The 81,059-nt window shown below is 46.1% G+C and carries 42 protein-coding genes, 1 tRNA gene and 1 pseudogene (1 of these 44 running past the window's edge); 29 read left to right on the forward strand and 15 right to left on the reverse strand.

Going from position 1 to position 81,059, the window contains the following annotated elements; genetic code table 11:
- The 3 genes from A3EU_RS0122340 to A3EU_RS0122355 all read right to left on the reverse strand — a co-directional run.
- A protein-coding gene (locus tag A3EU_RS0122340; protein ID WP_026211535.1) for a T9SS type A sorting domain-containing protein crosses the window boundary here: on the reverse strand, positions 1 to 5,149 show its 5' portion. The gene continues 353 nt to the left of window position 1, outside the view; 5,149 of the gene's 5,502 nt are visible here — the first part of the coding sequence; the start codon lies at positions 5,147 to 5,149; the stop codon falls past the left edge of the window.
- A 682-nt stretch (positions 5,150 to 5,831) separates the two neighbouring features.
- Positions 5,832 to 11,246 (reverse strand): T9SS type A sorting domain-containing protein, encoded by a 5,415-nt coding sequence (locus A3EU_RS0122350; RefSeq protein ID WP_020538437.1) that lies wholly within the window; start codon positions 11,244 to 11,246, stop codon positions 5,832 to 5,834.
- A gap of 640 nt (positions 11,247 to 11,886) precedes the next feature.
- On the reverse strand, positions 11,887 to 18,426 hold the full coding sequence (locus A3EU_RS0122355) for a T9SS type A sorting domain-containing protein (RefSeq protein WP_020538438.1): 6,540 nt from the start codon (positions 18,424 to 18,426) through the stop codon (positions 11,887 to 11,889).
- A gap of 594 nt (positions 18,427 to 19,020) precedes the next feature.
- Here A3EU_RS0122355 and atpB point away from each other — a divergent pair.
- The 12 genes from atpB to argB all read left to right on the forward strand — a co-directional run bounded on the left by atpB (position 19,021) and on the right by argB (position 30,470).
- Entirely contained in the window at positions 19,021 to 20,334 is a 1,314-nt protein-coding gene (gene atpB / locus A3EU_RS0122360) for a F0F1 ATP synthase subunit A (protein ID WP_020538439.1), read from the forward strand.
- Positions 20,335 to 20,414: 80 nt separating this feature from the next.
- Positions 20,415 to 20,609 carry an ATP synthase F0 subunit C gene (gene atpE / locus A3EU_RS0122365; RefSeq protein ID WP_020538440.1) on the forward strand — a complete coding sequence of 65 codons (195 nt, stop codon included), beginning with the start codon at positions 20,415 to 20,417 and terminating at the stop codon, positions 20,607 to 20,609.
- Between the two features lie 240 nt (positions 20,610 to 20,849).
- Positions 20,850 to 21,368: a F0F1 ATP synthase subunit B gene (atpF, locus tag A3EU_RS0122375; protein ID WP_020538442.1), complete on the forward strand. Its 519-nt coding sequence runs from the start codon at positions 20,850 to 20,852 to the stop codon at positions 21,366 to 21,368.
- A 99-nt stretch (positions 21,369 to 21,467) separates the two neighbouring features.
- Entirely contained in the window at positions 21,468 to 22,007 is a 540-nt protein-coding gene (gene atpH, locus A3EU_RS0122380; protein WP_020538443.1) for an ATP synthase F1 subunit delta, read from the forward strand.
- 161 nt (positions 22,008 to 22,168) lie between these two features.
- On the forward strand, positions 22,169 to 23,755 hold the full coding sequence (gene atpA, locus A3EU_RS0122385; protein WP_020538444.1) for a F0F1 ATP synthase subunit alpha: 1,587 nt from the start codon (positions 22,169 to 22,171) through the stop codon (positions 23,753 to 23,755).
- Between the two features lie 59 nt (positions 23,756 to 23,814).
- Entirely contained in the window at positions 23,815 to 24,714 is a 900-nt protein-coding gene (gene atpG / locus A3EU_RS0122390; protein WP_020538445.1) for an ATP synthase F1 subunit gamma, read from the forward strand.
- A 670-nt stretch (positions 24,715 to 25,384) separates the two neighbouring features.
- Complete coding sequence (locus tag A3EU_RS0122400; protein WP_020538447.1) at positions 25,385 to 26,332, forward strand: N-acetylornithine carbamoyltransferase; 948 nt, start codon at positions 25,385 to 25,387, stop codon at positions 26,330 to 26,332.
- A gap of 41 nt (positions 26,333 to 26,373) precedes the next feature.
- Complete coding sequence (locus A3EU_RS31440; protein WP_020538448.1) at positions 26,374 to 27,012, forward strand: DUF1801 domain-containing protein; 639 nt, start codon at positions 26,374 to 26,376, stop codon at positions 27,010 to 27,012.
- Between the two features lie 27 nt (positions 27,013 to 27,039).
- The gene (locus tag A3EU_RS0122410; protein WP_026211537.1) at positions 27,040 to 27,417 is read left to right on the forward strand and encodes a ribosomal maturation YjgA family protein; all 378 of its coding nucleotides are present in this window, start codon (positions 27,040 to 27,042) and stop codon (positions 27,415 to 27,417) included.
- 87 nt (positions 27,418 to 27,504) lie between these two features.
- Positions 27,505 to 28,332: a hypothetical protein gene (locus A3EU_RS0122415; RefSeq protein ID WP_020538450.1), complete on the forward strand. Its 828-nt coding sequence runs from the start codon at positions 27,505 to 27,507 to the stop codon at positions 28,330 to 28,332.
- An 88-nt stretch (positions 28,333 to 28,420) separates the two neighbouring features.
- On the forward strand, positions 28,421 to 29,683 hold the full coding sequence (locus tag A3EU_RS0122420) for an NfeD family protein (RefSeq protein WP_020538451.1): 1,263 nt from the start codon (positions 28,421 to 28,423) through the stop codon (positions 29,681 to 29,683).
- 22 nt (positions 29,684 to 29,705) lie between these two features.
- Entirely contained in the window at positions 29,706 to 30,470 is a 765-nt protein-coding gene (argB, locus tag A3EU_RS0122425; RefSeq protein ID WP_020538452.1) for an acetylglutamate kinase, read from the forward strand.
- A 66-nt stretch (positions 30,471 to 30,536) separates the two neighbouring features.
- On the opposite strand, the gene A3EU_RS0122430 is transcribed toward argB, so the two are convergent.
- Entirely contained in the window at positions 30,537 to 31,343 is an 807-nt protein-coding gene (locus A3EU_RS0122430) for a hypothetical protein (protein WP_020538453.1), read from the reverse strand.
- A gap of 3 nt (positions 31,344 to 31,346) precedes the next feature.
- On the reverse strand, positions 31,347 to 33,158 hold the full coding sequence (locus tag A3EU_RS0122435) for a T9SS type A sorting domain-containing protein (protein WP_020538454.1): 1,812 nt from the start codon (positions 33,156 to 33,158) through the stop codon (positions 31,347 to 31,349).
- A 680-nt stretch (positions 33,159 to 33,838) separates the two neighbouring features.
- Between A3EU_RS0122435 and A3EU_RS0122445 the strand changes: the two genes are divergently transcribed.
- From A3EU_RS0122445 to A3EU_RS0122485, 9 genes are all read left to right on the forward strand, one after another.
- Positions 33,839 to 33,920, forward strand: a tRNA-Leu gene (locus tag A3EU_RS0122445).
- Between the two features lie 214 nt (positions 33,921 to 34,134).
- Entirely contained in the window at positions 34,135 to 35,553 is a 1,419-nt protein-coding gene (locus tag A3EU_RS0122450; protein WP_020538456.1) for a trigger factor, read from the forward strand.
- A gap of 58 nt (positions 35,554 to 35,611) precedes the next feature.
- A complete protein-coding gene (locus A3EU_RS0122455) occupies positions 35,612 to 36,331 on the forward strand; it encodes a ClpP family protease (protein ID WP_020538457.1) in 720 nt (239 codons plus the stop codon).
- A gap of 98 nt (positions 36,332 to 36,429) precedes the next feature.
- Positions 36,430 to 37,698: an ATP-dependent Clp protease ATP-binding subunit ClpX gene (gene clpX, locus A3EU_RS0122460; RefSeq protein WP_020538458.1), complete on the forward strand. Its 1,269-nt coding sequence runs from the start codon at positions 36,430 to 36,432 to the stop codon at positions 37,696 to 37,698.
- Between the two features lie 672 nt (positions 37,699 to 38,370).
- Complete coding sequence (locus tag A3EU_RS0122465) at positions 38,371 to 39,540, forward strand: TlpA family protein disulfide reductase (protein WP_020538459.1); 1,170 nt, start codon at positions 38,371 to 38,373, stop codon at positions 39,538 to 39,540.
- 154 nt (positions 39,541 to 39,694) lie between these two features.
- The gene (locus tag A3EU_RS0122470) at positions 39,695 to 44,539 is read left to right on the forward strand and encodes a proprotein convertase P-domain-containing protein (RefSeq protein ID WP_020538460.1); all 4,845 of its coding nucleotides are present in this window, start codon (positions 39,695 to 39,697) and stop codon (positions 44,537 to 44,539) included.
- A gap of 203 nt (positions 44,540 to 44,742) precedes the next feature.
- A complete protein-coding gene (gene dacB, locus A3EU_RS0122475; RefSeq protein WP_020538461.1) occupies positions 44,743 to 46,224 on the forward strand; it encodes a D-alanyl-D-alanine carboxypeptidase/D-alanyl-D-alanine endopeptidase in 1,482 nt (493 codons plus the stop codon).
- Positions 46,225 to 46,352: 128 nt separating this feature from the next.
- On the forward strand, positions 46,353 to 47,204 hold the full coding sequence (locus A3EU_RS0122480; protein ID WP_020538462.1) for a DMT family transporter: 852 nt from the start codon (positions 46,353 to 46,355) through the stop codon (positions 47,202 to 47,204).
- Between the two features lie 58 nt (positions 47,205 to 47,262).
- Positions 47,263 to 47,862, forward strand: coding sequence for a YdeI/OmpD-associated family protein (locus tag A3EU_RS0122485; RefSeq protein ID WP_020538463.1), 600 nt, complete (start codon positions 47,263 to 47,265; stop codon positions 47,860 to 47,862).
- A gap of 95 nt (positions 47,863 to 47,957) precedes the next feature.
- Here A3EU_RS0122485 and A3EU_RS35595 read toward each other — a convergent pair.
- The 4 genes and pseudogenes from A3EU_RS35595 to A3EU_RS0122500 form a co-directional block, all read right to left on the reverse strand.
- A pseudogene (locus tag A3EU_RS35595) lies at positions 47,958 to 48,050 on the reverse strand (hypothetical protein); the annotation flags it as partial.
- 10 nt (positions 48,051 to 48,060) lie between these two features.
- Positions 48,061 to 49,035, reverse strand: coding sequence for a tryptophan--tRNA ligase (trpS, locus tag A3EU_RS0122490; RefSeq protein ID WP_020538464.1), 975 nt, complete (start codon positions 49,033 to 49,035; stop codon positions 48,061 to 48,063).
- A 186-nt stretch (positions 49,036 to 49,221) separates the two neighbouring features.
- Positions 49,222 to 50,187: a threonine/serine dehydratase family protein gene (locus A3EU_RS0122495; RefSeq protein ID WP_020538465.1), complete on the reverse strand. Its 966-nt coding sequence runs from the start codon at positions 50,185 to 50,187 to the stop codon at positions 49,222 to 49,224.
- Between the two features lie 365 nt (positions 50,188 to 50,552).
- Positions 50,553 to 52,217 (reverse strand): T9SS type A sorting domain-containing protein, encoded by a 1,665-nt coding sequence (locus A3EU_RS0122500; protein WP_020538466.1) that lies wholly within the window; start codon positions 52,215 to 52,217, stop codon positions 50,553 to 50,555.
- Positions 52,218 to 52,340: 123 nt separating this feature from the next.
- Between A3EU_RS0122500 and A3EU_RS0122505 the strand changes: the two genes are divergently transcribed.
- Complete coding sequence (locus A3EU_RS0122505; protein WP_020538467.1) at positions 52,341 to 52,883, forward strand: hypothetical protein; 543 nt, start codon at positions 52,341 to 52,343, stop codon at positions 52,881 to 52,883.
- A 246-nt stretch (positions 52,884 to 53,129) separates the two neighbouring features.
- On the opposite strand, the gene A3EU_RS31445 is transcribed toward A3EU_RS0122505, so the two are convergent.
- Positions 53,130 to 56,633 carry a reprolysin-like metallopeptidase gene (locus A3EU_RS31445; protein ID WP_020538469.1) on the reverse strand — a complete coding sequence of 1,168 codons (3,504 nt, stop codon included), beginning with the start codon at positions 56,631 to 56,633 and terminating at the stop codon, positions 53,130 to 53,132.
- A gap of 511 nt (positions 56,634 to 57,144) precedes the next feature.
- Between A3EU_RS31445 and A3EU_RS0122525 the strand changes: the two genes are divergently transcribed.
- The gene (locus tag A3EU_RS0122525) at positions 57,145 to 59,574 is read left to right on the forward strand and encodes an outer membrane beta-barrel family protein (RefSeq protein ID WP_020538471.1); all 2,430 of its coding nucleotides are present in this window, start codon (positions 57,145 to 57,147) and stop codon (positions 59,572 to 59,574) included.
- A gap of 414 nt (positions 59,575 to 59,988) precedes the next feature.
- On the opposite strand, the gene A3EU_RS0122530 is transcribed toward A3EU_RS0122525, so the two are convergent.
- Both A3EU_RS0122530 and A3EU_RS0122535 read right to left on the reverse strand, forming a co-directional pair.
- Positions 59,989 to 62,034 carry a peptide MFS transporter gene (locus tag A3EU_RS0122530; protein ID WP_020538472.1) on the reverse strand — a complete coding sequence of 682 codons (2,046 nt, stop codon included), beginning with the start codon at positions 62,032 to 62,034 and terminating at the stop codon, positions 59,989 to 59,991.
- Positions 62,035 to 62,147: 113 nt separating this feature from the next.
- Entirely contained in the window at positions 62,148 to 63,545 is a 1,398-nt protein-coding gene (locus A3EU_RS0122535) for a peptide MFS transporter (protein WP_020538473.1), read from the reverse strand.
- A 320-nt stretch (positions 63,546 to 63,865) separates the two neighbouring features.
- On the opposite strand from A3EU_RS0122535, the gene A3EU_RS0122540 reads away from it, so the two are divergent.
- A complete protein-coding gene (locus tag A3EU_RS0122540) occupies positions 63,866 to 65,377 on the forward strand; it encodes a T9SS type A sorting domain-containing protein (protein WP_083937533.1) in 1,512 nt (503 codons plus the stop codon).
- A gap of 59 nt (positions 65,378 to 65,436) precedes the next feature.
- On the opposite strand, the gene A3EU_RS0122545 is transcribed toward A3EU_RS0122540, so the two are convergent.
- The gene (locus tag A3EU_RS0122545) at positions 65,437 to 66,873 is read right to left on the reverse strand and encodes a tetratricopeptide repeat protein (protein ID WP_020538475.1); all 1,437 of its coding nucleotides are present in this window, start codon (positions 66,871 to 66,873) and stop codon (positions 65,437 to 65,439) included.
- Positions 66,874 to 67,150: 277 nt separating this feature from the next.
- Here A3EU_RS0122545 and serC point away from each other — a divergent pair, with 277 nt between their 5' ends.
- Together serC and A3EU_RS0122555 are read left to right on the forward strand one after the other, a co-directional pair.
- The gene (serC, locus tag A3EU_RS0122550) at positions 67,151 to 68,230 is read left to right on the forward strand and encodes a 3-phosphoserine/phosphohydroxythreonine transaminase (RefSeq protein WP_026211539.1); all 1,080 of its coding nucleotides are present in this window, start codon (positions 67,151 to 67,153) and stop codon (positions 68,228 to 68,230) included.
- 74 nt (positions 68,231 to 68,304) lie between these two features.
- The gene (locus tag A3EU_RS0122555; protein ID WP_169433389.1) at positions 68,305 to 69,039 is read left to right on the forward strand and encodes a M48 family metallopeptidase; all 735 of its coding nucleotides are present in this window, start codon (positions 68,305 to 68,307) and stop codon (positions 69,037 to 69,039) included.
- 72 nt (positions 69,040 to 69,111) lie between these two features.
- On the opposite strand, the gene A3EU_RS0122560 is transcribed toward A3EU_RS0122555, so the two are convergent.
- The gene (locus A3EU_RS0122560) at positions 69,112 to 70,077 is read right to left on the reverse strand and encodes a hypothetical protein (RefSeq protein ID WP_020538478.1); all 966 of its coding nucleotides are present in this window, start codon (positions 70,075 to 70,077) and stop codon (positions 69,112 to 69,114) included.
- Between the two features lie 527 nt (positions 70,078 to 70,604).
- Between A3EU_RS0122560 and A3EU_RS0122575 the strand changes: the two genes are divergently transcribed.
- Both A3EU_RS0122575 and A3EU_RS0122580 read left to right on the forward strand, forming a co-directional pair.
- On the forward strand, positions 70,605 to 70,994 hold the full coding sequence (locus tag A3EU_RS0122575; protein WP_044086383.1) for a BlaI/MecI/CopY family transcriptional regulator: 390 nt from the start codon (positions 70,605 to 70,607) through the stop codon (positions 70,992 to 70,994).
- Positions 70,995 to 70,996: 2 nt separating this feature from the next.
- Positions 70,997 to 73,120 (forward strand): M56 family metallopeptidase, encoded by a 2,124-nt coding sequence (locus A3EU_RS0122580; RefSeq protein WP_425412734.1) that lies wholly within the window; start codon positions 70,997 to 70,999, stop codon positions 73,118 to 73,120.
- A gap of 115 nt (positions 73,121 to 73,235) precedes the next feature.
- Here A3EU_RS0122580 and A3EU_RS0122585 read toward each other — a convergent pair whose 3' ends face one another.
- Positions 73,236 to 73,994 (reverse strand): LytR/AlgR family response regulator transcription factor, encoded by a 759-nt coding sequence (locus A3EU_RS0122585; protein WP_020538483.1) that lies wholly within the window; start codon positions 73,992 to 73,994, stop codon positions 73,236 to 73,238.
- 646 nt (positions 73,995 to 74,640) lie between these two features.
- Here A3EU_RS0122585 and A3EU_RS0122590 point away from each other — a divergent pair.
- Positions 74,641 to 81,059, forward strand: a 6,419-nt coding sequence (locus tag A3EU_RS0122590) for an Ig-like domain-containing protein (RefSeq protein ID WP_156825864.1), incomplete at its 3' end; no start/stop codon positions are given.

Genomic DNA, 81,059 nt, shown 5'->3' on the forward strand with positions numbered 1-81,059 from the left:
TCGTGACAGAGAAGTTCTGTGTGGTATAACCCACTGTGTAAGTGATGGTGCTATTCGTCGGGTCAGAAGTAATGAATCCATCACAGTCTGTCATTTCCCAACTGTAGGTATATGGTGCAGTGCCGCCGGTGGCAATAACACCAATCTCGTTGCCACTAGAATTACAGAAAATCTCTTCCGGAATATCAAATTCACATTCCAGTGTATTTCCATAGATATCAATGTATTGTTCTGCAACAGTCGTGTTACCACAATCATCAATCGCTGTCCAGCGACGGATAATGCGTAGTCCAAAGTCTGTGGTCAACTCTTCTTCTTCAAAGATCAAAGTGATATCTTGATCATAGTTGTCTTTGAGGAATACTTCTGCTGGTGCAGGAACCGGATCGTCACAATACAATACCAAGTTAGCTGGAACATGGAAGATTTCGGGCCCGTAAGTGTCCACATAAATGAGGAGGATACTTATTTCGGCACTATTTCCACAAGGATCAGTCACAGTCCAAGTCAGATTGATTTCGGCGAGGTAACCAGTTTCGGCACAATCTCCTTCGTTGTCGAGGAAAGCCATACCTAACACTGCTTCCAGGTTGCTGGCACAGTTGTCATCAATAGCTATAGCGCTGTCTCCAAAATCGTAAATATCCTGTGGATTTCCGAAGTCAAAATCAACGGGTAAGATCAACTCGTCACCATCTTCGAGGCCCACTAGTAGCGGATGGTCAAAGCTCAATACAGGTGCTGTATCGTCGTTGAAGAATACTTGCTGAGTGGCGGTAGATGTGTTCCCACAAGCATCGGTAGCTGTCCAGGTGCGGGTAAGCACTTGGCCACAGTCAGGTTCGTTAGTTGTTGTTTCATTAAACACAACATCTACTTCCAATCCGCTACATTCATCGAAAGCGGTAACTGGAAGTGGAATACTTTCATCGTTACAAGTATCTTCGGGAACATTCCGGAGCAATGGTCCTTCATCATCGATGATCGTGATGCTTTGCGCAAAAATGCTACTATTGTCACAAACATCCGTAATAGTCCAGATACGTTCGAAGTTTTGCGGATTACCCGCACAACTTACTTCGATAGGCTGTGAGTCTACGAAGGTGATACTGGCGACCTGACCACAGCCATCGGTTGCTGATATCTCAGGAATAGCCTCTCCGCAAGAGAGTACCAATTCTGCTGGGCCTATTGCTGTGGGTGGGGTGCTGTCAATAAATTCAATAAATAACTCGTATTCCGACACATTATCACAGAGATCCAACGCAGTTACGATCAATTGATAACGCGCCAGGTAGCCAGTGCTAAGGCAGTCCCCGGTGCTTAAAAGTTGTAAGTCGGCACGTACATCGGTGTTCCCACAACCATCTCCCACATTGACAACCGCGACAAAGTCAGGTACTTGTAAGTCGCCTTCTTCAGTACATTCGGCTGGAAGCTGCACGGTACTGCCGCTTGGTAAACCTGTTAAGCCGGGATAATCAATATTGATGGTAGGTCCATCGCCATTGCTGAGGGTTAGTCGCTGGGTAGCGCTGGTGGTGTTTCCACAAACATCCGTTGCTGTCCAGGTACGCTCGACGTACTGGCCACCTGCACAATCGATAGGATCAGACTGGCTGAACTCCAAGACGGCAAACTCACAATCGTCAACCGCTTGTACATTCGGTACAGGAGGGAGGCTGTTTACACAAGCGTCTTCCGGAATACCTTGCAGGGCTGGTGGTGTGGTATCTGTAAGGAACCAATAAAGGGTCACCGAACTAGTATTACCACAGTCGTCAGTGGCTGTCCAACGTGTCACAAGATGACCGATGTAGCCATACTCAGCACAGCTAAATAGCCCGAAATCTTCGTATTCGAAATCAACCTCGCGTTCACCGCTACAGTTGTCAAAAGCAGATACTGCGTAGCGTAGTTTCGTGATTTTACTATAATCGCCACAATCGACGTACACTTCCTGACCATCCGTATAGCCATTAACATATTCGTCTGTGAAGGCAAGTACTGGCGGAGTGGTATCTGAAACAGTGATAAACTGATCCTGAACGGTAGGGTTTCCACAACCGTCTACTGCCGTCCAGCGGCGGCGGATAGTATAGTTGTTTGCACAATCGCCATTGATGCGGCTGTCAATAAAAGAGATTTCTACTTCTGAACAGGCGTCTTCGGCAGTAGCTTGTTGGAAGGGCACCTCTTCATCACATTCAATCCCCGTATTAGCAGGGAAGAAAGTAAATACAGGTCCTTGTGTATCCACAATACGTAGGAAAAGGGTATAAGTTGTAGTGTTGCCACATTCATCGGTAGCTGTCCATACACAGCGCCAGAGACTGAGGAAGTCAGAAACGCCACATTCGCCTTCTTCTTCGAGGATATCTTCGTAAGTAACGGTAATGTCCGGTCGTGCCGAACAGTTATCTGTGATGGTTAAGTCATCGGTAGTTACCATGAATGGTGTCCAGTTAGGATCACGTAGATTACATTCTACGTTCATGGTGGCACCATCGGCCAAAGGCCCAGTTATGACAGGGGGCGTCGTGTCTACGATAGTAATAGTCTGTGTACAAGTGCTTGGGTTGCCACAGTCATCAGTAGCTGTCCAGGTGCGAGTGATTGTGCCAGTATTGCCACAAGCTGCTGCGAAACTGTCGTTGAAGGTGATTGCTACGCCTCCACAGATATCCGTACCGGTCGCCGTGCCCGTTGCATTAGGGGCTGTTGGCATGCCGCATTCTATTGTTACGTTGGGTGAGCATACAACCGTTGGTGGCGTAGTATCCACAACAGTGATAGTCTGCGTACAGCTGCTTGGGTTACCACAAGCGTCGGTAGCTGTCCAGGTGCGAGTTATGGTTTCTGTACCTCCACAACCAGGCGTAGAACTATCACTAAAGGTAACAGTCGCCGGTCCACAAGCATCCATGGCCGTACCGCTACCAGTGGCAGCAGGGTCTGTTGGCATACCGCATTCTACTGTTACGTTGGGTGGGCATACAATCGTTGGTGGCGTGGTATCCACAACAGTGATAGTCTGTGTACAAGTACTTGAGGTGCCACAATCATCTGTCGCTGTCCAAGTGCGCGTAATCGTTTCGGTGTTACCACAGCCGGGAGCCGAGAAGTCAGCAAAGGTGATTGCTACTCCGCCACAAGCATCAGAACCAGTCGCTACGCCGGTAGCGTTAGGATCTGTCGGCATGCCACATTCTACCGTTGCGTTAGGCGGGCATACGATGGTTGGTGGTGTAGTATCTACTACATTGATAGTTTGCGTACAGCTGCTTGAGTTACCACAGTTGTCTGTCGCTGTCCATGTGCGAATGATGGTTTCGGTGCCTCCACAACCAGGCGTAGAACTATCACTAAAGGTAACTGTCGCCGGCCCACAAGCATCCATGGCCGTACCGCTACCAGTGGCAGCAGGATCTATTGGCATGCCACATTCTACCGTTGCGTTGGGCGGGCATACGATGGTTGGTGGTGTGGTGTCTACAATGGTTATGATCTGGGTGCAAGTGGCGGGACTGCCACAGTCAGCGTTGGCCGTCCAAGTACGGGTAATCGTACCAGTATTGCCACAACCAGGTGTGAATTGGTCGTTGAAAACAGTAGTAACTGCTCCACAAGCATCAGAAGCGGTTGCCATTCCCGTATCGGCAGGATCGGTAGAGTCACCGCATTCTACAGTAACGTTTGCGGGGCAGACAATTGACGCTTGTGAGGTATTCTGAATCGTGAAACGGGTAGTTATTGGGTCATCAGCAATGTTTCCACATTCATCTCTTACCGAGAACTCGTTGATTAGGGTTACCGAACAACTGGTACGGTTTTCTTCGTAAGAATCAAGTAGCGTATATTCCAGATTAGCCAGGTCGCTGCATTCGTCACTTACGCAATTGCTCAGGTCTATAAACTGGGTAAAGGAACCACCGGAAGCAGCGGTAAATCCACCATCTATGCCTATAGGGAACCACTCGCCAGTAGGCGTATTGGCGCCTAAAGAACCTGGACAACCTTCGAAAGTAGCTGTGAAATCCGCGCAGGTAACGTCAGGTGGTGTAGTATCTACTACATTGATAGTTTGCGTACAGCTGCTAGCATTACCACAGTTGTCTGTCGCTGTCCATGTGCGAATGATGGTTTCGGTGCCTCCACAACCAGGCGTAGAACTATCACTAAAGGTAACTGTCGCCGGTCCACAAGCATCCATGGCCGTGCCGCTACCAGTGGCAGCAGGATCTATTGGCATGCCACATTCTACCATTGCATTGGGCGGGCAGGTAATGGTCGGTGGTGTAACGTCTTCAATGATGATGTTCTGTGGGCAAGTAGCAAAAGGAACACCATCAAAATAGAGGGTGTAAGTGCGAACAAAATCAGCACCATCATTATCAAATGGACCAGTAGGGCCACCATTTCCGAAACCTCCACAAACTTCGGCATCTCCATTGTCGACAAAATCCATGGTGATGGTAGCACCACATGATTCTACGTTAGAGAATACATCGTTATAGTCCGTAAAGCCAGTGGGGATATCACAACCTTCTTCATCAATATCAGGTAAATTTTGACAAGTAGCTGCTGGGGTACAGCAACTCAGTAGGATATTAAGGTCACGCCGGCCTGAACCGCCGGTTTTACAGACAATTAATTCTACCATGCCAGCAGTGACCACGCCAATAGGAATCATTGCTCCATCGCCTATCTGGAAATCAGGGGTTCCACAGTTGATGGAACCATCTTGGATGTAAAAGTCGAAATTACCGTTTTCCTGGGTTTCTAATTCCAACTCACAACCCGCAAGGGTAGGGTCGGCGGCATATTCTGGTGTGCCGGTAAGGTCTAGTTCTACGATAGCACAAGCATAGCGGTCACTAGGAGGAGCAGCTACTCCACATGGCATACAGGAGGTACATGTAGAAACACCATCTGCAGGGACCAAGTCATCACAGTTGCTGCCATCGCAATACATGATGTTACAACTCGTGACAGGGTCTGTAGGAGTGTTGCAATTTTGTTGTGCGAATAAAGCATTGCTGGCTAGTAGTAAAAGTATTGCTGGCAAGTAAAGGATAGAGAGTAATTGTTTAATAGCAATACCGCATAGAGGCATCAGCTGTAGCCGAGCTAGTCTTTGTGTGTTCATAATATTTTAATTGTGTGCGTTTGTGTTAATAGTAAAAAAGTGTTTTTATTTCAAGATTTAGGGTCCGCTTTATTTAGTTATTAGGCAATACTCACCTAGGTCATTGTGGGAACAATAACTGCGTAATTTTTTTTAGTGATTTTTTAATGCAAAAAAGCTAAGCTGTTACGAACTTTAGCTCGTACACGATATAGTGTCAGCAAAAGTCTTGCTTGACGAAATGATCATTAATTTTCACTCGGGAGTAATATTCGTTCAAACTACTTAAACTAAGGGTAAGTGATTGAAAGACAGCTCTTAAGTGAGTTGGCTAATGTGTAAGACAGCAATGTTTAAAATACAAGGGGAGGAAGATGAAAGCACAGTTTTAAACTCATCAAAGCTGCTTGTGGGGGACAAGCCGCTTATTGAAAGGGGGTACGATAATATTTATCGTCAGACTACTTGGCGTCAATTTACAATTAAAATTCGATAATATGTAAATTGTAAAAGGATATGTACATATTTTAATTTTGATAAATTGATTTGCGTCAAGTAAATTGTTGTTGTTTGAAAGATCGCAAGCTTCTGGATGCTAAAAATATTGTTCGCAAAAATGGAAGAGGAATGCCTCTAAAAAAGACGCCCCGGAACATCACTGTTCCGAGGCGTCTTTCAATCTAATTCAAGCACCCCGCACTGTCTAGTGCAGTACTACCACTTGCTGAATCATAGTGTCAAGGCCCTCTGTTTCCAGCTTAATGAGGTAAGTGCCACTTGGCAACCTTTGAGTATCAATCTCGTAGCCTTCTTGTGGCCAGTAGTTCAGTTCTTTCTGGAACATCACTTGGCCGAAGAGGCTGTAGATGCCTACTGTAACAGGTTGCTCACCGAATCCGCCAGCCTTTACACGCAAGCGTTCACTCACAGGGTTCGGGTAAACATTCATTACTGTTGGGCTATCGCCGCCGCTCGTTAATTGCTCTTCTCCAGAGTAGTCACAAACGATAGTAACCGACTGGGTAAGTTGGCAACCATTGGCATCCTTTACGACCACCGTAAATGTTTGGGTGATGAAGCCCATAGTATAAAGAATCTGCGAGTGGCTGGGGTCAGAAGTAATATAACCATCTTCCAGTGGGAAGGTCAGCTGCCATTCGTAACTGTAAGGAGGTGTGCCTCCGCTGATAACCACTCCTAGCAAGTTGTCATCAGAATTACAGATGACAGGGTCGCCATCAATGACAAACTCAGCGCTGAGGGTATTGTCAACCACTAGTATCTCCTGCTGAGCTTGGCTGGTATTGCCACAATCGTCGGTGGCGGTCCAGGTACGGGTAATGAGCACACCCTCCGGTGTTGCTGTCATGGTTTCGCTGAAGACAACTTCTACATCCTCATCATAGTCATCGCTAACGATAATTTCCGCTACAGGCGGTACCGCATCACAGAAGACTTCCACGTCGTCAGGTACATTGAAGAAGTCAGGGCTACCTTTGTCGATGTAGTACACCGTAAGGCTGGCCTTGGCTGTGTTACCACAAGGGTCGGTAGCAATAAACTCATATTGGTATTCCGTAAGGAAACCATCTGCTGCACAGTCGTCCGAAGCCGTACTTGTTACAGAAACCGCAGCGGTGAGGCTACTGGCACAGTTGTCGCTTACCTCCACATCCGCTGAAGTGAAGATCAATGGATTTTCAGGGTCACCGAAGCCACCACCTACGGAGATAAATAGTTCATCACCACTTTCCAACCCAAAGAGCAATGGATGGGTGAAGATAATGGTCGGATCATTCTCGTCATCAAAGAAGACCTGCTGGGTAGCTGTACTCATGTTGCCACAGGCATCAGTGGCCGTCCAGGTACGGGTGAGCACCTGTCCACAGCCAGGTTCATTACTCATGTCCTCCATCATGGAAACTTGTACATCAGCACCGCTACACTCGTCAAAGGCGGTCACTTGGCCGTCCAGGGTGGTGTCGTTACAGGCATCAGCAGGTACGTCACTGAAGACAGGGCCTTCATTGTCGATGATGGTGATGCTTTGTGCAAATGTAGTCGCATTACCACAAGCATCGGTCACGGTCCAGATTCTCTCAAAAGCTTGAGGGGCATTGGCGCAGCTTGCGATGATAGATTGGCTATCCTCAAAGGTCGTGCTAGCGATGGTGCCACAAGCATCGGTTGCCATCAACATCGGGATGTCCTCCCCACAATTGAGAACGATTTCAGTGGGGCTGGTCACTACTGGTGGTGTTTCATCAGTCAGGTCGATCAACAACCCAAAAGAGGAACTGTTGCCACAGGCATCGGTCGCACTCACACTGAGGCTATAACGCCGGACATAGCCTTCGCCGAGGCAGTCGCCTTCGCTTAATAGCTCTAAACCAATGGAAGACTCTCCTGCATTGCAGCCGTCTTCGATACTTACGGCAGCTTCTAAGGCTGCAAGTAAAAGAACATCGTCCGGTTGATCACAATCAACGGGGAACCGTACGGTGTCTCCATCAGCTACAGGGCCAGTTTCAGGATGGTCAAAGGAAATAGCAGGGCCATTGTCATCACTAAGGGTAATACGCTGGGTAGAGATGGTGGTGTTACCACAAAGATCAGAAGCGGTCCAGGTGCGCTCTACGTATTGTCCGCCTTCACAGTCTAGAGGCTCCGATTGGTTGAAGCTTAGTACTGCAAATTCACAATCATCTACAGCTTGTACGTTGGGCACAGGCGGCAGCGTGCTGGCACAAATATCGTCGGGTACTCCTTGCAATACAGGTGCCGTTTCGTCAACCAGGTACCAGTTGATAGTAGCGATGGTTCCATTGCCACATTCGTCAAAGGCTTTCCAGGTGCTTATCAAGTGGCCAGAGTAGCCATATTCGCTACAGTCGAAGCCACCTAAGTCTTCTAAGTCATAAGACGTTGCTACAGCACCGCTACAATTATCAAAAGCTGCTGCTGCACTAGCTATGATCAAGGAAATATTCCCGTATTCAGAACACTCAATGAAGACATCCTGTCCTGGCGTGTAGTCGCTGACGAATTCGTCAACAAATTCAATGACAGGTGGGGTGGTGTCCTCTACGGTAACCACCTGTACCACATCATCACTATTACCACAACCATCGGTGGCCGTCCAGGTACGTGTGAGGGTGTAGTTGTAAGGGCAATCGCCGTCGGTACGAACCTCGGTAAAGCCATAAACCACTTCAGAGCAGGAGTCAAAAGCTTCGAGCTCGGGGACTGGCGCCGTCTCATCACACTCGATGGTGATGTCATTAGGTTCAGAGAGGAAAACGGGGGGCGTGGTGTCTATAATTTCGGTAAAGAGGGTATAAACAGTAGTGTTGCCACACACATCTTGTACCGTAAACACCTGCTGCCAACGTGTAAGCATATTGCCTAGACAAGGGCCGTCATAAAGCTGAGTGAGTTCTACGGTAATCCCCGCAAAGTCAATAGCTGAGCAATTGTCGGTGATGGTCAAATCAGCGATTTCGATCAGCGGGTCCCAGGTAGAAGAGGGCAGGTCACACTCTACGACGGAGGTGCCCATGTCGGGTATGCCATTAAAGCTTACTTCCGGCCCGGTATCGTCGATGAAAGTGTAGTTGCACACAAACGGATCAGAGAAATTACCACAGCCATCATCGGCAATAAAGGTGACAGTGATGACACGGCTACAGGTGCCGTCGTCAACTACGGTGATGTCATCAACTGTGATGGTCAAATCGCCTTCATCAATACAGTTGTCGTCGACACAACCCTGTAGGGGAAGAATAGGAATACCGCCTACCGTCCAGCCAGTAAAGACGTCGATCTCATCGCCTTCATTGAGTGAAATGGTAGCATCTGCGGGGCAAACGTTACCATCTTCGGTCGTGAAAATAGCGTCGATCTGGCAGCTCAAGTCAAAAACAGGAGCGACCTTGTCCAGTAGCGTGAAGGATTGTATGAATGGATCGGAGAAGTTGGTTCCACAATCGTCTTGTGCCGTCCAAATTACATCAAATGTAGTGATGCAGTCGTCCTGGATAAAGTTGGCAAAACCGCAGCTTACCAAGCCCAGCCCACAGACATCAGAAATATCGGCAGGGTCAGGCCCTGAGAAGTTACCCAGAAAAACACCGTCGATACGCAAATCCACACTGATTGGGAAGTCAGGATCGTTGGAGAAATAGCAGGTAGATGAAACAAAGCCAGTTGGGCACAAGGCTGGGTCAGTCAGCTCAATGGTCACATCCAGTGATCCGGGTGTAGTACTGATGACTGGAGGAGTCGTATCTTCAATAGTAAAGGTAGCCATAGTGGTTGCGGTATTCCCACAAGCATCAGTAGCAGTGAAAGTAACGGTGGCTGATCCTGTGGCTCCACAATCATCAGAAAGTGTCGTGAAGTTGTTAGACCAAGAGATAGCAGTGCAATCATCAGCCATTGCTCCACCCCGACTGTTAAGCCAAGCGTTGAGTTGGGCGGTATTGCCGTTGCCATCGCATTCTACGGTCATGTTCATCGCCGGTGTGGTGATGTCAGGGTCGTCGTCTTCCGAGAAAATATGTTCCGTAACGATACGGTCGGTGCTCACATTACCACATTCATCGCGCAGTACAAATTCGTTGAAGATCGATTTCGGGCAGATGCCAGTTTGGTAAGAATTCACCAGCATATAGTCGATATTGGCAAAACCAGAGGTCATATCGCTGACGCAGCCAGTAAGGTCAACCGTCATTATCGAACTTCCTCCGGCTGCTACGTCGAACATACCATCAGCACCTACATTTACCCAGCTACCATTCGGTGTGTTGGGCCCCAATGGGGTGGGGCAACGGTCAAACATCATAGAGAAAGTGCCACAAGTAATAGCTGGCGCATCATCGTCCAGGTCACAAGGGTCACACTCCGCCAGACAATCACGCGAGTCGATATGATTCTGAATACGTGTGATGTTGTTTGCTGTCCAGGTGGTAGCACCACAAACAATGTTTCCCCACATGATGGTGGTGTTATTCGCTTGACTGTGGACACCATCAAATACGTGGCCAATCTCGTGAGCACTCAAGGCCCGTAAACAGTTGGAGGAGTTCGAAAAGTCTTCACATACATTATAACGGTTACTGCCACAAATATCTCCGATTGCATCGGCACAGCCAACCAGGCCAAAATTGTCAGAGTCATCGTCGTCGTCATCATCGTTACAACCCCGGATATCCTTGGCCGTCCAAAGTTGGCCAAGATCATGGTTGACGAAGTTCACTCCCGCCCACGGCCGGAAAGCATCGAGAATATCAAAGGCTTCATCTCCCGCAGCATCGAAAGGGTCGGAAGCCAAAGTCGTCGCCACAAATTGATCGACGATCACAAAACTCAGGCTAAAATCGTCATACAGCGGTTCCATCAGGTTGGTGACGTTGATGATGAAATCGTTAACGTCCATCACTGAACCGTATCTGGTAAACATCGTAAAATCCCCAGCGGTGGCCATTTCCACTTCCACACATTCCGCCATCATTCTCAGTGGATCGGTAGTGCCTTTCGGATCATCGGGGTGAGGTACCGCATAACGCTTACCAGCATTGTGTACACATTCTACCGCAGGGTCAGTCAAGATGTCATTTATTTCATAAAAAACGTACTGATTCTTGGGCAGTCCGTCAATTAACCGACTTAGTGGTTCCAGGTAATAAACGTTATCCCCGCGTACCAAGCGGGCAATCAGGTAATCTTCAGTGATAGTGAAACGAGTATCGGCGGTTCCTGTACGCCCCTTAAAGGTGATATTAGGGCGGGGAGGCATTAGCACATGGCCTTCATCAGTGATGGCTATTTCCCGGTAGTTTGGCCCGCGGAGGTCGTTGTGTTCCAGGTACACCTCCCAGTCTTGCTGGTCAAGTTGTAAGGAGAAATCAAACGCATTACCACTTTGTGTAAGCGATTGTACTTTCGTAATGTCCAGCTCAAATACTTCGTAGACGGCAAAGCTTTCGTTGAGCTCAGCATGACGGGTATTGAGCTTTTTGCCAGAGAGTGTGGTGGTTTGTGCTTCGGCGAAGCCTGAAATCAGGAGCATCAAAACTAAGCACCAAGCAGCACGGCTTAATACATACAAGTTTTTCATAATAAAGTTTTAGATTAAGAAAAGTGTGTTTAAGTAGAAATGTGGTGTCTATACGTTTGGAATACAAAAACGTAGTAAGGTGTGTAATCGTAATGATTACCACTTTACAGGTTGAACAGTTATAGTGTTTAGTTACTTTTTATACCTGTTTCTAGAGAAACGTTACAAGCAAATGCTAGCTGGGGAGGAAAACGTTATATAAATACGCATTCTTTTGAGAGGAGGGGGCTAATAGAAAGGCCCTAAATAGCAGAAAGGGTGTATGGGCTGGTGTCATGGTTAGTGTTTTTGGGGATAAGCTAAATTACAGATTAGTGAATATAATTCATTTTGTTATATGTAAGTGACTGTAGTCAAGATTTTAACATAAATAACTTTGTTTATGGGCCATGCCATCTCCCGTCCCGACTTTTCTAGTCAGGACGGGATCGGCACCGCGCTGTTCACTCTTATGTGCTCATGGCCGAGCCATTGCGCGCATACCGTTACCATCGCTTGTCCTTGCGCCGTCCCGGCCCCGGGCTTCGGCCTCACGGCCTACGCACTAAACAAAAAACGCCCCGGAACATCACTGCTCCGGGGCGCTTCTAAAGCAAATTCATGAATTTGCCTAGGTTTGCCATAAGGTTTACCCTAAAGGTTAATGCAAAATCACCACTTCTCGTGTCTGCACTTCGTGCCCATCGGCCGTGAGGCGTAGCAGGTAAGTTCCGTTAGGGAAACGGCGTGTATCAATGGTTAGTCCTTCCTGTGTCCATGTATCTACCTCCGTGCGAGACAACTCCTGACCAAAGAGGTTGTATAGCGCTACCGTTACGGGTGTGTCTTCCAGGCCATCCGCCTTCACTTGTAGTAGATCATTGACGGGGTTAGGGTAAACATTGAGCTTTATAGCGCCATTGTTACCGTTGCCGGTAAAGTCGCCTTCTTCGCCAGAGTAGTCACATACTACGGTTACGGATGCTGCGTACTCACAGCCATTGGCGTCAGTGATCAGCACAGTAAATGTCTGGGTAATGTAGCCCATCGTGAACAGGATACCCGGCAGAGTCGGATCAGTAGTAATGTAGCCATCTTCCAGCGGGAAGGTCAGCTGCCATTCGTAGCTATACGGTGGCGTGCCGCCAGTAGGTGTTACACCTAGGCGGTTGTTGTCGCTGTTACACTCAATGACAGAACTACCAAAGCTGAAGGTCGCGTCAATGTCGTTGTTCACCACTAGTATTTCCTGACTTACGGCGTTGGTGTTACCACATTTGTCCGTTGCTGTCCAGGTGCGAGTGATCAGTACACCGTCAGGCGTAGCGGTCTGTGTTTCGGAGAAGATCACCTCTACTGCTTCGTCGTAATCATCGCTGGCGGTTACGTCTGCTACTGGAGGGATAGCCGTACAGAAGACTTCTATATCCGCAGGGATATTGAAGAAGTCTGGAGCGTTGCCATCCACGTAGAAGACGGTAATTGCAGCCGAGCTGGTGTTTCCACAAGGATCGGTGGCAATGAACTTGTAGTCATACTGCGCAATGTAGCCATCAGCAGCACAATCACCTGAGGTCGTGCTTTCCACAAGCACTGCCGCAGTGATGGTGGCACAATTATCAGTCACCGTCACATCGTCGGCAGTCAATAATAGCGGATCACTTGGATCACCAAAACCATCGCCAACGGTGAGGAACAGTTCGTCGCCACTTTCCAAACCAAAGAGCAGGTCGCTAGTGAATTCAATTTCCGGCGCTTCATTGTCATCAAAGAAGACTTGCTGGGTAGCTGTACTCGTGTTGCCACAAGCATCGGTTGCCGTCCAGGTACGGGTGAGTACCTCACCACAACCACTTTCGCTACTCATCACTTCTTCGAGGAAGACCTGAGCTTGGTTGCCAGTACAGTCATCAACTGCGGTTACCACTACATCAATGCCTGTATTGTTACACATGTCTGCAGGTACACCACTGAATACAGGTCCATCATTGTCCAGTACGATGATGCTCTGAGTAAAGGTCATTGCGTTGCCGCAAGCATCGGTCACCGTCCAGGTGCGATCATAAGCTACTGGGTTAGCCGAGCAGCTCACTTCGATCGGCGCACTGTCCACAAAGGTCATGCTGGCGATTTCGCCGCAGGCATCGGTCGCTTCGATCATCGGGATGTCGTCGCCACAGTTTAGGGTCAGCTCGTTCGGGCTGCTCACCACGGGTGGCGTCATATCCACAAAGTCAATCATGATGCCCAAGCTAGTGGTGTTCCCACAAGCATCGGTCGCAGTTACGCTTAAGCGGTAACGCGCGAAGTAGCCATCCTCCAGGCAATCCCCCTCGTCCATGAGGTTGAGTTCGATGCTAGATTCTCCACTTCCACAACCACTGCCTACGCTAATCGCATCTTCCAACGCTGCTGCGGAGAAAGCAATGTCCTGGTCACAATCAATAGGCAGTTGTATCAAATCACCGTCCATCACGTCCCCAATTTCTGGATAGTCGATGGTGATGGTCGGGCCGCTGGTGCCGTTCAGACTGATACGCTGGGTATAGCTGTTCGTGTTACCACAAGCATCTTCAGCACTCCAGGTACGTTCGATGTACTGTCCACCATCACAGTCAATCGGGTCAGACTGACTGAAGGTAAGAGTCGCCAGTTCACAGTCATCCACCGCTTGTACATCCGCCACAGGAGGCAAGTTGTCAAGAGGGGCACAAGCATCTGCGGGCAAGCCCTGGAATACCGGTGCCGTTTCGTCTACGAGGAACCAGTTGATGGTTGCAACGCTTTCGTTACCACATTCATCGGCTGCTTTCCAGGTGCTGATCAGATGACCAGAGTAACCGTATTCGGCACAGTCAAAACCACCCAGGTCCTGCAGATCATAGGAGGTAGGAACACCACCGCTGCAGTTGTCAAATGCCGCTGCCGCACTGGCAATGATCAAGGAGATGTTACCGTATTCGGAACACTCGATGAACACATCTTGTCCTGGTGTGTAGGCACTGACGTATTCGTCCACAAACTCAATTACTGGTGGCGTGGTATCTTCCACGGTCACGATCTGTGTTTCTACACTGGTGTTGCCACAACCATCCGAAGCCAGCCAAGTGCGGGTGAGGGTGTAGTTGTTGGGGCAATCGCCATCGGTACGTACTTCGTTGAAGTTGTAGATCACCTCGGAGCAGGAATCAAACGCTTCCATTTCCGGCATTGCAGCGGTTTGATCACACTCAATGGTCACATCAGCAGGGGAATCTTCAAATACTGGCGGCGTGGTGTCGATGATTTCGGTGAAGAGCGTGTATACGGTCGTGTTACCACATACATCCTGCACCGTGAATACCTGCTGCCAACGGGTAAGCAAGTTGCCTGTACAAGGCCCGTCATACAATTGCGTAAGTACTTCTGTAATTCCAGCAAAGTCGATAGCCGAGCAGTTGTCCGTAATGGTCAGTTCTCCGATGTCAATCAGCGGGTCCCAGGTAGTAGAAGGTAGGTCGCATTCTACGACGTAGGTGCCACCGTCTGGAATACCATTGAAGCTCACTTCCGGTCCGGTATCGTCGATGAAAGTGTAGTTGCATACAAACGGATCAGAGAGATTACCACAGCCATCATCGGCAATAAAGGTGACAGTGATGACACGGCTACAGGTGCCGTCGTCAACTACGGTGATATCATCAACCGTGATAATGAGGTCTGCTTCATCAGCACAGTTGTCGTCTACGCAGCCTTGTAGGGGCAGAATAGCAACGCCACCTACTGTCCATCCGGTAAATACGTCGATTTCGTCGCCTTCGTTGAGCGAGATGGTCGCGTCGGCGGGGCAGACGTTACCGTCTTCCGTAAAGTAGGTCTGGTCGATCTGGCAAGCCAGGTCAAATACAGGTTCCGTATCGTCAAGGAAGGTGTAGTTGAGGGTGAATGGCTCAGAATCGTTACCACAACCATCATCCGCGATGAAGGTCACGGCGATGGTACGCATACAGGTGCCGCTACCGCTAACGGTAATATCATCTACGGTAATGATAATTTCCTCATCAAGTGCACAGTTGTCACTCACACAGCCTGCTAAAGAAGGAACGGCATTTCCGCCAACAGTCCAGCTGTCGCTTGTCGTAAGTTCGTCGCCTTCGGTGAGGGAAATAGTTGCATCTGCAGGGCAGAGATCACCATCTTCAGTCGTAAAGGTTTGATCTACCTGACAGGCTAAATCGAACATAGGAGCTTCCTCATCACTGAGGACAATCAGCTGCTGACAAGAGGTAGGCTCGCCACAACCCTCCGCCGTCCAGGTACGGATGATCGCGTACGCACCGTTGTTACAGCGCATGGTGATCTCATCACTGAAGGTTACGTCTACGTCACCGCACTGGTCTGTAGCAGTCGCCATACCGGTATCCATCGGGTCGGTAGAGTCGCCACAGGTGAGATCGGCATTAGCGGGACAAACGATCACCGCATTCGAAGTATTTTCGATCGTAATGCGAACGAAGAGGTTCGTTTCGGCTACGTTTCCGCATTCGTCGGTCAACGAGTATTCGTTGATAATGGTGGTTGAACAAGCCGTTGTATTTTCCTCGTAAGAGGCCACCACGGTTAATAACAGGTTGGCTAAATCACCACAGGCTTCCGTTACACAATTGTTCAGATCTACCTCGGTGATAAAGGAGCCACCGGCAGCAGAAAGAAACGTTCCGTTTGAACTGAGGGTGAACGAAGCTCCTGGTACATTGGGGCCTATAAATCTAGGGCAACCTTCGAAGGTCTCTGCGAAGGTGGTACAATTCAGCGCCAGTACGGGTGGCGTATTATCTACTATGGTGATAGTTTGAAGTTGGCTAGTGGAGTTTCCACAACCATCTGTTGCTGCCCAGGTACGGTTGATCGTACCCGTATTGCCACAAGAATCGTCAAAGGAGTCGCTGAATGTTATGGCAGCCGTTCCACAAAAATCCGAAGCAGATGGCGTTCCGGTATCCGCCGGATCGGTAGAGTCACCACATTCCACGTTCGTGTCTGATGGGAAGCTCACAAAGCTAGGAGGAAGATTATCTACAATAGTAATAGACTGAACACACGTACTGGTGATTCCACAGGGACTGGTTGCCGTCCAGGTACGAGCGATTACGCCAGTGCCTGAACCACAGCCACCAGGATCGAAATTGTCACTAAAAGTGATCGTTGCCATGCCGCAGTCTGTAGTAGCAGTAGCCGTTCCTGTATCGGCCGGATCCGTCGAATTACCACATTCAACCGTGGTATTGCCAGGACAGACAATGTTTGGAGGCGTAGTGCTGTTTTCATTAGTAATGGTGATTTTGGTAGTAATGATATCATCAGATACATTGCCACAAGCATCGCGGATCGCGATTTCATTCACCAAAGTGATGGAACATCCGGCCACGAAATCTTCAGAGTAGGAATCGACGAGGGTCCATTCCAGGTCCGTCAGGTCGCTACAGTTATCTGTGACACAACCGTTGAGATCAACTTCTACACTAAAGATGCCACCGGAAGCGGCTAGAAAAGTACCATCGTCAGGCACATCCTGCCATTCGCCGTTGGGTGTGTTTGGGCCAAAACCATCAGGACAATTGTCGAAGGTGGCGGTAAAATCAGCACAAGTCACTTCGGGACCATCCGTATCTCCGAAAGTAGCCACGATAGTCACCAAATCTGTAGAAATATTGCCGCAAGCATCTTGAATATCATAGGTGTTGGTCAGCGTTTGGCCACATGCAGCGTTGCCTATGGTGGAACTGACGAGGCGAATTCCTAAGCCATTGAAACCATCGGTACAGTCGTCGCTTACGCAGCCGTTAAGGTCCAGTTCAAAGCTAGCTCCGGTACCAATTCCGATACCAACGTTAATCATACCGTCTGCGGGAATAGGACCGAATCCACCACTGGGTACGTTAGGTGACAAAGTGGCGGAACATCCACCATCAAAGAAAGTCGTGAACTCCGCACAGCTTACATTAGGGGGAGTCGTATCGACGATATTTATAAATTGTACACAACTTGCAGTGCCGCCACACTCGTCAGTGGCTGTCCAGGTACGAGTAATGAGTCCCGTTCCAGAGCCACAAGAAGGGTCGAAAGAATCGGAGAAACCAACAATAGGAGCAGCCGGACAATCGTCGTCGGCGGTAGCTGTTCCTGTAGCGGAAGGATCAGTGGGCATGCCGCACTCGACGATAAGATCCGCAGGGCAGGTTGTTATGGTGGGATCTACGCCAGGGTCTTCAAAAAGGAATTTCACCAACACGGTTTCGTCCGCCACGTTGCCACAGGCATCGCGGAAGGCATATTCGTTGACGATGGTAAGCGAGCAATCAGTACGGTCTTCCTCGTAGGAGGCGATCGTGCTGTATTCAATGTCTGCTAAGTCGGTGTCGTTATCGCTTATGCAAGCGGATACATCGGCCGTTTGACTGAATATGCCACCCGCTGTAGAGCCGATTTCACCATCAGCGCCAACCAGAATCCAAGTAGGAGTAGTAATTGTGTTAGGGCCAAGGAAACCAGCACAGTAAGAGAAAGTTTCAGTGAAATCTGCACAGGTCACCTCTGGAGCCTCTGTATTTTCAATCACGGTGCCCTGAATTTCGATATTATCAAAACGCCAGGTGCCGGTGCTTCCCTCTGCATTGTAGCCAAATATTCTAAAAATTATTTTAGAATTGCTTAAGGGCTGCATAAAGGTCTGCGTACGCCAGCTTGTATTGTCGGGGATTGGTGTATCAACACTGCCTCCATACCCCGAATTAGGGACGAAAGCGTCTACCGTTGACCAAATGACAAAAAGGGTAGCAGGCCCAGTTCCCGAACGCCGCTCATCGAAGCTGATGCCGGTGACGTTTAGCGTAAAGCACGGATCTGCTTCCACAATAACTTCGAGATACCGGTCGGCAGCGATACCACCCGTGGGCCAGTTATTTCCTGAGTAGGAGTCTGTGCTGCCATTTCCCGAAGGAAAAGAAACGTTTCCGACATTTGGGCCGAATACAGCAGCAGTAGCGGTTACGTTAGTAGCCATGCTAGTGGCAGCAGTTGTCTCTCCTTCAAAATCCCAGGTGGCCAGTTGGGCACTGAGCTGGAGCGTTGCAGCTAAGAAGAATAAGACTAAAAAAGATCGTTGAAATGGAATGCATGATTGGGAGCAATATCGTCCGAATCTGTTGATGTTTTTTTTCATCAAATAGGGTTTGAAAAAAATGATAAAAATGTTGTAGTTGGTGTTTAATGTTGGGTGTTGCGAAAAGATAAGTTGGGCTGTCTCTCCGTTTATTGAAGACGACAGGTCAACTTATCCCATAGAGGTACTATGGCGTTTTTTTGGACAAAAAAAGATAGATAGGCTATAGAGAAAAAGCTCTTGATAGATGGCAAAAATATTTATTCTGTTTAGGTTGTCTATACCTAGTTTCTGTAAAGTATGGCCTCTATGAATTCCAGTAGTTTAGTGAATTATTAAAGTAAGGTGAAATAAAAGTAGGCTTGGCACAACTTCGTAACTAGAATTAAATGAGGGAAGACAGGGGGCGAGCAAAAAAGAAATGAGCCAATAAATATTTTGCGTGTAAGTTTTTTCGACAAACAAATGATGGCTCGGTGCTTCATCTGGCTAACGTACCAGAAGTAAAAACGCCATATTACTTGCTAACTTACTGTTTATCAGTATTTCCTCTGTGTTACTTTGTGTTAAAAAAAGATAAAGGGAGTTTTTTTAAACGGGTTAAAGTATCTACTTTTGCGCAGGTTTTAACAAACGACCAAAAAGCGACGTAGCGTGAAAGTATCTTCCCGTTTCTCATCTTATCTTTTCGTAGTGGTTCTGGCACTGTTGTCTGGACCCGTTTTTGCTCAGCACGATGATCATGGTCATGGCCACGATCACGACCACGATAGCCACGAGCAATCCCATGCCACCGAGGCCGGTGAGCACGGCGGTTGTGGTGATCATACCGAGGATGGCGAGTACGATCCGGTATCTACTGTAATGAATCACATTGCTGATGCCAATGAGTTCCATATCTGGAAAGGTGTTCACATTCCACTTCCTGTATTCCTGTATGCGCCTGAGCATGGCTGGACAACGGGTACGAGTAGCATGTTCCATCATGGAGAATCAGCTGTTGATCGCTATGTTTTGAACCATGGTCGTGCAAACCGTATTGCTGATGATAACTTCCCTATGGGCGAAGTTCACCTCGATGGTATTCTACACCAAGTAGAAACCACTACCGACGCAAAGGGAAAAACCAAAGAAACAGACGTTTACTACGCATGTGCCAAAGGTGAGCTTTGGAAATTGGATAAGCCATCTACTCTAGATGGTGGCATCTTGGGCGGAGGTATTACTTCTTTCTACGATTTTTCAATCACCAAGAACGTGTTCACCATGATCTTGGCTTCTTTGTTGCTGATCTTTATCTGGGGAGCAGTTGCCAAAGGTTACAAGAAAAATGAAGGTAAGGCACCTTCGGGTATTCAGTCATTCTTCGAGCCCTTCTTCACGTTTATTCGTGACGAGGTAACGAAGCCAATGATCGGACCTCGGTACGAGCGCTTTCAGCCATTCATCATGACCTTGTTTTTCTTTATCCTGTTTTGTAACCTTCTAGGGCTAGTTCCTTTCTTCCCTGGTGGTGCCAACGTAACAGGTAACTTGGCCGTGACACTGGTATTGGCTGTATTGGCCTTCATTATTACCAATATTCATGGTAATGGACATTACTGGGAGCACGTGGTATGGATGCCGGGTGTACCGACATTCGTAAAGCCAATTTTGACCATCGTAGAGGTTTTAGGACTTTTCATCAAGCCGTTTTCGTTGATGATTCGTTTGTTTGCCAACATCTCAGCAGGTCACATTATCATCCTGAGTTTGATCGGATTGATCTTCTTGTTTGGTGAGAATGGAAACAGTGTTGGTGGTGCAGCAACAGGCGCATTCATCGGTGGCTTGTTTACTGCTTTTATGAACTTGATCGAGTTGTTGGTAGCGTTTTTGCAGGCGTTTATTTTCGCTATACTGACAGCCTCCTACATTGGAGCTGCCGTAGAAGAGCACGAACACAACGACCACGAACACGCGCATTAATTAGATTTTAGTTTGTGAAGTCGCAATCTTGAATTGTGGCTTTACTTCAACATATTTTTAATCATAAAATTCACTTTATCATGGGTGCAATTGGAGCAGGTATTGCCGCATTAGGAGCCGGAATCGGCGTAGGTTTGATTGGTAGCCACGCAATGGACGCTATCGCACGTCAGCCAGAAGCTGTTGGTGATATTCGTAACAACATGATCGTTACTGCTGCCCTTGTAGAGGGTGCAGCACTGTTTGCTATCGTAGTTGGCCTTTTGGCTGGCTAATTTTAGCGAACGATCAAAAGAACCAACCAGTGGCCGTAGCGGTTGGCTACGGCCACGGTTGAATCTTTAAAGAATTGCCATTTTCTTTTTGCGTAAAGCAAGAGCAAAATATAGGAACAGCACGAAAATAAAAAGCGATTTGTTTTTCATAATAGTTAAATAAGCACTTCATTTAAAGCGTTTTAACTATTTGGAAAACTTAGAAAAATCGCAGTTTGTTTTCTGCGCAATATATAGACAATGAATATTTTTCTGTTAGCTGATTTTTCTGTTATCAAGCCGGATCCAGGTTTGATCTTCTGGACGTCTATCATCTTTATTGTATTATGGACGGTACTAGGACGGATGGCATTCAAGCCTATCCAGAACGCTTTGAAAAAGCGTGATAACGACATTCAGGAAGCGCTGGACGAAGCCAAGAATGCTCGTGAAGAAATGTCTAACGTTCAGGCCGAAAACCAAAAGCTACTGGCTGAAGCTCGTGAAGAGCGTGCCCGGATGCTGAAGGAAGCCAAGGAAACGAAAGATCAGATCGTAAAGGAGGCAAAGGATCAGGCGCGCGAAGAAGCGAAGAAGATCGTTACCAACGCCCAGCAGGAAATCGAAAGCCAGCGTAAGGTTGCTATGACCGAACTTAAGAAAGAAGTAGGTGCTATGGCGATTGATATCGCAGAGAAAGTATTGCGCAAGCAACTGGCCGGCGATAAAGAGCAGGAGCAGTTCGTCAATACTTTGGTAGACGATATCAAGCTGAATTAAAGACGTAAATACGCCATGCGTGGCGTATCAAAATCTAGACGCCTTAACGGCGTATCAGATTTAGACGCCACACGGCGTGTAATATAATAACACAGGCGCATGTCAGTACAAAGAATCGCAGGACGCTATGCTAAATCCTTGTTGGACTTGGCTCGGGAGCAAAACAAGCTCGACCGGGTACTGGAGGACGTGAAGTCTTTTCAGGCCGCCAGCAAGAACCGGGACTTTTACCTGCTGTTGAAGAGCCCTATCGTCAATTCTCGCAAGAAGCTTTCGATCCTCGATGCCTTGTTTCTCGATAAGTACGATGAGATGACCATGGCTTTTCTGCGCATTTTGGTAAATAAAGGTCGCGAACCTTACTTACCAGAAGTTGCCGAAGAGTTTATCGCTCAGTACAAGAAGATTAAGCATATTTCTACCATAAAAGTGACCACTGCTCAGCCAATGAGTGCTGCCGCTTTGGACGCACTGAAAGCTAAGCTTACTGCAAGTGATGCAACTGCCAAGTCGGTAGAAATTGAAACGGCTGTAAATCCTGAATTGATTGGTGGACTTGTCCTCGAATTAGATGACAAAATCTACGATGCCAGTGTCGCGCAGAAGCTGGAAGAAGTGAAGCGCAGCTTGCTTGCTTAATTAGGAACAGCACGAAAATAAAAAGCGATTTTGTTTTTCATAATAGTTAAATAAGTGCCTCATTTAAAGCGTTTTAACTATTTGGAAAACTTGAAAAAAAATCGCAGTTTATTTTCTGCGCAATAAACGTAAGTACATTATTCTTAAAATAATTATAAATCATGGTTGACGTAAAACCTGATGAAATCTCCGCAATCCTTAAGCAGCAACTGTCAGGTTTTGACAGTGCTACTCAGCTAGAGGAATACGGCACCGTATTAGAGGTGGGTGACGGTATCGCTCGCGTTTACGGTTTGTTGAATGCCCGTGCGGGTGAACTCGTTGAATTTGAAACTGGCGTTCAGGCTATCGTACTGAACCTGGAAGAAGACAATGTTGGTGTAGTATTGATGGGATCTAGTGATGGCCTTCGTGAAGGCTCACGTGTTCATCGTACTGGCCGTATTGCATCTATTAACGTAGGAGAAGGATACCTTGGCCGCGTAGTGAACCCATTGGGTGAGCCTATCGACGGTAAAGGAGAAATCACTGGCACTACTTATGAGATGCCTTTGGAGCGTAAAGCTCCTGGTGTTATTTACCGCCAGCCGGTAAACGAACCACTACAGACAGGTATCAAAGCCATCGATGCGATGATTCCTATCGGTCGTGGCCAGCGGGAATTGATCATTGGTGACCGCCAGACTGGTAAGACGGCGATTGCTATCGACACCATCCTGAACCAGAAGGAATTCTACGACCGTGGTGAGCCTGTTTACTGTATCTACGTAGCTTGTGGACAGAAGTCTTCAACGGTAGCACAGGTAGCTCGCGTATTGGAAGAGAATGGTGCAATGCCTTACTCTGTAATCGTATCTTCTTCTGCTGCTGATCCTGCTCCATTGCAGTTCTACGCACCATTTGCGGGTGCATCTATCGGTGAGTTCTTCCGGGATACCGGTCGTCCTGCATTGATCATTTATGATGATTTGTCTAAGCAGGCTGTAGCTTACCGTGAGGTATCGCTGCTACTTCGTCGTCCTCCGGGTCGCGAGGCATACCCTGGTGATGTATTCTACCTGCACAGTCGTCTGTTGGAGCGTGCCGCTAAGGTAATCGCTGATGATGGCTTGGCACAGAATATGAATGACCTTCCTGCTAGCTTGAAAGACGCAGGTATCGTTAAAGGTGGTGGTTCTTTGACGGCATTGCCGATCATTGAAACGCAGGCCGGTGACGTTTCTGCTTATATTCCTACCAACGTAATTTCGATTACCGACGGTCAGATCTTCCTCGAATCTAACCTGTTCAACGCAGGTATTCGTCCGGCGATCAACGTAGGTATTTCCGTAAGCCGGGTAGGTGGTTCTGCACAGGTGAAGTCAATGAAAAAAGTATCTGGTACCTTGAAACTGGATCAGGCACAGTACCGTGAATTGGAAGCATTTGCCAAGTTCGGTTCTGACCTCGATGCGGCTACCCTTTCTGTAATCGAAAAAGGTAAGCGTAACGTGGAAATCCTGAAGCAGCCTCAATATTCTCCGGAAACGGTAGAAAAGCAGGTAGCTATCATTTACCTGGGTACCAAAGGCTTGTTGCGTGATGTTCCTGTTGAGAAAGTGAAAGAGTTCGAAGAATTCTTCCTTGCTGAGATGGAGCGCCGTGAGCAAGGTGTACTGGACAACTTCCGTGCTGGTAAGTACGAGAAGGACGATCTTGCTAAAGTAGAAGCTTTGGCAAAGGAGTTGACCGCTCAGTACAAGAAGTAAACAGCGCGGTAAAAGCCCTGTTTCAAATTGTGAATACTTTATAATAAAGTTTGCCCCCGATGGCTAATTTAAAAGAAGTCCGTGACCGGATTGTTTCGGTCAAAAATACTCAGCAGATCACCAAAGCCATGAAGATGGTTTCGGCAGCCAAGCTGCGGCGTGCACAGGATGCGATCACTCAGATGCGCCCTTACGCCAACAAGCTGGACAGTATGCTGCGCAATATCCTTTCTAACTTGGAAGGAGATGCCGGTACTGTTTTTGGCCAGGAGCGTCCAGTCGAACGTGCCTGTATTGTCGTGGTTACTTCTAACCGTGGTCTTTGTGGAGCGTTTAACACAAACGTGATCAAAGCAGCACTCGCCGCTATGGAGGGTAAGTTTGCTGAGGTTCACGCACGTGGCAACCTCACGATGCTGTTTGTTGGTAAGAAAGGCAATGAGTATTTCAAGAAGCGTTACGCTGACTCAGTCAACATCATTTCCGATTACGTCAACCTGTTTGATGATCTGAGTTTTGAAAATACCAGAAAGGTCGCTACTTACCTGATGGACAATTTTAAAAATGGTCGCTTTGACGCGGTGGAAGTTGCTTACGGTGAATTCCGTAATGCAGCGGTTCAAAATACCGTTCATGTTCCTTTTCTACCAGTACCGAAGGTAGAAGCAGAGGAAGGTGCTACTAATAACCACCGCGCTGATTACATCTTCGAGCCTAGTAAAGAAGGCTTGTTGAGCCATTTGGTGCCAAGTATTCTACAAACGCAGTTCCATAAGTTTAACCTGGATACCCAAGCTTCTGAGCATGGTGCCCGGATGACGGCCATGGATGCTGCTACAGAAAACGCAAATGACTTACTGCGTGATCTGAAAATATCTTACAATAAAGCACGTCAAGAGTCGATCACCAACGAAATCCTCGAGATTGTTGGTGGTGCTGCGGCCCTGGAAAGTGCTTAGTGTTATATGTTTAAAGAAAGGGAAAAGGTCATTCTACTTCGGTGGGATGGCCTTTTTTAGTGCTCGCTGCGTTCGTGGTGCGATTGTTCCGAAAACACGGAATCCATTTTTTTCTAATGCTTTAAAAATGAGTAAATAGCCTTTAGAGGTGGTTTCAAATGCGGCTCTTCGAGCCACGGCTCGCCCATATCCTTCGCTCGGGCGGAGGTGGGCTTTCCCTTTCCCTCAAAGATGCCCCACCCCGGCAAAGCCGATTTCCTCAAGTTTCCAAAAAGCAGAAGCCCCTCGCGAGCGAAGCGAGCACCTCCTTTTAGCCGGAAGAGCACCCTGCGAGCCTTAGGGTTCGGCGAAGAACAACTTTCTCATTTGATACTGCCCTGCATGAAAGGTACAGCGTACCGCTTATCTTTATAGCAGTCTTTTAGGTTTTTATGGCGAGGTGCAGCGCACCGTACTATATTCAGCAGGATTGTCTACCTTCAATGGTTTTATTAAAGGTTGGGAAATATAGCACGGTGCGCTGCACCAAAAATCGCTAGCCTGGAATAGGGAACTTATTATTCGCCGACCCCTTAGCGAGTGGAACTCCCTCAAAAAACCTCTCTCTTCTATTCATGCTTTTTCGCGTAAAAATTGCATTTTTGAAACTCACCCCGAAAAGTAATTGGCGATGAAAAAATTTACCTCTGTTTACGATGTCGATGATCCTGCTAGTCTGGTAGCTGAAGCGTTAGCCTTAAAAAAGACGCCCTTTGCAAATCAGGCGCTGGGCAGGAATAAGACCGTCATCTTGGTGTTTTTCAACCCTAGTCTGCGTACTCGCCTGAGTACTGAATTGGCGGCCAAAAACCTGGGCTGTAACGTAATGACCCTCAATGTAGCAGACGGTTGGAAGCTGGAATTTGCCGACGGAACGGTGATGAATGGCGGTACAGCCGAACACATTCGTGAAGCTGCTGGTGTGATGAGCCAGTATGCTGATATCCTGGCAGTCCGGTCTTTCCCTGGCCTGGAGGACAAAGACAAAGATTATGCAGACGAAGTGATGAATGCTTTTGTCAAGTATGCTTCGGTTCCTGTTGTGAGCCTTGAGTCTGCTATCCGGCACCCACTGCAAAGTTTGGCCGACTGGGTGACTATCGAAGAATACAAAAAGCAGATTCGCCCGAAGGTAGTGCTGACTTGGGCGCCTCACCCGCGCGCTTTGCCCCAGGCGGTGAGTAACTCGTTCTTAGAGTGGATGCAAGCTGCCCCTGTAGACTTGGTCCTTACACATCCCGAAGGCTACGAACTCGATCCGGCATTTGTTAAGAATACGCCAGTAGCTTACAGTCAAAAAGAAGCATTTGCCGGCGCCGATTTTGTTTACGCCAAAAACTGGTCACCATTAACACCCTACGGAAAGCCACAGCCTGTAGCAGAAAATTGGCAGGTTACGAAGGAGAAAATGGATATGACGGATAATGGCTATTTTATGCACTGCCTACCAGTAAGGAGAAATGTCGTGGTGAGTGATGCTGTATTGGATAGTTCACAATCATTGGTATTGCCGCAGGCAGGCAATCGACTTTATGCAGCGCAGGCGGTGTTGCAGCGATTGTTGGGAGGAGTGGATTGAGGTTGGACTTCTTATATCTTGTATTACTAAACGAATAAAAGATGAATTCAAAGGTTGATGATTTCTTGGGTAAAGCCAAAAAATGGCGGCCAGAGATGGAGGAGCTAAGAAGAATCATCCTCGACTGCCAACTGAGTGAAGAATGGAAGTGGCGTGCCCCTTGCTACACGTTTCAGGAAAGTAATATTGTTATTTTAGGGGCTTTAAAAGACTGCTGTACCCTTGGCTTTTTTAAAGGGGCGTTGTTAAAAGATCCAAATAACATTCTAGCCAAGCCAGGAGAAAATACCCAATCGGCACGTGTTGTGAGATTTACGAGTGTTCGTGAAATACTAGAGCTGGAGCCAGTCCTGAAAGCCTATATCTATGAAGCCGCTGAGGTAGAAGAAGCTGGTTTGAAAGTGGAGTACAAGTCTGTTGATGCCTTTGCTGTTCCGGAAGAATTACAAAGTAGTTTTGATGAAAATCCAGCCTTGAAAACTGCTTTTGAGGCATTGACACCTGGCCGGCAAAAAGGATACTTGCTCTATTTTTCTGCACCCAAGCAGTCCAAAACCAAGAAAGCAAGAATTGAAAAGTATACCCAAAGAATTCTCGACGGCAAGGGGTTTCATGATTGTGTCTGTGGATTGTCGAAGAAAATGCCAAACTGTGATGGTTCGCATAAGCATATCGTATAAGATACGTAGTGAAACCTTTAAAAGTCAATGAAAAGAAATAGAAAACTATACTTAGTGTTGATCTTGACGACTGTTGCGCTGGGTTTGTTGTCTCGAACGAGCCTGGTTCCTAAATTGATCTATCCTTATCTCGGTGATTATCTGTACGCTTTGATGGTTTTCTTTTGGGTAGGGTTCTGTTTGCCCCGAACGGAGACCTTAAAAGTAGCGATGATTAGTATCATTATTTGCTATCTCATTGAATTTTTTCAGTTGTATCAGGCAGATTGGATTAATAATATTAGAAACTATAGGCTAGGCGGATTGATTTTGGGGCATGGCTTTTTATGGAGTGATATCGTAAGTTATACGCTTGGAGGTTGGACAGGCTATGGATTAGAATGGTATGCTTATCGAAGGAAATGAGGTGTAGTTTGCCAGAGATGCCTTGGTATTGCGTTTCTTGACCAGAAGGTTTAACTTGAAAGCATTCTCTGAACTAAACACACCGTCATGAAAAAGGTAATTACCGCGCTCGTATTCCTTATTTGCAATAATCCACTCTGGTGTTCACAAGTAGCTATCGGTGTGGACAGTGATAAAATTATCATATGGGAGTATTGGAAATTTGATGAGGGAGTGGAAAATCACGAGATGATGATTTTCAATCCTTCAGGAGAAAAAGTGGATGTTGTTTTAAGAAAGTGGTACCCAAAGGCGGAAAATATGCCTGTCAGAGAATATTTAGCAAGTGATGTATTCCTGAGTATTGATCAACTCAAGCCCAATGATTACAGGTTGTTTGATGATCCTACTTCGAAGATGCGGAAATATTACAGCGGCTTAATTGAAGTGTTGGTTAACGGTGAATTTGCGGGTTTATATGCTCTAATGAGGACGGCCAAACCACCTGTTAACAAAATAGAGGATGGTATAGTCATTAACCAGAGCACAAATATTGGAGAATATTATCCTTATGAAATCATCTACGAGTCACTGCAATTTAAAAGAAATAGGAACCCTGGGGTAAAAGTTCTTTTTCCTCAAGAGCAATTTTTTGGAGCAGGCTTTATGAAAGGTGAAAAGTTTAATCCTGATGAAATTGAGCTAGAAGATATTGCTACCTCCAATGTAGAGATTGTTGCGAAGGAGGAGTTTGATGTTTATTGTGTATCCACTAATCAGGGGGGCTTTTTAGCACTTAGTTTTGTAATTCCAGGAAAAGCATCACCTATACTACAGCGTAACTTTCGATACCAAGCCACGGAGCGAGGAGGGCAAACAATCGCTTTTATCGTTCCCCATTGCGTAAGGTTTGATCGTCGCAGAAAGTATCAATAACATATTCTACCCTGACTTCAAAAGCAGGGAGGTATTTGGTTACCTTTTTTATTCCTATACAATAGAGTCGTAATAAAAGACTTAGAATATGAGAATTGGAGTAATCAATATGCCTGGCAGAAATAGTTACGACGGGCAGAGCCTCAGAACCCGCTTTTTTATCTTGGGCTTACCTTTGTTTCCTACAGGCTGTATCTACAAGATCAGTGACAACCTGGGTATCGATATTCCGCTGCGAGGTAAAGATGTTTTACATGCTTATGCAAAAATCCACTTTGGACTGCTCGGGTTTGGAGGCCTCATGCTTTCGTCTAGTATGCGAGGGTCAAATGTTATGATGAAGTCAGTTCTAATGTTGTTATGTTTGGGGCTGGTCGGTTTTTGTATCTATTCCTGGGTGGCGCACTCCTCCGTTAATGAAGAGGAAGAAGTTCAACGTAAGATTTTCGGAAAGGCATTTTTATACAATATGTCACCAGAGTACCTACCAAACCATGTTCAGAAGTCACTTTTTAACGAGCTGTTGAAAGTTTACTTTGGTAAATTTGCCAAGCTGGATTGGGAGGCAGATGTCAGGCAAAATAATGTGAATAAAGAAAACTATCCACTCCTCTATACTTTGGCGTACTATCAGAAAACGATAGCAACCACACCTGCACACGAGGCTTTGTTTGCAGAAGTAGCAGCGTATCTGGAAAAAGGCAAACAGTTTAAGACGACGACTGCAGCAGCAGCTAATAATCAGGCTGCCACGGCTTCCGCGAGAGCTAATTTTGCTACTCCTGTTACCGAAACCCCGAGGCAAGAACCAAGGGCAGCTTATCAGTCAGCACCCCATACCGCTACAGGTAGGGAGTCAAATGCCAACACTTCTGCCAACACCAAACAGCAAAATGATTCCACTCCTGTGGAAATGAGCTCAAAGGATATTTTTACGCTTCATGATGCCCGGCAAAGTATCGTTAAGCAATTGTTTATGGTAGCTGGATTCTTCCTTTTGGGTTTCATCATTGCTGCAATATTTACGGGAGGTACGGCTGCTTTAGGTATCGTATTCTTGATTTGTTTGACGTTTTATGGCGTCATTTCTGCGGCGGTTTTTTTACCAGGGTACCTGAAGATTGGTCGAGATATTAAAAACCGTAAAAAGATAAGCATCAAGGTTAGAATCCGCGACATGGCCGAAGAATTTGGCACCGCCTACCTTATTTTACAATCCAATCGCTACGGCATCAAAAAACTAACCGCTCCGGCCAAATATTACTCTACCGGACTTTTGAATAAAGAGTTGGAAATTTACGTGGGCAAGGAATCTCACACGCTATTGGAGATTGTCGGGGCACGGTATTAACTTTGTTGCAAAAGCAACCAGCATGTTACGTATTCTCAAAATCGGGGGTAATGTTTTGGCGGACCCTGATGCGTTGGACCAAGCTCTTTCTTTTTTTGCCAGTTTCGAAAGCCCTGCCATTCTGGTGCATGGTGGCGGTCGCGAAGCCAGTGAATTGCTTAAGAAAATGGGCCACGAAGCCAAAATGATAGATGGACGTCGTATTACTGATGCCGAGACCCTGGAAGTGGTGACGATGGTATATGCTGGGTTAATTAATAAAAAACTGGTTGCTCAGCTACAAGCTAAAAACTGCAACGCCCTGGGCGTGAGTGGCGCTGACGGTAACCTCATACAGGCCCATAAGCGCATTGTCAAGGAGATTGATTACGGCTTTGCCGGAGATATTGATGCCATTAATACGGAAGGCTTTATGCGGCTTCTGGAAGGTGGTTTTAGTCCTGTTTGTTGTGCTATTACTCATGATAAGCAGGGCCAGTTATTGAATACCAACGCGGACACTATTGCCTCTAGTGTTGCCGTAGCCCTAGCGGCGGACTACGAGGTCGAATTACAGTATTGTTTTGAAAAGCTAGGCGTACTTATGGATGCGGATGACGATGAAAGTGTGATTGAGCACATTGATCCGAGTAAGTACGAGATGTTGAAAAAAGAAGGGGTTGTACATTCTGGAATGCTGCCTAAGTTAGATAATGCCTTTGCTGCAATAGGGAATGGCGTTAAGGCGGTGTACTTGGGGAATTTAAAAAGCTTGGGCAATGGCAAAGCTACCCGATTGAGTTTGTGAAATAAAAAATAGCATTGCCCAGATAGAGACAATGCTATTGTTAAGTTTGTATTTAGACGCTCTTATTTATTGGCGCTCCCCTCGAAAGGTTCGTCGTACGCGCTTTCCATCGTCATCGTTGTACCAGTAGTCGATACGGATGCGGTTGTAATTGCCGTGTTCTAATTTACAGACTACCGTTAGATTTCGACATCTTCGACTACTACTCCTGTTGACAAAATCACTGACGGCCCAGGAATAGCCCCCTCCGAGTGGTATTCCTACTTCTTCCAAATCACAATCCTCCGGCAGCTTCAATTGAAACAGACGGTTGGAGTCAAATAAATCTGTAACCCAGCCCTGGAAGTTTACCGTGTAGGTATTGTTTTGACTATCGTCATTTGCTCCTGTATATGATCCCCAAATAGGACCATTGGTAAATGTAAGATCTTTGAAATAGATTGATTTGCTTGAAATGGCGTACTCTTCGTCGGTCGTCAAGCAACTATTTTGATCATTGATTTGGGTAGTAAGAGTCGCTTCGATCTCTCCTTCAAACCCTAGAAAACCGATGTCCTGTATTGCCCCCTCAAAGGTTCTCGGATCACTTCCAATTTTCCAGCTATAGGCAGCATAGTCTGCTACATTTTTAGGGCGAAAATAAAAATGAGAATAGGTCAAAGTGGTATCCACCTCGATCGAAAATAAGGAGTCGGTCCAGGTGGTAGAGTCAATCATTACTATTTCGGCATCTGCTGGGTAGACACTCGCACAGGGATCATAATTGGGGCACCAGGGGTAAACATACTCTGTGCAATCGTCATCCTCTTTGCAAGCGGCGAAGAATAACGTAGGAAGGAGGAGGAGCCAAAATAGTTTAGTGAGATGAGGCATGGTTTATTGTTTTTGTACAGGTAAACTAGTGGAAAAAGAGGTGCCAGTGATTTCCAATAGATAGTTTCCCTGAAGTAAATTACTCAGGTTCGCAGTGAGAGGGTGAATTCCAGGAGCGGAAAATTCAAAACCTTCCTGCCAAACCTTTCGCCCTAATATATCATAAAGACTAATTACAAGTGGTTGTTGTGTCCACTCAGCGGGGATTTCAAGATTTAAGTTTTCTTGAAACGGATTAGGAAAGACGTTCCAGGAAAATTTGTCATCATTATTGTTCTGTTCTTCTTCTGTCCACCAAGCAGAGCGTCCGAGCTCTGGATTATAAGTGTTCGTACAAAATTGAATTAGCTCTTGATCTGCGACGGGCTGGTCAACAGGAGGATCGCAGAGTGCAAAAATTTGGTCAGGAGTAAGTCCACTGTATGGATTTTGAGGAAAAGTAACATTACCCAATTGATCTATTTCTCCTTTGTATCGAGCACTGAAGACAATCTCTTCCCCTGTCCCAGGTGAATTGTCCAGGACGGCAACGATCTGTAGCTCTGGTGTGTAGCATCTTTCATCCGTCTCTGTCCAAGTACTACCATTACCTAAATCAATCTCATAAACGGTTAGCTCATCAAGTTCCAAAGGGTAATTTTCCAGGCAGGTGAGATTCAAAACAGGCGTGGAGATAATATGTTGAGAATTACAGCTCGCAAGTACCAATGATCCCATCAGACGGACAGGGCTATTAGATATTCCTGCAAGCACATTGATATGATATTTGAGATCACCAGCATAACGGTAAGACGCAGTGTGAGTTGTTGTTTCTGTGCCATTTTTGACTTCTGTTACTATTTTTGTGGCTCTTTCTATAACAGGAGACTCTAGTACTGTGAATACTCCCAGCGGGTTGTCATATATCGGGCGATGCGCACTAGGGTTACGAGGGTCATAAAAGGCTCCTGGCGCATAGAAAAAATAAGGGTTGTAGTTGTCATCGTCTACAAATGTACCATTGCCCGTGAAATTAAAATTATGATTGTACCCCGTTAATTTTGGCGAACCAGCAGAAAAACCTTTACCTACAACGAAGCCTAAAAGTTTAGCGGATAAACCTGCTGATGGAAACCAGCTTGGTATCTTAGAAGCTAGAACTTCGGCTAGAGTATTGTTGTCTGTAATTGTGTCTACAATATCCATGTAGTCATTCAAGTCTTTATAGGTCTTGTAGCCAGATTGAGCAGTTCCAAATAAACCATTCGCGTATTCTAATGCTGTTCCTATATAAGATCCACTAGATGTACCAGGACTGTAAAGCGCTTTTGAGTATCCCGTTCCTTCTATTTCGAATAATAGCTCGCTAGCATCAGACAAGATTGGTCGGGTAACAAAAGCACTAGAAGCTTGACAGACACAGGGATCGTAACTGGCAATGGTCTCTAATAAATACCAGGTAGAGTTAGCCTCGCCACTATTGAGTTGAGTAACTCCATCTTGGCCTCTTGTTACATCAAAATTATCTAATGTATTTGCTGGAATATTTAAATTTTCAAAGACTGCATTTACTTGATCTAAGGCACCAGCCGCTAAACTGTGTCTAAAAGTGATGAGCACATTGTCTGCTGCATCACCATTGTTGGGCTCCAGGTAGAAGAAAATCCTGATTCTACCATCGTAGCGATTATATAATGCAAAGGAAGGTTCTTCGACTGGAAAGTTTTGCGTCCCTAGGTTATGGTATAAAAGTTCCCATCCGTCTGCGGGTTCATAGTCGTTTGCTTCACCCGGGTGGATAGCTAAATGTGCCGTATTTGTAAAAAAAAACTTCAAACGGCGACTGCACAATTCGTTCAGAAGAAGAGGAAGAATTACCTGGATAAAAATTTATGTAATAATTGGGAGTCCGCCAGTCCCAAATCCCTACAGTAGAACCTAGTTGAGTATAACCTCGACAAGGCGTTTCAATAACTCGATCATAAATTGGTATGTCTAATTCTACTTGGGCACTAAGCCAATTGTTGGAAATGAAAAAATATAAAATAAGAAACGAAGTTACCTTATAGGCAAGAGAGTATTGCTTTTGCATAATTTCAGGTTGAGCGCTAAATGAATAAATAATTCGCTTGTAATTTAAATTATTTTTTTTAGAAAACAAAATTTAAATTCAAAAAACAATACATTTGTGCTGCGTTCTTTTCGTGAAAAAGAAATTTGCTGCCATCAAATTTGGCAGTTACGGTCACAGCAGTACTGTTTGTTTTGGTATTCGGACTGATCTGGATTCCTTGCGGATAAGACATAAGACACATAAATTACTCAGAGAGACAACTTATTAAGATCCTGGGACCGAGGAACGAAGGCATGCCCCCAATAGTCGCAAATATGAGGGGAGATAATTTTGTTGTGAAAAACTTGTGTGAAAAATAGTGTATTAATAAAATAAACCTTATTTTTGCGTCGCTTTTTAACAAAGCAGTAAGCTGAAAAGATCAGTTTACTAGATATTTATTGCGGGTGTGATGAAATTGGTAGACATGCTAGATTTAGGATCTAGTGCTTAACGGCGTGTGGGTTCAAGTCCCTCCACCCGCACACATTTTTAGAAGAGCAGAATTTAGCTCTTTAATATAAGGTATATCGAGAAGGATGGAGTGAGTGTTCGCTGCCATCCTTTTTTTGTCCGGTATTTAATCAAAAGGTACGGGGCACAATGAATAACGATCGTTGACACAACTGTAGGTCTATTTAAGTTGTTGGTCAGTAACGAACGATCAAATTTTTGCAAAACATATTTGTCTAATATTCTATGGCTACTATTGCACGAGAGGATATCGATGCTTTGAACGTTGCCCTTACGGTAACTGTTGCAAAGGATGATTATTTAGCTGATTTTCAGAAAGAACTTAAACGTTACCGCAAACAGGCTTCGCTAAAGGGGTTCCGCAAAGGAAACATCCCAATGTCGGTGGTACGGAAGATGTTTGGCCGCAGCATTCTGGCAGAAGTTGTCAATAAGGAGTTGCAGGAAGAAATGTCTAAGTTTCTTTATGANGAGGAGGCTGAAATAGACTTTTTAGGACAACCAATTCCTTCTGAAGACCAGGAAGAGTTTGAATTCAGCGTATCGAACCTTGATGATTACGTTTTCAAGTTTGACCTTGGACTAGCTCCGCAATTTGAATTGCAGGGACTTGGCAACGAGGAAACGCTGGAGAAGCTTGTCGTAGAACCTGCAGCGGATAAACTAGACGAAGAGTTATTAAACCTTCGCCGTCGTTTCGGCGTGTCTGAAGAAGTAGAAGACGCAGTAGCTGAACGCGATATCATTACCCTCAAGGCAGTAGAACTAGACGGGGAGAAGCCTAAAGAAGATGGTATTGAGCACGAATTTACCCTCTTCATTGAGAATATAACCGATGATGCCAGAGAAGCTTTCCTTGGAAAGAAAATCGGCGACAGTGCGGTGCTTGATGTATTTAACCTCGAAGCTAATACTACAGTAGACCACGTACGTAAGTACCTCCTCGGTTTAGCTGAAGATGATGACCGTGAGGTTTCCGAAGCATTTTCTTTAACGATAGACAAGATCAGCCGCCATACGCTTGCTGAGTTGGATGAAGATTTCTACAAGCAAGCTTTTGGTGAAGGCGATGTGAGCAACGAAAAGGAAGCACTCGCGAAAATTCAGGAAGATTACCGCGGACATTTTGAGGGACAGACCAACGCATTGCTATTCCGTAATGTGCAGGAGCTTTTGATGGAAAAGAACCCATTGGAATTTCCAGAAACATTCCTTAAGCGTTGGTTGGTAACCTCTAACGAAAAGAATACACCAGAAAACGTTGAAGCTGGCTTAGATGGTTTCCTAAAAGGACTACAGTGGACCCTGCTTCGGGAGAAACTGATCAAACAGCTAGAGTTGGATGTAACCGCAGAGGAAGTAAAAGAAAGCTTTGCCAAGCAAGTCATGGGCTATTTTGGCGGCCAGCGCCCCGAGTGGTTGAACGAAGAGATGATTAGTGGCATGGTTGATCGGATGATGAACGAAGAGAAAAACGTTCGTGAAAAGTTCGATGAACTGATGAACGATAAACTCAGCATCCGCTTGCAAGAAGAATTCACCTTGACTGACAAGGTGATTACTCCTGAAGAGTTACAAGAAATTGTAGCAAAAATTCAGGCGGAAAACGAGGCGCAGAACCCCCTTCTTGAAGAAGAAGAATAAGCCAAGTCAACCTCCCGGGCTGCTTGTTGTTAATATGAAGTAATCAAAATTAACCTACATGTTTCATAAGAATGAATTCATGAAGTATGCTACCCAACATTTGGGTATGAGTAGCATGCATCTGGAAAAATATGCTGAGAAGTCAGGCCCGGTTATGGCTCCTAATATTCAAGGGTTTACCCCTAATGTTATTGAGGAACGCCAGATGAATATCGTAGGTCTGGACGTATTTAGCCGCCTGATGATGGACCGTATTATCTTTATGGGAGTACCTGTAAACGATTACGTAGCCAACGTTATCCAGGCACAGTTGCTTTTCCTAGAGTCTACTGACCCTAAGCGCGATGTGCAGATGTTCATCAATAGCCCTGGTGGCTCGGTGATTTCTGGTTTGGGTATTTACGATACGATGCAGTACGTAGCACCAGACGTAGGCACCATTTGTACCGGCTTGGCTGCTTCTATGGGAGCAGTATTACTTGCTGCAGGTACCAAAGGTAAGCGTACTTGTTTGGCACACAGCCGGGTGATGATTCACCAGCCACTAGGTGGCATGCAAGGCCAGGTTTCTGATATGGAAATCAGCTACAAGCTCATCAAGCAAATGCAGAAAGAGCTTTATGATATCCTTGCTCACCACACCGGACAGGATTACGATACGATCGAGAAAGATTGTGATCGTGATAACTGGATGGTTGCCGGTGAAGCCAAAGCTTATGGCTTGGTGGACGAAGTACTCGACCGCAACAGCTCACGCGAAGCCGCAGAGGAGAAATAACCCCAAAGGCTGGACAAGAACCCACATTATGAGTATCTTTATAGAACTACCTAATGTGGGTTCTTTTTTTGTAAAAAGAACAGTATCAAAATATAGTTATGCGTCGTACCAAACAAAATTACCGTTGCTCCTTCTGTGGCCGGGATAAATCGGAAGCGATGATCCTGATCGCTGGTATTGAAGGACATATTTGTGAAGTTTGTGTAGAGCAGGCTGGTGAGATTGTTCAAGAAGAACTATATGGCGGCGCGAACCCTAATGGCTCGACGGAAGGCAAACCAGGTGAAGCGCCAGCTTTTAGCAGTAAGATCAATTATAAACCACAGGAAATCAAGCAACGCCTCGATGAGTATATCATTGGCCAGGATGATGCTAAGAAAGTACTATCAGTAGCAGTATACAATCATTACAAGCGCTTGGCTCAGCCGGTAGCGGAAGATGAGGTTGAAATTGAAAAAAGCAATATTGTTTTCGTTGGTCGTACTGGTACAGGTAAGACCTTGTTAGCAAAGACAATTGCCCGTTTGCTAAATGTTCCTTTTGCTATTGTTGATGCAACGGTATTTACCGAAGCAGGCTACGTTGGCGAAGATGTAGAAAGTATTCTCAGCCGCCTGCTACAGGTGTGTGATTATGATGTTTCTGCTGCAGAGCGTGGCATTGTATATATTGATGAGATCGATAAGGTCGCTCGCAAGTCAGACAATCCTAGTATCACTCGTGATGTGTCAGGAGAAGGCGTTCAGCAGGCTTTGCTGAAGATGCTGGAAGGTACCGATGTGAATGTTCCGCCACAAGGAGGCCGTAAGCACCCTGAGCAGAAGCTGGTGAAAATCAATACCAGTAATATTCTCNTTGTATGTGGTGGAGCGTTTGATGGTATTGAAAAAGTGATCAGCCGCCGCTTAAATACCCAGGTAATTGGCTACCGAGGCGAGACCAAAGAAAAGATAGATCGGGAAAATATGTTGAGCTATGTCAACCACCAAGACTTAAAGTCTTTTGGATTGATTCCCGAATTATTAGGCCGTTTGCCAGTACTAACTTACCTCGACCCGCTGGATCAGGAGTCTTTGGTTCGAATCCTGACAGAGCCGAAAAATTCCCTGCTACGTCAGTATAAGAAATTGTTTGAATTGGAAGGTATTGAACTGTCCTTCACCGAAGATGCAATTCATCTTATTGCTGAAAAAGCACTGGAGTTTAAACTCGGTGCTCGTGGCTTGCGGTCTATTTGCGAAGCTATTATGACCGACGCCATGTTTGAACTGCCAGGGCAAAAGGAGATTACGACTTTCGAGATTACCGCAGCTTATGCAGATGAGAAGTTAGGTAGATCAAAATTGAGTAGGTTGAAAGCTGCTTAATAAAAGTTCTAAAATTGATATAACTCGCAGGTGTAGAATAACCACTTGCGATAAAAGGAAAACCTCCGTACTTAGCTAAGTGCAGAGGTTTTTTTTGAAGTTGGGGTTCTATTAGAAGGCAGAATAAAAAAACCGAACACTAAGGGGAAGTGTTCGGTTTTGGTACCCTAAAACTCAGATGCCCCGTCTTCACGGAGAATCTAAAAAACCGTGTAATTTTTCAGGATACTATGATCCTGTTTTCATGTGAATGTGATTTCCTTATCCTTAATAACAACTCAAAGATAAGGGAGTAATTAGCGAGATTCCAGATGATATTATGTATTAACGTTGTGTCTTAATTTGTAGGTAAAGGTTTGTTTTTTGTTGTAGTAAATTGATAGTTAGTGTTTTGTGGTGTTTTTGTGGTTGTGTTTTGTTATAATTTTATATATCTGATTTTGACTACGCTAGTATCACCTTGGGCATTGTTTCGCTAGAAAATCCTTCTGTTGAGCATTTACAGCCTCTTCATTACGTCTCAAGTATCTTACTCATTGGGGGGATAAGGCCAGCGGATAGCAACCCTTTTTCGCTATTGCTTTTGCGGAGGAGGTGTTACTAAAACTAAAATATGCATTATACCTGGTATAGGTAAGGCCTATTTTTTTTCTGAAACAAGTCTATAATGCTATGCTTTCTCTTCAATTAAAAGCCGGAATATGCTTTGGGGTATTCTTCTTCGTCTCTTTGGTTGCCAATAGTCAAACGACACTTTTTTTACAGGATACGCTCCTGTTCAAAGGTTCTCTAACCTACTCCGGTTCAAGGTCCAATTTGGCTATTACGGATTTTGAATTCAACCTGGATACTTTTTCTTCTGGACGTATTACGAATATTCATAGCCTGGAAATTCACAATCTTTTGCGGGGTGAAATAGCGGAAGCAATGGTTTGCCGCCCCATCTATTATGCACAATTGCGCCACCAAGGCCATGATTATCTTGTTGTGGATAATGACGGAGATGCTGTTTTTCAACAGTATGATATTTATCCTTTGCCTTTTCTTGATCCTCTTTTGCTACAATTTCATCCTTTTGGAGACGAGGATGCCGCCGCTATCATTGACCTTTCGGTAAAGATCAAGTTTGATGGAGGCAACATCTATTTTAGTCCGTATCAGCTGTATACCAGTACCATTCAGATAGAAGGTGCTAGCTATGATGTAACGGTCTGGCCTTTCTTGCCGGAGGTGAAGATCAAAGTTGGTGGCGAAGGTGATTTTAAGTTGCTCAGTGCTGAAAACAACTATTACAAAGAGCACGAAGTATTTGCTTTAGCCGGACGCAGGTTCAAGTTCTCAGCGTTTGATTACCACCAAAAAACAATTCAATTGGAAGAATTGGCTAAGGACGAACCGCTTTACGGTTACAAAACAGGCACCTTTTTTTATGAATGGGTAGAAACAGATAACACCAGCATCAATTGGGACAGCCTCGGGATAGACCGAACGATTCCTCACTTGGTTTACTTCGGTGCAAAGTGGTGTGGCGCATGCCAAGAGGAGCTTCCAAAACTTCAAAGTCTCTATCCGCTTTTACAGCGAAATGGGATGGACATGGTCAGCGTGACGGCACAACACCGAGAGTCGGACGCAGAAATTATGGCCTACACCTCCGAGCGAGAAATCCCAGGAATCTCCGTCGTTGAAAGCATGGACGGGATCAACACCCTAATTCGATATTTAGAGGTGGATAGGTACCCTACCTATGTTTTTATTGCACCTATTACGGGTGAGATTTTATACCGGTCGGATAGTTCAGAGATGGAGCTGCATGAGTTTTTGTATGAGTTTTTGAAGTGAAAAACCCCAAATTTGGAGACTTTCTCCCTGGATATTGGCCTCATTAGAAATTTTACCTACTTACTCTTGGGGGGCATCTATACAATTCCATTAATTTTGGGTGGATTTGGGACAGCACAGAAATAAATTAGCATCATCAAACAACATCAGGAAAATGCAAAAGCTTACGACTATGCTTTTGTTGCTTATGACGGTATGCCTAACGCTCAATGGCCTCACCGCACAGAATATAGCAGCAACTACAACACCACTCAGCCAGGTAGAACAGTTAAAACTACCAGCACTGGATAACGAAGAATTACTACAAGCGGAAGAGGTTCGTCGTGGTCCTGGTGTGGCGCCACGCTTTGCCGAGACCATGGAAGTGGATGTTTCGCCTACGACGCATGGTACTTGGGAAATCAATAAAGGTACTGCCGTCTGGCGGCTACGTGTACCTTCGCCAGGAGCCAAGTCAATCAATTTTGGTTTCGACCAATTTCGTATGCCTCAAGGCGGGCAACTGATGTTGTATACCCCGGATGGTGCGCTCGTACAAGGGCCTTTCACGCCAGCTGATAATGAAGAACATGAAGAATTATGGACGCCAGTTATCCCAGGTGACGAATTGGTCATCGAGGTAAGCCTGCCAGTGGCTCGCCAAAGTGAGCTACGCCTTCATTTGAAATCGGTAAATCACGACTTTTTGGGCTTTGGTGATATTGCCAGCAGCGTACTTTCCGGTTCTTGTAACCTGGATGTCGTTTGTGGTGCTGCCGATGGTTGGGGTATTGTGGATCAGTACCGTGATATTATCCAATCGGTAGCGGTGATGGGCTTCAATGGAAACACGTTTTGCACGGGTTTTCTGGTGAATAATGCCAGCCAGGATTGTACGCCCTTTTTTATGACGGCCAACCACTGTGGGGTCAATAATGGCAATGCGCCAAGTTTGGTGGTTTACTGGAATTACATCAACAGTGTTTGTCGCCAGCCGGGAACAGGAGCTAGTGGAGGAGCAGGAAACGGCTCTTTGGCAGATTTTAATTCAGGTTCTATTTTTCGCGCATCTTATGGCCCATCAGATATGACCTTGGTGGAATTGGATGACCCTGTTTCGGAAACAGCCAATGCCTGGTTTGCAGGGTGGGATGCTCGCGAAGTAATTGCAGCAGATACCATCATTGGCATTCACCACCCCAGTACCGATGAAAAGCGGATCAGTTTTGAATTTGATGGTGTTTATTCAGGCTTTTATCCAGGAGATAACCCTGATGCTGCGGGCAACCACCTGATTATCGAAGATTGGGACATCGGTACGACAGAGGGCGGTTCTTCCGGCTCGCCGATTTTTAACGCAAACAAACAAGTCATTGGCCAATTGCATGGTGGTGATGCTTCTTGTAATAATGATGCTTATGATAGCTACGGTTGGTTGTTTTTCTCCTGGGAAGGAGGGGGGACGCCCAGTACTCGCCTGCGTGATTGGCTGGATCCAGATAATACCGGTGTACTTCAAATTTCAGGACGATCACAAGTACAGTGTAGCTTTTTTGCAAGTGCAGACCCCGTTCAGCAAACTTTATGTGCGCCTTCCTTTGCGACCTATGATATCAGCGTTAATGAAGGATTTTCTGGGCCGGTGACCCTTTCTTTAGTCAATCTCCCTACAGGCTTGACCGTTGTATTTGACCAAGCTGTAGTAAACCCAGGTGAAGGCACCCAGATGACGGTTATGGGCACAGGGAACCTTGCCGAGGGAAATTACAGTTTTATGCTTAATGGCACAGATGGCACCAATGAGAGTAACCAAGAACTAAGCCTTGATATTTTGGTGGGAACACCTGATCCTGCAACTTTATTGAGTCCGGCAGACATGGCCGTTGACCAGTTCGCAGGCCTGACGCTTTCCTGGTCTGCGGAAGCAATGGTCGATAGTTACGATGTAGAAATTGCCACAGATCTGGCTTTTTCAGATGTCATTGCCACAGGGATGAACTTGGAGGAGACTACTTTTCAGACCCCAAGTCTGGATGTTCTAACGGTTTACTATTGGCGGGTACGCTCGAATAATCTTTGTGGTACAGGTGAATGGTCTGTGCCGTTTCAGTTTACCACCTTTGACCTGACTTGCACGTCTACCTCTGCTTCGACCAAAGGCGTTACGATTGGTCCTAATGCGGGGACGGTCACCACTTCTACCGTGACCATTAATCAGCCTGGTTTCATTGTCGATGTAAGCTTAATTAATCTTAGTAGCGATCATACTTGGATGGGTGACCTTGATGCCACGCTCACTTCACCGACAGGAACAGTCATTAATTTATTCAATCGTCCTGGGTGTAACCGAGGAGGGATATTTGCCAGTTTTTATGATGATGCAATGGCAACGTCGAATGATTTTGAGAATACCTGTTCCCAAGAAGTCATAGCCATTGAAGGCGATTTTCAACCCGCTCAGCCTTTCAGTACCTTTTCTGGTGAATTAGCAACAGGCGAATGGACATTGACAATTACTGATTATGCTAATGCGGACGGTGGTGCTTTGCTAGGGTGGAGCTTGGAGGTTTGTACGGAGATACCTTCTGAAGTTGTTTTGATTCCTTCTGTAAATGAATTGAGTACCTGTGATGATTCCGTGGTACTAGAACTTACCTTAGGTAACGGCTTCGCTGGCCCTGTAACACTTAGCGCTACGAACCTGCCAGGTGGAGCAACAGCTGATTTTGAAACAAACCCGGCAATGCCTGGTAGTACCATCATGGTGACCTTCAACAACCTAACTGGCGGTAATTTTAATGTCACTCTGGAGGGCACTGATGGCACGAGTGATGCTAGCGAAGGCATTATGCTTACTGTTTTTGATGGTGTGCCTGCTGGGGCAACCTTGCTTACGCCAGCAGATATGGCTATTGATGAATATCCGAATGTATTGCTTTCCTGGATGCCAGAACCACTGGCGGTGAACTATGATGTAGAAATTGCTACTGATCCTGACTTTGCCAATGTCATTGCTACAGGAACAAACCTTACAGAAGCCTCTTTTCTTACCCCTACGCTAGACGTTCTTACGAATTACTACTGGCGTGTACGTTACACCAATTTGTGTGGAGAAGGAGAGTGGTCAGAAGCTTTCCAATTCACCACAATAGCGGTCAATTGTGCGATCAGTACAGCTTCTACCAAAGGGATTACTATTGGTCCGGATAACGGTACGGTCACCACTTCTGCCTTGATGATCAATCAAACAGGAGTAATCCAGGATGTGAGCCTCACCAACCTTAGTAGTAACCATACTTGGATGGGTGACCTTAATGCGACCCTGACTTCACCTTCCGGGACGGTCATCGATTTGTTTAATCGACCTAGTTGTAACCAAGAAGGGATATTTGCCAGTTTTTCTGATGACGCAACAGTAACGGCTGCCGAATTTCAAGGAACCTGTGAAACTGAGGGTACAGCCATTGAGGGCGAGTTTCAGCCAGCAGAACCCTTCAGTATTTTTGCCGGAGAAGAAGCCAACGGCCTCTGGATACTGACTATTGTTGACAACGCTAATCAGGATGGTGGCAATTTATTGGGTTGGAACCTGGAAATTTGTACGTTGGCCCCTGCGAATGTTGTACTGACTCCTTCCGAGGATGAACTAAGTACTTGTAGTGGTAGTTTCGCAATAGTTGAGCTTACTGTAGGTTCAGGTTTCGCTGGCCCCGTAACGCTCAGCGCAAGTAACCTGCCTGGAGGTGCGACGGCTGATTTTGAAACGAATCCAGTGATGCCTGGGGCCACGGTAAATGTAACTTTCAATAACCTTACAAGCAGTGGCAATTTTAATATCGAACTGCAAGGTACTGATGGTGCAGAGACAGCAACAACGATACTGGGACTTGAAATACGGAGTACCCCAGGAGCGCCTGTATTGAATACCCCTGCTGACGGTGCCACAGATATCAATCTGGCGACACTGATGCAGTGGACACCATTGGTAGACGCAACAGACTACCTGTTGACCTTATCCACCAGCCCTGATTTAAGTGACCCGATACTGGTCTTTCCAGCCCTCAATCCAACGGTTCAACCGGGTGGGTTACTGTACAATACTACTTACTATTGGCAAGTCGTAGGTAATAACGATTGTGGTGCAGGAACTCCCAGCCCTATTTTTAGTTTCACTACCAGTCCGGACATCTCCGTTAGTGCTAGCCCATCTACTTTGAACAGTTGTTTGACGGATCAAACAACGGCGGTATTTACCCTTGGTGAAGGCCTTGGAGATGAGCATGCCGTGACTATTATTGCTATGCCTGCTACCGATTTTAACGGGTTTAGCTCCAGCTTTTCTACCGCTACTCGGGAGTTGAGCCTCGTATGGGATAACTTTCTTGGAGTAACTCCAGGGACTTACGTGCTTTCGGTAACCATTACGGGTGAAGGCTACAGTAATGTTGGTCAGGTAACCATCAATGTAGAAACGGCACCGTCGCTGTCTGTGCCACAGTTACCTGGAAATACAGCGGAACTACCAGGAGATGATCCTGTAGATTTTTCTTGGGCAGCAGTAGATGGTGCAGATAGCTATCGGCTGGAAATTGCCACGGATGATACCTTCATAGATGTAATTTTGGCAGAAACAGTTAACGGCACAAGTTATACTGCCGACTTAGCGCCAGGTCAATACTATTGGCGAGTTGCGACGATCAATGATTGTGGAGAATCCATCTCTGGGTTCTTTATCTTTACAGTTATGGAGAGCAATGCGGTCCTGGAACTGGCCGGCACACGCCTGGAGGTTTGGCCTAATCCAACAACTGGCCCTGTACAAATTTCCCTTACCGGTGAACTTGCGAATGACCTCTTTGTTGAGGTTTTCAGTGTACATGGACAACAGTTGAGGCATGAGCGCCTATCTGCTCGTACTGGTGTTCAGCAACTGGATTTAGGCAACCTGCCAGCAGGTGCTTATTTACTTCGTTTAAAAAGTGGCACTGCACAAAAAACAGTAAGAATACTGGTGCAGTAGTTTTAAATATGCATTAAAATACAAAAGAACAGTTTACTGTTTTATGCTCACTGCCTTTATGCTTGTTGTTCCTAGATAAGCAACTCCCAAGGCAGTGAGCTTTTTTTATGCGTTTTAGAGAGTCTTCCTTTTCTTCTTGCGACAAAAGTTGTTAGAGCACCTCCATTATTACGATATTGCTTATCGAAATTGCCGATTAGATAATGAATACTGAACCTATGTATCGCCGTATCCTGTTTTTCGTTTTGCTGGGTTTGTTTGTAAATACTTTCCTTACTGCGCAAACGTCGCTGCAAGCACGGATTGACGAATGGGTAGCTGATGATTATTTTACGCACACAAGTGTAGGCGTTGCGGTTGCGGATGCTGCTACGGGAGAATTGTTGGCAGGGTATGATAGTGAAAGAAGCCTCATCCCGGCCTCCAACTTGAAGTTACTAACGACAGCCTCGGCCTTGAAAATACTGGGCCCTGATTACCAATTTGAAACACAGTTGGCTTACGATGGATATGTGGATGCAGAGGGCGTGCTTAGCGGCAATCTGTACCTCATCGGTAGTGGTGATCCCAGTTTGGGGTCGCCAGATATGGAAGGAATCCCTGGCTTGGAAGCGCTGCTGGAACGTTTCAGTTTGGCGGTACAGCAAGCAGGCATTCGGCAGATTACCGGCAGAGTGATTACGGATGAACGCGCTTTTAGTTCTGCCGCAAACGGTAGTCACTGGCAATGGTTGGATATGGGGAATTATTATGGCTGTGGGGCTTTTGGCCTTAATCTACATGATAATTTATACTACCTGTGTTTTCAGCAACGTGGCCAGCTAGGTACTGTTCCTCCCGTAGCAAGTATCTCGCCGGATATTCCCGGATTACAATTTACTAGCGAGGTGAAAAGTGCAAGCCGTGGATCGGGCGACAATGCTTACATATACGGAGCTCCCTATACCTATCAGCGCCACCTGCGGGGCACTATTCCGGTAGGAAGTGGCTCGTTTACCATCAAAGGAGCTATACCTGATCCTCCTTTATTTGCGGCTCAGCAATTGCAGCGCACATTGGAGTCTGTAGGGATTTTGTGTTTGCGGCCACCAGCGACCGCTCGCAGCCTAGGGGATGCCTTGCCAGCGCTAGGGGAACCCAAGGTGTTGTACACGCATAAAAGCCCGCCCTTACAGCATATCGCGGATCGTACGAATATGGAAAGCGTCAATTTATACGCGGAAGCCTTGCTACGGGCTATTGGCAGAAAGGCGAACGGAGAAGGTAGTGCAGAGGCTGGCTTGGAGGCCATCAAAACGTATTGGGAAGGCCGTGGACTTGATCTTGGCGGAGTGTTGCTTTATGATGGCTCAGGGATGGCACCAAGGAATGTGCTGCCGCCAGCATTTTTCTGTGATCTGCTTAGTGCCATGTATCAGGATGAGGATATTCAGCAAGTTTTTTGGGAAAGCCTTCCTTTGGCGGGGCGCTCGGGTAGCCTGAAAAACAGCCTCAAAGGCACAGCAGCTGAAGGTAAATTGCGTGCCAAAAGTGGTTCGTTGGAGCGGGTAAGAGCCTATTCCGGTTATGTGACCAATCGCTCAGGTAAGGTTTTGGCATTTAGTGTTTTGTTAAATAATTACCAAGGTAGTGGTGGTGATGCTCGCCGAAAGCTACTGGCCATAATGGCTCGTTTAGCGGAATAATTACCTTCTCTGTCATTTTTTGTGTTTAGAGTCAAGCGAAAACAAAAATCACGTTCCTTACCAGTCACTTACGATTTTTGCTTTAGCTTGACCACAAAAATTGTCAGAGAATCAATAATTGTTGAAAAATGAACGAAAGAAACAAAGGCTTAATCGCGGTTCTGTTGGCGGCATTGGTATGGAGTAGTGCCGGGCTTTTTATCAAATGGCTACCCCAAGAAGCGTTTACAATCCTGTGTGTTCGGGCGCTGTATACGATGGTGGTTTTTTTCGCAATTTACCGTAAGAAGGTCTTTACTTTCAACTGGCTGACCCTATGGAATAGTCTTTTTTATGCGGCACTGCTCGTCTGTTTTGTTACGGCCACCAAACTTACAACTGCGGCAAATGCCATCTTCCTACAGTATACAGGAGTAGCCTACGTACTGCTGCTAGAACCCTTGCTGTTTAAGCAGAAATACCAGCGCATCAACATCATTACGACGATCCTCTGTTTTCTAGGAATGAGCCTCTTCTTTATGGAAGGGCTGGATGTATCGGGCGGTTTGGGCTTGCTCATTGCAGCCTTGTCGGGCGTGGCGTACGCAGGGTTCATGCTTGGGCAACGATCCAATCCTCATGAATACCATGTATCCGCCGTTTTCTGGGGGAATTTCCTGGTAGTATTGGTTGGTCTACCTAGCTTGATGGCTGCAGAAACGTTTACGGGTTCCGAGCATCTCATGCTAGCCTATCTCGGATTGATCCAAATGGGCCTGGGCTATTTATTGTTCACCTATGGCCTCAAGCGTACCACTGCCACAGAAGCGAGCCTACTCACCATGATCGAGCCGCTATTTAATCCCGTATGGGTCGCCATCGGTTTTGGCGAACGCCCAAGTGCAATGGCCATTATTGGCGGCCTCATTATCGTCGCAGCACTGATTTTTAGAATCCTGGTGCTGAAGCGCGTGAAACGGGTGAGGAGGGTAGTGAAGTGATGGGGCACAATCAAAAGACATACAATCTGAAATTCAGTAAAATTGAAGAGGCTTTCCTATGAATGAACCAATGTTCTTTCCAACACAAGCATTATTCAGAGAATGGTTAGCTAAGAACCATGACAAAGAGACAGCGCTATTTGTTGGTTTTTATAAAGTAAAAAGTGGGTATCCAAGTATGACTTGGTCGCAATCAGTTGATCAAGCGCTTTGTTTTGGTTGGATTGATGGTGTACGGAAGTCTATAGACGAACATTCTTATCAAATCCGATTTACGCCACGAAAAAAAACAAGTGTTTGGAGCCCTGTCAATTTAGAGAAAATTAAAAATTTAACGAAGGAGGGATTAATGCAACCAGCTGGAATTGAAGTTTTTAAAAACAGAGCTGAAAGTAAACCTTACGATTATGCCTTCAGGCAAAAAGAGCTAAACTTGCCAAGTGATTTTGAAGATGCGTTTAAGAAAAACGCAAAAGCTTGGGCGTATTTTGAATCCCTTGCGCCATCGTATAAGAAGCATTCGATACACTGGGTAATTTCTGCGGTACAAGAAAAGACTAAAATAAAGCGGCTTAAAGAATTAATTGCTTCGAGTGAATTAGGTACAAACAAATGGAAAGATAGTAAGTACAAGAAAAAGAATAAAAAAGCAAAGTGATAAAGCAAAGATAGAGAACAAGGAAACCTTATGGATGTATATCCGGTAAGCCTATACCATTTTTTGTGCTCTCCCCCTTTAGCCCAAAAACAACCGTGAGGATCGACTTCGACAATTGCTAAAGCTTGCGACAAATGCGGCAATTTGCCTGGGGTATCATAGTGCTGCCATTTTCTTCTTGTTCGCATACAGCATACACTAAGAAAACCCAAGCGTCTTCCTCACTCTGTCTAAAACCTTCACTGCCGTTTCGCGTGCGCGGTCCTCGCCGATACTCAATAGCCTATCTACTTCGTCCAGGTTATTCATGTAGTAATCGTATTGCTCACGCTCCTTTTCAAACTTGGTCCATAGTAGTTCAAATAGGGCTGTTTTGGCGTGACCATAACCATAGTTGCCAGCACGGTAATTCGCGGCCATTTCTTCGATCTGCTCCGGAGAGGCTACGGTTGCATACAGTTGGAAGACGTTGCAAGTGTCGGGGTCTTTAGGGTCTTCTAGTGCTTTGGTATCTGTCACAATTTTCATTACATCTTTTTTAAGCTGCTTTTTGGGCTTGAAAATATCGATGTAATTATTGTAGGATTTGCTCATCTTTTGGCCATCCGTTCCGGGGATGATCATTACCTTTTCGTCCAGTTTAATTTCTGGAATGACAAACAATTCTGTCTTGTAGTGGTGATTGATTCTTCGTGCCAATTCACGCGTGATCTCAAGGTGCTGTTTCTGATCTTTACCAACAGGAACCACCTCTGCATCGTACAGCAAAATATCTGATGACATCAATACAGGGTACAAAAACAGGCCCGCATTCACATCTTCTAACCGATCTGCCTTGTCTTTGAATGAGTGCGCTAGACTTAAGCGCGAAAAAGGCATAAAGCAGCTCGTGTACCAGGTCAATTCACAAACCTGAGGAATCCGAGATTGGCGATAGAAGAAGTTGGAATCCGTATCAAAACCAAAGGCAAGCCACGCTGCGGCTACGGAGTAGACGTTGTTTTTGCGATCTTCAGCGTCTTTTATCGTGGTAAGGGAATGCAAGTCGGCTATGAAAAAGAAACACTCATTGTCCGCCTTTTTCGATAATTCAACAGCTGGAAGAATAGCTCCTAGAACATTTCCTAAATGAGGTTTCCCTGAACTTTGAATACCTGTTAAAATCCTTTTCATTTCGTGTTTTTTACTTTACCCGTTAGGGAGCACACTTTATTTTCTGTGCAATGCTAAGGGTAAGTAGATAGATGTTTTATAGCTATATTAATACCAGTTAGCCTGAAATAATTCCCGTAATGGAGGTAAAAGCTACTGGAAAATTAAAATGGGATGCTAATGTACAGTTTTTGAGCAGCTGTTTCTTCAAAAAGGCAAATTCCCTATGTCTACATTGCCCCCTGTGAGGATAATGCCTACTGTTTTGCCCTTAAAAATCTCTGGATAAGAAAATACTGCTGCCAGAGGGACGGCACAACTGGGTTCGATGATAATCTTCATACGTTCCCATACCTGCCGCATGGCATGAACGATGGCCTCTTCTTCTACTCTCAGGATATCAGTGACATGCTCCTTGATAATGGCGAAGGTTTTTTCACTGAGGGGCGTACGTAAGCCATCGGCAACCGTATTGGTGGTCGCATTGCGTTCTATCTTGCCACTGTGGAATGACCGGTAAGCGTCGTCAACCTCAAAAGGTTCGGCGGCGATGACTTGGGTGTCGGGTGCAAAATAGTGGGCAGTGAGTGCAGTGCCACTCAGTAAGCCGCCACCACCAACAGGCGCCATGAGTATATCGAAGACTGTATTGGCGTCTTCCAGCAGTTCTTTAGCTGCAGTAGCCTGGCCAGCGACCACATTGTAATTGTCAAAAGGATGGATGAAATAAGCTCCTGTACGTTCTACCACTTCAGCCAGTTTGGCTTCGCGAGCCTCTGGGGTGCTTGCGCAAAAAACAACCTCGGCACCGTAGGCTTTGGTTCCGGCTACCTTTACAGCCGGTGCGTTTTCGGGCATTACGATAAAGGCGGGTACGCCCAATACCTGAGCAGCTCGGGCTACGGCCTGGGCGTGATTGCCAGAGGAGTGGGTAGCTAGCCCTCGTTCAAGTTGGGCAGGAGTCAGTCTACTGGCAGCATTGGCTGCACCCCGCATTTTGAAAGCGCCAATTTTCTGGAAGTTTTCACACTTGAAGTGAATATCTGCACCGGTCATTTCGTTGATTGCCTCAGAAGTCATGATAGGCGTGCGGTGGATAAGTGGCCGAATCAGGCGATGGCTTTCACGGATGTCTTCAGCAGTAGGTACATGTAGCAGCGTAGTGGCAGGCATTGGGTTTTAGTCGGAAGATAGGAAAATTAGGTTGAACGATATAAGGGATTATAAGGTCATGTAAGAATTTTAAAAAGCACTTATATGTTCTTATAATCCCTTAGGAACAGCATGAAACATAAGTCATCCTGAATTTAACTTAGAAAGAGTCCGTAAAGAGCTAAAAAGAGTGATTTATCCGACTATTTATAGAAAACCCCATGATTTCACTAATAGAAATCATGGGGCTTCGTCTTTAACGATAGTTTTTGCTGTTGGTCAGCACGGATTTTAATGACAATCAAAATTCGGGATGACTCATGTTTATTTTCTGCGCAATACGATGGTTCATTAGGCTGGTTTATCTCATTTTAGGCGAAAATAGCCTATTGTACAATCAATTTTTGGGTAGACTGAAACGTCTCACCACGTAACTGAACCAGGTAGAGCCCACTAGGAAGACCAAGGTTTTCAAGGTCGACAGTATGCTGGATTTCCTGGCCAGCAAGAAGCTGAAGGGAGCTAGGTTGTTGTAGCACCTTGCCGTAAGCATCCATGATCAAGATGCTGACCTCCTCGCTTTGTTCACTACGAAGGTAAAGCGTTGTTTGCTGCTGAGCCGGATTGGGAGCTATTTGCCATTGCAGGTGCTCCGGCAATGCAGCCAGTTCCTTGTTGGCCGAAACCATGGCATCACCGTATTGGTAATGTACGTTGAACCGGTAAGTGCCCCAGTCTTCAGATTGGCTCTCATTGGCTAATAAAAAGTGGATTTGATCAACGATAACATCCCCACTCGTGATGGTGAAATAGCTGTCGCCAGCGTTACTGCCCACTGGGTAAGCTGGAGAGCCAGCGGCAGCATAACCCGGTGAAAGGCTACCATTCGTCGCTGGGCGGAAGAAGAAACGACCGCTTTGGCTTTCGCTGTTGGTGTAGTCAAAATAGCCATTGACACGCTCGCCGTGGAGTAGGCGTGCTGGCGACGGGGGACACGTCACCAGGTTTTCGATCAACACATTGCCGAAGAACAAGTCTGTCGGTTGCAGCATCTCCAGGAGCACCTCCGTCTGGTTGGCGTTAGTGGCCTGAAAACGGATATGATCGACACGCCGATTGGCTCCGTTAATGGTAAAGTTGCAATCGGACGAACCGCTGTTGGTATAGATGCCAGAACCACAAGCAGCGTAACCAGGCGTAAGACCGTCGTTGGTAAATGGCCGAGGGAAAATACGGACTCCGGCCGCTTCAGTAGTTTCGTAATCATATTCAATGGTAACGTTGTCGCCATTGGCAAAATAGTTACCTCCTGCAGCATGGAAGTCGCTGATTTTGACTGTACTCCAGTACCAGTTTACTGGAATAAAGAAGGTATTAAGCGTTTGTGTTTGGCTTTCGTTGAGGATCGTTACCCTCAAGGCGTCTACATGGATGTTGTTACCGGAATTAATGCTAAAATTGGCTGTATGGCTTCCCGTACCTGAAAAGATAGGCGAGCCAGAAGCCCCATATCCTGGAGTGAGGTTGCCGTCTGTAAATGGACGCACAAAAATACGGGCACCACCAGGATGCGAAACATTGTAATCAAAGGAGATATTTACCTGCTCACCAAGCAGTAACGAGCCAATTTCCTGTGGCTGGGTAAAGGAGAAGTTATTGGCGCCGTTTTCTCCAAATTGATAGGTGACAGGGATGTAAAACTCCCGTAAGGTAGCGGTCTGATCAGCAGTAGTAATCAGAAAGCGAATTTCATCAACCACCACATTGCCTCCGTTGATCGTGAAGAAAGCACTACCCGTACCATCACCACTATAGATCGGTGAGCCACTGGCACCATATCCGGGCGTAAGGTTGCCATTGGTGAATGGCCGCGCAAAAATGCGTACACCACCCGGCTCGTCAATCGTGTACTCAAAGGAAAATGTTACTTGCTCGCCGTTTGCGTAGGCTGCCACTCTCGTAGAAGGTAGGTCAATCTGGCAAATGTCATTCTGTGCAGTGAGAAAGAAGAAGGAAAAGGTCGTAATTAAGAGGGTAATCAATGTTTTCATAGAAAAGGTTTTTAGAATTTAGGATTAGCTTTGGCACTCTGGTCAAAGTGCTCACATACGTTTATCCGGCGTTTTGGCGTTTCGTTACCGATGTTGGCTATTTTTTTCTAAAAACCTTACCCTATGCTTAATCAATTACTTTTTACGCTTTGCCTCTTTGGCCTTACTTTTTCTGCCACTGCCCAAGAAATTACCAAGCTGGAGCTGGTTCCCAATAAAACAGTGGCCTTCGCCGGAACACTAGAGAATGGTGCTGTTATGGAAGACCTCTCGTGGGCCTGGAACAGTTCTGTCGCTTGTTTTCCAGAGACCCAGGCGAGTAAATTCCGGGGCCGCCATGTGATGTATCTGGTAGATATTCCCCGCTATTCAGAATTGGAAATTACAGTTGTTCCAACGGATAAATCAGCCAATTATAGCCTCTATGCCTACCAAGCGGGCCAGATTACCGAAGACAACCTTGTCCCTAACCTCAGCAGCTGCATCCGCTGTGAAGCCGACCATAAATGGGATCGCAACTACGTAAATCGTACCCAGGATCACACCCGTACCGTAAAAGATATTCTGGCGATCAACAACCCTTATCAGGCTTTAATCGTGGTCGTAGGCCCCGAAGGAGCCGAAGAGGGCGAGTTTCAATTGCAAATTTCGATGAAGAGCAGATAGTTTAAAGCCGGAAAGCGGAAGTGGGAAGTCGGAAGTAATTCCGACCTCCGATTTTTGACTTTTAGTGCGAAGTGCGCAATACTTCCGAATTCCAATTTTGAGGTTGGATTTGTGAGGGAGCCCAACCTTTGGCATAGCCATGCCACATAGTGATCCCTTCGGGGCCTTCGGCATACACCCTTACACTTTTCCAACTTTTACACCTTTTTGGTGCGAGGTGTAGAATAGCTCCGACTTCCGACGTCCTTACTCTATTTTCACCACCCGCTCAACCGCTTTCCAATCTTGCGTACTGGCTTTGAGCCAATAAACGCCGGCAGGGTAGTTGGTCAGGTCCAGCGACGTAACATCTTCTGAGTCGATAGTCCATTCTTGCAAGGTTTTTCCTTGCACATCAATCAGTTTAAGCGTTACAATCTGGGAGGTATTCCAGCACCTTAGTAGAAGGTCTCCTGCCGTAGGATTGGGGAAGAAAGACCACTGCGGAGTAGAAGTAGCGATTGCTGCCGAACGAATCTCAGAATAAGATGCCTTGCCACTATAGTCTATCTGCCGTAGCCGGTAATAGTAGGTGAGGCCAGGTTGTACTTCTTTATCAAGGTGGGTGTAATGGTTGGTAATGGTTGGGTTGTCGGTTGCAGGTATCCAGCCAATCGGGCGGAAATCAGCCTCGTGTTCCGACCGTCTTTCAATGTCAAATCCGGCATTGTCTTCTTCCTGGGTAGTTGCCCATTGAAGGGCGATAGCCTTTGATTGAGCTTTAGCTGCAAAGCTTAACCAAGTGACAGGGAGCGGCGAGAAATTTTTTGTACAAACCTTTATGGTCCAACCATTCAATGTTCCTCCTTCTTGACTGATATTATCACGGATATTTAAGGCCCAGTCGCCATTCATTTCCAAGTTGTTGAACGAGGAGAAGGTCTGATTAGGTTTAACTTTGTCACCAGTGTTTAGGGGGCAGCTGATATTGTTGGCTGTTCCATCGTCGAAACTTAGGAAGACATCGTCATTGTTCCCACATATATAACTAAAGAGGTTGCGAGTCGTTCCGTTCGGTGCTTCCAGCGACACCTCCAGGTCTCCGGTACGAGAGTGGGTTATATCGAGGTTTAGGAGATCCAGGTCTTCAATCGTTGCCCCATCAGGAATATTTAGAATGGAGGAATAATCAGCGGCAGCTCCACTGCTGATAGGCAGGCTTTCATTGTTTTCATAAATATAGCAGGGCTCTGTTATGAAATGTCTGACGACAGAAGTAGAGCCGAGGCCGCATTCATTGCTGTCACTGATTACTCGCCAGTAGTAATCGATAGCCCCTTCTAGGTTTTCTGTAAGAACAAATTCGGTCTCACTTATCGTTGTTGAGAAGACAATATTGCTGAAAAACATATCCTCGGCCACTTCAAGGATATAAGAATCCGCAGAGGCTACGGTGTTCCAGTTGAAATAAGCGAATAAAGAAACGTTATCAATACCATCTGCGGGTTCAATAAGTCCAGGAGCCGCAGGTGCTGCCGTAAGCTGAAACGGAAGACTTGTAGACAGGTTGCCAGCGGTGCTACTGCTTTCGATTTCAACGGTGTAATTCCCTGTAGATAGGCTGCTGAAATCACTGACGGTTACGGTCACATTGTCTCCGGGGTTGATGGGGTTTTCAGAAAAGGATACATTAACGCCGACAGGGACACTGGTGGCGGAAAGGGTAATGGGATCATTGTAGCCACCAATACTGGTAGTGCTGACGATGAAATCCAAAGAAGCGCTGGCGCTGGCACAAGCAGAGAGCGTACCTCCCTCATAGCTGAAGGTGTAGTTGGGTGCAATGCCAGTAGTTATGGTGAAATTTGTATTCGAAATGTCGAAGAAGACATTGTCGGTACAACGTACCAAAACCCGGGCAGTGGTGGAGGTGCCAGCAGGGACGCTGACGCTATGGCTGCCATCATTAGGGGTGTTGCTCAGGAGTGTAACGGGGTAAGTTTGTCCTCCGTCATAAGAAAGAAGAATATCTACATTGCTACAGCTAATAGGGGCCGTGTTTGTACCTGCTACATCCCATTCGACGGTAGCGGTATTGTTCTCCGACCAGCTAATATTAGTGTTGGGGTTAGTGACCAAAAATGGGCCGGAATCAGCATCAACGCTCAGCCTTATTTGGTCTTCTGTTGTGCAACCGTAGTTGCCGTCAAAATCCCGCACCGTAAGGCGGAAATCCATATCGCGGTCTGTTTCCGGGAGAGTTTCCCACTCGGGGTCTATATTATTTCTTAGGTCTGACAAGCGCGGGAAATATCGCTCCGGTGCAGATGTAGGATCAAAAGAACGGAACATAGGCCCCTGGGTGTTGGTTGGTAGCGGCGGCATGTCTTCTCCTACTTCGTTGTCGTATTGTTCCCAGCAATAGGTGATGGGGTCGCCGTTGGGGTCGGTGGCACTGCCGGTAAGTACAAAAGGCGTACCACCAGGAATATCGTAATCCTGAACAGCAGTGACATTGGGCGCGGAGTTACTCATGTCAATAATGGTAGCACAGCTATTTCCTGTACCTGTTTCCATATAGTTAGCGATCTCCTGAATATTTCTTGCGTGGTAATAGGCGTCACTGTTGGACTGCACATTAGGAGAGCAAATACCGGCGTAACCCATAATAGTGCTAGCACTACCTGGCTCCATGGATGCAGAGGAGCGGTTGCAAGGGTTGTTCTGGGTGTGGTTGCCCCCAAACTGATGACCCATTTCGTGCGCGACATAATCAATATCAAAGGGATCACCTACGGGAGCGCCTCTGCCAGTTACGCCACCAGCTTTATTGCTTTGACAAGGCGAGCGTAAATAAGCAACACCACCACCACCGGTGCTGAACACGTGCCCGATATCATAATTGGCGGTACCGATGACATCGTCACAAGTGCTTTGATTTTGCCCTAGCATAGCACTTCCGTTGCCATTGGTGTAGGGGTCCGTATCGCCATCAAGATAGATGAGGTCGTTATTATTGGCTACCATCACGAGGCGTATCGCTAAGTCAGCCTCGTAAACGCCATTGACACGGTTCATGGAGGTGGCCATCGCCGAGGCTGCGCCAGCTACGGTGCCGCCATGGAAATCTGCATATTCGCCGGTGCAAGCAAGGGCCAGACGGTATTCCCGGAAATTACAATCACCGGCTCTTACTACGGCGCTTTCTTCTGTGATGGGGTCGCGGTCGCTTTCTGTGTGGCATTCGAATACCTCAGTAGGTTGCGGGTAATGTCTTTTGAAGTAAACCTGGTAATAATCCCGCTGGTTCCAATAGTAAGGATCGACAAACCAGGTGTTTCCTCGTTCGAGCACCATGGCGTGAAAGCCGCGAGCTGTCCAGTCGAGCCTGACGGTCGTCGTTGGGTTGGTGGTACTGACGCCTCGCCAGGTTCTGATATACGACCAGGTTGCTTGCAACTGCGGGGGCAGTAGGTCGTAGGCGACAAACTGGAAGGTTTTCCATTCGCCATCCGGAGTAGGTAGGGTGATCTGGTGGGTACTTTGAAGAGGGGTGACGTCTCGTTCGTGACTAGCAGATCTTAAGAGGTCTTTTAAAGCAGTGGTATCGGCCTGGTAAACGCGAAATCGATTAGGCGTAATTTTTCGTTCTTCTTGGCTGTCTAACTGATCGGGGGTAGCGGTTTGCCAGATCACTGATTGTGCGGCTGACGGAGTCAGTGAGCACAAGAAGAACAAACAAAAAATAAAGCTGTAAGTAAAGACTTTCATTATTGCTAATGTTGTGATATCTTAAAAGATAAACATACAACTATGGGGGTAATAAAACACCAGTTGCGAGTACAAAAGTTAGGTGGAAGGTGCCTGTCTTTCAGGGAGAAGAACGTGGTATAGGGTGAGGAGAACAAAGTAAAACGAGTGGCTACTTTGTCTAAAAAAACTAAGGATTTATTAGAAAAGCGTACAAAAAAACTAGAAGACACTAAGCTGTTAGTCTGAATCTCCACTAAATCAACCCGCTAGGGAAATAGCCTCACAGATAAGTCCAGGTTTGATTGATTGATTTAAGTGGTTGATTATCAGAAGGGGAGCTTATATTGCGTATCTTTGTAAGATAGGTTCAAGCTTTTTTATGCTCGTGAGCATAAGTACATGCTTTTGGAAGATACATAAAAGGCCCCCTAAAACAATGGAGGCTTTAGACTGGTAAAACTCTACAGGCACTATTTGTCCGTTGATGCCGGGATACATTATAAACTTATCATTTTTAGAATTATCAATTATGAGAGACCATCTCCATCTTCTTCTGCTCGCCACCCTGAGCCTATCGGGCTCAGGCGCCCTTTTTGCCCAAATGCAAGTGCAGGGACGAGTGGTGGATGTGCAGGGCGAGCCGCTCGCCTTCGCCAATATCCTCTTGCTGACTGTCGCCGACAGCACCTTTGTGAAAGGGGAGGTTTCAGGAGAGGACGGCACTTTCGTATTCGCCGGCATGCCCGCAAACGATTACAGATTGATGCTGTCCATGGTCGGCTATGCCGAACTGTATTCTAATGCCTTTACCTTGTCAACTAACGAGCATTTATCGCTAGCTCCCTACACACTTTTAGAAAATATAAACCAACTCGACGCGGTGACCGTCACTGCCCGTAAGCCGCTGTACGAGCAGAGAATTGATCGCTTGGTCATCAACGTAGAGAACAGTATTACCGCTGCTGGCGCCACTGCGCTGGATGTGCTGGAGCGCTCGCCGGGCGTCGTGGTGAACCGCCAAAACAACTCCATCGCTCTGGCTGGGAAGAATGGCGTGATTGTGATGATCAACGGCAGGATCAACCGCATGCCCATCGAAGCGGTGGTGCAAATGTTGGCTGGCATGCCGTCGGGTAATATCGAAAAAATAGAGCTTATCACCACGCCGCCCGCCAATTTCGATGCCGAGGGTAATGCCGGTTTTATCAACATCGTCATGAAACAGTCGAAGGATGCCGGCTTGAACGGCGGCTACACCTTTTCTGGCGGTATCGGCAGGAGCAGCACTACCTCCGCAGGCATCAATTTCAACTACCGCAAAAACAAGATCAACCTCTACGGCGATTATTCCTTCGGAAGGCAGGCACAGGAACAGCTTTTCTTGTTCGACGGTCAGATACTCCTCAACGAAAATATCCTCCGAACCTATACCCGCAGCGAGCGCGACCCCGTGCAGCGCAACCACAATGTCAGCCTCGGGTTAGATTGGACACTGAGCAAAAAAACTGTGCTGGGTATGCTCCTGTCGAGCTACGATAATCGCTGGAGTATGGACGCCGTCAATAACACGACCATCTCCATCAACGGCACGCCGGATACCCTGCTGCGCATCGTCAACGACGAGATCAACCACTGGCAACACTTCGGCGGCAACCTCAATCTGCAACACACCATCCGCCCCGACGAGCTACTGACGTTCGACCTCGATTTCCTCGCCTACGATAATGACAACCCAACCAATTATCTAACGTCTTACTCCGACACTGGCGGCAATTTCCTCTTTGAGGAGCGCACCTTCAGCGGCAAAGTTACGCCTATCAACGTGGGTGTTGGCAAATTGGACTACGCTAAACGCTTCTCCGATAAAATAAAAATGGAGCTTGGTCTGAAAGGTACCCGTTCCCGCTTCGACAATGACGTAACCGTCTTTAGGGTAGAAAACGCTATACCGGTGAACGACCCGACACTAACAGCCGAATACCGGCTCGAAGAAAGCATCATGGCAGCCTACACGGCATTCGACTTCAAGTTGGATGCAAAATCCGATGCGAAACTCGGCCTGCGCTACGAATACACCAACTCCAACCTCGGCACCACCGAACAGGCCAATATCGTGGACCGGCAGTATGGCAATTTCTTTCCCAGTGCTTTTCTTTCTAGAAGCTTCAACGACAAGCACTCCGCCAACTTCTCCTATAGCCGTCGCATTTCCCGGCCCACCTTCAACGACATGGCGCCCTTTGTCATCTTTATCGATCCCTACACCTTCTTTTCCGGCAATGCCGCCCTGCAACCCTCCATCTCCAACAACGTGAAACTCGACTACCGCTTCGGTAGCACGCTCTTTTCCGTGCAATATACCTTGGAAGACAGTGCCATCGCGCAGTTTCAGTCGCGGGTAATCGAAGGCACAAACCAACAACTCATCGCAGCGGAAAACCTGAAAAACCGCAATACGCTGGCCTTTACACTGGCTCTCCCGATTCAGATAGCGGAGTGGTGGAATATGCAAAACAATATCATCGGTACTTGGCAGGAAGTGAACGTCTATTTTGACGAGACGCTCGTCAACATCCAAAACAAAAACCTGCAAATGACGTGGATCAACAGCTTCACGCTGCCCAAGGACTTCCGGGCAGAACTGACGGGCTTTTATCAAACCAAGGCACTGTTTGGCGCCAGCATATTCCTGCCAGTGTATGGGGTCAATGTGGGGGTACAGAAAAAAATCGGTGCCAATGGCGGCACACTTCGCTTCGGCGTGGATGATGTGCTGAACTCTTTTAGATGGCGCATACAAAGCGACCTGCCGGAGTACAACCTCGTGTCCAGTAATGAAGTGGATTTCAGTCAGCGCACCTTCAAGCTGTCGTATTCTCGCAATTTTGGCAACAACTCTCTGGAAGACGCCCGGCAGCGGGCTACCGGCTCGGAGGAAGAGCGGCGCCGGGTGAACTGACTCTAGTTAACTTTGAGAGTACGACAAATCAGTGGCGGTCTGACCTATTAGGCCGCCTTTAGATGCATGATTTTTTATTACGCTGGGCGAAATCATCATTGACGTAGGCATCAAGTTGGGATCGTGTATACAAAACGGAATTTTTGTTTACAAACCGACTTAGGCAAAGCTTACGCCGAACGGAAAAACGCCCTCGGAGGAGCCTGTCCGGCCGCCAGGCGGGATCGGATAGTAGGAAATATCGATCTCCGCTTTGATTCGTTTGGCCCTTTCAGCCAATCGGCCTGTTTTCTTGAAGCTGCCCAGCACGCAAGGTGTACGTTGGGGGGTAGGAAAGGACGAAACGAGCGATGATTTATCTCATCACTCGTTTCGCCTACCCGATTGGTATCTTATCCCGCTCTAACTATTATCCTAGCGTACGCCGTGCATAAGGCGTTTAACGACAGGGTTTAGGGCGATACCCAGTAAACCAAGTGTGACTGGAACAATAGTAAATATGAGGAAGAAGGTCGACAGCGAATATTGGGCGGTAATTTCCTCAATTTTGCCACCCATTTCACCAGCCACCTTATTACCTATGGCAATGGCGATATACCATATCCCGAACATTAGTGCAATCATTCTTCCCGGCACTAGCTTACTAATATAGGATAGTGCAACTGGTGATAAGCACAATTCGCCAAGCGTGTGGAACAGGTAAGCTAAGACCAGCCAGATGATACTAACGGTAGCGACCTGTGCCCCAGGAGGTATAGCGCTAGACCCTAAAGCCAATGCACCAAAACCTATGCCTAGCAGGATCAGGCCCAATCCATATTTGGTGGCCGCGCTAGGGTTGTACTTGCTCTCCCACCAGCGGGAAAATAGAGGCGCGAAAATGATGATAAATAACGAGTTGAGAATGCCAAACCAAGTGGCACCGATTTCGACCTCGTTTTCTTTAATTTTCTTAATGTTGCCAACAATAACCGGCGAGGGACGATCTGCTTCTTGGGTTCTTTCCCTGGCCTTGACGGCTTTCTCGTCATCGAGGAATAAGTATTTGCCTCGTACTTCGATGAGTTTGATTTCGTCACCAACGGCCAACTGAGCAGGTTCTACGAGCGCTACTTCTTTGGTGCTTCTAGTGGCATTCGTGGGGACGGTAGTACTTTCCATGATAAGGTGTTCTACGTCTTCTGTTTCTCCAGCTTCCGTTGCTTCCTGTACAGTATATACGGGTACATCTACAATGAATGAATTGGAGTTTAGGTCACGATTGATCATCCAGAAAACAATGCCCCAAATGATAATAAAGCTGGAGCCAAGGAAGATATTGGACAATGGGAATCGACCAAAGGTCTGCTGGAAGAGCCGGAAGAGTACGTAAGTAATGATGCCTAATGGGATAATTGTAATCAGGATGTTGCTTACAATGAATACTGTTGCCCATTGGCCTGTCATAATCCGGCCAGTGTAGTCATTAGCAAAAATCGTCATAGATCCTCCTGCCTGTTCGAAGCAGGCCCAGAAGCAGACCGTCATGACCGCAAAGATGATAATAGCAATCATTCTATCCCGGGTTTGATCGGGATAGCGTAATATTCTGGAAATCAATAGGAAGAGAAATAAGATGACGCCGATGAGAATATATTGGCTGGAAAAATCGGTTCCACCTATCTCTAAGAAATTAGAATTGCCGATTTTTGAAAAGGGGTCATTGATAACCCAGGTGAGACCAATGAAAGCACAGATGACTGTTAAGACTTTATCCAGCGTAGTAAACGGATTAAAGCGATCACCTTCGAACTCAAGTTGTTTTTCATCGTTTTCGCTGGTTTCTGGCTTGTCACCAACGGTGCCGAAGATTTTGCTGGCAAAGTAGAATTGTAGCATGCCTAGAAACATGAATATTCCAGCCAAACCAAAACCGTAAGACCAAGCTACTTTTTCGCCAATGTACCCACAGAGCATAATGCCGAGAAAGGCTCCCGCGTTGACGCCCATGTAAAAAATAGTGTAGGCACCATCTTTTTTCTCCGGATGATCTTTGTACATCAGAGAAATGATGGAGGTCATATTGGGTTTAAAGAAACCATTGCCGACAATCAGCAGGCCAATCCCCAAAAACATGAAAATTTTGTTAAATTCCATGGCCATGGACAGGTGACCGAGGGTCATGATAAAGGCTCCAAGGATGACGGCTTTTTTGTACCCGATATATTTGTCAGCCAAGAACCCTCCCAAGATTGGCGTCAGGTAAACCAGCGAGGTATAGGTGCCGTAAAGGGACAGAGACTCTTTACTCGTCCAGTCCCATCCATTAATACCAATGGAGGACATGAGAAAAAGTACTAAGATGGCGCGCATCCCATAGTAGGAAAAACGTTCCCACATTTCGGTAAAGAAAAGTACAAAGAGTCCTGCGGGGTGCCCCAGGACTTTCGACTCGAAGAAGGAATCTGTAGAATTACTCATTATTGTCGTTGATTAATCAGTTTTATAGATGATAGCTAGGGCTGAGGTTATTTATTGAAAAAGTGGCCTAAAGTAAATGTATCTACTTTAGGCCACTATCAAGAAAGGTTATATTATGTTGTTGGGTCCAATTCTTCTGCACCGTGGGTGAGTCGCTTCAGCGGTTTGAGGATCGCTAAAACGAGTATGCCAAAGAGGACACAGAAAACAGCAATTCCAGTGAAAGTCTGAAAGTCACCTGCACCAGCTGCTGATTCACCAATCAGCCCTGCGAGCTTGTTACCAATTCCGGTGGCGGCAAAATAAGCGCCCATCATGAAGGAGGCGTACTTGACGGGTGCCAGCTTGGTAATAAAGGAAAGCGCTACCGGGGAGGCACAAAGTTCTCCGACGGTATGGAATAAATAAGCCAAGGTGAGCCAGATCATTGCTGATTTTTGTACCAGGTCACCATTGTCTCCTACTACGACTTCGGTACTTGCTTTACTCATAAAGAGGAAACCGGTACCCATGATGATGACGCCGATGGCCATCTTGAAGAGTGAAGAAGATTCTTTGCCTTTCTTCGCCCATTTGTACCAGAAAGAACCTACTGCGGTACCCAGAACGATGATGAAGAAAGCATTGATGGATTGAAAAATAGCCGCAGGTACTTCATTGCCAATAAGTGGTAAGGCAAAAGAAAGCGTACGGTCTGTTTTTTGTTCGGTATAGAGGCTCATTAAACCTCCTGCCTGCTCAAAAGCTCCCCAGAAAACGATAATGATGAGGAAAGACAAGAACATGACAAGCATCCGGTCTTTTTCGACTTTCGTCAGCGGTTTTTTCATAAGCTCTTTGTCCGGAGAGTCAGCCTTGCCAATAAAGTTACCGACACCTTTCAGGTAACGAAGGCCGTAGATGTAAACGATCTGGCCAAGTGCCATGCCGATGCCTGCGAGGCCAAAGCCTGCGTGCCAGCCGTATCTAGCAGCTACGATACCTACGAGTAAGGCACCGAAGAATGCACCTAAGTTGATGCCGATGTAGAAAATGTAAAAACCTTTATCACGACGTGCGTCACCCTGCTTGTAAAGGCCACCAACCATGGTGGAAATATTAGGTTTGAGGAAGCCAACACCAAGTACGATAAGCACTAGGCCTGAAAAGAAGGCCCATTCCTGATTGATGGCGAGGATGCCATGCCCTGCGCACAGGAGAAGCCCGCCCAGCATAACGGCGTTCTTTTGCCCTATATAGCGGTCGGCAATAATACCACCGGGAATAGAGGTGAGGTACACAAACATGGTATAAGTACCATAAAACGACAGCGTTTCAGCATTGCTCCAGCCATAGCCAGATTGTGGATCGTTGAGCAAAATCGGAGCCGCCAGGAAAAGGGTGAGGATAGCCCTCATGCCGTAATAAGAAAAGCGCTCCCACATTTCCGTAAAAAAGAGGAAATAAAGCCCTACCGGATGACCGAAAAGTTCTGGCTGGTCTTTAAAAGGATCATTGTCGTGATTGGCCATGTAAGTGGTGGTTTAGAAAAGGATGTTAGTATAAAATATCGCGACCATCATGTGATTTAACGGAGGCAATCTGTTTTAGACTTTCGTGTAATTAATTATAATTCGGCTAAAATTAACTTTTTTCTCTAAGTGACCATTAAATGACCGCCGTTAATTTTGTTATAAGGAGGTTAAACTGAATTAAAAATAGGTGTATTGATGTGTGTGGTGTAAATAAGTCATGTAGACTTCGTCATGTGGATTACTAAAGCGGGAATATTTTGAAAATGAGAATGTACTATCTTTAATAAAACCCTTTTGAGTTATCTAAACCCGAAAAAATGTTACGAAAAACGCTACTCTCGCTATTCTTTTATTCAATTATGTGGTCGCTATCAGGGCAGGCTTATCAACCCCTGGTGCTGGAGGATGCTCACTGGAAAATATGTCAAACTTCCGCCGAGGAAGCATGGTCTTGCGGCACACTCTTTGAGTATAATCTCGGAGCAGATACGGTTGTGGGTAATGTAGATTATCACAAACTTTACCGACGTTCTTTTTTACCCAATGGAGAGTCAGGTGGTGGCTTGGGAGCTTACGATTTACCATTGCGAATTGTTTCAGAAACATTGGTAGGACTCATTCGAGAGGATCTATCTGGGCGTAAAGTTTTTTGGCGCGATGTTTCCTCCCTGCTCTGCCCTGATGCACCAAACAGCGAATTCTTACTCTATGATTTTGCACTTTCAGTAGGAGATACGTTGGCAGGTTGTGCTTTAGGATCCATGGACACCGTGGTGGTCACAGCAGTCAATTTAGAAGATATTTACGGAACGGAACGCCGTGTCTTCCAACTATCGACGGGCTTTGAGCTGATCGAAGGAATTGGCTACACCAGTGGTTTGTTGGAATTGCCGATCCCGTCGGTGAGTACCCTTTCCACAAGTCTCCTTGACTATTGCCGGGCACCGGATATGGACTGCAATGTGGCTATACAGAAAGGCATGATTAATCCTTACCAAGAGTGGCATATCTCCGAGTCAATTAACTATTTTTCAGGAGGATTTACACGTATTACTTTCGAATATCGTTTCCGCAATCCTATACAAATCGATGGCCACATTTATTTCAATCTGGAAGAACGCCAACAGGCCACTCAGCCGACATGGCAAGAAACAGGTTATCGCTTTCGAGAAGCAAATGGTAAAGTCTATCGGACTTCACCCATAGAACCAGATGCCGAAGAACTCTTGCTCTACGACTTCTCTCTTACAGAATTGGGCGACACATTTTCACTTAGCACGCTTGTGCTGGGGGAAGCCAATATGCAACTCGTACTCGTAGATACCATTACGTTGAATAACGGAGAGCAACGCCGCCGTGTACATTGGTCGCCCGGGTATCCACTCAATCAGAATTGGTACTGGATCGAAGGCTTCGGCGCGAACGATCATCCGTTCTTTCCCTACTATACTTTCATCAATGACCTAGACGGAGAACGACGCAAGTTACAGTGCTTCTACTCCGAACCAGATCTTGATACACCTTTGTGGCAAAACGATATTTTTACGGGTTGTTATGATTATTTGGTTGCTAATGAAGACGTGCAAGCAACTAAAATCAGCATCTTCCCAAACCCCACCCGGACTTCCCTAACCCTGGAGGGAGGTATACTTGGCGATAGTTACGAGCTGTATGATGTACACGGTAAGCAAGTAAAACGCACGGTGGTCAGCGCTACATCAGCGATAACGGTCAACTTGGAGAACCTTCCTTCTGGTATATACGTCTACCGACTATTATCGACCGATGGAAATCTTCGTAAAACAGGAAAAATTATAAAGCGCGAATGAAAGTTGATGGTTGAAAGTTGTTTGTTTACCATCAACCATCAACCATCAACCATCAACCATCAATTCGCCGTCCTGATAACCGTACTCCTCTGAATCCAGCAACCGATGTAGAAGCTGTCGCCGGTTTTGAGGTTGCGCTGGAAAACGTCGGCTTTTTTGGGCATGTACTGGCTGTATTGGTTGATCCATTTATTGGCTTCGGCGGCAGCATCGGCGTCTACCCTTTTGGCTTTGTTCCACATATCGATCGCAGCCCAGACGACTACCTGGCTATCCCAGCCTCGGCCAGGGCCACAAAGCGGGCCACTGCTGGCGTACATGCGGCCGATGAGGATGTAGGGTTCACCCCAGTTGCTGCGTGCATCGGCAGCGCGCTGGGCGTAGGTGCGTGCACTACTGTAACTGCGCTTATGGACGTAGTAGATTTTAGCAACCAAAAGGAGTAATTCTGATTTTCGGACGGCTTTTTCTTCTTGTTCGGCGGCGAGCAGCAGGTTTTCAATGGCACAATCGTAATCACTTTCTTGCAGACATTTGATGCCGACACCTGCTGGACCATAAGTATCGTAGCGGCATGGCCCATCAAGAAGGGCCTTTATGGCGTCGTAAGCAGCATCCCCCTCTGTACACCCGCCCCAATTGAGACGGCTGAATACCTCGCGAGCAATTTCACAGTTTTCAGGATCGGCCTCAAACGCGGGGTAATATTTCTCTTTGTAGTACTCACAATCGTAGAAGCCTTTGACGGTTTCGAAATATTGCAGCCTTACCGGTGCGTATTCGGCTACGATTTCCCAAGCTTCGCATTCGGTATTTTTACAATTTTTCTGCCCGTGTTCGATGATGGCGAGTATCTGATCTGCGTAGACTTTGGCCTCGGCATCGGAAATAAGTGTAGAGTCATGTAGCTCGGTAAGGAGTGCCGTAAAAGGGTTGATTACAAAATAATTGGCGTCCAGGCCGTCCATTTCTATAGATTCCTTAAAGAGGTTGAAGGTTTCCAGTGGCGTAGAGCGGTCTTCGTATTTATAGTAATAATCAAAAGCCTTGCGGCCAATGACGTAGCCGCCTTTGGGGTAGCATTCGTCAATTTTATCGTAAAGTGTAAAGATAGAATCTACGTAAGCCTGGTCTCCGGTTTGGCTGAGGAAATACTCGTAGAAAAAGATGCCATCCGAGAAGACGGTGTTTCGCTGGCCATCGGCAGCGGGAGCTACAGCGTAGACTTTTTTCCAGTAGCCGTAGGCGACGTCATAGTCTTGAGCTTTGAGGAAGTCGCGGTAGAGCACATAGTTGGTTTCTGCATCATCCTGATTAGGAGCATCGGTGAACTTTGGGCAAGGGCTAAGTTCTACTGGAGGAGGGGTAGGGCTGACAGGTTTTACCGGTTCTGTGGTTGCAGGAGTGGAGACTGTCTCTGTCGTTTTGGGAGTACAGGTGAGTAATAGTGCACTCAAACAAATCAATAAAGAAGAAAGCAGGATGATCTTTTGCATAACAGCTTTTTAAAAAGAATTAACCAAAATATAAGCTGTAGATGCGAGGCGATAAAAATTTGGTGTCAGCTTTTCAAGGCCGTCAATAGTTTTGAGAAATCAGGATTGCGCCTGTTTTAGGGAAAGGGCATCTGGCAGCTGGCCCAAATATTGTAAAAAAAGCCGAAAGAGACGGATCGTAGTTTAGACTTTATTTTGGCAAGGTACGAGGAGTAAAGCATAGCATGGGATTAGAAAAACCTTATTTTTGTGGAATAATAACAACAATTTACCTGATATGAAAGTACACAATTTCAGCGCTGGTCCTGCCATACTTCCAGCTAGTGTAATGGCTGAAGCAGCCGAAGCCGTTCGTGATTTTAATGGTAGCGGATTGTCTATCCTGGAAATTTCTCACCGCTCGAAGGGCTTTGTTGCAGTTTTGGACGAAGCAGTTTCATTGGTACGTGAACTATTGGGACTGAGCGACGATTACGCAGTACTTTTCTTATCGGGTGGCGCAAGTAGCCAGTTCTTTATGTCAGCAATGAACTTGCTGAACGAAGATGAAGCCGCTGGTTACATCAACACCGGAGCTTGGTCGACCAAAGCGATTAAAGAAGCCAAACTATTTGGAGAGGTAAAGGAGTTGGCGAGTAGTAAGGATACCAACTTTAGCTATATCCCTAAAGGATATGCTATTCCTGAAGATTTAAAGTATGTTCATATCACTTCCAATAACACCATTTTTGGTACGCAGTTTCAGGAGTTTCCTGAGACCAAGTTGCCGTTGGTAGCTGATATGTCGAGCGATATTTTTAGCCGTCCGTTACCTATTGATCGTTTTGGGATCATCTATGCCGGCGCACAGAAGAACATGGGCCCTGCGGGAGTAACTTTAGCGATTGTACGCAAAGATTTATTGGGTAAAGTAAATCGTGCGATCCCTTCTATGTTGAAGTACCAGACGCATATTGATAAGGATTCTTCTTTCAATACTCCACCTGTATTTCCTATCTATGTGAGTATGCTGACCCTCCGTTGGGTGAAAGCTCAAGGTGGTGTGGAAGCTATGGTGCCACGCAATGAGGCGAAGGCGAAGCTCATTTACGATGAGATTGATCGTAACCCTATGTTTAAAGGAGTAGTCACGGATGCAGCCGACCGTTCGCGGATGAATGCGACGTTCGTATTACAAGATCAATACGCTGAGTTGGAGCAAGCGTTTCTAGCTGCTGCGGCTGCCGCAAACTGTGATGGTGTTAAAGGCCATCGTTCCGTGGGCGGTTTCCGGGCTTCCATCTACAATAGCATGGAACTGGAAAGTGTGCAGGCATTGGTAGATGTGATGAAGGCTTTTGCTGCGAAGCATGCGTAAGGTGCTCGTTATAATTAGCCAAAATCTCGAATTTCACGATTGTGTGAAGTTCGGGATTTTGTATGTTTGGTCTTATGAAAGAGGAGTGGATCAAGCTTAAGATAGGAACGATGGAGGTGCCCGTGCAGATCATTCGTGAAAAGCGGCGGAGCATCCGGGCATCTATGGGGAAGGATAACGTCATTATGCGGTTCCCTATCAATCTGCCCGCTGGGGAAGAAGTCGCTCATCGAGAACGGTTGACGAAGTGGCTGGAGAAGCAATACGAGAAAAAAGAGGGCCTTTTTCAGCGTTACCAAAAAGCTGATTATCAAGATGGGGATACGCTACGGGTAGGCGATCGACAATACGAGTTGAGATTACGTAAGGAAGACCGCAAGACGAGCGCAGCGAGCTTAAAGCAAGGCCAGATTGTATTGCGCCTTAATAAGAATCTTGACGAGCAGCAGTTTTCCAAATCCATCCGTACGCTCCTTAGCAGAGTGGTAGGGGCCGATTATTTACCCGAGATTACTCAACGCGTACAGGCCTTGAATGAGCAATATTTTCAGCGTCCACTCAAAGGGGTGAAACTAAAATACAACCATAGCAATTGGGGGTCCTGCTCCAATTCGGGGAATATCAACCTGAGTACACGGTTATTGTTTGCGCCACCGGAAGTAGTAGATTACGTCATCATTCACGAGCTGGCGCATTTGGTGGAACTCAACCACTCGCACCGCTTCTGGGCCGAAGTAGCGAAGGCTATGCCGGATTACGAAAAAAAGGAGGCTTGGTTGAAAGAGTTTGGGGCGGGTTGTGATTTCTAACCTAGCACCTACCATCGCCTACAAGGCAAATTCATTAATTTGCCTTGTAGGCGATGGTAGTGATGGAGGGTACTATTGTTGAGCCCGCATCCACTTCAGGATATCCTGAGTGTTTTTGTTGGCAACGTTGGCGGGTAGGTCTACCAAATCACGTGCGCCCAGGTCGATGGCGATCGGTGTGCGCCCTTCGTCCTGCTTGCGTAATACCAGTAGCTGATTGTTGCGAGCAGCTTGCGTTACCTGATCGGAAACTTGCTGTGGTTCCTCAAAAAGAGGGTAGAGCATGAAGTTATCTTCTTCTGCATCATAAAAAGGTAAGATAGCTTGTACACCACCTTCGGTAGGAAGCAGAAACATAGAATGGTAGCGGCTGTTGTCAGGGTCTTGCCATTCGGCAAAAGGCAAAACAGCTTTTGGCGCATTACGGTCACTAAGGTCAAAAGCAAAAGCACCCAAATCTTGGGTGTAACCCAAAAGGTAGTCTTCCCATACCTCTAGGCGTTGTACCATGCCAGACTGTGGGTCGTCGTACTCACGCTCACTGAAGAATTCAGGTTTCAATTCCGTGAGTTTGTAATCTTGTTCCAAATCACAGACGATAACCTTGTAAAAGCCTTGAATGCCAATAATATTACTGACGCTGTTGTATTGTACCTCGGCAATATAGTAAGGGAAGTCAGGACTAGTGTTTTCCGGGAGTGTGGTTTGGAACTTTTGCTCACAGCTACGACCATCCAATATTTCCAGAATACGGTGGCTAGGGCCTAGCTCTTCGGTAGTTGTGCTTTCGTCCGCTTTGATGACGGCTAATACATCCGGAGATTTTATCCATACACGGTTGCCGTCTAACACCTCTCCGCTAATCTGGCATTCAGGCGGGCTAAGGGTAGGGGGCGCATCTTCTTCAGGTGGTGTAGTGGTAGAGGTCTCTGGTGTAGAGCTTGTACTGTTACTGCTCGAAGTGCCAGTGTCGGTACAGGCAACCATCATTAATAAAGCAATAAGCAAAACCATAGGGGATAAGTGGCCACGGATCATAGCGTAAGCGTTTGATTGAACAGTAAAGGTAAAGAATTCCGGTTGTTATATCGTGGTTTACTTCTCTTACAAATTAGAGCAAGCTAAGAATAGGCAACTATTTTAGTACGAATTATTTCGTAGATAATTTGCTTTTACGAAATGTTTCGTATATCATTGCAGTACGAATTGTTTCGTAGACTGTTGCTGCGGGTTTTTTCTCGCAGTTTTTGAAATCACTTGCTGTTGTTAATCATCAGGGCGAATTCATGAATTTGCCCTGTTTTTTTGCGCAATAAGAAACAGCACAAAAATAATTTGGGTCTTCGTTTTTAAAAAAGCTGGCAAAGTGATTCATTTCAAGCGTGCCAGCTATTTGAAAAACCTAAGAGAAGAAACAACTGATTTTTTGCGCAATAAGGAACAGCACAAAAATAATTTGGGTCTTCGTTTTTAAAAAAGCTGGCAAAGTGTTTCATTTAAAGCGTGTCAGCTATTTGAAAAACCTAAGAGAAGAAACAACTGATTTTTTGCGCAATAAAAGGAATATGAATAAACCTACGGAAGGCGAACTGGAAATTTTACAGGTGCTATGGGCAAATGGCCCGGCCACTGTTCGCAGCATCAATGAACTGTTAAATCTTTCTACTCAAAAAGAGATTGGTTATACGACTACACTAAAGTTGATGCAGCTTATGGTGGAGAAAGGTTTGCTACAGCGAGATACCAGTAGCCGTACGCATATTTATGCGGCAGCGGTAGAAGAACAATCGATAAAACGCGGTCTTCTCAAGCAATTTGTGAGCAAAACATTCCGCGGTTCTGCGGCCCAATTGGTGATGGAAGCCTTGGGGCAGCACCAGGCATCAGGCGACGAACTGGCTGAAATCAAGGCGCTGATCAACCGTATGGAGAACGATAAAAACAAGGATATATGAAAATGATTTCCTTATTCCTCGACTCTCCCATTGCAGAAACCCTGGGGTGGACAGTGCTTCATAGTTTATGGCAAGGGGTTTTGCTGGCGCTTATTGTAAAGATTTTGTTGCAACTGGGAGCCAAATGGACTGCCAAGAAACGGTNCTATGTGGCTTATACGGCTTTACTGGCTCAGTTGGTGGCCGCAATTGGTACTTTTTACTACTTGCTGCCGGTTAGTTCGCCAGCTACCCAAGGGCTGACAGAGGCATTGCCATTGTTGCCGATGGCACCAGCGCTTGCAAGCTCAACCAGCTGGTGGATGGAGCTAGAAAGTTTTATTGCACCTAGTCTTCCATTGATCGTAGTGGTATGGTGGGTAGGTATGGTCTTCTTTTTGCTACGCTTGTCTGTCAGTTATTATTGGTGGAACAGTTTGCGACAAAGTCATCATCTACCGGTGCCTTCGGCATGGGAGGATCGTTTTCAGGTGTTGAAAACTAAGATGAAAATTCACCGTAAGGTAGAACTCAGATTGTCTGAATTAGTGTCAGGGCCATTACTTATAGGTCAGCTGAAGCCATTGGTTTTACTACCAGTCGCATTGGTTAATCAGTTATCGCTGAAGGAAGTTGAAGCGATCCTGGCACATGAATTGGCTCACCTTCAACGCTATGATTACCTGCTCAATTCAATTCAACTGTTCCTGGAGGCTGTTTTTTATTACCATCCGGCAATTTGGTGGTTGGGAACCGAAATCCGGATGTTGCGCGAACAATGTTGTGATGATCTAGCCATTCACTATACCGGCAATTCGCTAACCTACGCAAAAACATTACTGGCGGTAGCTGAGCATCAGCGCCAACTTCCTACCCAATTTGCCCTTGGTCTATTGGGCGGAAACAAACGTCAGCTTTTAAATCGTATCCAAAGAATATTAAATCAACCCGTTAAACAACCCGACATGAGAGAAAAATTTGCAGTAACCAGTGTCCTTTTATCACTGGCCTTTCTAGTATCCCTCACAGCAGGCTGGTCATGGCCAGTAGAGACTGTTTTTACTAGTGATGAACATCCAGTTATCGTTGTAATCGATACATTGCCGCAAGGGAATGTTCGTATGGAAATTGATGATGATGGAGAGACCATGGATGTAACCGTTAAGAACGGAAAAATCCGCAGCCTGAAAATAAATGGTGAGGTTATTCCGGAAGCAGATTTCCCTAAGTACGAAAGTATGGTGGAAGAAAAGATGGCGAATATTCCACCGCCACCACCTCCTCCACCAGCACCAGCGCCGCCACCGCCGCCGCCTGCACCAGGTGCTGCCCCTGCGCCTCCTGCTCCTCCGGCACCCCCAGCGCCAAGGGTGATTATCAAGAAGAAAGAGGTGCAACGAATGCATAACGCTGACGGCACAACAGAAGTCATTATTATTGAGACAGACGAAGAGGATGGTGCTCACCATATTTGGGTAGAAGAAAGTGGTGATGAAGATATCTTTTTTAGGTCTGCACCAGACAGGAAAATGGGCCTTATTGAGATCAAAACCAAAGATGGAGAAGACCATATCTTTATTCGTGGTTCAGGAGAAGGAGATTTAATTGATATCGATTCCGAGGATATTGAATCAATGAACGTGTTTAAAATTGACATTGATGACGACGAACGTTTGGAGGAATTGCGAGAGCGCTTGTCGGAACTAGATGAGGAGGTATCTGAAGATGCACTGCGAGCTATTGAAGAATGGCGGGAGTCAGCAGAGGAGCTGCGAATTGTCATCGATGAAGAGCGAATTGAAAGAGCTGCAGAAATGAGCGAGAGAGCGGTACAACGTCGCATGGAAGTGGAAGAACGTCGTGTAGAAATGGATCAGCGTCGTGCAGAGATGGAGAGAGAAGTACGAGTGCGTGGCTTTCGTCATCACGATAACGATGAAGACTGGCTGAGCCGTCAATTAGTTAGAGATGGTTTGATTGATGATGCGAAGAACTTCACCTTTAAGCTATCGGATAAACGGCTTAAGGTCAATGGTAAAACGCAGTCAGATGATGTGCGCCAGCGCTATATAGAACTATATGAATCCCAAACGGGCGTTCCTTTTGGAGACGGTTCTAGCATCAGTATCAACCGTAAGGATAACTAATATCTTCTCTGACATTTTTTGTGGTCAAACTAAAGCAAAAGTCGTAAGCGACTGACAAGGAGCATGATTTTTGTTTTCGATTGACTCCAAACACAAAAAATGCCAGAGAATCCTTTCATCGATCCAGCCAGGCCTTGAAATCATTGACTCGGTCTCTGCTTACGGTTGCTTGTAAATCCGTTTCAGGGAGTAGTGATAGAAGAAGCCGCCCATTGAAATAGGGGTCTATCTTTCTGATTGCGTCCAAATGAACAATGATTTTTCGACTAATTCTGAAGAAGTTAGCAGGATCGAGTTCTTTTTCCAGCTGATCTAGCGTAGTATCTACATGGTGCTGTTTACCGTTGCTTTTTTTAGCAAAAACGAGGCTTTGGTCAGAATAGAAGTAGGCAATATCGTTGATGCTGAGGTAGCTCAATGAATTGCCGATCTTAACTAAAAAGCGTTCCCGGTAGGCCGGGCGCTGCATTTGTTGAACCAACTGTTGGAGCGCTTGCGCCGGCAGTTGGTTCTTTGTTTGGTAGTACTTTTTATACTTATTTATGGCTTCCGCTAGAGCATCCTCTTCAATTGGCTTTAGCAAGTAATCAATACTATGGACTTTAAAAGCTTTCAGCGCATATTGATCAAAAGCAGTGGTGAAGATCACCGGACTTTGAATTTCAGATTGTTCAAAAATAGAAAAACTTAAGCCATCTGCAAGTTGAATATCCATAAAAATAAGGGCAGGGGCAGGGTTGTTTAAAAGGTATTTCAAGGCGCCCGATATACTCTCAATCTGTTCGCTGATATGGGCATCAGGGAGCTGTAACTCTAGCAGTTTTTGTAAGCGCTTATAAGCGGGGAATTCATCTTCAATTAATAGGATTTTCATAAAATTGAGTCGTTCAGGGGATGGTGAAAGTATTCTATAGGTAAAGTTTTTGCACAAAAAGATACCCTTATTGTGTCTTTTTTGCAAAATAACATCATTTCGACAATGTAATTTTTGTCACTTTATAGTGTTGGGATGAAAGTGTGTGAATTCATTTCATTTATTAGAGTATTTAGAATGAATGTATGTTTTAAGGTGATAAAAGTTTTAAAAAAGTATTTTTTTGTTTTATATGTATAAGTGAAGTTATTAACTATATTTAGTTTTGTGTGCTTTTTCTTATGTCACATTTTTTGCTTTTTGTTGCATGCAGTAGATTGAGGCGTCTTTGTTTTGATCTATTTTTGTGTTAATTACGTTTCATATCACACAGAATTAAGTTCCTTCCCCCTTCAAACGGTTACTTGTTTACGCATCTTTCTTTAGTGAATTTACGTAAACAATCACTGTTTACAATTCCCCCCCTGTTTGAAATCGAAAATGCCCGCCATTTTCAGAGAGCTAATTAAAAAGGAAATCTTCGGATAACCTGTTAATCTACTACCTGTTTTTGATTTTTTTGTCAAGGTATTAACGGACAATAGCTACTGCTATGTCCCGATGCTTTGTCTAAGGACGACCCACAAACACAAACAACACTTTGTATATGAGTCATTGCTACTCAATCGTTAAAACGCTGTGCTTTTCTATACTGCTTCTGTCAGCATCTACGCTAGATGGAAGGACAAGTAATGGGGATATTATAGAGCGTACTGGTTTCGAATCAGATAATATGTCTATTGGAAATAACAGTGAAACAAGTGTCAGTTGTACTGTTACCATTCGCGCAAGAGGAAACTGTGGATCAGAATCAATGCAATTGATCATAGATGGAATCACTGTGCAGACCTTTACGCTCACGACCACAGAGACGAGCTACTCTTATACAGGTTTTAATAATGGCCAGCAGATACAAGTAGCATTCACAAACGATGGCACAACGAGCGGTGGCTGTGACAAGAACATTTATGTTAACTATATCGAAGTAGACGGAACCACTTATCAAACAGAAACAAGTGCTACACGAACGGGCTGTGGTGATACAGAATGGCTTTGGTGTAATGGTAATTTTGATTTTGGCAACATTTCCTGTAGCGGAGGAGGTGGTACAGGGAACTGTGGCAGTGGTACCGTTAATTATACTAATTGTGATAACCAAACGATTACTATTAATCTCTCGGAGGTATCGTCTAATACGTATATCTATACTGATGACGATTACCAAGGCTGTATCTCTTATGTAGATGACAACTGTAATATTGGAACCTCTGTACGCGTATTTTGTGCCGATTTTAACCTGACGGAGCCAACTCCTGGTATGGGTTATCAGTATGGGGAAGTAACTTTCACCAGAGTAGTAGGAGCTACCAATGCAGGTTATACAGCCCTGCAAGGAGAACGCATTAACTGGATATTTTGTAATGGTGAAAGCCTTGGCTATAATTATACGACGATCAGCCAGGCTATATGGTACATTACGGGGACTATCGATAATTGTAATACGCTTTGTTCAAGTGCGATTGCTGCCGTCACTTCTTCCAATCTGACAGGTGCCCATGAGCGATTGGTGACCTATATTCCTGATAACCCCAATTTACAACCTTTCTTGGAGTACACTTGCGAACAGGCTTGTGAGCTCACAGCTTCCCTTTCTACCACTGATGCCGTGTGTGGTGTAGGTGCTTCTGTGACCGTTACTGCTGACGGAGGAATAGGTACTTACGAATACAGTATTGATGGCGGTGCCTGGCAATCAAATAGTACCTTTACTGACCTAAGCGTAGGCAGCCATTATATTTATATCCAAAACAGTAATGGTACTTGTAACACCGGACCTTTTAATTTCACTATCAGTGATGATAATTCAGGTGATATTACCGGGTTTGCTTTGGATGCAATTAGCAGTGGTAGCGATGTTACCTTGACCAATGGCGCCGTAATTAACGTTGATGACCTTCCCTCTTCTTTCCGACTTACGGCCTTTACTTCTGGTACTATTGGTAGTGTTGTTTTTAATATTAGTGGTAGTGATAGTGGTACGGCAACAGAGAATGTGGCTTCGTATGATTACCCAAATGGTACTGCCCCCTGGTCTATTGGTGTGGGTACTTATACGATACAAGCTACTGCATATAGCGAAAGTAACGGCAATGGCGGCAGTTGTGATACGGAAACGATTACTTTTCAAATTGTTGATGGACTGGATCTTCCTGAACCTAACGATTGGTCTTTTACCTGTGAAGATGGTGTCAGGGTCGATTTCTACGGGGCGGGTACCAATGGAGACGAAGTATCTGTTGTAAGTATCCCTAACTCTAGCAACGTCTATCAATATGCTATTGAAATCGTATATAAAGGTTCGAATCCAGGCAGCTCTGTTACCATTGAAGATGACAGTGGTAATTTTTATACCCTCCAGCGTTACACACCTCCAGGTACCAGTTCAAACGTAAAGATATATCGTGGCCTAGCACTCGGTTCTACCTCTCAATTGACTTACAGAGATTATACGAACGAAAACCAACTCCAATCCATCGTCGTCTATGCTTTCCGAAATGTAGCAGCTGGTAATGCCAACTCAGGTACCTATACTTCGCGCAGTGGCTACCACGATAGTTTTACTTTTGATATTTCTTTCCCGGAGGATTATACCGCCCGGGATTTGGTTATTGATTTGCCGATCTCTGAAATGACATTAGACTGCCGAGTTTTAAACATTACCGCTACGGCAGGTAGCGTTACAACTACTCAGCAGATTTACCAACCCGATGCTGTATACGGCTATTGTTGTTTGGCTGTGCCACAGCTTACACTGAACAATGTTCCTGGCAACATCACTACGGTTTCCATCGAGGTAGAATCGCCGACAGGTAGCAGTAGTTCTTGTCCGGTTTCTACAAATCAGAATGGTCAATCTTATGTGGTAGCTGGCCTTGTGTTGGTAGAAAAAGAATGTGTGGATTGTGTAGACTTTGACCCCGGTACTATTGGTAGTGACCAAACCAATTGTGGGGCTTTTGATCCCGCAAATATTACAGGAACAGCAGCCGTTTCTGATCTGTCTGTCAGTTATCAGTGGCAATCTCGGGCAGGTACCAGTGGTACTTGGATAAATATTTCTGGTGCAACCGGACAAAATTATAACCCTGGCACCTTGGCGGCAACGACCCAGTATCGTCGGTTAGCGACTACAGGAGAATGTTCCAACACTGCTTCAAATATCGTAACGATCACCGTCAACGATGCAGTGAATTTAATTTGCGAAAGCTACCACAACGGTGCCTGGTTTGTAGAAGAAGACTGCTCTGTGATTCTCTGTGAAGGGGAGTACCTTGCACTGTCTGTCAATCCCAATGGCATGTCCAGCTACCAGTGGACAGGGCCGAATGGTTATACTAATACCAGTGGTGATGCCGTCATTTCTAATAGTGTAACCTCTCTTCACTCTGGTACTTATAGTGTTACGACTACCGATGCCAACGGCTGTATAGCCAGCACTACCATTGATGTTACTATCCTGGATGATCCAGAAATCAGCATCAGTATCGATGATGCAGATGTGTGTGCCGGGGCCTCAAGTACCCTTACTGCTGTAGCAGGTGGTGGTATTGATTGTGAAAGTGTTATTTGGCAGTTTCGTGCTGGCACTTCTGGTACTTGGACTACACTGACGACTGCCGGGGCTACGCTTAATACTGATGCTACGCTTACAGCGGGCACTTACCAGTACCAGGCCATGTATTCTTGCCCTGGTTTTGGTTGTCAGGATGCCACTTCCAATATGATCACCTTTACGGTAGCAGATTACCCATCAATAACTGCGACGGTTTCAGATAATGAGGTTTGTGAAAACACTCCAGTAACGCTTACGGCGGCTCCAGTAGATGGGCAAAGTACCTATACTTATCAGTGGGACAGCGGATTGGGCAACGGCGCAGTAAAAGTAACAACACCAACGGTCTCGACGACTTTCAACGTAACGGCATCAAATAGTACAGGCTGTACGGGTACTGCTTCCGTAGCCGTAGTGGTCAATGACCGTATCATAGATTATGGTACTATCAGTGGTGATCAAACCAATTGTGGGCCTTTTGATCCAATACAAATTGAAGGCACTCCGATTGCTACCTCTGGTAATAATATTACCCCATCTTATCGTTGGCAGTCAAGACCTTCGGGAGGCAGCTGGGCTGATATTTCTAACTCTAATGTGCAAAGTTATGACCCCGGATTAATATCAGTAACTACGGAGTTTCGCCGGAGAGCATACGCTAATAATGGCTGTGGAAACGATGTTACGAATACTGTAACCATTACAGTCAATGCTGTACCAACCATTACAGTTGTAAACAGTGATTGTAATCCTTTAAATCTGTTTACTACGTACGATGTAGACGTTAACATAACAAATGCACAGACCTTAATCGCGTCAAGCGGAACAGTAGTCGATAACGGAAATGGTAATTACGCTATTAATGGTGTGAATATAGATGACAACCTACTCCTTACGGCAATAAATAATACTACCAACTGTCAGGTTACAATTGATGTAACCGCGCCAAGTTGTTTCTGTCCGAATATTCATGATCCCGTAATCACGAGTGCCAATCCTGCGGTAATCTGTGCCAGTGATCCTATTCCTGCGTTCACTGCAACGATTCCTTCGCAAGGCCTTTTGGGGGCAAATACCGTTGATTGGTATGATGCTGCTACTGGAGGGAGCCTCTTGTTGGCAGGATCATTAAGTTTTACGCCTCCTTCTGCTGGTACCTACTATGCCGAAGGGCGTAATGTTTCCAGTAGTTGTACAACGACCAGTCGTGTACCAGTAACGCTGACCGTTAACCCTCTACCGGTAGCCGGAATCACAGGCGATTTGGAAATTTGCCAAGGCGAAAGTACAACACTTACTGCCAGTGGCGGAGTAAGCTACGTTTGGAGCAATAACGAAACAACGGAGAACATTACCGTCAATCCTGCCAATACGGCTACTTATACAGTGACTGTTACAGATGACAATGGTTGTAGTAACACAGCCAGCGCAACGGTCATCGTCAACGACAATCCTACGGCCTCTCTTACAGGTGACCCACTCGTTTGCGAAGACGAAAGTACGACCCTTACGGCCAGTGGCGCTGGTATGGGCGGTGATTATGCATGGAATACAGGTGCTAATACTGCCAGTATTACGGTTTTTCCATCAGGTGCAGAAACATTTACGGTAACAGTCACAGATGTTAATGGCTGTACCGACGAAACTAGTATTGTTGCCAATGATGCGCCTACGCCTGTAGTTGTAGCAGCTTCATTGGAGATATGTGCTGGTGAATCGACCACACTCACTGCCAGCGGTGGGGTAAGTTACTTATGGGGAGCTAATGGCAATAGTGCTACCACTCCTGCAATTACAGTTACGCCTGCTAGCACAACTACATATATGGTAACCGTGACCAATGCTGCCGGTTGTGCTACAGAGGCAAGCGTTACCATCTCGGTACTTGTACAGCCCGTTATTAATAGTGTTGATGTTGTACAGCCTACCTCTTGTAATGGTACAGAAAACGGTACAATTACCGTCAATGCAACGGGAGGTTCTGGCGTATTACGTTACCGGATCAATGGCGGAACCTGGCAGTTCGGGAATAATTTCACCAACCTCGGTGCAGGAACCTACAATGTAGAAATAAGCTATACGGGCAACCGCTGCCCAGCTGGCCCGGTAACGGTAACCCTTGATCCTGTTACGCCACCAACGGTAGTAGCAAGTGATAATGTTACCATGTGTCTTAATGAATCGACGACGCTTACTGCTTCTGGAAATGGAGGTACAGGAATCCTTGCTTATAGTTGGGACCCTCCCGGACAAACTGTCGCAAGTATCAATGTAAGTCCTGCTGCTACGACCGTTTATACTGTTTCCGTTACAGATGAGTTGGGCTGTTCTTCTACAGACCAGGTAACAGTCAATGTTTTGGCTATCCCGCAAGTAACCAGCACGGCAACCAATGCCACTTGTGGAGGGGCAAATGGTACCATCACCTTTGTGTTTCCTGATGAAAGTAGCCGTACGGGAATAGAATTTAGTATCGATGGAGGAAGCACCTACCCTCATACTACCAATGATAATGTCGGAAGCTTCACAGTGAGTAATCTCGCTATTGGAACCTACGATCTTTGGGTACGCTGGGGCAATAACGAATGTCCAGTAGATATCGCTAACGCCACCATCGTTCAGGAACTAGGCCCGGTAGTAACAGCCAGTGCCAATACCACCATTTGTGAAGGAACTGCCACTTTCCTAACGGCTACGTCAGAAGAAGGCACCGGCACGATCACTTACACCTGGATGCCCGGCAACCTAAACGGAGCCAGCGTAAGTGTATCACCAACGACGACCACGACATACACGGTCACTGCTGTTGATGAAAATGGTTGTACCTCTACGGATCAAGTGACGATCACTGTTGACCCTGCCTTCATCTCAGGCATTGATGCTGTCGCGAGCGTATGTGCGCAGGAAGGCGTATTGTTTGTTGCCAACCCTGCGGTGGCAGGTGCAACTTATAGTTGGAGTTTCAGTGGCCCGGCTACGCCAGCTACTTCTACTAATGCGAGCGAAACGGTAAGCTTCGCCAGCGCAGGTACTTACACAGCATTGCTTACGGTGAACCGTGGCACTTGTGTAGAAACCTACACGCATAACATTACCATCACGGCACCCGTTTTTGCAAACGCAGGTCCTGATGTAACGATCTGTACTGGCGAGACGGTACAAATAGGCCTTCCTGCCGGGCAGGGTGGTCCAAGTGGCGCAACCTACAGTTGGTCGCCCAACACTTTCTTGAATAATACAAACATTGCGCAACCAACATCTAGCGCACCATTTACCTTCAATTATACCCTTACGGTAAGTGAAAACGGCTGTGTACGCACCGATGTAATGCGTGTAAACGTAAACCCATTACCTACACCTTCGATCACTGGCGATCTAGAAATTTGCCAAGGAGAAAGCACTACACTAACCGC

The organism is Lewinella cohaerens DSM 23179 (assembly GCF_000379805.1).
GTDB lineage: Bacteria > Bacteroidota > Bacteroidia > Chitinophagales > Saprospiraceae > Lewinella > Lewinella cohaerens.

Bases quoted from the DNA above. Each gene is read 5' to 3' on its own strand.
- A3EU_RS0122350 (WP_020538437.1), bottom strand. From the start codon at position 11,246: ATGAAAAACTTGTATGTATTAAGCCGTGCTGCTTGGTGCTTAGTTTTG.
- A3EU_RS0122355 (WP_020538438.1), bottom strand. From the start codon at position 18,426: ATGAAAAAAAACATCAACAGATTCGGACGATATTGCTCCCAATCATGC.
- atpE (WP_020538440.1), top strand. From the start codon at position 20,415: ATGGGTGCAATTGGAGCAGGTATTGCCGCATTAGGAGCCGGAATCGGC.
- atpF (WP_020538442.1), top strand. From the start codon at position 20,850: ATGAATATTTTTCTGTTAGCTGATTTTTCTGTTATCAAGCCGGATCCA.
- atpH (WP_020538443.1), top strand. From the start codon at position 21,468: ATGTCAGTACAAAGAATCGCAGGACGCTATGCTAAATCCTTGTTGGAC.
- atpA (WP_020538444.1), top strand. From the start codon at position 22,169: ATGGTTGACGTAAAACCTGATGAAATCTCCGCAATCCTTAAGCAGCAA.
- atpG (WP_020538445.1), top strand. From the start codon at position 23,815: ATGGCTAATTTAAAAGAAGTCCGTGACCGGATTGTTTCGGTCAAAAAT.
- A3EU_RS0122400 (WP_020538447.1), top strand. From the start codon at position 25,385: ATGAAAAAATTTACCTCTGTTTACGATGTCGATGATCCTGCTAGTCTG.
- A3EU_RS31440 (WP_020538448.1), top strand. From the start codon at position 26,374: ATGAATTCAAAGGTTGATGATTTCTTGGGTAAAGCCAAAAAATGGCGG.
- A3EU_RS0122410 (WP_026211537.1), top strand. From the start codon at position 27,040: ATGAAAAGAAATAGAAAACTATACTTAGTGTTGATCTTGACGACTGTT.
- A3EU_RS0122415 (WP_020538450.1), top strand. From the start codon at position 27,505: ATGAAAAAGGTAATTACCGCGCTCGTATTCCTTATTTGCAATAATCCA.
- A3EU_RS0122420 (WP_020538451.1), top strand. From the start codon at position 28,421: ATGAGAATTGGAGTAATCAATATGCCTGGCAGAAATAGTTACGACGGG.
- argB (WP_020538452.1), top strand. From the start codon at position 29,706: ATGTTACGTATTCTCAAAATCGGGGGTAATGTTTTGGCGGACCCTGAT.
- A3EU_RS0122430 (WP_020538453.1), bottom strand. From the start codon at position 31,343: ATGCCTCATCTCACTAAACTATTTTGGCTCCTCCTCCTTCCTACGTTA.
- A3EU_RS0122455 (WP_020538457.1), top strand. From the start codon at position 35,612: ATGTTTCATAAGAATGAATTCATGAAGTATGCTACCCAACATTTGGGT.
- A3EU_RS0122465 (WP_020538459.1), top strand. From the start codon at position 38,371: ATGCTTTCTCTTCAATTAAAAGCCGGAATATGCTTTGGGGTATTCTTC.
- A3EU_RS0122470 (WP_020538460.1), top strand. From the start codon at position 39,695: ATGCAAAAGCTTACGACTATGCTTTTGTTGCTTATGACGGTATGCCTA.
- dacB (WP_020538461.1), top strand. From the start codon at position 44,743: ATGAATACTGAACCTATGTATCGCCGTATCCTGTTTTTCGTTTTGCTG.
- A3EU_RS0122480 (WP_020538462.1), top strand. From the start codon at position 46,353: ATGAACGAAAGAAACAAAGGCTTAATCGCGGTTCTGTTGGCGGCATTG.
- A3EU_RS0122485 (WP_020538463.1), top strand. From the start codon at position 47,263: ATGAATGAACCAATGTTCTTTCCAACACAAGCATTATTCAGAGAATGG.
- trpS (WP_020538464.1), bottom strand. From the start codon at position 49,035: ATGAAAAGGATTTTAACAGGTATTCAAAGTTCAGGGAAACCTCATTTA.
- A3EU_RS0122495 (WP_020538465.1), bottom strand. From the start codon at position 50,187: ATGCCTGCCACTACGCTGCTACATGTACCTACTGCTGAAGACATCCGT.
- A3EU_RS0122500 (WP_020538466.1), bottom strand. From the start codon at position 52,217: ATGAAAACATTGATTACCCTCTTAATTACGACCTTTTCCTTCTTCTTT.
- A3EU_RS0122505 (WP_020538467.1), top strand. From the start codon at position 52,341: ATGCTTAATCAATTACTTTTTACGCTTTGCCTCTTTGGCCTTACTTTT.
- A3EU_RS31445 (WP_020538469.1), bottom strand. From the start codon at position 56,633: ATGAAAGTCTTTACTTACAGCTTTATTTTTTGTTTGTTCTTCTTGTGC.
- A3EU_RS0122525 (WP_020538471.1), top strand. From the start codon at position 57,145: ATGAGAGACCATCTCCATCTTCTTCTGCTCGCCACCCTGAGCCTATCG.
- A3EU_RS0122530 (WP_020538472.1), bottom strand. From the start codon at position 62,034: ATGAGTAATTCTACAGATTCCTTCTTCGAGTCGAAAGTCCTGGGGCAC.
- A3EU_RS0122535 (WP_020538473.1), bottom strand. From the start codon at position 63,545: ATGGCCAATCACGACAATGATCCTTTTAAAGACCAGCCAGAACTTTTC.
- A3EU_RS0122540 (WP_083937533.1), top strand. From the start codon at position 63,866: ATGTTACGAAAAACGCTACTCTCGCTATTCTTTTATTCAATTATGTGG.
- A3EU_RS0122545 (WP_020538475.1), bottom strand. From the start codon at position 66,873: ATGCAAAAGATCATCCTGCTTTCTTCTTTATTGATTTGTTTGAGTGCA.
- serC (WP_026211539.1), top strand. From the start codon at position 67,151: ATGAAAGTACACAATTTCAGCGCTGGTCCTGCCATACTTCCAGCTAGT.
- A3EU_RS0122555 (WP_169433389.1), top strand. From the start codon at position 68,305: ATGAAAGAGGAGTGGATCAAGCTTAAGATAGGAACGATGGAGGTGCCC.
- A3EU_RS0122560 (WP_020538478.1), bottom strand. From the start codon at position 70,077: ATGATCCGTGGCCACTTATCCCCTATGGTTTTGCTTATTGCTTTATTA.
- A3EU_RS0122575 (WP_044086383.1), top strand. From the start codon at position 70,605: ATGAATAAACCTACGGAAGGCGAACTGGAAATTTTACAGGTGCTATGG.
- A3EU_RS0122585 (WP_020538483.1), bottom strand. From the start codon at position 73,994: ATGAAAATCCTATTAATTGAAGATGAATTCCCCGCTTATAAGCGCTTA.